Source organism: Agrobacterium sp. S7/73, assembly GCF_019355535.1.
GTDB classification, from domain to species: domain Bacteria; phylum Pseudomonadota; class Alphaproteobacteria; order Rhizobiales; family Rhizobiaceae; genus Agrobacterium; species Agrobacterium tumefaciens.
Genome location: NZ_CP072136.1, coordinates 2579434 through 2693195, shown reverse-complemented (window position 1 = coordinate 2693195; position 113762 = coordinate 2579434). Strand labels below are relative to the sequence as shown.

General features: G+C 58.9%; 109 protein-coding genes and 1 tRNA gene (1 of these 110 running past the window's edge). 68 read left to right on the top strand and 42 right to left on the bottom strand.

Annotated features, from left to right (window positions below):
- From J5276_RS13370 to J5276_RS13335, 8 genes are all read right to left on the bottom strand, one after another.
- On the bottom strand, positions 1-1010 hold the 5' portion of the coding sequence (locus tag J5276_RS13370; protein ID WP_112154810.1) for an imelysin family protein. The gene continues 112 nt to the left of window position 1, outside the view; 1010 of the gene's 1122 nt are visible here — the first part of the coding sequence; it begins with the start codon at positions 1008-1010; its stop codon lies beyond the left edge, outside the window.
- Positions 1010-2542, bottom strand: coding sequence for a di-heme oxidoredictase family protein (locus J5276_RS13365; protein ID WP_112154809.1), 1533 nt, complete (start codon positions 2540-2542; stop codon positions 1010-1012). Before J5276_RS13365 ends, J5276_RS13370 begins: the two co-directional genes overlap by 1 nt.
- A 41-nt stretch (positions 2543-2583) precedes the next feature.
- Entirely contained in the window at positions 2584-3861 is a 1278-nt protein-coding gene (locus tag J5276_RS13360) for an imelysin family protein (RefSeq protein WP_003514680.1), read from the bottom strand.
- Positions 3862-4016: 155 nt separating this feature from the next.
- Entirely contained in the window at positions 4017-5306 is a 1290-nt protein-coding gene (locus J5276_RS13355) for an RsmB/NOP family class I SAM-dependent RNA methyltransferase (protein ID WP_013635342.1), read from the bottom strand.
- Between the two features lie 61 nt (positions 5307-5367).
- Positions 5368-5736, bottom strand: a complete 369-nt coding sequence (locus J5276_RS13350; protein ID WP_013635343.1) for a septal ring lytic transglycosylase RlpA family protein — start codon at positions 5734-5736, stop codon at positions 5368-5370.
- A 427-nt stretch (positions 5737-6163) separates the two neighbouring features.
- Positions 6164-7036 carry an SDR family oxidoreductase gene (locus tag J5276_RS13345; RefSeq protein ID WP_112154807.1) on the bottom strand — a complete coding sequence of 291 codons (873 nt, stop codon included), beginning with the start codon at positions 7034-7036 and terminating at the stop codon, positions 6164-6166.
- Between the two features lie 3 nt (positions 7037-7039).
- Complete coding sequence (gene queG, locus J5276_RS13340; RefSeq protein WP_162632896.1) at positions 7040-8191, bottom strand: tRNA epoxyqueuosine(34) reductase QueG; 1152 nt, start codon at positions 8189-8191, stop codon at positions 7040-7042.
- 79 nt (positions 8192-8270) lie between these two features.
- Complete coding sequence (locus J5276_RS13335; protein WP_209159368.1) at positions 8271-8963, bottom strand: glutathione S-transferase family protein; 693 nt, start codon at positions 8961-8963, stop codon at positions 8271-8273.
- A 157-nt stretch (positions 8964-9120) separates the two neighbouring features.
- On the opposite strand from J5276_RS13335, the gene J5276_RS13330 reads away from it, so the two are divergent.
- Entirely contained in the window at positions 9121-9927 is an 807-nt protein-coding gene (locus J5276_RS13330) for an undecaprenyl-diphosphate phosphatase (protein ID WP_019564454.1), read from the top strand.
- Between the two features lie 605 nt (positions 9928-10532).
- Here J5276_RS13330 and J5276_RS13325 read toward each other — a convergent pair.
- From J5276_RS13325 to dnaN, 6 genes are all read right to left on the bottom strand, one after another.
- Positions 10533-11513: a complex I NDUFA9 subunit family protein gene (locus J5276_RS13325; protein ID WP_003514695.1), complete on the bottom strand. Its 981-nt coding sequence runs from the start codon at positions 11511-11513 to the stop codon at positions 10533-10535.
- Positions 11514-11634: 121 nt separating this feature from the next.
- Positions 11635-11922, bottom strand: a complete 288-nt coding sequence (locus J5276_RS13320; RefSeq protein ID WP_003514697.1) for a DUF1330 domain-containing protein — start codon at positions 11920-11922, stop codon at positions 11635-11637.
- A 20-nt stretch (positions 11923-11942) separates the two neighbouring features.
- Positions 11943-12650 carry an orotidine-5'-phosphate decarboxylase gene (pyrF, locus tag J5276_RS13315; protein WP_038489600.1) on the bottom strand — a complete coding sequence of 236 codons (708 nt, stop codon included), beginning with the start codon at positions 12648-12650 and terminating at the stop codon, positions 11943-11945.
- Between the two features lie 4 nt (positions 12651-12654).
- Positions 12655-13251 carry a histidine phosphatase family protein gene (locus J5276_RS13310; protein ID WP_111804304.1) on the bottom strand — a complete coding sequence of 199 codons (597 nt, stop codon included), beginning with the start codon at positions 13249-13251 and terminating at the stop codon, positions 12655-12657.
- A 96-nt stretch (positions 13252-13347) separates the two neighbouring features.
- Entirely contained in the window at positions 13348-13941 is a 594-nt protein-coding gene (pmtA, locus tag J5276_RS13305; RefSeq protein WP_003514702.1) for a phospholipid N-methyltransferase PmtA, read from the bottom strand.
- A gap of 197 nt (positions 13942-14138) precedes the next feature.
- Positions 14139-15257 (bottom strand): DNA polymerase III subunit beta, encoded by a 1119-nt coding sequence (gene dnaN / locus J5276_RS13300; protein ID WP_003514704.1) that lies wholly within the window; start codon positions 15255-15257, stop codon positions 14139-14141.
- A gap of 267 nt (positions 15258-15524) precedes the next feature.
- Here dnaN and rsmI point away from each other — a divergent pair, with 267 nt between their 5' ends.
- The 10 genes from rsmI (at position 15525) to J5276_RS13250 (ending at position 25397) form a co-directional block, all read left to right on the top strand.
- Entirely contained in the window at positions 15525-16466 is a 942-nt protein-coding gene (rsmI, locus tag J5276_RS13295) for a 16S rRNA (cytidine(1402)-2'-O)-methyltransferase (RefSeq protein ID WP_003514706.1), read from the top strand.
- Entirely contained in the window at positions 16456-16824 is a 369-nt protein-coding gene (locus J5276_RS13290; RefSeq protein ID WP_111790121.1) for a YraN family protein, read from the top strand. Before rsmI ends, J5276_RS13290 begins: the two co-directional genes overlap by 11 nt.
- Positions 16825-16835: 11 nt before the next feature.
- Positions 16836-17396, top strand: coding sequence for a sugar O-acetyltransferase (locus J5276_RS13285; protein WP_112154805.1), 561 nt, complete (start codon positions 16836-16838; stop codon positions 17394-17396).
- Positions 17397-17529: 133 nt separating this feature from the next.
- Positions 17530-18828, top strand: coding sequence for an extracellular solute-binding protein (locus J5276_RS13280; RefSeq protein ID WP_003514712.1), 1299 nt, complete (start codon positions 17530-17532; stop codon positions 18826-18828).
- A gap of 83 nt (positions 18829-18911) precedes the next feature.
- The gene (locus tag J5276_RS13275) at positions 18912-19886 is read left to right on the top strand and encodes an ABC transporter permease subunit (protein ID WP_174005448.1); all 975 of its coding nucleotides are present in this window, start codon (positions 18912-18914) and stop codon (positions 19884-19886) included.
- Positions 19887-19897: 11 nt separating this feature from the next.
- Entirely contained in the window at positions 19898-20740 is an 843-nt protein-coding gene (gene ugpE / locus J5276_RS13270; RefSeq protein WP_003514715.1) for a sn-glycerol-3-phosphate ABC transporter permease UgpE, read from the top strand.
- A gap of 11 nt (positions 20741-20751) precedes the next feature.
- Entirely contained in the window at positions 20752-21852 is a 1101-nt protein-coding gene (locus J5276_RS13265; protein WP_112154803.1) for a sn-glycerol-3-phosphate import ATP-binding protein UgpC, read from the top strand.
- Between the two features lie 110 nt (positions 21853-21962).
- Complete coding sequence (locus J5276_RS13260; RefSeq protein ID WP_013635353.1) at positions 21963-22475, top strand: cupin domain-containing protein; 513 nt, start codon at positions 21963-21965, stop codon at positions 22473-22475.
- Positions 22476-22719: 244 nt separating this feature from the next.
- Positions 22720-23679 (top strand): glutathione synthase, encoded by a 960-nt coding sequence (gene gshB, locus J5276_RS13255; protein WP_003514721.1) that lies wholly within the window; start codon positions 22720-22722, stop codon positions 23677-23679.
- Positions 23680-23864: 185 nt separating this feature from the next.
- A complete protein-coding gene (locus tag J5276_RS13250; RefSeq protein WP_112154865.1) occupies positions 23865-25397 on the top strand; it encodes a YifB family Mg chelatase-like AAA ATPase in 1533 nt (510 codons plus the stop codon).
- Between the two features lie 116 nt (positions 25398-25513).
- Here J5276_RS13250 and cysK read toward each other — a convergent pair whose 3' ends face one another.
- The 3 genes from cysK to dut all read right to left on the bottom strand — a co-directional run bounded on the left by cysK (position 25514) and on the right by dut (position 27803).
- Complete coding sequence (cysK, locus tag J5276_RS13245) at positions 25514-26482, bottom strand: cysteine synthase A (protein WP_003514725.1); 969 nt, start codon at positions 26480-26482, stop codon at positions 25514-25516.
- A 156-nt stretch (positions 26483-26638) separates the two neighbouring features.
- Positions 26639-27256, bottom strand: coding sequence for a LysE family translocator (locus tag J5276_RS13240; RefSeq protein WP_065659812.1), 618 nt, complete (start codon positions 27254-27256; stop codon positions 26639-26641).
- A 76-nt stretch (positions 27257-27332) separates the two neighbouring features.
- Positions 27333-27803 carry a dUTP diphosphatase gene (gene dut, locus J5276_RS13235; protein ID WP_025592237.1) on the bottom strand — a complete coding sequence of 157 codons (471 nt, stop codon included), beginning with the start codon at positions 27801-27803 and terminating at the stop codon, positions 27333-27335.
- Positions 27804-27893: 90 nt separating this feature from the next.
- Between dut and J5276_RS13230 the strand changes: the two genes are divergently transcribed.
- From J5276_RS13230 to J5276_RS13220, 3 genes are all read left to right on the top strand, one after another.
- A complete protein-coding gene (locus J5276_RS13230; protein ID WP_003514729.1) occupies positions 27894-29477 on the top strand; it encodes a peptide chain release factor 3 in 1584 nt (527 codons plus the stop codon).
- 70 nt (positions 29478-29547) lie between these two features.
- A complete protein-coding gene (coaBC, locus tag J5276_RS13225) occupies positions 29548-30753 on the top strand; it encodes a bifunctional phosphopantothenoylcysteine decarboxylase/phosphopantothenate--cysteine ligase CoaBC (protein ID WP_112154802.1) in 1206 nt (401 codons plus the stop codon).
- On the top strand, positions 30750-31109 hold the full coding sequence (locus tag J5276_RS13220; RefSeq protein ID WP_019564441.1) for an MmcQ/YjbR family DNA-binding protein: 360 nt from the start codon (positions 30750-30752) through the stop codon (positions 31107-31109). Before coaBC ends, J5276_RS13220 begins: the two co-directional genes overlap by 4 nt.
- 23 nt (positions 31110-31132) lie before the next feature.
- On the opposite strand, the gene J5276_RS13215 is transcribed toward J5276_RS13220, so the two are convergent.
- The 3 genes from J5276_RS13215 to ubiE form a co-directional block, all read right to left on the bottom strand.
- A complete protein-coding gene (locus J5276_RS13215) occupies positions 31133-32047 on the bottom strand; it encodes a sterol desaturase family protein (protein WP_013635359.1) in 915 nt (304 codons plus the stop codon).
- 163 nt (positions 32048-32210) lie between these two features.
- Complete coding sequence (gene ubiB, locus J5276_RS13210) at positions 32211-33785, bottom strand: 2-polyprenylphenol 6-hydroxylase (protein ID WP_112154801.1); 1575 nt, start codon at positions 33783-33785, stop codon at positions 32211-32213.
- A gap of 36 nt (positions 33786-33821) precedes the next feature.
- Entirely contained in the window at positions 33822-34598 is a 777-nt protein-coding gene (gene ubiE, locus J5276_RS13205; protein ID WP_112154800.1) for a bifunctional demethylmenaquinone methyltransferase/2-methoxy-6-polyprenyl-1,4-benzoquinol methylase UbiE, read from the bottom strand.
- Between the two features lie 143 nt (positions 34599-34741).
- Between ubiE and mutM the strand changes: the two genes are divergently transcribed.
- The 4 genes from mutM to dnaA all read left to right on the top strand — a co-directional run bounded on the left by mutM (position 34742) and on the right by dnaA (position 39245).
- On the top strand, positions 34742-35644 hold the full coding sequence (gene mutM / locus J5276_RS13200) for a bifunctional DNA-formamidopyrimidine glycosylase/DNA-(apurinic or apyrimidinic site) lyase (RefSeq protein ID WP_112178708.1): 903 nt from the start codon (positions 34742-34744) through the stop codon (positions 35642-35644).
- A gap of 31 nt (positions 35645-35675) precedes the next feature.
- Positions 35676-36449 carry an enoyl-CoA hydratase gene (locus J5276_RS13195; protein ID WP_003514743.1) on the top strand — a complete coding sequence of 258 codons (774 nt, stop codon included), beginning with the start codon at positions 35676-35678 and terminating at the stop codon, positions 36447-36449.
- A 194-nt stretch (positions 36450-36643) separates the two neighbouring features.
- On the top strand, positions 36644-36910 hold the full coding sequence (gene rpsT / locus J5276_RS13190) for a 30S ribosomal protein S20 (protein ID WP_003493474.1): 267 nt from the start codon (positions 36644-36646) through the stop codon (positions 36908-36910).
- Positions 36911-37781: 871 nt separating this feature from the next.
- Positions 37782-39245, top strand: coding sequence for a chromosomal replication initiator protein DnaA (dnaA, locus tag J5276_RS13185; protein WP_003514748.1), 1464 nt, complete (start codon positions 37782-37784; stop codon positions 39243-39245).
- A 74-nt stretch (positions 39246-39319) separates the two neighbouring features.
- On the opposite strand, the gene hemW is transcribed toward dnaA, so the two are convergent.
- Genes hemW through rph form a run of 3 tightly spaced genes read right to left on the bottom strand, consistent with a single transcriptional unit; the run spans position 39320 to position 41903 of the window.
- On the bottom strand, positions 39320-40519 hold the full coding sequence (gene hemW, locus J5276_RS13180) for a radical SAM family heme chaperone HemW (RefSeq protein WP_003514749.1): 1200 nt from the start codon (positions 40517-40519) through the stop codon (positions 39320-39322).
- 5 nt (positions 40520-40524) lie between these two features.
- A complete protein-coding gene (rdgB, locus tag J5276_RS13175; RefSeq protein ID WP_003514751.1) occupies positions 40525-41169 on the bottom strand; it encodes an RdgB/HAM1 family non-canonical purine NTP pyrophosphatase in 645 nt (214 codons plus the stop codon).
- Positions 41170-41186: 17 nt separating this feature from the next.
- On the bottom strand, positions 41187-41903 hold the full coding sequence (rph, locus tag J5276_RS13170; RefSeq protein ID WP_003514752.1) for a ribonuclease PH: 717 nt from the start codon (positions 41901-41903) through the stop codon (positions 41187-41189).
- 136 nt (positions 41904-42039) lie between these two features.
- On the opposite strand from rph, the gene hrcA reads away from it, so the two are divergent.
- Positions 42040-43131 (top strand): heat-inducible transcriptional repressor HrcA, encoded by a 1092-nt coding sequence (gene hrcA / locus J5276_RS13165; RefSeq protein ID WP_003514754.1) that lies wholly within the window; start codon positions 42040-42042, stop codon positions 43129-43131.
- A 113-nt stretch (positions 43132-43244) separates the two neighbouring features.
- The gene (gene grpE / locus J5276_RS13160; protein WP_112154798.1) at positions 43245-43880 is read left to right on the top strand and encodes a nucleotide exchange factor GrpE; all 636 of its coding nucleotides are present in this window, start codon (positions 43245-43247) and stop codon (positions 43878-43880) included.
- A gap of 129 nt (positions 43881-44009) precedes the next feature.
- On the opposite strand, the gene ptsN is transcribed toward grpE, so the two are convergent.
- The 6 genes from ptsN to lptC all read right to left on the bottom strand — a co-directional run bounded on the left by ptsN (position 44010) and on the right by lptC (position 49138).
- Entirely contained in the window at positions 44010-44471 is a 462-nt protein-coding gene (gene ptsN, locus J5276_RS13155; protein WP_003493488.1) for a PTS IIA-like nitrogen regulatory protein PtsN, read from the bottom strand.
- Between the two features lie 82 nt (positions 44472-44553).
- On the bottom strand, positions 44554-45135 hold the full coding sequence (gene hpf, locus J5276_RS13150) for a ribosome hibernation-promoting factor, HPF/YfiA family (protein ID WP_003514759.1): 582 nt from the start codon (positions 45133-45135) through the stop codon (positions 44554-44556).
- Positions 45136-45369: 234 nt separating this feature from the next.
- Positions 45370-46920, bottom strand: a complete 1551-nt coding sequence (rpoN, locus tag J5276_RS13145; protein ID WP_112154797.1) for an RNA polymerase factor sigma-54 — start codon at positions 46918-46920, stop codon at positions 45370-45372.
- Positions 46921-47073: 153 nt separating this feature from the next.
- The gene (gene lptB, locus J5276_RS13140; RefSeq protein ID WP_003514762.1) at positions 47074-47883 is read right to left on the bottom strand and encodes an LPS export ABC transporter ATP-binding protein; all 810 of its coding nucleotides are present in this window, start codon (positions 47881-47883) and stop codon (positions 47074-47076) included.
- A gap of 9 nt (positions 47884-47892) precedes the next feature.
- Complete coding sequence (locus J5276_RS13135; protein WP_003514763.1) at positions 47893-48459, bottom strand: LptA/OstA family protein; 567 nt, start codon at positions 48457-48459, stop codon at positions 47893-47895.
- A 13-nt stretch (positions 48460-48472) separates the two neighbouring features.
- Complete coding sequence (gene lptC / locus J5276_RS13130; RefSeq protein ID WP_003514764.1) at positions 48473-49138, bottom strand: LPS export ABC transporter periplasmic protein LptC; 666 nt, start codon at positions 49136-49138, stop codon at positions 48473-48475.
- Positions 49139-49387: 249 nt separating this feature from the next.
- On the opposite strand from lptC, the gene sppA reads away from it, so the two are divergent.
- The 27 genes from sppA to trmB all read left to right on the top strand — a co-directional run bounded on the left by sppA (position 49388) and on the right by trmB (position 78642).
- On the top strand, positions 49388-50341 hold the full coding sequence (sppA, locus tag J5276_RS13125) for a signal peptide peptidase SppA (RefSeq protein ID WP_013635364.1): 954 nt from the start codon (positions 49388-49390) through the stop codon (positions 50339-50341).
- Positions 50342-50343: 2 nt separating this feature from the next.
- Entirely contained in the window at positions 50344-50670 is a 327-nt protein-coding gene (locus J5276_RS13120; protein ID WP_219256707.1) for an integration host factor subunit beta, read from the top strand.
- Positions 50671-50734: 64 nt separating this feature from the next.
- Positions 50735-51076: a LapA family protein gene (locus tag J5276_RS13115; RefSeq protein ID WP_003514766.1), complete on the top strand. Its 342-nt coding sequence runs from the start codon at positions 50735-50737 to the stop codon at positions 51074-51076.
- Between the two features lie 93 nt (positions 51077-51169).
- Positions 51170-52303: a class I SAM-dependent methyltransferase gene (locus J5276_RS13110; RefSeq protein WP_038489658.1), complete on the top strand. Its 1134-nt coding sequence runs from the start codon at positions 51170-51172 to the stop codon at positions 52301-52303.
- Positions 52300-53160: an RNA methyltransferase gene (locus J5276_RS13105; RefSeq protein ID WP_003514768.1), complete on the top strand. Its 861-nt coding sequence runs from the start codon at positions 52300-52302 to the stop codon at positions 53158-53160. Before J5276_RS13110 ends, J5276_RS13105 begins: the two co-directional genes overlap by 4 nt.
- Positions 53160-53648 carry a signal peptidase II gene (gene lspA, locus J5276_RS13100; protein WP_003514769.1) on the top strand — a complete coding sequence of 163 codons (489 nt, stop codon included), beginning with the start codon at positions 53160-53162 and terminating at the stop codon, positions 53646-53648. The genes J5276_RS13105 and lspA overlap by 1 nt, the downstream gene beginning before the upstream one ends.
- 55 nt (positions 53649-53703) lie before the next feature.
- On the top strand, positions 53704-55935 hold the full coding sequence (locus tag J5276_RS13095) for a hybrid sensor histidine kinase/response regulator (protein ID WP_112154796.1): 2232 nt from the start codon (positions 53704-53706) through the stop codon (positions 55933-55935).
- 96 nt (positions 55936-56031) lie between these two features.
- Entirely contained in the window at positions 56032-56913 is an 882-nt protein-coding gene (locus J5276_RS13090; protein WP_003514771.1) for a GNAT family N-acetyltransferase, read from the top strand.
- Between the two features lie 127 nt (positions 56914-57040).
- Entirely contained in the window at positions 57041-59755 is a 2715-nt protein-coding gene (mutS, locus tag J5276_RS13085) for a DNA mismatch repair protein MutS (RefSeq protein WP_162632884.1), read from the top strand.
- Between the two features lie 95 nt (positions 59756-59850).
- Positions 59851-62679: a [protein-PII] uridylyltransferase gene (locus tag J5276_RS13080; RefSeq protein WP_003514778.1), complete on the top strand. Its 2829-nt coding sequence runs from the start codon at positions 59851-59853 to the stop codon at positions 62677-62679.
- A gap of 7 nt (positions 62680-62686) precedes the next feature.
- Positions 62687-64276, top strand: a complete 1590-nt coding sequence (gene murJ, locus J5276_RS13075) for a murein biosynthesis integral membrane protein MurJ (RefSeq protein WP_112154795.1) — start codon at positions 62687-62689, stop codon at positions 64274-64276.
- A complete protein-coding gene (locus J5276_RS13070) occupies positions 64276-64680 on the top strand; it encodes a VOC family protein (RefSeq protein WP_019564425.1) in 405 nt (134 codons plus the stop codon). The genes murJ and J5276_RS13070 overlap by 1 nt, the downstream gene beginning before the upstream one ends.
- Positions 64681-64783: 103 nt before the next feature.
- The gene (gene trpS, locus J5276_RS13065) at positions 64784-65848 is read left to right on the top strand and encodes a tryptophan--tRNA ligase (protein ID WP_003514781.1); all 1065 of its coding nucleotides are present in this window, start codon (positions 64784-64786) and stop codon (positions 65846-65848) included.
- Positions 65849-65963: 115 nt separating this feature from the next.
- The gene (locus tag J5276_RS13060) at positions 65964-66455 is read left to right on the top strand and encodes a universal stress protein (RefSeq protein ID WP_003514782.1); all 492 of its coding nucleotides are present in this window, start codon (positions 65964-65966) and stop codon (positions 66453-66455) included.
- Between the two features lie 169 nt (positions 66456-66624).
- Positions 66625-67188, top strand: a complete 564-nt coding sequence (locus J5276_RS13055; protein ID WP_003514783.1) for a NifU family protein — start codon at positions 66625-66627, stop codon at positions 67186-67188.
- A 21-nt stretch (positions 67189-67209) separates the two neighbouring features.
- Positions 67210-67878 (top strand): tRNA (adenosine(37)-N6)-threonylcarbamoyltransferase complex dimerization subunit type 1 TsaB, encoded by a 669-nt coding sequence (gene tsaB / locus J5276_RS13050; protein WP_013635371.1) that lies wholly within the window; start codon positions 67210-67212, stop codon positions 67876-67878.
- Between the two features lie 39 nt (positions 67879-67917).
- Entirely contained in the window at positions 67918-68412 is a 495-nt protein-coding gene (locus tag J5276_RS13045; RefSeq protein ID WP_003514785.1) for a GNAT family N-acetyltransferase, read from the top strand.
- 69 nt (positions 68413-68481) lie between these two features.
- On the top strand, positions 68482-68910 hold the full coding sequence (locus J5276_RS13040; protein WP_003514787.1) for a Fur family transcriptional regulator: 429 nt from the start codon (positions 68482-68484) through the stop codon (positions 68908-68910).
- 30 nt (positions 68911-68940) lie between these two features.
- Entirely contained in the window at positions 68941-69735 is a 795-nt protein-coding gene (locus J5276_RS13035; protein ID WP_003514789.1) for a 1-acyl-sn-glycerol-3-phosphate acyltransferase, read from the top strand.
- A gap of 64 nt (positions 69736-69799) precedes the next feature.
- The gene (gene miaB, locus J5276_RS13030; RefSeq protein WP_162632883.1) at positions 69800-71203 is read left to right on the top strand and encodes a tRNA (N6-isopentenyl adenosine(37)-C2)-methylthiotransferase MiaB; all 1404 of its coding nucleotides are present in this window, start codon (positions 69800-69802) and stop codon (positions 71201-71203) included.
- Between the two features lie 40 nt (positions 71204-71243).
- A complete protein-coding gene (locus tag J5276_RS13025; RefSeq protein WP_003514799.1) occupies positions 71244-72299 on the top strand; it encodes a PhoH family protein in 1056 nt (351 codons plus the stop codon).
- 9 nt (positions 72300-72308) lie between these two features.
- Entirely contained in the window at positions 72309-72815 is a 507-nt protein-coding gene (gene ybeY / locus J5276_RS13020) for an rRNA maturation RNase YbeY (RefSeq protein WP_112154794.1), read from the top strand.
- Positions 72816-72830: 15 nt separating this feature from the next.
- Positions 72831-73976: a hemolysin family protein gene (locus tag J5276_RS13015; protein WP_003514803.1), complete on the top strand. Its 1146-nt coding sequence runs from the start codon at positions 72831-72833 to the stop codon at positions 73974-73976.
- Between the two features lie 199 nt (positions 73977-74175).
- On the top strand, positions 74176-75765 hold the full coding sequence (lnt, locus tag J5276_RS13010; protein WP_112154793.1) for an apolipoprotein N-acyltransferase: 1590 nt from the start codon (positions 74176-74178) through the stop codon (positions 75763-75765).
- 134 nt (positions 75766-75899) lie between these two features.
- Entirely contained in the window at positions 75900-76319 is a 420-nt protein-coding gene (locus J5276_RS13005) for a helix-turn-helix domain-containing protein (protein WP_003514807.1), read from the top strand.
- Between the two features lie 188 nt (positions 76320-76507).
- Positions 76508-77770, top strand: coding sequence for a methionine adenosyltransferase (gene metK / locus J5276_RS13000; protein ID WP_112154792.1), 1263 nt, complete (start codon positions 76508-76510; stop codon positions 77768-77770).
- A 173-nt stretch (positions 77771-77943) separates the two neighbouring features.
- Positions 77944-78642, top strand: a complete 699-nt coding sequence (gene trmB, locus J5276_RS12995; protein ID WP_003514809.1) for a tRNA (guanosine(46)-N7)-methyltransferase TrmB — start codon at positions 77944-77946, stop codon at positions 78640-78642.
- A 12-nt stretch (positions 78643-78654) separates the two neighbouring features.
- Here trmB and J5276_RS12990 read toward each other — a convergent pair whose 3' ends face one another.
- Together J5276_RS12990 and J5276_RS12985 are read right to left on the bottom strand one after the other, a co-directional pair.
- Positions 78655-79554, bottom strand: a complete 900-nt coding sequence (locus J5276_RS12990) for a ribokinase (protein WP_013635377.1) — start codon at positions 79552-79554, stop codon at positions 78655-78657.
- A 53-nt stretch (positions 79555-79607) separates the two neighbouring features.
- Positions 79608-80801 (bottom strand): DNA recombination protein RmuC, encoded by a 1194-nt coding sequence (locus tag J5276_RS12985; protein WP_162632882.1) that lies wholly within the window; start codon positions 80799-80801, stop codon positions 79608-79610.
- A 148-nt stretch (positions 80802-80949) separates the two neighbouring features.
- Between J5276_RS12985 and def the strand changes: the two genes are divergently transcribed.
- From def to truA, 3 genes are read left to right on the top strand one after another with little or no spacing between them, the layout of a single operon-like run.
- On the top strand, positions 80950-81462 hold the full coding sequence (def, locus tag J5276_RS12980) for a peptide deformylase (protein ID WP_065703749.1): 513 nt from the start codon (positions 80950-80952) through the stop codon (positions 81460-81462).
- 47 nt (positions 81463-81509) lie between these two features.
- Positions 81510-82445: a methionyl-tRNA formyltransferase gene (gene fmt, locus J5276_RS12975; RefSeq protein WP_112154791.1), complete on the top strand. Its 936-nt coding sequence runs from the start codon at positions 81510-81512 to the stop codon at positions 82443-82445.
- Positions 82445-83245: a tRNA pseudouridine(38-40) synthase TruA gene (gene truA, locus J5276_RS12970; RefSeq protein ID WP_065659830.1), complete on the top strand. Its 801-nt coding sequence runs from the start codon at positions 82445-82447 to the stop codon at positions 83243-83245. Before fmt ends, truA begins: the two co-directional genes overlap by 1 nt.
- Positions 83246-83258: 13 nt before the next feature.
- Here the strand turns inward: truA and J5276_RS12965 are convergent, their stop codons facing one another.
- Genes J5276_RS12965 through dapD form a run of 3 tightly spaced genes read right to left on the bottom strand, consistent with a single transcriptional unit; the run spans position 83259 to position 85904 of the window.
- Positions 83259-83855 carry a hypothetical protein gene (locus tag J5276_RS12965; protein ID WP_003514818.1) on the bottom strand — a complete coding sequence of 199 codons (597 nt, stop codon included), beginning with the start codon at positions 83853-83855 and terminating at the stop codon, positions 83259-83261.
- Entirely contained in the window at positions 83839-85035 is a 1197-nt protein-coding gene (gene dapE / locus J5276_RS12960; protein WP_112154790.1) for a succinyl-diaminopimelate desuccinylase, read from the bottom strand. The genes J5276_RS12965 and dapE overlap by 17 nt, the downstream gene beginning before the upstream one ends.
- A gap of 14 nt (positions 85036-85049) precedes the next feature.
- On the bottom strand, positions 85050-85904 hold the full coding sequence (gene dapD / locus J5276_RS12955) for a 2,3,4,5-tetrahydropyridine-2,6-dicarboxylate N-succinyltransferase (protein ID WP_003514821.1): 855 nt from the start codon (positions 85902-85904) through the stop codon (positions 85050-85052).
- 144 nt (positions 85905-86048) lie between these two features.
- Here dapD and J5276_RS12950 point away from each other — a divergent pair, with 144 nt between their 5' ends.
- Both J5276_RS12950 and J5276_RS12945 read left to right on the top strand, forming a co-directional pair.
- The gene (locus J5276_RS12950; protein WP_034501844.1) at positions 86049-86909 is read left to right on the top strand and encodes an LOG family protein; all 861 of its coding nucleotides are present in this window, start codon (positions 86049-86051) and stop codon (positions 86907-86909) included.
- Positions 86910-87075: 166 nt separating this feature from the next.
- Positions 87076-89421 (top strand): methyl-accepting chemotaxis protein, encoded by a 2346-nt coding sequence (locus J5276_RS12945; RefSeq protein WP_025592281.1) that lies wholly within the window; start codon positions 87076-87078, stop codon positions 89419-89421.
- Between the two features lie 71 nt (positions 89422-89492).
- Here the strand turns inward: J5276_RS12945 and J5276_RS12940 are convergent, their stop codons facing one another.
- Positions 89493-90437 carry a nucleoside hydrolase gene (locus J5276_RS12940; RefSeq protein ID WP_112154862.1) on the bottom strand — a complete coding sequence of 315 codons (945 nt, stop codon included), beginning with the start codon at positions 90435-90437 and terminating at the stop codon, positions 89493-89495.
- A gap of 212 nt (positions 90438-90649) precedes the next feature.
- Here J5276_RS12940 and J5276_RS12935 point away from each other — a divergent pair, with 212 nt between their 5' ends.
- Complete coding sequence (locus tag J5276_RS12935) at positions 90650-91075, top strand: Hsp20 family protein (protein ID WP_019564411.1); 426 nt, start codon at positions 90650-90652, stop codon at positions 91073-91075.
- 56 nt (positions 91076-91131) lie between these two features.
- Positions 91132-91389 carry a DUF1150 family protein gene (locus J5276_RS12930; protein WP_003493591.1) on the top strand — a complete coding sequence of 86 codons (258 nt, stop codon included), beginning with the start codon at positions 91132-91134 and terminating at the stop codon, positions 91387-91389.
- A 43-nt stretch (positions 91390-91432) separates the two neighbouring features.
- Here J5276_RS12930 and J5276_RS12925 read toward each other — a convergent pair whose 3' ends face one another.
- Together J5276_RS12925 and J5276_RS12920 are read right to left on the bottom strand one after the other, a co-directional pair.
- Complete coding sequence (locus J5276_RS12925; protein WP_025592284.1) at positions 91433-92029, bottom strand: EF-hand domain-containing protein; 597 nt, start codon at positions 92027-92029, stop codon at positions 91433-91435.
- 122 nt (positions 92030-92151) lie between these two features.
- Positions 92152-92865 (bottom strand): pyrimidine 5'-nucleotidase, encoded by a 714-nt coding sequence (locus J5276_RS12920; protein ID WP_003514831.1) that lies wholly within the window; start codon positions 92863-92865, stop codon positions 92152-92154.
- 106 nt (positions 92866-92971) lie between these two features.
- On the opposite strand from J5276_RS12920, the gene J5276_RS12915 reads away from it, so the two are divergent.
- A complete protein-coding gene (locus J5276_RS12915) occupies positions 92972-93889 on the top strand; it encodes a DMT family transporter (RefSeq protein ID WP_111804431.1) in 918 nt (305 codons plus the stop codon).
- Positions 93890-93937: 48 nt separating this feature from the next.
- Here the strand turns inward: J5276_RS12915 and argB are convergent, their stop codons facing one another.
- Positions 93938-94822, bottom strand: a complete 885-nt coding sequence (argB, locus tag J5276_RS12910) for an acetylglutamate kinase (protein WP_003514834.1) — start codon at positions 94820-94822, stop codon at positions 93938-93940.
- 360 nt (positions 94823-95182) lie between these two features.
- Between argB and J5276_RS12905 the strand changes: the two genes are divergently transcribed.
- Positions 95183-95560 carry a hypothetical protein gene (locus J5276_RS12905; RefSeq protein ID WP_003514836.1) on the top strand — a complete coding sequence of 126 codons (378 nt, stop codon included), beginning with the start codon at positions 95183-95185 and terminating at the stop codon, positions 95558-95560.
- Between the two features lie 13 nt (positions 95561-95573).
- Here the strand turns inward: J5276_RS12905 and yihA are convergent, their stop codons facing one another.
- The 4 genes from yihA to rpmH are packed head-to-tail and all read right to left on the bottom strand — an operon-like array spanning position 95574 to position 98580.
- Entirely contained in the window at positions 95574-96227 is a 654-nt protein-coding gene (gene yihA / locus J5276_RS12900) for a ribosome biogenesis GTP-binding protein YihA/YsxC (protein ID WP_003514838.1), read from the bottom strand.
- Entirely contained in the window at positions 96224-98023 is a 1800-nt protein-coding gene (yidC, locus tag J5276_RS12895) for a membrane protein insertase YidC (RefSeq protein WP_003514840.1), read from the bottom strand. Before yidC ends, yihA begins: the two co-directional genes overlap by 4 nt.
- On the bottom strand, positions 98023-98406 hold the full coding sequence (gene rnpA / locus J5276_RS12890; RefSeq protein WP_003514841.1) for a ribonuclease P protein component: 384 nt from the start codon (positions 98404-98406) through the stop codon (positions 98023-98025). Before rnpA ends, yidC begins: the two co-directional genes overlap by 1 nt.
- A 36-nt stretch (positions 98407-98442) precedes the next feature.
- Entirely contained in the window at positions 98443-98580 is a 138-nt protein-coding gene (gene rpmH, locus J5276_RS12885; protein ID WP_013635393.1) for a 50S ribosomal protein L34, read from the bottom strand.
- Positions 98581-98928: 348 nt separating this feature from the next.
- Between rpmH and J5276_RS12880 the strand changes: the two genes are divergently transcribed.
- The 12 genes from J5276_RS12880 (at position 98929) to J5276_RS12825 (ending at position 113670) form a co-directional block, all read left to right on the top strand.
- Positions 98929-100956 (top strand): methyl-accepting chemotaxis protein, encoded by a 2028-nt coding sequence (locus J5276_RS12880; protein WP_112154861.1) that lies wholly within the window; start codon positions 98929-98931, stop codon positions 100954-100956.
- A gap of 255 nt (positions 100957-101211) precedes the next feature.
- On the top strand, positions 101212-102630 hold the full coding sequence (locus tag J5276_RS12875) for a HAMP domain-containing sensor histidine kinase (RefSeq protein WP_034501842.1): 1419 nt from the start codon (positions 101212-101214) through the stop codon (positions 102628-102630).
- A gap of 217 nt (positions 102631-102847) precedes the next feature.
- Positions 102848-102924: transfer RNA gene (locus J5276_RS12870), tRNA-Arg, on the top strand.
- A gap of 173 nt (positions 102925-103097) precedes the next feature.
- Positions 103098-103910 carry a class I SAM-dependent methyltransferase gene (locus J5276_RS12865; protein WP_003514854.1) on the top strand — a complete coding sequence of 271 codons (813 nt, stop codon included), beginning with the start codon at positions 103098-103100 and terminating at the stop codon, positions 103908-103910.
- A gap of 217 nt (positions 103911-104127) precedes the next feature.
- Entirely contained in the window at positions 104128-105273 is a 1146-nt protein-coding gene (locus J5276_RS12860) for an ABC transporter ATP-binding protein (protein WP_013635397.1), read from the top strand.
- Entirely contained in the window at positions 105270-106196 is a 927-nt protein-coding gene (locus tag J5276_RS12855) for a carbohydrate ABC transporter permease (protein ID WP_111782842.1), read from the top strand. Before J5276_RS12860 ends, J5276_RS12855 begins: the two co-directional genes overlap by 4 nt.
- Complete coding sequence (locus tag J5276_RS12850) at positions 106196-107017, top strand: carbohydrate ABC transporter permease (protein ID WP_111782841.1); 822 nt, start codon at positions 106196-106198, stop codon at positions 107015-107017. The genes J5276_RS12855 and J5276_RS12850 overlap by 1 nt, the downstream gene beginning before the upstream one ends.
- A gap of 42 nt (positions 107018-107059) precedes the next feature.
- Entirely contained in the window at positions 107060-108352 is a 1293-nt protein-coding gene (locus J5276_RS12845) for an ABC transporter substrate-binding protein (protein ID WP_025592292.1), read from the top strand.
- A gap of 65 nt (positions 108353-108417) precedes the next feature.
- Positions 108418-109218, top strand: a complete 801-nt coding sequence (locus J5276_RS12840; protein ID WP_065661601.1) for a phosphodiesterase — start codon at positions 108418-108420, stop codon at positions 109216-109218.
- A gap of 277 nt (positions 109219-109495) precedes the next feature.
- Complete coding sequence (locus J5276_RS12835; protein WP_013635401.1) at positions 109496-110992, top strand: acetyl-CoA hydrolase/transferase family protein; 1497 nt, start codon at positions 109496-109498, stop codon at positions 110990-110992.
- A gap of 189 nt (positions 110993-111181) precedes the next feature.
- A complete protein-coding gene (locus J5276_RS12830; RefSeq protein ID WP_111795025.1) occupies positions 111182-112504 on the top strand; it encodes an alpha/beta hydrolase in 1323 nt (440 codons plus the stop codon).
- A gap of 128 nt (positions 112505-112632) precedes the next feature.
- A complete protein-coding gene (locus tag J5276_RS12825; RefSeq protein ID WP_038489725.1) occupies positions 112633-113670 on the top strand; it encodes a 4-hydroxyproline epimerase in 1038 nt (345 codons plus the stop codon).
- Positions 113671-113762: the final 92 nt, after the last annotated feature.

The window sequence follows — 113762 nt, the reverse complement described above, 5'->3', positions numbered from 1 at the left end:
GCGCGTTGCTGGTCGTCATCAAGGGCCTTTTCCACGTTGGTATCAATCGTTCCGGCAATGCGGATCATCGATTTGGCGATGAAATCGATGGAGTTGACGATGGAGCGCTGGTCGGATGGCACGAGTTCGACCATATCGGCCGTGTGCAGGAGGGTTTGAACGGCCTTGATGTTTGCGGCAATGCTTTTCCACGTCAGGCCGGACCGCCAGTAGATCGCCGTGCGGGGAAACTTCGCCTTGTCTGGCCCTTTGTAGAACGTCTCTATGCGCTGGTCGCGGATTGCTTCGGCGCCGTGCACGAGAATGCCAAGCAGGGCAACCAGCGCCTCACGCTCATCGCGAAAGACGGGATTATCCGCGCCGGGCTGCGTCCAGTTTTTCTGCGCGCCATCAGGTGCGTTCCAGCTGTCGGAAAGCTCCGCCGCCACATTGGCAACGTTGCCGGCAATCGCCGCGCCATAACGGCAACGGAAATCGCCCTTCTTGTCGAACAGGTCACCCGCATCGGTGCCATAGAGCACGAATTCCAGCGCGCCGAGGCCCTGCGCTGCGACACTCTTGCCCTTCAGGCTCTCGGCGCTGGTGACGCTTTCGTCCTTTTCCGCAAGGTAACGCTGTACCTGTTTCAGGCCAAGACCCTTCTTGTCTGGGTAATAGAGCACACGTTCGAAGCGGTTGTGCTCGATCACCGGACCGACCCGAACGATCTCGATGGTTGACCAACTGGAGACCGTATCGGCAAAGGCCGCTTTGGCCGCTTCATCCGTCGTCTTGGAAGGGGCGGCGCAGAACGCCTTCATGCTGCCTTCCAGCTTCTCTGCCGATTGCCGGAAGTGGTCATAGCCGGGACGGATGAAACCGTTCACCGCTTTTTCCATCACGCCCCGCACCTGTACGGGGTCGAGCGGTGGCGGCGGCATCAGCTCCACATCCTGCGCCATTGCGGGCCGCATACCCAAAAGCAGCAGCACGGAGATGAGACCGGGTATTTTTCGCATGGCATTTTTCATCAAAGGGACTCCAGAAAAGCCAGCAAAGCCTGCCGGTCGGATTTTTGCAAGGCGGCAAAGGCATCGCGCGCTTTTTGCGCTTCGCCGCCGTGCCATAATATCGCTTCTGTCAGGCTGCGCGCCCGCCCGTCATGCAGGTAAAAACCGTTGCCATTCACGCTTCGCGTCAGACCGATACCCCAGAGCGGCTGGGTTCGCCATTCCTGCCCGCTTGCTTCGCCCACCTGCTGGCCGTCGGCAAGCTCCTCTCCCATGTCGTGCAGCAGAAAATCCGAATAGGGCCAGATCAGCTGGAAAGACTGCATGGGGTCGGCAGCGTCACGGCGGGTGACGAATTTCGGTGTATGGCAGGATGTGCAGCCAGATGCGTAAAAAAGCTGCTTTCCCCGCAACACGGTGGGATCACCCACATCGCGGCGCTGCGGCACTGCAAGGTTTTCGGTGTAAAAGGTCACGAGATCGAGAATGGGGTCCGGCGCCTCCACTGGCCCAAGCCGTGGCTGCACGCCGGTCGGCATGGCAAGACAGTCTTTTTGAACGTCGGTGCAATCACCATAGGCGTTTTGTGCATCCGGCGTGGAAATACCGATATCGTGGGAGAAAGCGCTGGCGCTCTGGTCGCGGACGCTGGCGTTCTGGGCTTTCCAGCCAAATCGGCCGAGCTTCACTTCGCCGGTCCGGTGATCCCGTACAAAAGCAGGGCGCCCGGAAATGCCGTCGCCATTTTTGTCATCCGGATCGGCGCCGGCCAGAATATCGGCCTCGGCAATGGCCTCGATCAGCCCAAGCCCAAGGGTTGGCATGGCAATCCGCGCCGACAAAGTCGTATCGACGCCCAGGGGGCCATAGTGCAGGCCTGCCACGGCATAGTCTGGCTTGCGCAGCATCACCACCTCGCCGTCGGCCAGCCGCACGGGCTTTTCGATATAGGTGACGACAGGTTTGCCCTCTGCAGCGAGGCCGGGAATGGCAACGTTCTGAAGCTGCCGGCCATAGGTCTCGTCGGGAAAATTCAACACCTCGTGGCGCGCAATCGCTGCCCGTTCCGCCTCGTTGCGGGCAGGCCGGGCCAGCCGCAAAAACAGGGAGACGGCATTTTCGCCGGCAAGTGGCGGTCGGCCCCTGCCGTCCTTCACATGGCAGGCCTGGCAGGATCGGGCGTTATAGAGCGGCCCCAACCCGTCTGAGGCTTGCGTGGAGGAGGGGGAAGACACCCAGAGCTTCTGGAACAGCGCATTGCCGAGCTTGAAATCCTGTTTTCGCTCAAACGGCATTGTTGCGGATGGATGCGAAAACGCGCCGCTATCGGCTTTATGGGTGCTGGTCGTTGCCCCGCCGGACATGGCCTCGAAGGGCTCCGGCATGGTAAAATCCATCGTCGGCGCGGTGACAGCCTGAACGCGGCTTTGGTCTTTTTCCGTCAGATCGTCACGAAGCGGCGCGGCAAGCACCATCGATGCCACAAGGCAGGCTGCCCCGGCGAAGAAGAACGGCTTGCGGATCCGCGGCAGCGATGACTTCATGGAAAGCATGGGAATGGCGGGCCGCAGCGATCTGCGGCCCGCATTGGCTCTTATTTGAAGACGGCGTTCGGATTATCGAGGCTGGCGGAACCCTCAAGTTCGATCTTGCCGAGATCGAGTGCCGCAATCACGCGTTCGACGGTTTTCGTCTGGTCGAGAAGGCCGTCGATGGCAGCCTGAACCACGGCGTTGCCTTCCTTGTTGCCTTCGCCGATCATCTGGTCGTAGGCCTCGACCGTCTGGGCACGCTTTTCCATGGCATGCATGGCGTCGAGCGTCTTGTTCAGCTTCGCCGTCATCTCGTCGTTCAGCGCCTTGTCCTTGGCGCCGACCAGCTCCGACAGCGAGGCGCCGGTCATCTTCGTTCCATCCACACGGGTATATTCGCCGGTATAGGCAGATGCGATGCCGATGGCGTCGTTAAGATGCGAATTATAGGTATTGTCTGAGAAGCAATCATGCTCCTCTTCCGGATCGTGCAGCAGAAGGCCGAGCTTCATGCGCTCCCCTGCCAGCTCGCCATAGGAAAGAGAGCCCATGCCGGTGAGAATGGCGGTCAGGCCGGCTTTCGGGTCGGCTTCCACTGTCTTGGTGGCCTCGCCTTCCGGCGCCCAGGCGTCCACCATTTCCTGAAGATCCTTGATCAGCAGGGTGGAGGCGGACTTCAGGTAATCGGCGCGGCGGTCGCAATTGCCGTTCGTGCAATTCTTCTTGTCGTAGTCGGTATAGGGGCGGTTGCCCGCACCCGGTCCGGTGCCGTTCAGGTCCTGGCCCCAGAGCAGGAATTCGATGGCGTGGTAACCGGTCGTCACATTGGCTTCGACATCGCCCGCCTCGTGCAGGCTTTCGATCAGTTCGGGGGTGATCTTCGAGGTATCGACATCTTCGCCGCTGATCTTGATTTTCGGATTGGCGATGATGTTTGCGACGTAAAGCTCGTTCTCGTCGCTCTCGGTGCCGTAGGAACCGTCGACATAGTCGATCAGGCCTTCATCCAGCGGCCAGGCGTTTACCTTGCCTTCCCAGGCGTCGACCACAGGGTTGCCGAACCGGTAGACTTCCGATTGCTGGTATGGAACGCGCGCCTTGATCCACGCTTCACGTGCAGCTTTCAGCGTTCCTTCGCTCGGTGTTGCGATCAGCGCGTCGATTGCCTTGTCCAGCGCCTTCGCCGTGGTCAGCGAATCCTCGTATTTCGCATGCGCGACGTCGGCGTAATGCTTGACGACAGCGGCGGCGTCGGTCGCAGCGCGGGCGGGAAGCGCGGTGAAGGTCGCGGATGCGGCCAGAAGCGCGAAAGACGCGCTGAGAATGGTTTTGCGGATCATGATCCCTCTCCTTGGGCAGGCGTGAAATAACTTCACGCTGCGGCAAGCGAGTTCTGACCCAATCGCAAACTTGTGTCAAATATTCTAGTTTAGAATGCTTTGAAACAAGCTACTCGGTATTTTTCGAAGTAAAATCAGCGCGTGCAAAACCTGTTTCAGGCTTTGCGTTTCATTACGCAGAAGAAGAAACCGTCCGTATCTGTAGTTGCAGGCGTCAGCGTCACTGTCTTGCCGTCAGAGGAATGCGGTTTGTTTGCATTGCCGCCAAAAGTCGTCTGCCAGCGATCCAGTGCCGAACCGATATAGAATTGCGGATTTTCTTCGCAGAAGCGCGTGACCTGCTGCTCGTTTTCCTCGGGCAGAACCGAGCAAGTGACATAAAGCAGCTCGCCGCCGGGGCGTACAAAACCCTTGGCCTGCGAAAGGGCCTCGCCCTGCTGCTGTACCCGTTCTTCCAGATTGCGTGTCGTCAGCCGCCATTTGGTGTCGGGCCGCCGGCGCCATGTTCCGGTGCCAGTGCAGGGGGCGTCCACCAGAACGCGATCGAATTTTTCATGAAACGGGACAAGTCCGGCTGCGCGGTCATGAACCTGCACATTGCGCGTGCCGGCTCGTTTCAGCCGCTCGATGATCGGCGCGAGCCGCTTGCGATCGGCGTCGAAGGCGTGAACCTGACCCTTGTTGTTCATGCTGGCGGCCATGGCCAGCGTCTTGCCGCCGCCACCGGCGCAATAATCGAGTATCTGTTCGCCTTCATGCGCGCCGGCAAGATCGGCAACGATCTGCGATCCCTCGTCCTGAACTTCGAACCAGCCTTTCTGGAAGGATAGTTCGGCGGTCACATTCGGCAGGCGGGAAGGGCCTTCGCCGGCGGGGATGCGGACACCCTGACGGGCGATATGCGTTGCTTCCGCACCGCTCTCTTCCAGCGCCTTCAGCACCTTGTCGCGAGTGGCCTTCAGCGTGTTGGCCCGCAGATCAAGTGTCGGGCGCTGGTTCAGCGCCTGCGCCTCGGCAAGCCAGCCCTCTCCGAACGCCGTCTCGAAGGATGCTTGAACCCATTCGGGAATGTCGCCCTGAATATGGGCTGGTGCATCGGCGAGAGAACGGGAGAGAAAGGCTTTCTGCTTTTCTTCATCAGGCGCGGCAGGGGCAAATTTGTCGCCGTCGAATTCCGCCGCAAGTTCCGAAAAGCTCTTGCCCCATTGGCGCAGCAGAACTGCATAACCAAGCGAGGCGGCGCTGTCGTCATCCATCAGCCAGGCGTGTGACAGTTTCATGCGCAGCGCGTCATAGACGATGTTGCCGATCGCGGCCCTGTCACCCGAACCCGCGAAACGATGGGCAAGTCCCCAGTCCTTCAGAGCATCGGCAACGGGACGCCTGCGTCCCTCAATATCCGCCAATACTTCGATTGCTCCGGCCAAACGCCCGCCCAAACGCATTGTCTACCTCATTTTGCTGATTAGCCCGGTTGGTAGACGCGAATGGCGGCAAGGGCAAGGCTCAATCGGCGCTGACGACCTCGTAGCAGACCTTGGCGGTGCCGGAACTGATCATGCCGATGTTTTTGGCAGCGGCCTTGGAAAGATCGAGAACGCGACCCTTGATGAACGGACCGCGGTCATTGATGCGCACCACAACGGCCTTGCCGTTACGGGCATTGGTAACCTTGACCTTGGTGCCGAACCGCAGCGAGCGGTGAGCGGCGGTCATGTTGGCGGCGTTCATACGCTCGCCCGAAGCAGTCTTGGAGCTCAACGCATACCACGATGCCCCTCCACAACCATTTGCCGCATTCGCCTGAAGAGGCGCAATGATGGAACAGGCAGCTATAGTTGCGACGGTGAAAGTTATACGACGGATATTCAACAAACTGTGCTTCCCTGAAAATCGGCCCCGCGCCGATTGATTGTGCCCTTGCTAAACGGCCATTGTCTGGCCTGAACGCGTTTGAATGCGAGATTGTAGGGCGAGGGAAAAATGGCGAAAAAAAGCTGATCTCAAATCACGAAGTGTTACAGGCTGTAACATTCGTGATCGTTAGCCGGAAAGGTGTTGCCGGTGCCTTATTGTTGAAAAGTGGAAAAAATGACGCAGAATCAATGCTCAATCGAAATGTTGCTACAAGTCACGCCTTCGTGAATCGAGTTCACGAAATGTGAGTGAAATATTTTTCTAATGGCTACGATTTTAGCGATTTTTGTATGGTTAATAAAAGCCTAATTGACTGAAAAGCCACCAAAACCATCCTCAAAAACGGGTTTGGAAGGATTTTTCATCGCTTTTAAATGGGGGATTTTTAGCCCCGCCAGAGGCCGCTTTCCCACAATTGTGTCAGGGAGATTTTGTACTCCGGGAAGCTGAAATCGAAACCGAGGCCACGTATCCTGGCGTTGGAAACACGCTTGTTCTCGCCGTAGAAGGAGCGTGCCATCGGCGTCAGATCGGCGGTCTCGAATGCCTGTTCGGGCGGCGGCTCAACGCCCATCAACGTGGCGGCGAAGCTCACCACATCCTGCGGCGGGGCGGGTTCATCATCCGTCACATTGAAGACGCCGCGTTCATTTCTCCGCGCCAGAAAGGCGTGGGCCGCACCAATATCCTCAACCCGGATCCGGTTGAACACCTGGTCTTTCTTCACCAGCCTGCGCGCCGTTCCCTTTTCGAAATTCATGAAACTATTGCGTCCGGGGCCGTAAATTCCCGACAGGCGCAAGATGGCAAGCGGCACCCCCGCTTTTTCAGCAGCCGCAGCCCAGGCGGTTTCGGCAGCAACGCGTTCAACGGACCGGGCGGAAACCGGGCGGCACGGGGTTTCCTCATCCACCCATGCGCCGTTATGGTCGCCATAGACGCCAACGGTGGAAAGATAAGCGATCCATTCAAGCTTGGGCAGAAGCCGTTTCAGGTCGTCGCCCAAAAGCGCAAGCAGTGGATCTCCATCCTTGCCCGGCGCGATGGACTGCACGAGATGCGTGACATTGGCCATTGTGGCGATGAGATCGTCATTAAGATGGGCACCGTCAAACAGGAAGGGTGTCATGCCAGTTGCAGCAAGGCTTGCGAACTTGTCCGTGCTGCGCGTGGTGCCCGATATCGTTGCAGCTTCGGTTTTCAGCGCGTTTGCAATGGCCTTGCCCGAATATCCTGCGCCGAAAATCATCACATGCATGGGTCACGCCTCTGCCAGTTGCCATTCCATTTCCGCCTCTGGATCAGGCTCCGGGGCGCGGCCGGCAGAGTATGCACGGAATTCCTCGCTGTCCATAAGCTGCGACAAAGCCCATGCGGCCATGCCGCGCACCTCCGGTGCCGGGTCTTTTTCGGCGAGAGACTTGCATTGCTGCACGAATTGCCGGTCGCGCGAGTTTCCAGCCGCTATCAGCACGTTGCGGATGAAGCGGTTACGCCCGATGCGCTTGACTGGTGAGCCGCTGAAGAAGCTGCGGAAGGCAGCGTCGTCCAGCGTCAGCAGGAAGGCGATGGAAGGTTCCTTCAAATCCTCGCGCGCCTGCAGCTTCATCTCGGAGGCGCTGGCCGCGAATTTGTTCCAGGGACAGGCGGCAAGGCAATCGTCGCAGCCATAGATGCGGTTGCCTATCATCGGCCGGAACTCGTGCGGGATGACGCCTTTGTGCTCAATGGTGAGGTAGGAGATGCAGCGGCGGGCGTCCAGCTGGTAGGGGGCGGGGAAGGCGGCCGTCGGACAGGCATCGAGACAGGCGCGACAGGAGCCGCAATGGTCCTTCTCTGCCTCATCAAGAAAAAGCTCGGCGGTGGTGAACATGCTGCCGAGAAACAGCCAGGAACCATGGGTGCGGCTGACCAGATTGGTGTGTTTGCCCTGCCAGCCGAGACCCGCGGCTGCGGCAAGCGGTTTTTCCATCACCGGCGCAGTGTCTACGAAGACCTTCACGTCCTCGCCGGCGCGCGCGGCAAAACGGGTGGCGATTTCTTTCAGTCGCCCTTTTATGACGTCGTGATAGTCGCGGTTGCGGGCATAGACAGAAATGGCTGCCTTGTCGGATTTCGAAAGAAGGCCGCGAGGATCTTCTTCAGGCCCGTAATTCAGCCCGAACATGACAATGGAGCGCACGTCGCCCCACAGCGTTTTCGGCTCAGCGCGACGGGCCTCGGTCTCCTCCATCCACGCCATGGTGCCATGATAGCCCTTATCCAGAAACTGCCTCAACCGTTCCGGTGCCAGCGGAATGCTGTCCGGCGCGGTGATACGACAGAGATCGAAGCCGAGCGAAAGCGCCTCCTGACGAACGAAGTCCGTCAGTTTGCGAGCGCGTATCCGCTGCTTGTCGCTGGCAACGTCGATGGTCGTTTCTCCTGCGGGTTACTCTGCGACATATATATGCGTAGCTACACGCCGCAGCAAATAACCGGGAGGCCCGAACTTAGAAATCCAGATCGGCGTAGTGAGAGGAGGGGGCAAGGCGCGGAATGCGCTCGCTGAGGAACGGCCGGAAGGACGGGCGCGATTTCAGCCGCTGATACCATTCTTTGGCAATTGGCGCTTCGAGCCAGTTGATTTCGCCGAGATAATCCAGCACCGAGACAGAGGCGGCGGCGGCAAGGTCGGCATAACTCAACCGGTCGCCGGCGAGCCACGTCCGCGAACCCGCCAGCCATTCCAGATATTTGATGTGCTGACGAACATTGTTACGCGCGGTGCGCAGAAGCTTGGAATCCGGGGGGCCACCACCCTGGGCCGCCGTCATCTGCAATTTATAAACCCGCTCCCGCACCAGCGGTCGGGTCACATCGTTTTCCATCTTCTGCAGGAACCACTCGGTCAAGCGGCGGATTTCCGCCCGCTGAAACGGGTCTTCCGCCAGCAATCGCCGGTCACGCTTCAAAACCCCGTGCGTTTCGTCGAGAAACTCGGCGAGCACGTAGGGACCGCTGAGAGAGCGCATATTATCATCGAGATAGACCGGCAGGGTGCCCGCCGGATTCAGCGCCAGAAACTCCCGCCTTCTTTCCCACGGCTGCTCCTCCGCGAGATCGGTCTGGAACCCGTATTCCGAAAGGATCAGACGAACGAACCGCGATGCGGTCGACATGGGAGAGTGATAGAGAGTTGGCATCGGTACTCAATTTTTACGATTGGTTGTCATGATCGACAATTGCCGGAAAACTTTTTCAGTTTCGCTTCATCAAGACGCTATAAGAGCTTGGCTACTTTAAAACAAGTTTAACGCAATTGCTTTCCATTCCCGCTTCCCCCTGAAAAAAGGATACCTCATGGGTGACCAATCGATCATCAGCGCGCTTTTGCTGGGCATTATCGAGGGTCTTACGGAGTTCATTCCCGTTTCCTCAACGGCGCATGTGCTGCTGGCCGGGCATTTTCTCGGCTTCAAATCGCCGGGCAACACCTTTGCCGTTCTCATTCAGCTCGGCGCGATCATTGCTATCCTTCTTGTTTATTTTCAGAAGCTTGTGTCGATCGCCATGGCGATGCCAACAAGTGCCAAGGCGCGCCGCTTCGTGCTGGCTGTCGCTGTCGCCTTCCTGCCGGCGGCGGTGATCGGCGCTCTGGCGCATGACTTCATCAAGACGGTGCTGTTCGAAACACCCATCCTCATCTGTATCGTACTGGTTATCGGCGGCGTCATATTGCTGGCCGTCGACCGAATGCCGCTGAAGCCCAGATATACCGACATCATGGATTATCCGCCGTCGCTTGCCTTCAAGATCGGTCTGTTCCAGTGCCTTGCGATGGTTCCGGGCACCTCCCGGTCCGGCGCTACCATTGTTGGCGCGCTGTTGATGGGCACGGACAAGCGCTCCGCCGCCGAATTCTCGTTTTTCCTGGCGATGCCGACCATGCTCGGCGCGTTTGTGCTCGATCTCTACAAGAACCGCGATGCGCTGAGCTTCGATGACAGTGCGCTGATTGCCGTAGGCTTCATCGCCGCTTTCGTCTCCGGCCTGTTCGTCGTGCGCTCGCTGCTGGACTTCGTCTCGCGACGCGGTTTTGCACCCTTTGCCTGGTGGCGCATCGTCATCGGCTCGCTGGGTCTAGCAGCACTTCTGCTCTACCGTTGAGCCGGGCTTTAAAATAGCCGTTCGTTTCCAATGCACGGACAAAATAAAAAGCGCCCCGGAGAATCCGGAGGCGCTTTTTATTTGAGACTTGTGAAAGCTGATCAGTTCGTGCTGATCGAAGCCGTTGCGCAAGGGTCGACACCGTAGGCGGGAGCGCAACCGCTCTTGCCCGCTGCAACCGTGCCCGGCGCCATGAAAGAACCCGCCAGAACCACCAAAGCCGCACACGCAAAAAAGAGTGCGATAGATCTGCCCATTTTATTATTGCCTTTCAGACGTTCGTTCGCGCGGATTACGCCGCCGTGTGTGAAGTGAGGGTTCTGGATATGTTAGGAATGTGGCCATTATCAATAAAGCGGCTTGCTGAATACCGGGTTAATGCGAAGTCTTTTCCACAGTTGCGCTTGTGCCACGCTTGGCTGTGGAGGCCACTTGGCCGTTAACTTTTACCCGGCTGTTCAAAACAGCTTCAGTCGATGTTGCACCTCCCCTGCAGTTGAGGGGGAAATGCGCCAATAGCGGTTTGGTTGCGATTGAATTGCGCAAAAACAAAAAGCGGGAATGGTTCCCGCTTTCGTTCAGATCTTTAATGCGCGACGGCAGGTTTATGCTGCTTTTCCGGCGTTCGAGAACTGTCCGTGCGGGCGATAGTGCACCATGTAGGACGGCAGGACGGAAGCAACGCGAACGGGCGTAATGCCGATGCCTTCCAGGGTCAGGCCGTTCTTTTCCGCGTCAGCGGAAACGACATTATCCTTTTTCAGCATGGTCACCTGATCGACAGTCAGCGGCGGCGTAATCAGCGGCACCAGCGAAGCGATTTTGCCGATCATTGAGGCGACGCCGAAAGGCAGGTTGACGAAAGGACGCTGACGGTAGGTTGCGGCAAGAACCGCCTCAAGACAGTCGCGGAACGTCATGACGTCCTGGCCACCCAGTTCATAGATGGCGCCGGGCTTCAGCTTGCCATCCACGCTGCGGGCAACGGCCTCCGCTACATCTTCGACATAGACCGGCTGGAACTTGGTTTTTCCGCCGCCGATCAGCGGCAGGAACGGCAGGCTGCGGGCCATCTTGGCGAATTTATTGAAGAAGTCGTCTTCCGGTCCAAAGATGATCGAAGGGCGCAGGATCACGGCGCCGGGCAGAACGGAATGGATTGCTGCCTCGGCGCGGCCCTTTGTGCGGCCGTAGCCGGTCGACGAATTGGCATCGGCACCGATGGCGGAGATGTGCGTCAGCGTTGCACCGGCGTTGCGGGCTGCCTCGGCAATGGCTTTCGCGCCGAATTCCTGCACGGCGTCAAAGGTGTTGCGGCCGCTTTCGGCCAGAATGCCAACGCAATTGACCACGTGGTCGGCGTCTTCGATGGCTTTGACGATGGAGTCGCGATACCGCAGGTTCGCCTGGGCAAACGAGATCTGGCCGACATTGCCGAGCGGCTGCAGGAAACCAGCAAGATCGGGACGGCGCACGGCCACGCGGATGCGATAACCGCGCTTGGCGAGCATCCGCACGACATGCCGCCCGACGAAACCCGAACCGCCGAAAACGGTGACGAGGGGTGGAAGGTTGGCCAAGGTCATGGGAGGCTCCTCAGAAGCTGTCGATAAAGCGTTTTTCAGTCTCTTAGCCCAAAGCCGTGCGCGCGTGAAGAGACGTTGTCACAAGGCCCGGGACTAGTTTCGGAAATGCGGTTGACGACCGTCAAATTCCTTCGACGATCATCATCTCCGCGTCGGCGACTTCCTGACGGATTTTGGCCGCCGCCTGGTATTCGGGCGAGTTGTAGCAATCGATCGCGTGCTGCACCGAGGGGAATTCGATGATGACGTTGCGTGCGCGTGCCTTGCCCTCAAGTTCGGTCAACGCACCGCCGCGGGCGAGAAAGTTGGCGCCGAACCGCTCGAAAGCGGGCTTCGCAGTCGACACGTAGTCCTTGTAGCGTTCGTTGTCGCGTACATCGACGCGCGCGATCCAGTAGCCCTTTGCCATTTCGTCTCCTCCGATGGTCCTTATTGATTTGCCGGAAAGCTGGCGCGCAGCATGTCGTCAAGAATGGCGCGGGCTGCTGCTTTCGGATCTTCTGCTCTGACGATGGGGCGGCCGACAACCAGATGGCTCGAACCGGCTTTGATGGCGTCAAAAGGCGTCATCACGCGCTTCTGGTCTCCCGCCTCGGCACCGGCCGGGCGAATACCAGGGGTGACGACGGCAAGGTCGGGGCCCAAGATTTCACGCACCGCCGTCGATTCCTCTGCCGAACAGACGATGCCGCCCATGCCTGCCTCGCGCGCCTGTTCCGCACGGCGCAGCACCAGCGAACGGGCATCCGATGCATAGCCGGCTTCCGCAAGATCGGCATCATCCATCGAGGTTAGCACGGTGACACCAAGCAGGCAGAGGCCAGAGCCTTCGGCTGCCTTGACTGCGGCGCGCATGGCTTTCGGGTAGGCATGCAGGGTCAGCATCGACATGCCCATGCGGGCGATGTTTTCGACGCCGGAGGCGACGGTGTTGTCGATGTCGAGCAGTTTCATGTCGAGAAAGACTTTCTTGCCGCTCTGGGCAAGGTCGCGGGCGAATTCGAGACCACCGGCAAATACCAGCTGATAGCCGATCTTGTAGAACAGAACCTCATCGCCGATCTTCGACACGATGTCTTCAGCTTGTTGCACAGTCGGAACATCGAGCCCGACGATCAGTTTTTCGCGCGCGGTCATTGTCTTATCCCTGCCATGTTTCCATTGCCGTCCAGTCGCATGTGGGGCGCTGAGCTGCAAGTGAAAATTCGGCGATTGGGAACCGGAAAAGATTGCCGCCGCCGGGTGGCTGGTCCTTGCTGCGACTGATGCCGACGCCTTCGATATGGCATTTCAAAAGCGTGCCGACGCCGCCATGGCCGACAAAGGCAATCGGCTGTTGCGGGTCGTGCCGGTCTAGAACGGCCAAGACGGCGTTAACAATTCGCGCCTGCGCATCGATTGCCCGTTCCCAGCCGTGAAAGCTTTCTCGCGGATGGGCAAAAAACCAGTCGGCAGCCTTTTCGAATTCCGGCGGCGTCAGGAAGCCTGTTGCCGACCGGTCGTTCTCATGCATCACCTCGATGATCTCAATATCCGCGCCGGATGTTTCAGCAAGGATTCGGGCGGTTTCGATGGCTTTGGTTTCCGCGCTCGACACGATCCGGCGCAATGCGCGTGCCCATGGCAGGCGGCTTGCCTCACACGCCCGCCGTGCACCCAAGTCCGAAAGTCCCCATTCCGGAACCGGAACCGCCGGATCGATCCGGACCTGGGGATGGGTAATGTAAAGGGCATGCATGGGAACGGTCCTCAATGGCGATGGAAAGGGAAAATCAGGACCCTAACCATCTGTCACGACCGGGAAATGACGGCCTTTGCCCACTCTGCCGTGTGATCAGGCCCGCGTATAGGTCCACAATTGCGCCGGAGGAATGTTGCGCACGATGAAATCGAAATGGCGGATGTGGTAGAGATGCGGCTGCGCAACGATCGGGGAAATCGGACCGTAGGATATCTGTATGACGGGGCGACCGTGCGGCACGCGTTTCAGCAATTCGTCGAGAAGCTTGATGCGGGCGGCCATCGGAAAATTCAGCATCGGTACGGCGGAAATGACGCTGTCGAACATCTGGCCCTGGTGCTCGCCAAGTGTCGCATTCAGATCGAAGGCATCGCCATTGATGAAGTTGACGCCCGGATAACTTCTGAGAAGCTGGTTGTAGAAATCGGTCGAATATTCGATGGCCGTCAGGCGCTCCGGCTTGATGCCGCGTGCCAGAATGGCCTTGGTGATGACACCGGTACCGGGGCCGAGTTCGAGAACTGGCAAGTCCGAATGCGGGTCGATGACACTCGCCATTTTTCTTGCCGTGATGGAGGATGTCGGGACGATGGCTCCGACCTTTTTCGGCTGGCTGACCATGCCTTTGAAAAAGCGGATTTCTTCCTCAAATTTTCTTTCAAAGCGTTGCTTCAGGTTGAGTGCCATAATTCCCCTCGGATGTATTTTGGTCATTGTCAAAAAAATGTTACGCACTGTTGATCTCATTTGGCGCTAAAACAAGGCAAAATGTCGTAATTGGAAAAATTCGTTTAGCGTTAGAAATCTGTCTGCGCCGAATCAAAAAACGCCGGTGGAGCGATCCACCGGCGTTTTTTGATTGATTTGAGGACAAAAAGTCCACTTTAAACGCGCATCGGCATCAGAACATAAAGCGCATCGTCGCCGGCGGTGTCGCGAACGAGCGTTGGCGAGCCCGCATCCGCCAGAAGGAAAATCGCGTCTTCACCGGAAAGCTGCGAGGTGATGTCGAGGAGATATTTGGCATTGAAGCCGATTTCCATCGAATCATTGTCGTAACCGACAGCCACTTCTTCCGTCGCACTGCCGGAATCCGGATTGTTGACGGTCAGCGTCAGCTGGCCGTTGGTCAACGCCAGCTTCACGGCGCGGCCACGCTCGGAAGAGATGGTCGACACGCGATCGACCGCACGGGCGAAGGTCTGGCAATCGACGCGCATTTCCTTGTCGTTGCCGGTGGGGATGACGCGCTGGTAATCCGGGAAGGTGCCGTCGATCAGCTTCGAGGTCAAAACGACCGAGCCGATGGTCAGGCGGATTTTCGCGTCCGATACCTCGACAGTGACATCAAGTTCGGGATTGTCCATCAGCTTCTGCAATTCGCCGACGGTCTTGCGCGGAATGATGATGCCCGGCATGCCTTCGGAGCCGGAAGGCGCATCCACATCGGCGCGCGCAAGGCGGTGACCGTCCGTCGCGACTGCGCGCAGCTTGAGGTCGCCGTTGCTTTCGATGGTGTGGAAGAAGATGCCGTTCAGATAATAGCGTGTCTCTTCGGTCGAAATCGCAAATTGCGTTCGGTCGATCAGCATCTTCAGGTCGGTCGCCTTCAGTTTGAAGGTGTGGCTGAAGGTACCGGCGGTCAGATCCGGGAAATCGGTTTCTGGAAGGCATTGCAGCGAGAATTTCGAACGGCCGGAAGCAACCGTCATTGTGGAGCCATCCGGATTGGTGGCCAGAAGCACTTCGGAACCATCCGGCAGCTTGCGCACGATTTCATAAAGCAGATGCGCCGGCACGGTGGTCGCGCCCGCCTGCTCCACCATGGCCGGCGTCGCTTCGGTGATTTCGAGGTCGAGGTCGGTCGCCTTCATATCCAGATTGGCGCCGGATGCGCGCAGCAGAACGTTGGACAGGATCGGGATCGTGTTACGACGCTCTACGACCCTGTGGACGTGGTTCAGCGATTTAAGAAGGTTCGACCGCTCAAGAGTAATACGCATGGACGCTACCGCTTTCAACCGTTGCGACCCGGCCACCGCCGGATCGGTAAGAAGAGTCTTGACCGGCCGGAACGCCGGATAATGTGGACGGGCAAAATGGCAGAGTTATTGCAGAAAATGCAAGAGCCGAGTGCATCTGCCGCCGGTCATTTTGCTGCTATACAGCATGATCCACAGCCTGTGACCGCCCGTGGACCTTGTTCGCCGGTTTTCTATTGCCCATAAAGGGGTAAAACTGGAGCGACCGGCCGGGAATGATCGGCCAGAATGATTGGAAGCCGTGTGACGGAAGAAATATCGAACAGCGACGCCGGACAGGCGACCAAGAGCTTCAGGATCGGCACGGCCACTATTCCGGCGCGGCCGTTGGAGCCGGCGCTCTATCTCGTGGCCACTCCCATCGGCAATCTCGGCGACATCACCATCCGGGCGCTGGAAACGCTGGCTTCGGCTGACGTCCTTGCCTGCGAGGATACCCGCGTCACCCGCATTTTGCTCGAACGTTACGGTATCCGCACACGTCCGCTCTCCTATCACGAGCATAATGCGCAGGAAGCGGGGCCAAAACTCATAGCCGCTTTGGAGGCCGGAAAATCCGTGGCGCTGGTGTCGGATGCCGGAACGCCACTCGTCTCCGATCCCGGTTATCGCCTTGGTCAGCTCGCGCTTGAGGCCGGTCATCGCGTCGTGCCGGTGCCGGGAGCATCTGCGCCGCTTGCTGCCCTTGTCGGTTCTGGCATGCCGAGTGACGCCTTTCTGTTTGCGGGCTTTCTGCCCGTAAAGGATCGCGGCAAGCGCGACCGTTTTGCCGAACTTGCGAAAATTCCGGCCACCCTCATGTTTTTTGAATCGCCACGCCGCATTGGCACCTCCGTAAAGGTGGCATCGGAAGTCCTTGGCCGCGATCGCCGTGCTGTGGTGTGCCGCGAGCTGACCAAGACTTTCGAGGAGTTCCGGCGTGGCACGCTGGGCGAGCTTGCGGAATATTACGACGAGGACCGTGTGGTGAAGGGCGAGATCGTGCTCCTGATAGAGCCGCCCTCCTATGACGAAATTCCCGATATCGAGGATGTCGAGAGACTCCTGAAGGATCTCGTCACAACCATGCCTGCCGCAAGGGCCGCAGCCGAGGCGGCAAAGCTGACGGGCCTGCCGCGCAAGGAGCTTTATCAACGGCTGCTGGATATGAAGGATGCGGATGGCCGCTGACGGGCAAACGAACAAGAGACGAAAGGCCGAGCGACGCGGCCACACTGCGGAATACTGGGCAGCACTCTATCTGCTGTTTCGGGGATACCGCATCCTCGCCATTCGTTATCGAACCCGACTGGGGGAAATCGATCTCATTGCCCGCAAGAAGGATGTCGTCGCCATCGTCGAGGTCAAGGCGCGGCCTTCCGGTGCCGGGGCTGTCGATGCGGTCGGCTTCCGTTCGCAACAGCGCATTCGGGCGGCTGCCGATATTTGGCTCTCCCGCCGCAAGGATGCCGCGCGGTTTTCGTTGCGTTTCGATATCGTCGCAGTCCTGCCACGACGCCTGCCGCAGCATTTCATCGACGCTTTTTGAGGGGGGAGGCAATGTCCACTGAGCGGGAAAAAATGGCTGCGGGCGAATGGTACTGTTGCATGGATGCCGAACTGGACGTGCTGCGCGCCCGCGCCCGCCGTGCCGTTCACCAGCACAACACCGCGCCGCCGGATGAGCGTGAGGCCATGTCGCCTTTGCTGCGGGCGCTCTTTGCCTCCGTTGCGGAAGGAGCCTTTATCGAAGCACCGTTTCATTGCGCTTACGGCTTCAACATTACGTTGGGTGCGAACGTCTATCTCAATACCGGCTGCGTCATTCTTGATTCTGCGCCCGTGCGGATTGGCGATGGCGCGATGTTGGGGCCGGCCGTGCAGATCTATTGCGCCGAACATCACCTGGACCCGGTTCCGCGTTCGCAAGGCATTGAAATCGCAAAGCCGGTCACGATCGGTCGCGATGTCTGGATCGGCGGCGGCGCGATCCTTCTGGCCGGCATCACCATTGGCGATGGCGCGATCGTCGGGGCCGGTTCGGTGGTGACGCGGGATGTCTTGGCCGGGACGACGGTGGTCGGAAATCCGGCTCGCCCCATAAAGCGCAAGGACGCTTGAGACATCCGTTTCTGGAAGAATGGAGTCCCTATCGCAGGGACTGTAATAAATCTGACATAAAACCGTTAAAGAGGCGTCATGGAACGTCTCTATTCGCATCCTCATCCCAATAAATGGTGGAGAGGATTTAGTAATGTTGAAGAAGATTTCCATGGCCGCAGTGGCGGTCAGCATTTCGGCAACGTCTTCCATGGCTGCGACCAACATCACCTGGTGGCACGGCATGGGCGGCCGTAACGGCGAAGTCATCAACGAAGTTTCGCAGAAGTTCAACGAAGCCCAGAAGGAATGCGCTCTGACGCCGGTTTCCAAGGGCTCATACGAAGAAGCGCTTGCAAGCGGCATCGCTGCTTTCCGTTCGGGCGAACAGCCGAACATTCTTCAGGTTTTCGATGCTGGCGCTGCCACCATCATCAACGCCAAGGGCGCTGTCATTCCTGCAGAAGACCTCATCAACAAGGCCGGTTACAAGTTCGACCGCGAAGCCTTCATCAACGGCGTCCGCTATTTCTACGCTGCCGCTGACGGCAAGTTCGTCGGCATGCCTTTCAACACTTCCGCGCCGATCATGTATGTCAACGACGAAGCCCTGAAGAAGGCCGGCGTCGAAGCTCCGAAGACCTGGGAAGATTTTGAAAAGGTCGCACCGAAGCTGAAGGAAGCCGGTTACATCCCGCTCGTCCAGTCGCAGCTCACCTGGCAGTTCACGGAGAACTTCTTCTCCCGCAACAACATCCAGTTCGCAACCAACAACAATGGTTACGACAGCGTCACCGACACCAAGCTGAAGGTCACCGATCCGAACCTCGTCATGATGTTCGACAAGCTGAAGGACTGGAAAGACAAGGGTCTGTTCGCCTACTACGGCGCCGGCTGGAACGACAACCAGAAGCCCTTCGAAGAAGGCAAGGTTGCCCTCTGGATCGGTTCCTCGGGTTCGTTCGGTGGCCTGCAGAAGACGGCGTCCATGCCGTTCTCGGCAACCTTCCTTCCCTACTGGGGCTCCATCAAGGGCGCTGGCACCAACTCCTTCATCGGCGGCGCTGCCCTCTTTGCAATGTCGGGCAAGTCTGAAGCCGAAAACAAGTGCGTGGCTGACTTCTTCCAGTTCCTGACTTCGCCGGAAATCCAGGTCTTCTACCACAAGGCAACCGGTTACGTCGCTATCACCACGGCTGCTTACGAAAAGGCCAAGGCTGAAGGCTTCTACAAGGAAAAGCCTGCCGCCGAAGTCGGTATCCAGCAGCTGTCGCTGCCTTCAGGCGAATGGTCCAAGGGCTACCGCCTCGGTTTCTACCCGCAGATCCGCTCCATCATGGAACGCGAATACAACCGCATCTTCTCCGGCGAAGTAACGCCGAAGGACGCCTTCGACATCATCGAAAAGGAAGGCAACGATCTTCTCGCCCGTTTCGCTAAAACGGCCGGCTGATCTCCCTTTTGAAACCAACGATAGTTGTCGAGCCTCCTTTCCGCCGGAAAGGAGGCTCGCTCTTGGATTAAGGAGGCGCAAGCGTGGCCTATACATCGTCTCAACCGCGTCTGGCCCGGTTTCTATCCGGCCGGTCTGCAAAAACCGGAAAAGCGGCGAAGGCCGCAGAAGCCAGCATGAAGCGCGTGCAGTTCTCCTCGTCCTACGTGCCCTATCTGTTTCTGGCGCCGCAACTGGCGGTGATTTTCATCTTCTTCTACTGGCCCTCCGTCCAGGCCGTGCAATCGTCGTTCTTTATCGAAGACCCTTTCGGGTTCGGTGCAACGTTCGTGGGCTTCGCCAATTATTCCGATGCTATCTTCAATCCGGAATATCTAAACATCGCCAAGTTCACGGTTGTCTTCACCGTGCTGGTTACTTTCTTTTCGCTGGCGCTCGGTCTTTTGCTTGCGGTCAAGGCCGATGCGCTCGTTCGCGGCAGTTCCGCCTACAAGACGTTGCTGATCTCCGTTTACGCCATCGCGCCGCCGGTTGCGGGTCTCATCGGCATGATGTTTTTCGACCAGCATATCGGGCCTTTCGTCAAGATGGCTGCGTTTTTGGGCTGGGATATGAAGGTTGGCCTCAACTACTTCGATACAGCCTTCGCCATGATTGCCGTCGCGGTCTGGAAGCAGATCCCTTATAATTTCATTTTCTTCCTGTCCGGATTGCAGGGCGTATCCGTCGCCGTGCGCGAGGCTGCCGCCATCGATTGCCGATCGGGCGTGCGCCGGTTCTGGACGGTCATCATGCCGCTTCTGGCACCGACTGCCTTCTTCCTGCTGATCATCAACATCACCTATTCGCTGTTCGATACGTTCGGCATTATCGACGTGATGGTGAAGGACAAGGCCGCAAACAATCCGATTACGCTGGTCTACAAGGTCTTTCTCGACGGTTTCCGCGGCAATGACATCGGCGGTTCCTCTGCCCAGTCCGTCATCCTGATGCTGGTCGTCTTCGTACTGACCATCATCCAGTTCCGCTTCATCGAAAAACGCATCCATTACAATTGAGGGAAAAGACAATGTACAAGACAAAACCCCTCGACCATCTGGTGCTGATCATTGGCGCACTGTTTCTGATATTGCCTGTCGTCGTGGCATTCATGACGTCCACTCATACGGCGGCGGAAATCCATCGCAGCGGCCTGACACTCGTTCCGGGCGACAATTTCGTCGGGACCTATGAAAAGGTCCTGACGCAGAAGGGCGGCTTTACCGGGCAGATCACCGGTCTCAACATGGTGCTCAACTCGCTGATCCTCGGCATCGGTTTTGCCGTCGGCAAGATCGTCCTGTCGATGATGGCAGCCTATGCGATCGTCTATTTCCGGTTCCGGTTTGCAACGCTTGCCTTCTGGATCATCTTCACCACCCTGCTTCTGCCGCTCGAAGTACGCATCATGCCGTCCTATGAGGTGATGAGCAAACTCGGCCTCTTGAACTCCTACACCGGTCTGATCGTGCCGCTTCTGGCGTCTGCGACGGGCACCTTCTATTTCCGGCAGTTCTTCAAATCCATTCCTGAAGAATTGCTAGAAGCTGCTCGCATAGACGGTGCGGGCCCGGTCAAGTTCTTCATTGATGTGATCATCCCGCTTTCCCGTACCATGATGGCGGCGATCTTCATCATCATGTTCGTTTACGGCTGGAACCAGTACCTCTGGCCCATGCTGATGACCACGGACGAGAGTTTCTTCACCCTGATGCGCGGCATCAAGTCGATCCTGCAAGTCTGGGTCGGTTCGCAAATCCCCGATTACAACGAAGCTTTCGCGCTTGCCGTTCTGGCCATGCTGCCGCCTGTGATGATCGTCGTGATCTTCCAGCGCTGGTTCATCAAGGGCCTGACCGAAAGCGACAAATAAGGAAACCGAAAATGGCCGCGATAGAAATCAGTCAGGTCTGCAAAGATTATCATGGCGGCGTGCGTGCCGTGCATCACGTCGATATCGACATCAGGGACGGCGAGTTCATTGTTCTCGTCGGTCCTTCCGGCTGCGGCAAGTCCACGCTCCTGCGTATGGTAGCCGGACTTGAGGATATTTCCGAAGGCACGGTGAAGATCGGTGACCGGGTGGTCAACCAGGTAGATCCGGCTGACCGGGATATCGCCATGGTGTTCCAGAACTATGCGCTCTATCCGCATATGTCGGTGCGCCAGAACCTGGAATACGGGTTGAAGAACCGCAAGACGCCGAAGGCGGAGATCGATGCGCGCGTGGCCGAGGCCGCCCGCATGCTCCAGCTCGAACCCTATCTGGAGCGCAAGCCGCGCGCCCTTTCCGGCGGCCAGCGTCAGCGAGTCGCCATGGGCCGCGCCATCGTGCGCAAACCGGCGGCCTTCCTGTTTGATGAGCCCCTGTCCAACCTTGATGCCAAACTGCGCGTTTCCATGCGCGGCGAGATCAAGCGCCTGCAAAAGCGCCTCGGCACCACTTCGATCTACGTCACGCACGATCAGCTGGAAGCCATGACGCTGGCAGATCGTCTGGTGGTGCTGAACGGCGGCCGCATCGAACAGATCGGCGCACCGCTTGAGGTCTATCACACCCCCGCTTCCACCTTTGTCGCAAGCTTCATCGGTTCTCCCGCCATGAACCTGCTGAACGGCGAGTTGCATGGGGATAGCCTTGCGGTCGGGCCGTCCCTGATCGCGCTCAACGGTTTCGCCCCCACCTCCGGCCCGGTTACTGTGGGCATGCGGGCGGAAGATTTCCGCCTGGCGGCGGCAGGTGAGCCCGGTTTTTCGCTACGCGTCGAGTATATCGAGGAACTCGGCTCGCAGCGTCTTATCCACGGCATGATCGGCGACCAGAACCTGACTGTGGCGTTTTCGCCGGAGGTCGAGATTACGGCTACCTTGTCGGTCGCCATATCTCCGGACAAGCTGCACTTCTTCTCCAGCGAGACCGGCAAGCGCATAGCCAGCAAGGCGGAACAGGCTGTGGCGCAGCCCGTGCAGCTGGCAACGGCCTGAGTGGACGATAAGAAATCGGCGCGATGACTAAAATTGCGCCGATTGTCAAAACCGCTTCGTTACGATCCCGATGATAGAAGATCTCCAATATTTCACGGGGGTTTTCTAATATGCCTTTAAAGATGATGTTCGCGGCGGCTGCGACCATGGCCATCCGCACGGTGCCGATATTGCCCGCCTCTTTGCGCCGGGCAAAAGACGAGAGCGTGGTTAGCGCGTCCTGCACCGATTTGCGGCTGCAGCCGGCCCCCATCAACCCCGACTGGATAATTTCCGGTGATCCTCAGGCGCGTGCGGCGGATCATTCCAGAAGCGGAGACCGCGCCTCCAGCACAGCCATGTGGGATTGTACGGCGGGCGAGTTCCGATGGTTCTTCGGTTGGGACGAGACCGTCTATATCCTTGAGGGTGAGGTGCATGTGACGGCGGAAGACGGCACAGTCAGTATCCTGCGGGTGGGTGACGTCGCTTATTTCCGCGCGGGTACATGGGCCACCTGGCGCGTGGATGAGTATGTCCGCAAGGTTGCCTTCATGCGCCGTCCTTTCCCCACGGCGCTAGCTCTGGCCTACCGGGTCAAGAACAAGCTGTTTGCCGGTCGTTCCTACAAGCTGGCGGCCTGAACTGGTAAAACACTCCGTCAGGTGGGGCTCTGCGCAGCGCCACCTGCGGAATTGTGAAGGTTCAATAAAACTCACAAAAAGCACCCCTCGCAGCAGTTGCGTTTGAATGGTCGCTGCCCTACATCTTCAGGGTTTTCTGAAGCATTTCCGGGTCTCTTCCGGTCCTGCGGGGAATCGCGAACAGACGAGGCAATGGGCACGGCGGAACCGCGAAGCGTCCGCATGCTGCAAGAGGAAGATGCGCATGGCGAAGATCAAGAACGTCGCGATCCAGATGGATCATGTCTCCGGCATCAATATCGCCGGCGACTCCACCTTCGCCATGAGCCTTGAGGCGCAGGCACGTGGATACCGGCTGTTTCACTATACCCCCGAACGCCTCTCCATGCGCGATGGCAAGATCTACGCGACCGTCGAACAGATGGAACTGCGCGATATCAAGGGCGACCATTTTTCGCTCTCGGAGCCGGAGCGGGTCGATCTCTCGACCATGGATGTCATTCATCTGCGCCAGGATCCGCCATTCGACATGGCCTACATCACCTCGACCCATTTGCTCGAGCGCATTCATCCGAAAACGCTTGTTGTCAACGATCCTGCCTGGGTCCGCAACTCGCCGGAAAAGATTTTCGTCACCGAATTCGCCGATCTGATGCCGAAGACGCTGATCACCAAGGATGTCTCTGAAATCGCCCGCTTCCGCAATGAAATGGGCGATATCATCCTCAAGCCGCTTTATGGCAATGGTGGTGCAGGCGTCTTCCATTCCGCGCGGGACGACCGCAATTTCTCATCGCTGCTGGAAATGTTCGGCCAGATGTTCCGCGAACCCTATATCGCCCAGGAATACTTGCCGGATGTTCGCAAGGGCGACAAGCGTATCCTTCTGGTGGATGGCGAGCCCGTGGGCGCGATCAATCGCGTGCCGGCGGAAAATGATGCCCGCTCCAACATGCATGCCGGCGGCCGCCCGGAGCCAACGGAACTCACCGCGCGTGAGAAGGAAATCTGCCGCCGCATCGGCCCCGCCCTGCGCGAGCGCGGTTTCCTGTTCGTTGGCATCGATGTGATCGGCGATTACCTCACGGAAATCAACGTCACCTCACCGACAGGCATTCGTGAAGTGCAGAAATTCGGCGGTGCCGATGTGGCAAGCCTGTTGTGGGATGCGATCGAGAAAAAGCGCGAAGCACAGGATTTCTGAGGCAATTTCCTCGCCACCTGCGTTTGTTCCGCGTGCACAACTCTATACAACTGAAATACACCGTGCGCGCGAAATTGTTCGCTTAATGTTCTTGTTTTATTCTTTGCTCTGTGGCAGGTTACTTGAGAGTGGCCGCCATCGGGGCATAATGCTTTGATGTTGTGGCCGGTTTGCGGGGGCAGGCCATGGTGGCGCGGGTCAATACGGTTGCATTTCAGGGAATAGAGGGTGTGCCGGTCGAGGTGCAGGTGATGGTCGCACCCGGAAAGGTCGGCATCCAGATCGTCGGCCTGCCGGACAAGGCGGTGGCGGAAAGCCGGGAGCGGGTGCAGGCCGCGCTCCACGCCTCCGGTCTGGCGCTGCCGGCAAAAAAAGTCACGGTCAATCTGGCGCCTGCGGATTTGCCCAAGGAAGGATCGCATTTCGATCTTCCGATCGCTTTGGGTCTCATGGCCGCGTTGGGAGCGATCCCGGCGGAAGCGCTCGGGCAATATGTGGTTCTCGGCGAACTCAATCTCGATGGCACCATCGGCACGGTTTCGGGCGCTCTGCCCGCGGCCATCGGTGCCAATGCGCTCGGGAAGGGTTTGATTTGCCCGGCTGATAGCGGGCCGGAAGCAGCCTGGGCCGGGGCTGGCATCGATATTCTCGCCCCACGCAGCCTTATTGCGCTTGCCAACCATTTTCGCGGCACCCAGCTTCTCGCCCGCCCGATGCCCGCGATCCGCGCCAATCCGGTCAATTTGCCGGATCTGGCCGATATCAAGGGGCAGGAGACGGCCCGGCGCGCGTTGGAGGTGGCAGCTGCCGGTGGCCATAATCTGCTGATGGTTGGCCCGCCCGGCTCCGGCAAATCCATGCTCGCCGCGCGCTTGCCCTCAATTCTGCCACCGCTCGAGGCTGCGGAATTGCTGGAAGTGTCCATGGTCCACTCCATCGCCGGCCAATTGTCCGGCGGCAAGCTGTCGGACCGCAGACCGTTTCGCACGCCACACCATTCCGCCACCATGGCCGCGCTTATCGGCGGAGGGCTGCGTGCCAAGCCGGGTGAGGCTTCACTTGCCCACCACGGCGTTCTTTTCCTCGATGAGTTCCCGGAATTTGCGCCTCAGGTGCTGGATGCGCTGCGCCAGCCGCTGGAAACGGGCGAATGCATCATCGCCCGTGCCAATCACCGCGTCACCTATCCGGCGGAAATCCAGCTTGTCGCTGCGATGAACCCCTGCCGGTGCGGCAGAGCGGGGGAGCCGGGTTTCACCTGCGCCAGAGGGCCACGTTGCGTGACAGATTATCAGGCCCGCATTTCCGGCCCGCTGATGGATCGCATCGATATCCGCATCGACGTTCCCGCCGTCTCCGCCACTGACCTTATCCGTCCCATGACTGCCGAACCGAGTTCGGTGGTGGCCGCCCGTGTCGCTCGCGCCCGCCTTGCGCAGCAGGAGCGTTATGCGGCGGCGGGCTTTTCAGGCATTCGCACCAACGCTCGCTGCACGACAACGCTGATCGAAAAATATGCGGAGCCCGATGCGTCCGGGCTGCAATTGCTGCGCGATGCTGCCGAACGGTTGAAGTTCTCCGCACGCGGTTATCATCGCATTCTCAAGGTCGCCCGCACATTGGCTGATTTGGACGGCAAACAAACTGTCGGACGTATCCATGTGGCGGAAGCCATTTCATACCGCATTGCCGGTGAAAGACTGACGGCGGCGGCATAAGAGGCCTTCCTTCGCCCTTTACCGGCTAAAACAATTGTGCCGCTGGCGGATGGCCGGCGGCACAATCGGTCATTGCGGTCAGGCGCGCGTTTGCGGCCTGACCGAAGAGGAACGGCTTAAAGCCCAAGCCCTTCGAAAAGGGCGGTCGAAAGGTAACGTTCCGCGAAGGAGGGAATGATGACGACGATATTCTTGCCGGCATTTTCCTCACGTGCGCCGACCTTGATTGCCGCTGCGAGTGCCGCGCCTGAGGAGATGCCGACGGGTACGCCTTCCAGCTTCGCCACCAGACGGGCGATTTCAAAAGCGTCGTCATTAGTCACGGTGACGATTTCGTCATAGATTCCAGTGTCGAGGATCGCGGGTGCAAAACCGGCGCCGATGCCCTGGATCTTGTGCGGACCGGGGTTTCCACCGGAAAGAACTGGGCTGTCGGCTGGCTCGACGGCAATGACCTTCACCTCCGGCTTGCGGGATTTCAGCACCTGGCCCGTACCAGTGATAGTGCCACCGGTGCCGATGCCCGAAACAAAAATATCGACAGCACCCTCGGTGTCGTTCCAGATTTCTTCCGCCGTCGTCTTGCGATGAATGTCCGGGTTTGCGGGGTTTTCGAACTGCTGGGGAATAATCGCGTCTGGCAGGGTTTCGGCCAGTTCCTGTGCCTTGGCGATGGCGCCCTTCATGCCCTTCGGGCCTTCGGTCAACACCAGTTCCGCGCCCAGCAAGGCGAGCATTTTCCGGCGTTCGACCGACATCGTTTCCGGCATGGTCAAGATCAGCTTGTAACCCTTGGCGGCGGCGGCAAAGGCTAGCGCAATGCCCGTGTTGCCGGAGGTCGGTTCAACCAGCGTCGTTTTGCCGGGGGTGATCTTGCCCTGGGCTTCCAGCGCTTCGATCATGGCAACGCCAATGCGGTCTTTCACGGAGGCGATGGGGTTGAAGAACTCCAGCTTGGCGAGAAGATTGGCCTTCACGCCCTTTTCCCTCGCCAGCTTGTCCAGCCGCACGATCGGCGTATCGCCGATTGTTTCGGTGATGGAGGAATAGACGCGTCCGCGTCCGGGCTTTCTGGCTTCGGGCATGATGCTCTCCTGTATGAAGGCCACACGATGTGTGGCCGCAAGATTTCAGCGGCAGAATAGGAGCAATAGTCTTGTCAGGCCAGCGAACGTTCGTCCTAATATCATCTGATTACCGGAAAAAATTCACGATAAATCAGGCAAATGCACGAAATCGTTTCAGGTGCTGCGGATCGCGATCATGGTCGCCGTTCCCGCCAGAATTCCCGCCGCGGTGCGGTTGAGGATCGTCAATGCACTTGGCCGTTTCAGGAGGTTGCGCGCCTTGGCAGCAAGCAGAATGTAAGGCAGGAGAACGGCCATCAATACGATGAAGGTCAGCGCCAGAAGTGTCGCATATTCCGATGGGCCGATCATGCGGATGTCGATCAGCGTCGGCACCAGCGCCACATAAAACAGCATGGTTTTTGGATTACCCAGCGTGATCAGCAGGCCGGACAGAAACGACATGGGAATGCTGGTGCTTTTTTTCGCCTTCAGGTCCTGTGGCAAGAGGCCGGCGGTCCAGAGCTTCCATGCGATATAGAGAAGATAGGCTGCGCCGGCAAACTTCAGGACCATGAAGGCCTCCTGAAAAGTCTGCGCCACGAAGGCGAGGCCGAGGATCACGCCCGTCAGGTAGATCATGTCGCCCAGCACCAGCCCGAGGCCCATGAAGAAGGTTTCCCGAAACCCCGATCCAAGCGCCCGCGCCACGATCGCCGTCATGCCGGGGCCAGGGATGGCAGCGGCGATGAAGAGTGCGGTGGCATAGGCAAGAAGGGTCGTCAGCGTCATGGTCATATTCCCCGAAAATCCGCCAGATCAATAGCGAAAATCAGGGGTGAAAACAATCGCCCATAAAGGGGGCTGGTCAAAGCCCCGTGGAGCCGAAACCACCGGCACCGCGTGCCGTCTCGGATGTTTCGGCCACTTCGCTGACTGCCACCTGCGTAACTGGTGCAATCACCATCTGTGCGATGCGCATGCCGCGCTCGATGACAAAATCGGCCTGCCCCAGATTGGCGAGAATGACCTTCACTTCGCCGCGATAGTCGCTGTCCACCGTGCCGGGGGAATTGAGGCAGGTGATGCCGTTCTTGATGGCGAGGCCGGAGCGCGGACGGATTTGCGCCTCATAGCCTTGCGGAACCTCGAAGACGAAGCCGGTCGGCACCAGCGCCCGTTCGCCCGGCTGCAAAGTGAGCGGTTCATCGGCCGGCACTGCGGCGCGCAGGTCCATTCCGGCGGCGCCACGGGTTTCATAGGAAGGCAATTCGAGGTCTGCGCCATTGGCGAGACGCACAAGCCGGAGGAGGGGGCGATTATCATTTTGAACGGTCATGCGGCATTAGTTTGCCGAGATCGCGGCAAGGTCAATTGCAAATGCGGGCCTGAAACGCTAGATACCCCGCAATTCCACAGGATTTGTCAGATGGCCGAAACACTTGCCGAGGCGGTCTCCCGCCGCCGCACCTTTGCTATTATTGCGCACCCGGACGCGGGTAAGACCACGCTTACGGAAAAACTGCTGCTGTTCGGCGGAGCGATCCAGCTTGCCGGCGAGGTGAAGGCGAAGAAGGATCGCATCCAGACCCGTTCGGACTGGATGAAGATCGAGCGCGAGCGCGGCATTTCGGTCGTCACTTCGGTCATGACCTTCGAATATAACGACCGCGTCTTCAACATCCTCGATACGCCCGGCCACGAAGACTTTGCCGATGACACCTACCGCACGCTGACGGCGGTGGATGCGGCGATCATGGTCATCGATGCCGCCAAGGGTATCGAGCCGCGCACGCTGAAGCTTTTCGAAGTTTGCCGCATGCGCGATATTCCGATCATCACCTTCATCAACAAGATGGACCGCGAAAGCCGCGATCCCTTCGAGATTCTGGATGAGGTCGAGGAAAAGCTGGCGCTCGATACCGCGCCGATCACCTGGCCGGTCGGCCGGGCGAAGAGCTTCTGTGGCGCTTACAATCTTGCTGAAAACACCTTTCGTGGCAACGACACGCAGGTGGATGGCCTTTCGGTCAACGGCCCTCAGGCTGTCGCCGATCGTCTGCCGGAAAATGAGCGCAAGGTCTTTATCGAGGAAACGGAACTGGCTCTGGAAGCCTGCCGCCCCTTCGACCGTCAGGCGTTCCTGGAAGGTCACATGACGCCGGTATTCTTCGGTTCGGCGCTGCGCAATTTCGGTGTGCGCGACCTCATCAATGCGCTGGGTGATTTCGCCCCGCCGCCGCGCGATCAGGTGGCGGATACCCGCACCGTGCATGCGGCGGAAGACAAGATGACGGCCTTCGTGTTCAAGATTCAGGCCAATATGGATCCCAACCATCGCGACCGCATCGCGTTTGCCCGCATCTGCTCCGGCAAGCTGGAGCGCGGCATGAAGGCGCGGCTGTCGCGCACCGGCAAGCTCATGGGGCTGACAGCACCGCAATTCTTCTTCGCGTCACAGCGCCAGCTGGCCGATACCGCCTTTGCGGGCGATGTGGTCGGCATTCCCAACCACGGCACGCTGCGCATCGGTGATACGCTGACCGAAGGTGAAAACCTCGTATTCCAGGGCGTGCCGAACTTCTCGCCGGAAATCCTGCGCCGCGTGCGCTTGGAAGACGCGATGAAGGCGAAGAAGCTGAAGGAAGCTTTGCAGCAGATGGCGGAAGAAGGTGTCGTGCAGCTCTTTTCGCCAGAAGACGGCTCGCCCGCCATCGTCGGCGTTGTCGGCGCGCTGCAGCTCGATGTGTTGAAGGAACGGCTGATGGGCGAATATGGCCTGCCGGTCTCGTTTGAAATGTCTCGCTTTTCCGTCTGCCGCTGGATCTCGTCCGATCAGCCGGCGGAAATGGACAAGTTCCTCAACGTCAAGCGCGGCGATATCGCTCGCGATCTGGATGGCGATCCGGTGTTTCTGGCGCAGGATGCCTTCTCGCTGCGGTATGAATCCGAGCGGTTTCCGGCGATCAAGATGGTCGCGATCAAGGAATATCACGTCGCCAAGGCGGCGTGATATCAGCCGGATTGCACTTTGAATGCCAAGGGCTTAGTTTCCCGGTTAAACGGGAAACTGGTCCGGCATCATGACGCTTTCAGGCAAACATATTCTCCTCATCATCTCCGGCGGCATCGCGGCCTATAAGAGCCTCGACCTCATCCGCCGTCTGAAAGAGCGCGGCGCCAAGGTGACGCCAGTCATGACGAAGGGCGCACAGGAATTCGTCACTCCGCTTGCTGTTGGCGCACTGTCCGCCACCCACGTCTTCACCGAGCTTTTTTCGAGGCAGGACGAGCAGGATGTCGGGCATATCCGGCTCGCGCGCGAATGCGACCTCGTGCTGGTCGCGCCCGCCACCGCTGATCTGATGGCGAAGATGGCGAATGGTCTGGCTGATGATCTTGCCTCCACGATCCTTCTGGCGACCGATCGGAAGGTGCTGGTCGCACCTGCCATGAACCCGAAAATGTGGTCGGCAAAGCCAACGGTGCGCAATGTCGAAACGCTGAAAAAAGACGGCGTGTTTTTCATCGGCCCTATGGCAGGCGAAATGGCGGAAAAGGCCGAGGCCGGTCTTGGTCGTATGGCGGAGCCTTTGCAGATCGTTCAAGGCGTTGAGGCTTTGCTGGATGGCGGGCTGAAGCCTTTAAGAGGCAGAACGGCGATCGTTACCTCCGGCCCCACCCATGAGCCGATCGATCCGGTGCGTTACATCGCCAACCGCTCCTCCGGCAAGCAGGGCCATGCCATCGCAGCTGCGCTTGCGGAGTTGGGTGCGGAGGTAACGCTGGTCTCGGGTCCCGTCACGATTGCCGATTTGGCGGGCGTTGCAACGGTCCATGTCGAGCGTGCCGAGGAGATGCGCGATGCGGTGATTTCAAGGCTGCCGGTGGATATCGCCGTCATGGTTGCCGCTGTCGCCGACTGGCGGGTGGCGGGTTCTTCGGAGCAAAAGATCAAAAAGCAGCCGGGCGATGCCCCGCCTGCGCTGCAACTTATGGAAAACCCCGATATTCTCAAAACCGTCGGCCACCACGAAAAGCGCCCGAAGCTGGTGGTGGGTTTCGCCGCCGAGACGCAGGATGTGGAGAAAAACGGCCGAGCCAAACTGGAGCGCAAGGGCGCCGATTATATCGTTGCCAATGATGTGTCGGCGGAAACCGGCATCATGGGCGGAGACCGCAACAGCGTGAAGATCATTTCGAATGAGGGTATCGAGGCCTGGCCTGATATGGACAAGGCCGAAGTCGCCAAACGTCTGGCGGCCCTCATCGCGGAGAAACTCGCATGAGCCTTTTCGATCGCAAGACATTCGACAGGGTGCTCGGAGAATGGCCGGGCGTCCGTTTCGTCGATCAATGGGACTCCCACGTTGCCAAGGTCGGAGACAAGGTCTTTTCAGTTTTGGGTGAGCGTGACGACTGGCGGCTTGTGGTGAAATGTTCGGAGGAAAGCTTCGAAATCCTCACCTCGCTGGAAGGTATCCATCAGGCACCTTATTTCGCCAAGCGCAAATGGATATCGATCTCCGATCATTCACCGCTGGAGCAAGAGGAGCTGGAACATTATGTCCGCCGCTCCTATGAACTCGTTGCTGCAGGGCTGACGAAGAAGCTGCGGGTCGAACTGGGAATTCTCCGGGCCTGAAGGCGGCATTGTCGCCAATCCCTTCAATTTTCTTTCGTGTTTCGCCCGATGATCTGGCGAACCCCTTCTTTAGTGAAAGGCTGAAAAAGCTGCGGCAGAAAGCCCTTTGCGATTTCTCCCTTGATGCCGATGTTGGTCGAGGAAGGGCGATCGGGATTGAAATAGCTGCCGAACAACTGGTCAAAAATGACAAGGTTCTCGCCATAATTGGTATTTCCCTCAGGCAGCTCTTTGGAGTGGTGCCAACGGTGCAGCCGGGGCGTGCTGAACACGTAGTCCAGCGGCCCGGTTTTCATATCCACATTGCAATGGGTCAGAATGCCGATGAAGGCGGTCACAGCCGCGAGCCACCAAAACACCTGCAACGGCGCGCCCATGAGATAAAGCGGAATCTGGCTGAGCGCGATCTTGAACAGCGAGTCGGCCACATGAAAACGGCCCGTATTGACGACCCAAAGGCGGACAACGCTGTGATGAAGCGCGTGAAAACGCCAGAAGAACACCGTTTCATGGGCGATACGGTGCGCCCAGTAGAGACCGAATTCAGCGATCATCAGGGCGAGCGTGACCTGAACAACCATCGGCAACTGAGAAGGCCACAGGTCGAATTTCATGGCCGCCAAAGGTTGCAGAAAAATTGCGGTCAGCATTGGAAAGAGCACCGCTGCCGTGGCAGCAAGCTGAACAAGCCCCTTGGTCAAGAGCGTGTGGGCGATATTGTTGACGGTTTCACCATCAGACTGAAGCCATTCCGTCTCATAGGGAATGTAACGCTCAAGAAGAAACAGGCTGGCCACCGCGCCCGCGTAGACGGCGAGGAATGTGGTGATCGGATGCTCACTCGAAAAAGCGAAATAAGCCCCGGTAAGACCGAGAAAAAACACCATGGGCCACGAGCAATAGGTAAGGACCCGTTTTACGGCTTCATTTTTTGCCATCAATCTCAATTCCCGTCCGGCAATCATTTAACTTTCAACCAAGATCAGGTCATTATCCTCGATATGTTGCAGCAGCATGGTACGCATCTATCGAACTGGAAGACCGGCGATTTTCGGTTCGAAAGTGTGCCGCACCGGCGTGAGCGCCGAGTTTGAATATCGTTTAGCTGATCCTGATCGCGATATAGAGAAGCGTCAGCGCAATCACCCAGAGCGCCGCCCGGCCCCATTTGGTGTGGCGCGCTTCCGCCTTGCCGATCGCTTCCGCGGTCTGGGCGTCGAAACGCAGGCCGTTCTCGCTCATATACACCAGGTCGGAATGCAGCTTCTCCGTCTTGGCAGCGATCTCGGGAGCCGCTTCCGCAAGCTTGAGAGCCGCCTTCACGCCGTCCTTCAGATCGGTGACAATGCGTTTCGGGCCAAGATTGTCTCTTATCCAGCCGCTGACGACCGGATCGGCCGCTTTCCACATGTTGAAACGCGGATTGAGCATGCGGGATACGCCTTCCACCACCACCATGGTCTTTTGCAGCATCACCAGTTCCGGGCGCGTTTCCATGTCGAAGAGCTCGGTAACTTCGAACAGTAGCGTCAGCAACTTGCCCATGGAGATCGTCTCGGCCGGCTGGCCGTGGATCGGTTCGCCGATGGCGCGGATCGCCTGCGCAAAGCTGGCTTTGTCGTGATGGCCCGGCACATAACCGGCCTCGAAATGCACCTCCGCGACGCGCATGTAATCGCGGGTGATGAAGCCGTAGAGGATTTCGGCAAGGAACCTGCGTTCTTTTTTGCCCAGCCGCCCGGCAATGCCCATATCCACGGCTACGATCATGCCCTGCGGATCGACAAAGAGATTGCCGGGGTGCATGTCGGCATGGAAAAAGCCGTCGCGCAACGTGTGCCGCAGGAAGGACTGGATGAGGGTATCAGCCAGCTTGTTCAGATCGTGACCGGCAGCCTTCAGTCCCTCAATATCCGACATCTTGACGCCGTCGATCCATTCCATGGTGACGACATCGCGGCCGGTGCGTTCCCAATCTACCTCCGGAACGCGGAATCCGGGGTCTTCTTTGGTATTTTCGGCAAGTTCGGAAAGGGCGGCGGCCTCAAGCCGCAGATCCATCTCGATCTTGGTTGTCTGTTCCAGCGTGCGAGTGACTTCCACCGGCCGCAGGCGGCGGGCAGAGCGGACGAAACGCTGTTGCAGGTCGGCGATCAGATACATCGCCTCCAGATCGTTCTGGAAGCGCTGGCGAACGCCGGGGCGAATGACCTTGACGGCGACCTTGCGCGGCCCTTTCGGCGTATCCACTATCGCCGGGTGAACCTGGGCGATGGAAGCGGCGGCGATCGGATCGCCAAATTCCGTGTAGAGTTCTGAAACAGACCGCCCGAGCGAACCTTCGATGTTAGCCTTGGCCGCGGCTGCGGGGAAAAATGCCATGCGGTCCTGCAGGCTCGCAAGATCGTCGGCGAAGTCGGCGCCGACCACATCCGGCCTTGTGGCCAGAAACTGTCCCATCTTCACATAGGACGGGCCAAGCCGCTCGACAGCTACCGCCAGCCGGTCGCTACGTTGCGCCCGCTTGGCCTTGCTGCGGGCGAATGGCTTCAGCAATGCCTTCATCACTTGCGCGGAGGCAGGAAGGTCATCGGATGGCAAGGCCAGCACGACGCCTTCGCGCACGAGAACCCAGCCAACCCTTGCGAGGCGGAAATATGCGCCCAAAGTGCTCATGCTTATGCTTGTCTCCTGCTTTTGCCGGGCATGGTCTTAAAGCTTCCAGCCGGAATGCAGGGCGGCGATACCGCCGGTGTAATTGGTATAGGTCACGCGCGAAAAGCCGGCGGTACGGATCATCGTTGCGAAATCCTCCTGATTGGGGAATTTGCGGATAGACTCGACCAGATATTGATAGGGCTCGGCATCCCCGGTGATCATCTTGCCGAATTGCGGAATGGCGTTGAACGACCATGCATCATAGACGCGGTCGAGTAGCGGCATTTCCACTTCGGAAAATTCCAACACCAACAGTCGCCCGCCACGTTTCAGCACGCGGTAGGCTTCTTTCAGCGCAACGTCGATGCGCGGTACGTTGCGAATGCCGAAGGCGACCGTATAGGCGTCGAAGGTATTCGCCTCGAAGGGCAGCTCCTCGGCATTGGCTTCAACGAAGGTCAGATTGTCGGAGAGTTTTCGTTTTGCCGCGCGCTCCTCGCCAACGGCAAGCATCGAGCCGTTGATATCGAGAACGGTGGCATGCGCCAGACGGTTGGAGGCTTCCACGATGCGGAAAGCGATATCGCCGGTGCCACCAGCTACGTCAAGCACCTTGTAAGAGGCGTCCTTGCGCGGTGAAAGCGAGGACACCATGGCGTCCTTCCACAGCCGGTGCAGGCCGGCCGACATCACGTCGTTCATAATGTCGTAGCGCTTGGCCACCTTGTGGAAGACATCGTTGACCAGCCCCTGCTTTTTGCCTTCGTCCACTTTGTGGAAGCCATAGGACGTTTCCATGCCGCCTTGGGCGTTGGTACGGGCGTCGGTCATCGTCTGTCTCCATATTAATTGCGTGGCGGACCATAGCGGAAACGCCATGGCGACGCTATCTGTTGCCGCATCGCCTGGGCGCGACATTTCGCGTGCATTGTATAGACCACATGGTCCTAACGATAAACTGCCGGATAAGCCAGATGCCAGAATTGCCAGAAGTCGAAACCGTCAGACGCGGCCTCGCGCCCACCATGGAAGGGGCAAGAATCCGCAAGCTCCATCTTGGCCGTCCCGATCTGCGCTTTCCGTTCCCGGAGGACTTCGCGGGCCTGATCGAGGGCAGGACGATCATATCGCTCGGGCGCAGGGCGAAGTATCTCTTGATAGAGCTGGAAGACGGGCTGACGATCGTTGCCCATCTTGGAATGTCCGGCTCGTTCCGTATCGAGGCGGCGGCAGATGAGGCAGGGAATAGGAACGCGCCCGGCGCGTTTCATTATGCCCGCTCGAAGGACGGCAAGCACGATCATGTCGTCTTTCATCTGGATAAGGGCGAAGAGCGCATCTGCGTCATCTATAATGACCCGCGCCGCTTTGGCTTCATGCATCTGGTGGAGCGCAACAAGCTCGACCTCTACCCCGCTTTTGCGGGGCTGGGACCGGAACCGACCGGCAACGTGCTGAGCGCGGATTATCTCGCGAGCCGGTTCCAGGGTAAAAGCCAGCCGTTAAAAAGCACGCTGCTGGACCAGAAGGTTATTGCGGGCCTTGGCAATATCTATGTCTGTGAGGCGCTGTGGCGTGCCCATCTCTCTCCTTTGCGGGCGGCGGGAACGCTGGTGACCAAAACCGGAGAGCCGAAGCCGCAGCTCATCAACCTCACGGAGAGGATCCGGGACGTGATCGCGGACGCAATCGCCGCCGGCGGCTCTTCCCTGCGCGACCATATACAGACGGACGGAACGCTCGGTTATTTCCAGCATTCCTTTTCAGTCTACGATCAGGAAGGCCAGCCTTGCCGTACACCCGGCTGCGGGGGTACGGTTGAAAGGATAGTGCAGGCCGGTCGTTCGACCTTTTATTGCGCGGCCTGCCAGAAGTAGCTGAGGCGGAATAATGGCGAGGGAGACTGCCGTGGATTATGAAACGATACTGGTCGAGAAACGCGACGAGGTGGGCGTCATCACGCTAAACCGGCCCAAGGCGCTCAACGCCCTCAATTCGGTGCTTCTGAAGGAGCTGCGGCACATTCTCTCCTCGTTCTCTGCTGACGATTCCATCGGCGCGATCATTATAACGGGGTCGGAAAAGGCATTTGCCGCTGGCGCGGACATCAAGGAAATGCAGGGGCTGGATTTTGTCGATGCCTATGTCGGCGACTTTCTCGGCGGCTGGGACGAGGTCGCATCGACCCGCAAGCCGGTCATTGCCGCAGTCTCCGGCTTTGCGCTGGGCGGCGGGTGTGAGCTGGCAATGATGTGCGATTTCATCATCGCTTCGGACACGGCGAAATTCGGCCAGCCGGAAATCACGCTTGGCGTCATTCCCGGCATGGGCGGCTCGCAGCGGCTGACGCGGGCGGTGGGCAAGGCGAAGGCGATGGATCTGGTTCTGACCGGCCGCATGATGGATGCGGCCGAGGCAGAGCGCGCCGGCCTCGTTTCGCGGATCGTCCCCGCGGCAAATCTCATGGATGAGGCGGTGGATGCCGCCACGCGCATCGCCTCGCTGTCTCGCGCTTCCGTTCTCATGGCCAAGGAAAGCGTCAATCGCTCCTTCGAGGTTCCTCTTTCGGAAGGGCTGAGATATGAAAGGCGATCCTTTCAGTCGCTCTTTGCAACAGCGGATCAGAAGGAGGGCATGGCGGCCTTCGTTGAAAAGCGCAAACCCGCTTTCCGGAATCGCTAAGGATTCGGAATATCGGCGTTTTCCGCCATTTGCGCGTTGACGGGCGTACGCTTTAGCGGTATATGCCCGCCCACGGTTAAGGAAAGCCATCCGGCTTGTCCGAAATTACTCCCGCATTCTTGGGTTAAGCGAGGTCTTCGAACGACCCGATCCTCTGGTTGCGGAATTTGGTTTGAATTCGAAGAGAGGCATACATGGCCAATACAACTTCGGCGAAAAAGGCGACCCGCAAGATCGCTCGCCGTACCGCAGTCAACAAGGCTCGCCGTTCGCGCGTTCGCGGCTTCATCCGCAAGGTCGAGGAAGCTATCGCTTCGGGCGATCTGGCAGTAGCCACCGAAGCTCTGAAGGCAGCTCAGCCTGAGATCCAGCGCGCAGCGACGCGTGGCGTTCTGCATGGCAACACGGCATCCCGTAAGGTGTCGCGTCTTGCCCAGCGCGTTAAGGCTCTTTCCGCCTAATCCGGCTAATCACAATTAACTATTCAAAAAGCCTGGTCTTTTGACCGGGCTTTTTGTGATTCTAACCCTACGTTAATCATTCCTGCCGTAACGTGACAAACGCGTGTCAGATGAGCGACAAGAAAAACTGAATAAAAACAATGGATTGCCGGAGGTCTCCCGAAAAATGGGAAGCTTTCTCTACGGAAGTCGCAGCCAGTTTTGAGTCAAGAAGATTTTTATTTTTTTGCCAAAACGGGCTATCGAAAAATGCCAAAATTGAATCTCATTGATTCATAAGCGATTCTGCTTCGGACCTTGCCGGTGATGCAAAACGACCATTGCGAGTCAATGGTCGATCTGAGTTTTTGCAGAAAAAACGCCATTGATCTCTCCCCACGATCCTGCCTAAATGCATTTCAACAAGGGGTGCGGATCTCAGTCCACAGATTATCTCGATGATCGTATCGACGATATTCACCTTCTTGCTGGCGGGCCTTTCGAGGTCCGTTTTCTCAGGTCATTGAGCTTTTTGTGCCGTTTCGGTCTCGGAACGGGCTGGAGCTTTTTGTCCTTAAGAATGCGCCTTACAGTTGTAGCGAAAGGAGCGTTTTTAGCGTGTCGCAGGCCTCTCCATGAAGGGGAGGGAAATGGGATAACCGGCTCGCAAACAAGTAGTAGTCTTTGACGCTCTTTCGAGGGGAGTGCTGGAGGCGGGAAATAATACGAGGGGGATCTCTGGCGATCGTTTTTTGATCGTCAGGCTATGATTGGCAATTTGAAAGGCGGCAATATGCAATTGAATTTGGCGATGGGTGCGGTGGCCGATGGGGACCGCGCACCACAGGCTCGTGATGCAGCTTGCTCAGAAGCGGCAGGGGATAAATCGGCAATGAAGCACGATGCGCTGTTTGAACGTTTTAGCGCGCGGCTGAAGGCACAGGTTGGTCCCGAGGTCTATGCAAGCTGGTTTGCACGGCTCAAACTCCACACCGTTTCGAAAAGCGTCGTCCGTTTTACCGTTCCGACGACCTTTCTGAAGTCCTGGATCAACAACCGTTATATGGATCTGATCACCAGTCTCGTCCAAAGCGAGGATCCGGACGTGCTGAAGGTGGAAATTCTTGTCCGCTCCGCCAGCCGCCCGGCCCGCCCCGCGCAGGTCGAGGAACGGGTGCAGCCCGTTCAGGACATGGGCGCGGTTGCGCGCAACAAGTCCTTCATTCCGTCGCAGCCGGCGACAGCACCTTCTGCACAGCCTGCGGCGGCGCAGGCGACGCTGCGGCAGGGTAGCTCCGGGCCGCTGTTCGGTTCGCCGCTCGATACACGTTTCACCTTTGACACTTTTGTCGAGGGCTCGTCCAACCGCGTCGCGCTTGCGGCGGCAAAGACGATCGCTGAAGCGGGTGCCGGTGCTGTGCGCTTCAATCCGCTGTTCATTCATGCGGGTGTCGGGCTTGGCAAGACACACCTTCTGCAGGCGATTGCCAATGCCGCCATCGACAGCCCGCGCAACCCGCGTGTGGTCTATCTGACGGCCGAATATTTCATGTGGCGTTTTGCGACCGCGATCCGCGACAATGATGCGCTGACGCTGAAGGACACCCTGCGCAATATCGACCTTCTTGTCATCGACGACATGCAGTTCCTGCAGGGCAAGATGATCCAGCACGAATTCTGCCACCTGTTGAACATGCTGCTCGACAGCGCCAAGCAGGTAGTCGTGGCCGCTGACCGCGCGCCGTGGGAGCTGGAATCGCTTGATCCGCGTGTCCGTTCGCGCCTTCAGGGTGGCATGGCCATCGAGATCGAAGGTCCCGATTACGACATGCGCTACGAAATGCTCAACCGTCGCATGGGTTCTGCGCGTCAGGACGATCCGTCTTTCGAGATTTCGGACGAAATACTGACCCATGTGGCCAAAAGCGTGACAGCGAGCGGACGCGAGCTTGAAGGCGCCTTCAACCAGCTGATGTTCCGACGCTCTTTCGAGCCGAACCTCTCGGTTGACCGTGTCGATGAGCTGCTGTCGCACCTCGTCGGTAGTGGGGAGGCCAAGCGCGTCCGTATCGAGGATATTCAGCGCATCGTCGCCAGGCATTATAATGTGTCGCGGCAGGAGCTGGTTTCCAACCGTCGCACCCGCGTCATCGTCAAGCCGCGCCAGATCGCCATGTATCTGGCCAAGATGCTGACACCGCGCTCATTTCCCGAGATCGGTCGCCGTTTCGGCGGTCGCGACCACACCACGGTTCTTCACGCGGTGCGCAAGATCGAGGATCTGATTTCCGGCGACACCAAGCTCGGCCACGAGGTTGAGCTGCTGAAGCGCCTGATCAACGAAAACAACGCATGAAAAAAGCGGCCTTTGGGCCGCTTTTTTATTGGTTTCTCGGTTGTTGATTGGCTCAGGACCAGGCAGGCTGCCGGTCAGCAGGCGAGATCGGCGACCACGGCATCCAGAATAAGCATGCCGGAAGGAGTGCAGCGCAGGCGGGAATTGCCGATCCGTTCCACGAAGCCGTGTTGCAGGAGGAATTCCTCTTTCTCCGGGTCGAGCTCGCGGCCGGAGAGATCGCTCCAGCGAGCAAGATCAATGCCTTCGCGCAGGCGAAGGCCCATCAGCAGCAATTCGTCTGCCTGTTCGTCGACGCCGAGAAGCTCCTGATCGACCATGCCGTGGCCTTCACGCTCGACGGTCTCGAGCCAGGTTTCGGGATGGCGCTCGGTGACGGTGGCGAGCTTGGAGGCGCCATTGGTCAGGCGTCCATGCGCACCGGGTCCAATACCGGCATAATCGCCATAACGCCAATAGGTCAGGTTATGGCGGCTTTCCGCACCGGGGCGGGCATGATTGGAAACCTCGTACGCCGGCATGCCGTAACGCTCGGTGATTTCCTGCGTCGCTTCATAAAGCACCGCCGAATGCTCGCCATCCGGTACGATCAGCTTGCCAGCCTTGTGCAGCCCGTAGAACGGCGTGCCTTCCTCGATAGTGAGCTGATAGAGCGACAGATGGTCGACGGCGTAGGAGACGGCTTCCTTCAGCTCAGCGTCCCATTCGGCCACCGTCTGGTTCGGGCGGGCGTAAATCAGATCGAAGGACATGCGCGGAAAAATCTCCCGCGCCAGACGGATGGCTTTAAGCGCATCGGCAACATCATGCAGACGGCCAAGGAACTTCAGGTCCCGGTCGTTCAGCGCCTGGACGCCGAGCGAGACGCGATTGACGCCGGCTGCCCGGTAACCGCGAAACCGCTCCGCCTCGACGCTTGAAGGATTGGCCTCCATGGTGATCTCGATACCATCAGGCACATGCCAGAAGCGCGAAACGCCATCAAGAAGCGCGCCTACGGTCTGCGGGTCCATCAGCGAAGGTGTGCCGCCGCCCATGAAAATGCTGGTAACGACACGCGGACCGCTGAGCGCCCGCATCTTTGCCATTTCGCTGAGGAACGCCGCAGTGAACCGTTCCTGATCCACCGGGCGGTGGCGGACATGGCTGTTGAAATCGCAATAGGGGCATTTGGCCGCACAGAAGGGCCAGTGCAGATAGATCCCGAAACCGGGATCGCCCGTATCCGGCAGAAGCGACGCGCCGGGGGCAGAAAGTTGGTGCTCCCCGGTCATCGGGTTCATGCCTCCAGACAGGTTTCGACGAATTTTTTGAACGCGCGGGCACGGTGGGAGAGCGCAAACGCATCGCCGTGCTTCCAGCCGTGTTTTTCGTCTGCGGTCATTTCACCGAATGTGGTGTCGTAACCTTCCGGTTTGAAGATCGGGTCATAGCCGAAACCGCTCGTTCCGCGCGGGGGCCACGCCACCGTGCCTTCCACCTCGCCGCGAAAATATTCGACATGCCCGTCCGGCCAGGCAAGGCACAGCACGCTGACGAAGCGGCCCGTGCGGTCTTCCGGCTTCGTTGCACCGCGTTCGGCAAGCGCATCCTCGACCTTCTGCATGGCCATGGCGAAGTCGCGCGTACCGTCAGCGGTTTCCGCCCAATTGGCGGTGTAAACGCCCGGCGCGCCATCCAGCGCATCGATCACCAGACCGGAATCGTCAGACAGAGCCGGCAGGCCGGACGCCTTCGCAGACGCAAGCGCCTTGATGGCAGCATTTTCCTCAAAGGTGGTGCCTGTCTCGTCCGGCTCCACGAAGTTCAGCTCCGCAGCCGATTTGGCTGAAAAGCCGAAAGGCCCGATCAGGTCGGCGATTTCGGCGATCTTGCCCTTGTTGTGGCTGGCGACAACGATCGTTCTGGTATCGAGCTTGCGCATGACGTTTTCCTGTCGGCTCAGGCGATTGCCTGCTTCTGAAGGGCCACCAGTTCGCTGCATCCGGCCTTTGCAAGACCGAGCAGCGTCAGGAATTCCTCTTCGGAGAAGGGGGCACCTTCCGCGGTTCCCTGCACTTCGACGATGCCGCCGGAGCCGGTGATGACGAAATTCGCATCGGTCTCGGCGGAGGAATCCTCGAGATAATCGAGATCGATGACCGGCTGTTTTGCAAAGATGCCGCAGGAGATCGCGGCGATATGGTCTTTCAGGACCTTCTCGACCTTGATCATGTTGCGAGTTTCCATCCACTTCAGGCAATCATGCAGGGCGATCCATGCGCCGGTGATGGAAGCCGTGCGCGTGCCGCCATCGGCCTGAATGACGTCGCAGTCAATGCTGATCTGGCGCTCGCCGAGCGCCTGCAGGTCGACCACTGCGCGCAGCGAGCGGCCGATAAGGCGCTGGATTTCCTGCGTGCGTCCGCCCTGCTTGCCGGCTGAGGCCTCGCGTTTCATCCGCTCATGGGTGGAACGCGGCAGCATGCCGTATTCGGCGGTGACCCAGCCCTTGCCGCTGTTGCGCAGCCACGGCGGCGTCTTTTCCTCAAGGCTTGCGGTGACGAGCACATGCGTATCACCGAATTTGACCAGACAGGAACCTTCGGCATGTTTCGAGAAATTGCGCTCGAAGGAAACCTTGCGCATCTGATCGGTTTTTCTGCCTGAAGGCCGCATATGATCCACTCTCCATGTTGGTTCCTGCCTTCTAAGGCGCGCCCCGGGGTTTTGCAAAGCCAATTTCCATTTTGCCGCAGCGGTGCAACGCATTATATTGGTACGGACAGAGTTTTGACGATAAAGAACGGATGATATGGGCTTTTCCGCACCGCTTTCAAAAGATCAGGCATCGTTGCTGGATGAACGGTCGCGGGAGATTTTCCGGCGCATCGTCGAAGGCTATCTCGACACCGGCGAACCCTTGGGGTCGCGCAGCCTGTCGCGGCTGTTGCCGATGTCGCTTTCACCGGCCTCCGTTCGCAACGTCATGAGCGACCTCGAGGAACTGGGTCTCATCTATTCGCCGCATATCAGCGCCGGTCGCCTGCCCACCCAGACGGGGCTGCGCTTCTTCGTGGACGCATTCATGCAGGTGGGCGATCTGCCCGCCGATGAGAGAGCCAGTATCGACCGCCAGATCGGTCCGGTCGCCGGCCACGAGCAATCGCTGGAAGGGTTGCTGACGGAGGCAAGCCGCATGCTTTCAGGCATGTCGCGCGGTGCTGGCCTGGTGCTGACGGCCAAGAGCGACGTCATTCTCAAGCACGTTGAATTCATCCGGCTGGAGCCCACCAAGGCGCTTGCCGTGCTGGTAGGGGACCACAATCAGGTCGAAAACCGTATCATCGAATTGCCGGTCGGCATTTCGTCATCGCAATTGACAGAGGCGGCGAATTTCATCAATGCCCATCTTTCCGGGCAGACGCTGCAGGAACTGCGGGGCCAGTTTCAGACGCAGCGTGCCGAATTGCAGTCGGAACTCGGCACGCTCGCGCAGGACCTCATCGAACGGGGTCTCGCCATATGGGCGGGCGACAATGAAGAGGGCAAGCTCGGCCGCCTCATCGTCCGCGGACGCTCCAACCTGCTGGAAGGTCTGGCCGGTGAGGAAGATATCGATCGTGTGCGCTTGCTGTTCGACGATCTGGAACGCAAGGAAAACCTCATCGAGATCCTCAACCTTGCGGAAAGTGGCTCAGGCGTCAGGATTTTCATCGGCTCGGAAAACAAGCTCTTCTCGCTGTCAGGCTCGTCACTGATCGTGGCACCTTATCGGGATGAGGAAAATCGCGTTGTGGGTGCCGTCGGCGTCATCGGTCCCACAAGGCTCAATTACGCCCGTATCGTGCCTATGGTGGACTACACAGCACAAATTATGGCCCGCCTTTCCCGAAAGCAGAGATAGGACAAGCCCGCAAGGTTAGAGAATGCGGCAAGCTTTTCGCCGCAAGCCTTGATTTTTGCCCTTCAAACCTCGATATCGGGCGCAACCAACAATATTCAAATCTGGAGAACGTCATGACCGACGATACGAAAAAGCCCGGACCTGACGCGGACGTCGCCGAAGAGTTTGTCGAACCCGCATTTACAGGGGAAGAGACGGCGGAAGCTGCCGAGCCCGATCCGATCGAACTGCTCAGGACCGAAAATGCCGATCTGCGCGACAAGTTCCTGCGTCTTGCAGCAGAAATGGACAATCTTCGTCGCCGCACAGAGCGCGAAGTCAAGGATGCGAAGGCCTATTCTCTCGCCGCTTTCGCGCGCGACATGCTTGCCGTTTCCGACAATCTTCGCCGCGCTCTTGAAGCCATTCCGGACGAACTCAAGACCAATGGCGAAGCCGGTCTCAACGGCCTGATCGAAGGTGTCGAGATGACGGAGCGCTCGATGCTCTCGACGCTGGAGCGACATGGCGTCAAAAAGATCGATGCGGAAGGCCAGAAATTCGATCCGAATTTCCACCAGGCGATGTTCGAAATTCCGAACACGGCAGTTCCGAACAACACGGTACTGCAGGTGGTTCAGGCCGGTTTCACCATCGGTGACCGGGTGCTGCGCCCCGCCATGGTTGGCGTCTCAAAGGGTGGCCCGAAGGTGGAGACCGCCGCAGCGCCCGAGCCGGGCACCGCCTCCGTCAACGAGAAGGATGCGTGAGGCATTCCCTCATCTAAAGCGCGTTCGGATGTAAAACCGGGGCGCGCTTTTGTTTGAAATGCTCCAATAAAAAACGCGCCTCAAGGGCGCGTTTTTTTGTCCATGGAAAGGACCGTCGGCAGCCTTTGATCAGGCAGCGGTCGCCTGCTCCTGATTGAGGAAGGCGTAGATTGCCGTGTCGGAATCGGTGGCACGCAGCTTGGCCACCAGCTCGGGGTCGCGCAAAGCTCGGGCAATTCTCGACAGCGCCTTCAGATGATCCGCGCCGGCGCCTTCGGGTGCAAGCAGCAGGAAAACCAGATCGACCGGCTGGTCATCCAGCGCCTCGAAATCAACAGGTGTTTCAAGACGTGCGAAGACGCCGGTGATCTGATGGATGCTGCTCAGCTTGCCATGCGGAATGGCAATGCCGTGCCCCACACCGGTGGAGCCGAGTTTCTCACGCTGGAGGATGACGTCGAAAACTTCCCGTTCCGAGACTCCGGTAATTCTGGCTGCCTTTGCGGCCAGCTCCTGAAGCAATTGCTTTTTGGAATTCACCTTGAGGGCGGGAATAATCGCATCTTGTTGCAGCAAATCTGCCAACGCCATTCTCTTTTTCCTTCATGCCATCGAGACGATGCAGGAGGCAGATACGCTTTCGCGCTCTGCCTCCCATGTCTTGTCAGACTGTTCAGCTCTTGATCGTTTCCGCGTCGATCCAGCCAATATTGCCGTCATGTCGTCGGTAGACGATGTTGAGATATTCCTTGCCGGGGCTGCGGAACAGCAGAACCGGTTCGTCCGTCATGTCGAGCGCCATCACCGCGCTGGCGACGGACATCGTCTTTATCTGTTTCGAACTTTCCGCAACGATCGTGGGTGCGTAGTCTTCCGGAACCTCGTGGTCCTCATCGGGGACAGCATCCATTACCGTATAGGCGATTTCCGACATCGCGCCGTTCGCCGCGGAACCATTGTGGTGATGGTCCTTCAGCTTCCGTTTGTAGCGACGCAGGCGCTTCTCGATACGCTCGGCGGCGGCATCGAAACTCGCTTGCGGATCATTTGCCTGACCCGCCGCATGCAATACAACGCCCGTATCGAGATGCAGTTTGCAATCGGCTGCAAAACGCGATCCGGACTTCTCTACGGTCACTTGGCCTGAATACCCCCCATCGAAGTATTTGGTAACTGCCAGACCTATATTGTCCTCAATCCGCTGCCGGAAAGATTCGCCGATCTCCATATGTTTACCAGATACACGCACACTCATGGAAAATTTCCTTTTTGTAGTGATTTGCGAGTACCAGCTTACGTCAAGCCGCGCGCGCATCCAAGCGTTTCGAAGGCCTTTAAAAGCCCCCATTCGAATTTTACGCCCATGGACGGTGGAGATGAATCCGTTACAAATGACCTTGCTTACGTGTGCGGCGGGCTTCTAGCCCTTGCCGTAGCAAGAGTCAATGGTGCGGCTGGAAAGCCCTGAAAACGTGACCAGCGCCACCGCTCAGAACGCCGACAGTCTGGCCAGGGCCTTCTTCTCGCGCCGTCTCTGAACGGAGGATGGGATGTTCATCGCCTCGCGATATTTGGCCACGGTCCGGCGGGCAAGATCGATACCGCTCTTTTTCAGATTATCGACGATATCGTCGTCGGAAAGCACTGCGTCGGCGGCCTCCTGCGCGATCATCGCCTTGATGCGATGACGCACCGCTTCTGCCGAATGGCTGTCACCGCCTTCCACCGAGCTGATGGAGACACTGAAGAAATATTTCAGCTCAAACAGGCCGCGCGGCGTCAGCATGTATTTTTTCGACGTCACCCGGCTGACGGTGGATTCGTGCATCTTGATGGCGTCGGCCACCGTCTTGAGGTTCAGCGGGCGAAGGTGGTCCACGCCATTGACGAGAAAGGCGTCCTGCTGGCGCACGATTTCGGTCGCTACCTTCATGATCGTTCTGGCGCGCTGGTCGAGGCTGCGGGTCAGCCAATGGGCCGTCTGCATGCATTCGGAAAGGAAATCCTGATCCTCTCCCTCGCGCGACTTGTGCCTTGAAACCTCTGCGAAATAGGTCTGGTTGATGAGCACGCGCGGCAGGGTCTCGGGGTTGATTTCCACAAGCCAGCCGCCGGCAGAGGAGGGGCGAATGATTATATCAGGAACGATTGTCTCGGAAACGGTCGAATCGTAACCAGCGCCCGGACGCGGATTGAGCGTGCGGATTTCCGCCAGCATGTCGAGAAGGTCTTCCTCATCCACACCGCAGAGTTTTTTTAGAGAAGCGAAATCCCGTTTCGCCAGAAGCTCCAGATTGTCGATAAAAGCCCGCATTGCCGGATCAAGCCTGTCCTTCTGGGCAAGCTGGATCGCCAGACATTCGCTCAGCGAGCGGGAAAACACGCCGGGAGGATCAAAGCCCTGAAGCTTCTCCAGAATGCGCTCCACTGCCGAAGGCGCCGCCCCAAGCCGTTCAGCGACGTCTTCGACGGCATCTACGGCGATATATCCGGTCTCGTCGAGCTGGCCGATCAGCGCATCGGCAATCATCCTGTCTTCCACAGAGGATATGGCGAGAGGCAATTGCTGATTGAGATGGTCGCTGAGGGTCTGTTTCGCGGCAACGAAGTCGTCGAGATCGTAACTCTCGCCTGACTCCTGCCCGGGCATGGATTTCCACTGCCCCGCCAGTTCGGGTGCGTCGGGCTTTCTGGGTTCGGTATCGTCAGGAAAGACATTTTCGAAGCTGGTGTCGAGCTGTTCGCCGAGATTTGCCGCGCGATCGCCGTACCAGTCGTCGCTGTCGGCCGTTACCGGCGCGGACTTGTCGGACCCTTCGCTGTCGGCATCGCCGAAATTCTCCGCATCAACAGGGCTATCGCTGCTCAAATCGCCGTCGTTTGCCGCAATTTCAAGCAAAGGATTGCGCTCCACCTCCTGCGCGATGAACTGCGTCAGTTCGAAATGCGTCATCTGAAGCAGCTGGATGGACTGCATCAGTTGCGGTGTCATCACGAGAGACTGGTTTTGACGCAGCAAAAGGCTGGCAGATAATGCCATGGCGGACGCGAAACTCCCCTTACAGCTTCTTCGTCGCCACAAATTTCATAAATTTTGCGCTGGCAACGAAACTTGGCCCAAAAATTGCTTTTTTATTATGTTTGGTCAAGCGTCACTGCGGGGCGCGATGAAGAATCTTTCGCGCCCGGGAGCTTAAAGGCTAAAATTATTGCCGAGATAGAGCCGGCGCACATCCGGATTGTTGACGATATCGTCTGCACGGCCATGGGTGAGAACCTCACCGGCATGGATGATATAGGCGCGGTCAATGAGGCCGAGCGTTTCGCGGACATTGTGGTCAGTGATGAGAACGCCGATCCCGCGCGCGGTCAAATGTCTGACAAGGTTCTGAATGTCGCTGACGGAGATCGGATCGACGCCGGCAAAAGGTTCGTCCAGAAGCATGAAGGTCGGATCGGTCGCCAGAGCACGGGCGATTTCCAGACGGCGACGTTCGCCGCCCGACAGCGCGACAGCGGGCGATTTGCGCAGCTGCGCAATGTGGAACTCTTCCAGCAACTCATCGAGCTTGCGGCTGCGCTTGGCGCTGTCAGGTTCGTGCACTTCCAGCACGGCGCGGATGTTTTCCTCGACTGTCAGTCCACGGAAGATGGAGGCTTCCTGTGGCAGATAGCCGACACCGAGGCGGGCACGCCTGTACATCGGCATGGTGGTGACGTCGTTGCCGTTGATGGCGATCTTGCCGCTATCGACGGGTACAAGGCCCGTGATCATGTAGAAACAGGTGGTTTTGCCTGCGCCGTTCGGGCCAAGCAGCCCCACGGCTTCACCGCGGCGCACGACCAGCGAGACGCCGTTGACGACGCGCCGTGTATTGTAGGTCTTCGTCAGACCATGCGCGATCAGGGTGCCGTCATAGCGAGCCTTGTCGGCCTGCGACGCAGCGTCCACAGGTCGGTCGCGCCCACCGCCAAATATTTTTGAGATCGAGGCTATCTTCACGAGGTGAGACTACTGTTTCTTCTGCTGCGATTTCGGATCGAGCATGATCCGGACAGGGCCGCCGCAGCTTTCAAGCTTTGCCTGCCCCGAATTCATCAGAACAGTGAGCTTGCAGCCGGTGAAGACATTCGCGCCCTCGGACAGCACAACCTGCTTGCCGGTCAGAATGAAGGTCTGCGCCGCCATGTCGAATTCGCCGTGATCGGCCGTGGCCTTCTGCGTCTCGGACGTCAGGTAGACGTTATTGTCGACGAAGATTTTTTCGATGTTGGCGTCACCGCTGGTGAGCGAGGAACCTTCACCCTTGTAATTGACCGTCATCTTGCCGGCCTGAAGGGTGGTGGTGCCCTGCACAACTTTCACGTTACCGGTGAAATAGGCCTTGCGCTCCTGATCCCGAATTTCGAGCTGATCGCTTTCGATAGCGATCGGCTGGTCGCCGGAGAGCTTGACGCCTGTCATGTTGCTGGTGGTGTTCTGAGCGAAAGCCACGGTTGCAAGACAGGAAAAAGCAAAAGCTGCGGCTGTAACGCCTGCGGATTTGCCAAGGGAAACGGGACGGGAAATTTGCATCATCTGGACCGGGCTCTCACTTGCCTTCATTCTTGATATTGGATGCAGCGATACGTGCGCGTACCTGCCCCGAAAATGTAATAGTCTTGCCATTATCCGCGATATCAATCGATTGCGCAACAATGGCGCCGTCGTTTGTTTTGATCGAAACCGGCTCTTTGCTGCTCATTTTTCCAGCCTTCAGATCGACATCCGCAGATTGGAACTTCGCTTGTATGCCATTGCTGAGATTGATGTCAAAAGGGGCGGTCATCTTGAGCGTGTTGGTGGCCCGGTCGAAAATGCCTTCCTTGGCGATCACCTGGGCGACGCTGTCGTTCACAGGCACCGCGGCCAGAACCCTTTCGAGCGTCATGAGGTTGGGGTTGGCGATATCCTGCAACGCACGGTCTGCGTTCATGGAGTAGTCGATCCCCTTCTCGTTGCGGCCCGCAACGGCCGGCTTTTCCATCACGATCTTGCCGTCTTCGATCCTTGCGCTTTCAAGCGAAACCTCTTCGGGCGCCCAGGTGCGAATGAGCGAAACGGCGACGAAGGCAAACGAGATGATCGCCGCACCGAGCGGCAGAATGATTTTCAGCCGCTTCACGCGCGCGGAATGCCTCAGCGCGCGCTCGTAAGCGCCGTTCTGGTCATTGGGCAGCGGAAACGCTGGCGCGGGTTGGCGGAGTCTTTCGAGCATAAGAGTGGGTCCGGAAAACTTCCTGGGCGCCACTTTGGCGCGCAACTGAAGCTTATATGTTTATCTTGATGTCTTTGGCATGAGTGCTTTGTCCTGCCAATATGGTTTTTGTCTGGAAAGGTGCAAGGGAAATGCGAATTTAATCGTAATTCTGGTTTCCTTATTGTTTCCTTGCGGCTTCGCGCTAGAAGAACCATATGGCCATGACGCTTACATTACGCTTCAAATGCCGGAAGGCAGGGGTTTTCGATGGATAATATGGCGATAGCGGATCGCAGACGATTGCGCCGCAAGCTGACTTTCTGGCGGATTGCCGCTGTTTTTCTGTTTGTCGCCGGCATTTTCGGCCTCTACCGGTTTTTATGGGCCACCCCGCAGCAAAGCGAGAGACCCCATATTGCCCGTGTCCAGATCTCCGGGCTGATCCAGGACAATACCGAACTTCTGGAGCGGCTGGACAAGATTGCCAAGAGTGACAATGTCAAAGGGCTGATCGTGTCGATTTCATCGCCCGGTGGCACCACCTATGGCGGCGAGCGCATCTTCAAGGCCATTCGCGGCGTTGCGGAAAAGAAGCCGGTGGTGTCCGATGTCCGCACGCTTGCCGCCTCCGCTGGATATATGATCGCATCTGCAGGTGACGTCATCGTCGCTGGCGAAACCTCGATCACCGGCTCTATCGGCGTGATCTTTCAATATCCCCAGATCGGCCAGCTGATGGATAAGCTCGGCGTCTCGCTGCAGGAAATAAAGTCCTCTCCGATGAAGGCGGAGCCTTCGCCGTTCCATGAGGCGCCCGAAGAGGCGAAGACGATGATCCGTTCCATGGTGATGGACAGCTACGGCTGGTTCGTCGATCTTGTGGCCGATCGCCGCAAATTGCCGCGCGAGGATGTGTTGAAACTGGCGGACGGATCGATTTTCACGGGCAGACAGGCGCTCGCCAACAAGCTGGTCGACACGCTTGGCGGCGAAAAGGAAATTCGCGGCTATTTCGAAACGCGCGGTGTTGCCAAGGATCTGCCGATCGTGGAATGGCGCGCACCGTCTTCCAGTTCGCCTTTTTCGCTTTTCAGTGTTGCTCAAATAGCGAAGCTTCTGGGATATGACGATTTAATCCCGTTTGCGGGCTCCGGTCAGCTCGGTGCGGACAAGTTGTTTCTTGACGGTCTTGTTTCCGTTTGGCAGGTTGAGCCGCATTAAAAATCCAATTCTTTCAGGGGGCAACCGTGATCAAGTCTGAACTGGTGCAGATCGTTGCTGCGCGTAACCCGCACCTTTATCACCGTGACGTGGAAAATATCGTCAATGCGGTGCTGGATGAAATCACCGATGCCTTGGCAGCGGGAAATCGTGTCGAGCTTCGTGGTTTCGGCGCATTTTCGGTGAAGAACCGTCCTTCGCGATCCGGTCGGAACCCGCGCACGGGTGAATCGGTTTTCGTTGAGGAAAAATGGGTGCCTTTCTTCAAGACGGGCAAGGAACTGCGTGAGCGCCTGAACCCCGGTATGGGTGACGAAGAGGACGATTGATCGTTCTCACCGCCGCCCCGGAAACGGAGCCGAGGGAATGCACGCCGCGATGGAGTAATGTCGGATGTCGAAAAAAATCATCAACCTCATCATCCTGCTTCCGCTGGCGATTATCCTCGTCATCCTGTGCGTGGCCAATCGTCAGTCCGTGACGCTCGCGCTCAATCCGTTCCGGCCGGAGGATGGTGTACTTTCCTTCACCGCGCCGTTTTTCGTGTTCCTGTTTCTGGCCGTCATTTTCGGTGTGCTTCTGGGATCTTCCGCCACATGGTTTGCGCAGGGCAAGCATCGCAAGCGCGCCCGGATCGAGGCGAAGGAAGCCGTTCGCTGGCATGACGAGGCGAACCGGCACAAAGCGGCAACAGCCGCGCAGCTTCCGAATGCGGGCCAGCTCCCGGCAAAGTGATGGTGCCGACATTCGTTGCGGCTCTAGTCGAGCGACGCTTGGAATGCTATTTGCTGGCGCGATAAGACGCGGGCAGAAGCGGAAAGATTTCCATTGAAGAAAAAAGACAGCCGGCCGGGCAATCGCGTGCGTGCCGGGAGCGAGAAAAAACAGGTTCATGCCGCAAAGCCGGCACGGCGAATGGATGCGGCACCGAAAAAGCGCGAGCCGGACGCGGTGCGCAGCGCGCCCAAATCTGCGCCGAGGGAAAAGATAGCCCCAGTACCGGCCGTTGAGCAGGTGCCTGCGCGGCCCCTCAAGCATCGCACCGGCGAACGTCCCGCAGAACAGGTTCCGGTTATTCTGGAATCGAGTGGCGCGGGTGATTTTCATCTCATCGACAGCGGCAATGGCCTGAAGCTTGAACAATACGGCGAATATCGCGTCGTCCGTCCCGAGGCGCAGGCTCTCTGGCAACCGTCGGTTCCCGACCGCGTATGGCAGAATGCCGACGCCATTTTTACCGGCGACACGGATGAAGACGGCATGGGCCGTTGGCGTTTTCCAAAGGCAGCACTTGGCGAAACCTGGCCCCTGTCGCTGCTCGGCGTCGAGTTTCTCGGCCGTTTCACGGCCTTCCGGCATGTCGGCGTCTTCCCGGAGCAGATTGTCCACTGGGAATGGCTGAAAAATGCCGTTGAAACGGCTGACCGGCCGCTGAAAGTCCTGAACCTGTTTGGTTACACCGGCGTCGCTTCTTTGGTCGCCGCTGCTGCAGGCGCTGAAGTGACCCATGTCGACGCCTCCAAGAAAGCTATCGGCTGGGCAAAGGAGAACCAGGCGCTTGCCGGGCTCGAACAGGCGCCGATCCGCTGGATTTGCGAAGACGCGATGAAGTTCATCCAGCGCGAGGAGCGTCGCGGCAGCACCTACGACATCATTCTCACCGACCCGCCGAAATTCGGCCGCGGCACCCATGGTGAAATCTGGCAATTGTTCGACCATCTTCCGTTGATGCTCGATATCTGCCGGGAAATCCTGTCGCCCAAAGCGCTCGGTCTGGTGTTGACGGCCTATTCTATCAGGGCCAGCTTCTATTCGATGCATGAATTGATGCGCGAAATCATGCGCGGCGCCGGTGGCGTCGTTGCGTCCGGCGAGCTCGTCATTCGCGAGGCCGGGCTTGATGGCAAGACGCCGGGCCGGGTGCTTTCCACATCGCTGTTCAGCCGCTGGGAGCCGAAATGACGAACGACATGCGCGAAAACACGACGCGCCGGGTTGGCCAGGTCAAGGAAGTCACCAGCCTTGCCAATCCCATCATCAAGGATATCAAGGCGCTTACCCAGAAAAAGGGCAGGGAAGAGACCGGCACCTTCATGGCGGAAGGCCTGAAGCTGGTTATCGACGCGCTCGAACTGGGCTGGACCATCCGTACCCTGGTTTACGCCAAGGCGGCCAAGGGCAAGCCGCTGGTGGAGCAGGCGGCCGTAAAGACGGTCGCTTCCGGCGGGCTGGTGCTCGAAGTCAGCGAAAAAGTCATCGCCTCGATCACCCGACGCGACAATCCGCAAATGGTCGTTGGCATCTTTGACCAGAGATGGAAGCCATTGAAGGATATCCGTCCGGAAAAAGGCGAGACCTATATCGCGCTCGATCGGGTGCGTGATCCCGGCAATCTCGGCACCATCATCCGCACGGCGGATGCGGCGGGTGCCTCAGGCGTCATTCTGGTCGGCGATTGCACCGATCCGTTTTCGCTGGAAACGGTGCGTGCGACCATGGGTTCGGTCTTCGCTACGCCGGTTGCCCGCGCCTCGGTTGAGGAATTCCTCTCATGGAAAAAATCAGCCAATGTCAGTGTCGTTGCCACCCATCTTGCCGGGTCGGTGGACTATCGAAAAATCGATTACGCCGGAAAGCCCGTCGTGCTTTTGATGGGTAACGAACAATCCGGCCTGCCGCCTGAACTGGCCGGCAAGGCCGACCAACTGGCGCGCATTCCACAACAGGGCCGTGCCGATAGTCTCAATCTCGCCATCGCAACCGCTGTCATGCTTTTCGAGGCGCGGCGACATCTCCTCGAACTGGCACCGGTGAAGTAATGGCCAAAGCGGCGTTGTTTTCGAAATTCGGCCCGGCTTTCGCGCTTATCGTTGCTGCCCTTGTGCTGGACCAAGTCGTCAAGCAACTGGTCGAGACCTATCTGCCGTTGCAGGAGATGGTGCCGGTCATTCCGTTCCTGGCGCTTTACCGCACCTATAATCTCGGTGTGGCGTTTTCGATGCTGGCGGACATGCACGGCTGGTTCATCGTCAGCATGCGGCTCGTCATCGTGGTCTTCGTTCTGTGGCTCTGGCGCAAGACGGCGGCGGATCGGACTTTTGCCCATCTTGGCTTCGCCTTCATCATCGCTGGAGCGGCTGGCAATCTTCTCGACCGCTTTTTCTACGGTCACGTCATCGACTACATCCTGTTCCACACCGATACATGGTCGTTCGCGGTCTTCAATCTGGCCGACACTTTCATAACAATCGGTGCCGGTTGCGTCATTCTCGATGAGTTTCTGCACGCCCGGGCGGCTAAAAAGTAAAATTTTAGCGTTTGAGCCAAACATATCAAAACCGCTGCCGTGGTAGCGGTTGTGCATGAGCGAACTGGCACGACTGCGGGAAAAAGTTTCAGATGGCCTCGCCGCCACCCCGGCGCAGCCGGCTGATCGCGTCGACACGACATCTCACCATGGCGGTGCGAAGCGCGGGATAGATGCCAGATCGATCACGCTATACGTTGCCGCGTCATTGTCGGTGGGTGCCTTCTCCGCGGCCTTGATCGCGCTTGCGGTGCCTTATGCGGTCACCGTCGCCTTGGCAGCCTTCTTCGGTGCGGTGCTGGTCGGTCTCCTGTCCTACGCCATGTTCGGCAAATCCTTCCAGTATACCGGCAAACTATATGCAGATGATTTGGATGTACGGCTACGCCAAACTCAAAACCGATCGCTGATTGCCGAGATCCAGGAGGCCATGGGCGATATCATAGTCATCCGCAATATGGATCGGCGCATCGTCGAGGCGAATGCGGTTTTTCGTGAAGTGACGGGCTGCTCGGCACCCGAAGGGCTGAGCTGTGAGGAAATCGGCATCGCTTTCCGGCCAGGCGACAAGGCCCACACTTATGATGTGGAAATCGCGACCCCGTTCGGTCAGCGCATTTTCTCCTGGCACGATGTCGTCACCCGCGATCTGGCAAGCAGTCGTCTTCTCATCAGCAGCATCGCGAGAGATGTCACCGAGGAGCGGCTGGCACTCGGCGAGCGGGAAAACGCCCGTTTACGCGCGGAAAAGGCCGATGCCGAAAAGGCAAGGCTGCTGGCAACTGTTAGCCACGAGATCCGCCTGCCGCTTTCCGGCATGCTCGGCATGAACCATCTTCTGTCGCAGACGAAGCTCAATGAAGAGCAACGTAATTATCTCGACGGCATGAAGCAGTCCGGTCAGTCGCTGGTACAGTTGGTCGAGGACCTGCTGGATTATTCGACCATGGAGGCGGGCCGTTTCAAACTCAATCCGCGTGCGGAAAACCTGCGCCGGCTGATCGAGAGCATTGTCGAGATGCTGGCGCATCGCGCCCACGAAAAGGGCATCGAAATCACCTCCTTCGTCACGCCGGATGTGCCTGATTATCTGGATTTCGATCCGGCAAGGCTGCGTCAGGTTCTGTTCAACCTCCTCGGCAATGCCGTCAAATTCACGCAGGTGGGCGGGGTCGTCATCCGGGCGCGCATGGTTGAAGGCGAATTGCATATCACCGTCGAGGACACCGGCCCCGGCATGAGCCAAGCGGAACAAGCCCGTATCTTTGGCGAATTCGAACAGGCAGGCCCGATGTCGCAGCAAAGTGGGGGAACAGGGCTTGGGCTCGCTATTTCCGCCCGCATCGTCCGGGAATTCGGCGGCAGCCTGACGGTCTTCAGCCGCAAGGGTGAGGGCAGCACCTTCAAGCTGGCATTCCGTCCGGGCAGTTCGTCCACCGGCACGCCGGACCCGGACCGGCACCATTGCCTGCAGCATACCAATGTCCTGCTGGTCGCGCCGAGGGGCGTGGCAGCGACGGTGACGATGGAGGCGATCGAAGCTTTCGGCGGTAAATGCGCTCTTATCCACGAACCGGAGGATTTTGAAAGGCTGCACGGTACAGTTGCCGATCTCACCGATATCATTGTCGACAGGCGTATTTCGCCTCTGTTCAGAGACGCGCTAAGGGATTGGCCGCAACAGAATGTCCGCCGCACGTTGCTGGTCAGTCCCGAAGAGCGGGCGTCGACCATGCATGTGTCCTTCGACGCCTGGTTGATCCGGCCGCTGCGCGAAAAGTCCCTGATTGACGTCCTCTGCGGCCGTCTGCGCGGCATAGAACGGCGCGACGCCATCAACGACAACCACCCGGATGTGGGGTTTTCGTCACGGGTGACGGAGGGGGTAAGCGGCATCGACATCCTCGTGGCCGAGGACGACGCCGTCAATGCGCGCATCATCCGGGCCGTTCTGGAAAAAAGCGGTTACATCGTGCGCGGTGTCGACGATTTTCAGGCCCTGCAGCAAGCCGTGGCGCCGGGCACAACCCGCCTGCCGCACCTCATCATATCCGATCTCAATATGCCGGGCGGCGAGGGGCTTGAGGTGCTGCCGGAGCTTCTCGGCACGCTGAAGGGTGGAAGAAATATTCCGCTCATCGTGCTCAGCGGCGATGCGAGCGTTGAAACCGCCGAAATCCTGCTGAATGCCGGTGCGGCCAAGGTTTTGACCAAGCCTGCCGACCCGAGACGACTCGTCGAGGAAATCCGCCGCTTGCTGGAGGCGAAACGCCTGTTTCCATCATGACTTGAGAGACTCGCAATGGCTGCATTTTGTCACTATTCTGTCGTCAATTAGTGATTTATGACAGGAAAAATCTTTTTGGTGGCGGAGCGATTCCCCATGGTTGCCGAAATCTACAGTCACGACATTTGTGAAAACAAAGTTGTTATTCATCCTCGTCCAGACACCGCTCAGGACAATGAGGGGCTTTTCGGCCGTATCGGCTCGCTGGAAACACGGCTCGCAAGAAACGAGCGGGAGATCGACGCGGCGCAGTCCGTTCGTTACCGGGTTTTCGTTGATGAAATGAAGGCGCGCCTTCCCGCAGACGCGATGCGCCGCAAGCGCGACATCGACGCCTGGGACAGTGTCTGCGACCATCTGCTCGTGCTCGACAAGGCGATTGAAGGCGACAGCGAGGACCAGATCGTCGGTACCTACCGTTTGTTACGTCAGGAAACTGCACTCGCCAATAACGGTTTTTATTCTGCAAGCGAATTCGACATCGCCGGGCTGGTAGCGCGCCATCCGGGCAAGCGCTTCATGGAGCTTGGCCGCTCCTGCGTGCTGCCGGAGTATCGCACCAAGCGCACGGTTGAGCTTTTGTGGCAGGGCAACTGGGCCTATGCCGTGAAACACCGCATGGATGCCATGATCGGTTGCGCTTCGTTCCCCGGCGTGCAGCCGGAAGCCCACGCGCTTGCTCTGTCCTTCCTGCATCACAATTGCGTTGCAAAGGGCGAGTGGGCGGCTTCCGCTCTTCCCGAGCTTTATCACGAGATGGACCTGGTACCGGCTGAGGCGCTGAACGCCCGCAAGGCGCTGAACGCCATGCCGCCGCTGATCAAGGGCTATATGCGTCTCGGCGCCATGTTCGGCTCCGGCGCCGTGGTGGACCATGCCTTCAACACGACAGATGTTCTCGTGGTCCTGCCGGTTTCCTCTATCGCCGGCCGCTACATCAGCTATTACGGCGGCGAGACCGAGCGCATCAACGGCTGACCGGTTTTAACTCGGATCTAGCGGGATGTTCCTGTGGGCAGCGGTGCCGTGTGTGTTGTCTTGGTGCGGCCATTGCCGCTAGTGTCGGCGCTCCCTTTCCGCAACACGATATGACATCGGCAAGCCATTGACGGACGTTTTGACCACCGCTTCCCTGATCTCGGAAGAGAGCCGCGCCACGGCCACTCCCATGATGGAGCAATATATCGAGATCAAGGCGAACAACCCCGGTTCGCTGCTGTTTTACCGCATGGGCGATTTTTACGAATTGTTCTTTGACGATGCGGTGGAAGCCTCGCGGTCGCTCGGCATCACGCTGACGAAACGCGGCCAGCATATGGGGCAGGATATTCCCATGTGCGGCGTTCCCGTTCACGCCGCCGATGATTATCTCCAGAAGCTCATCCTGCGCGGTTATCGCGTCGCCGTCTGCGAGCAGGTGGAGGACCCGGCCGAGGCGAAGAAGCGCGGATCGAAATCCGTGGTAAAACGCGATGTGGTGCGGCTTGTCACGCCCGGCACGCTCACCGAAGAAAAGCTGCTGTCGCCGACGGAATCCAACTATCTTATGGCGCTCGCTCGTATTCGCGGCAGTGCGGAGGCACAGTTTGCGCTTGCCTGGATTGATATTTCCACCGGCGTCTTCCGCTTGGCGGAAACCACGCTGACGCGGCTCCTCGCTGATATCTGGCGCATCGATCCACGTGAGCTGATCGTTGCCGACAGTCTGTTCCATGACGAAGAGCTGCGACCGGTTTTCGATATGCTTGGCCGTGTCGCCGTGCCGCAGCCGGCCATTCTGTTCGACAGCGCTACGGCGGAAGGGCGGATCGCGCGTTACTTCAACGTCTCGACCCTCGATGGTTTCGGCACATTTTCGCGCGTGGAGATGGCCGCTGCCGCTGCCGCGGTTGCCTATGTTGAAAAGACCCAGATTGCCGAGCGCCCGCCGCTTGGTGCGCCGGAACGCGAAAGCGCTGCCTCCACGCTGTTCATCGATCCCGCGACCCGCGCCAATCTGGAGTTGGTGAAGACGCTCTCGGGCGAAAGGGACGGATCGCTCCTGCATGCCCTCAACCGCACGGTCACGGGCGGCGGTGCGCGGCTTCTGGCCGAGCGGCTGATGTCTCCCTTGACCGATCCGGAAAGGGTTAATGCCCGTCTCGATGCGGTCGCCTATCTCATTGATGACGTCTCCCTTTGCGATGGCCTGCGCGATGCCTTGAAACAGGTTGCCGATATGCCGCGCGCGCTCTCCCGTCTTGCGCTGGAGCGCGGTGGCCCGCGCGATCTCGGGGCGATCAGGCAGGGCCTGGCGTCGGCCGAGAGAATTGCCGCCATTCTCGATCAGGGACTATTGCCGCAGGAGCTTGCTGCTGCACTTGCGGATCTGAAGGCTTTGCCGGGCGGGCTGGAAGCCATGCTTGGCTCGATGCTGGCCGACGATCTGCCGCTTTTGAAGCGTGATGGCGGTTTTCTGCGTGAGGGCGCCAATCCAGAACTCGACGACGTGCGCGCATTGCGTGACCAGTCGCGCCGGGTGATCGCCGGGCTGCAGCTGCAATATGCCGAGGAAACCGGCATCAAGTCGCTCAAGATCAAGCATAACAATGTGCTTGGTTACTTCATCGAGGTGACGGCGGGCAACGCCGATGTCATGATGGCGACGGATGAGGCGAAGGCGCGCTTCATTCACCGCCAGACCATGGCCGGCGCCATGCGCTTCACCACGACCGAACTTGCCGATCTCGAAAGCCGCATCGCCAATGCCGCGGCTGAGGCATTGACCATGGAGCTGGAAGCCTTCGAGCGCATGGTCGAGGCCGTGGTGCAGCAGGCGGAGGCGATCAAGGCGGGTGCGCTGGCGCTTGCGGTGATCGATGTCGCCTCAAGCCTTGCTTATCTCGCTACCGAACAGGCCTATTGCCGACCGATCGTCGATGCCTCCATGACCTTCGCGATCAAAGGCGGGCGCCATCCGGTGGTTGAACAGGCCCTGCGGCGTCAGTCGGCTGGGCCATTCATCGCCAATAATTGCGATCTGTCGGCTGCTGAGGGCGGCAAAAATGGTGCGATCTGGCTGCTGACCGGCCCTAATATGGGCGGTAAGTCGACTTTCCTGCGTCAGAATGCGCTCATCGCCATCCTCGCGCAGATCGGCTCCTTCGTTCCGGCAGAAGCCGCCCATATCGGCATCGTAGACCGGCTGTTTTCCCGCGTCGGCGCGTCCGACGATCTGGCGCGTGGCCGCTCGACCTTCATGGTGGAAATGGTGGAAACGGCCGCCATCCTCAATCAGGCGACGGATCGCTCGCTGGTCATTCTGGATGAGATCGGCCGTGGCACGGCAACCTTCGACGGCCTTTCGATCGCCTGGGCGGCGGTCGAGCATCTGCACGAGGTCAATCGTTGCCGTGGCCTCTTCGCCACGCATTTCCACGAACTGACGGTGCTGTCGGAAAAACTTGGTCGCCTTTCCAATGCCACGATGCGGGTGAAGGAATGGGAGGGTGACGTCATCTTCCTGCACGAGGTCGGACCGGGTGCTGCGGATCGTTCCTACGGTATTCAGGTGGCAAGGCTCGCCGGACTTCCGGCATCGGTGGTGGAGCGCGCCCGTGAGGTGCTGACGAAGCTCGAAGATGCCGATCGAAAGAACCCGGCCAGTCAGCTGATCGACGATCTTCCGCTGTTCCAGATCGCGGTTCGCCGTGAGGAAACCCGCAAGGCTGGACCATCGAAGGTGGAAGAAGCTTTGAAGGGGTTCAACCCGGACGAAATGACGCCGCGTGAGGCATTGGACGCGCTCTATGCGTTAAAGAAAGAACTTGGCAAGGCTTAAGAGGATAGACTGCCTGTCCATCGCCTTTGAAACTCGCTATAGGACAATCCCATCGCAAGCGGTGGCTTTCCCACAGGACATGGATAACGGCATAAATGGCCATCAAGGACCTGGATTTTTCCGAAATTCTCGATGTTTCGGCGCTGAAGCGCGAATGCGACATCATCTTCAAGAACGACGGCAAGCGCATCGCCGATGTCAGGTCAGACCTGCTGCCGATCTTTCGCAAGGCCAGCACGGAAGGCCGGGAAAAGGCTCGCGAACTGCTGAAATCCGACGGCAGCGGCATCGATTGCGCCCGACGTATCTCCTGGCTCCAGGACCGGCTGATCGAAATCCTCTATGATCTCGCCTGCCAATATGTCTATCCGAAAGACGCGCCGCAGATCGCCGTTGCAGCGGTGGGGGGTTACGGTCGCGGCACGCTGGCGCCGGGATCGGATATCGACCTTCTGTTCCTGCTGCCAGCCAAGAACACGCCGGATATGCACAAGGCCGTGGAGTTCGTGCTTTATCTGCTCTGGGATCTCGGCTTCAAGGTCGGCCACGCCACGCGCACGGTGGATGAGTGCGTTCGCCTTTCGAAATCCGATATGACCATCCGCACCGCCATTCTGGAAGTGCGGGCAATCTGCGGTAAAAAATCCCTGACCGATGATCTCGAAAAACGTTTCGAGTCGGAAGTTGTCACCGGCACCGGGCCGGAATTCATCGCCGCCAAGCTGGCCGAGCGTGACCAGCGTCACCGCAAGGCGGGCGATACGCGCTATCTGGTGGAGCCGAACGTCAAGGAAGGCAAGGGCGGCCTGCGCGACCTGCACACGCTGTTCTGGATCGCCAAATATTATTACCATGTCCGCGATACAGCCGATCTCGTCAAGCTTGGCGTCCTGTCTAAGCGCGAACTCAGGCTGTTCGAAAAGGCCGATGATTTTCTCTGGGCCGTCCGTTGCCAGATGCATTTCATCACCAACAAGGCGGAAGAGCGCCTTTCCTTCGACATTCAGCGCGAGATCGCCGATGCGCTGGGCTATCAGCCACGCCCCGGGCTTTCCGCCGTCGAACGTTTCATGAAGCATTACTTCCTGGTGGCGAAGGATGTGGGTGACCTGACCCGCATCGTCTGCGCCGCACTGGAGGACAGGCAGGCAAAGGACGTGCCGGGCCTGTCGGGTGTTCTCAGCCGCTTTGCCCACCGCGTCCGCAAAATTCCCGGTTCTGTTGAATTCGTTGAGGATCGCGGCCGCATCGCGCTGGCCAAGCCGGACGTGTTCAAAAACGATCCGGTCAATCTGATCCGGCTCTTTCATATCGCCGATATCAACAATCTCGAACTTCACCCGGATGCGCTGCGTGTCGTTACCCGGTCGCTGTCGCTGATCAATGACGGGCTTCGCGAGAACGAGGAGGCGAACCGGCTGTTTCTGGCGATCCTCACGTCGAGGCGTGATCCGGCGCTCACCTTGCGGCGCATGAACGAGGCTGGCGTCCTCGGCAAGTTCATTCCCGAATTCGGCAAGATCGTCGCGATGATGCAGTTCAACATGTATCATCACTATACGGTGGACGAGCATCTGATCCGCTCGGTCGGCGTACTGTCGGAGGTGGATAAGGGAACGGCTGTGGATGCCCATCCGCTTGCCAACCAGCTGATGCCGGGTGTCGAGGAGCGTGAGGCACTTTATGTGGCCGTTCTGCTGCACGATGTGGCCAAGGGCCGGCAGGAGGATCACTCGATTGCCGGCGCGCGCGTGGCCCGCAAGCTTTGCCAGCGTTTCCGGCTGACCGGCAAGCAGACCGAAATGGTCGTCTGGCTGATCGAGCAGCATCTTCTGATGTCCATGGTCGCCCAGACGCGCGACCTGCACGACCGCAAGACCATCACCGATTTCGCCGACAAGGTGCAATCCATGGAGCGGCTGAAGATGCTGCTTATCCTGACGGTCTGCGATATCCGCGCGGTCGGTCCGGGTGTCTGGAACGGCTGGAAGGGTCAGTTGCTCCGCTCGCTTTATTACGAGACCGAGCTGCTTCTCTCCGGTGGCTTTTCGGAAGTCTCACGTAAGGAAAGGGCGCATATTGCCCGTCAGGCGCTTTACGACGCGCTGGAAGACTGGGGCCAGAAGGCACGGCGCAAATACACCAAGCTGCACTATGAGCCCTATCTGCTGACGGTGGCGCTGGAAGATCAGGTGCGTCACACCCGCTTCATCCGCGAGGCCGACAAGCAGGAAAAAGCGCTGTCGACCATGGTGCGCACACATTCCTTCCACGCCATCACCGAAATCACCGTGCTGGCGCCCGACCATCCGCGCCTGCTGTCGATCATTACCGGCGCCTGCGCTGCGGCCGGCGCCAACATTGCCGACGCGCAAATCTTCACCACATCCGATGGGCGGGCGCTCGATACGATCCTGATCAACCGCGAATTTCCGATCGACGAAGACGAGACGCGGCGCGGCAACAATGTCGGCAAGCTGATCGAAGAGGTTCTGTCCGGTCGTCAGCGCCTGCCGGAAATGATTGCCACCCGCACCAAGAGCCGGAGGAAGAAAAGCGCCTTCACCATTCCGCCCTCCGTCATCATTTCCAACGGGCTTTCGAACAAGTTCACCGTTATCGAGGTCGAGTGCCTCGACCGGCCGGGGCTTCTGGCGGATATGACGGCTGTCATTGCCGATCTGTCGCTGGATATTCATTCCGCACGCATCACCACCTTCGGCGAGAAGGTCATCGACACATTCTACGTGACTGATCTCTTCGGTCAGAAGGTCACCAACGACAACCGGCAGGCCAGCATTGCCACGCGCCTGAAGGCCGTGATGAGCGAGCAGGAAGACGAATTGCGCGATCGCATGCCAAACGGCATCATCGCCCATCCCGATGTGGCGGCGCTGCCGGCCACGCGCACGGCAAAGGCTTGAAATTCCCATGAGCTTGATCGGAAAGTTCGCCACGGTCGGCACGGCCACGCTCGGAAGCCGTATCTTCGGGTTCCTCCGCGAGACGCTGATGGCCGCAGCCGTCGGTACCGGCCCGGTCGCCGATGCCTTCAATGCTGCCTTCCGGTTCCCGAACACCTTTCGGCGCCTTTTTGCCGAAGGCGCGTTCAACTCGGCCTTCGTGCCGCTTTTTGCCAAGGAAATCGAGGCGAACGGCATGGAGGGCGCAAGGCGCTTTTCCGAAGAAGTTTTCGGCGTTCTGTTCACCGTGCTTCTGGCTTTGACGATCCTGATGGAACTGTCGATGCCGTTCATCGTGCGCACCGTTATTGCGCCGGGCTTTCTGGAAGACCCGGTGAAATTCGACAACACCGTCCGTCTCGCAACCATCATGTTTCCCTATCTCGCCTGCATGTCGCTGGCGGCAATGATGGGCGGCATGCTGAATTCGCTGCACCGTTATTTCGCTGCCGCGATTGCACCAGTCTTCCTGAACATCATTCTGATTGCTGTTCTGATGCTGGCCTGGTGGAAGCATTACGACCCGCTTCAGGTGGGTTATGCCCTGTCCTGGGGTGTCATGGCGGCGGGTGTGGTGCAGCTTGGCATCGTCTGGATCGCCGTGCGCAATGCCGGCATGCGCATCGGTTTCCGCAGACCCCGGCTGACGAAGAATGTCCAGCGCCTGCTGGTCCTTGCTTTGCCGGCCGCTATCACCGGCGGCATCACCCAGATCAATCTCCTGATCAACACCAATATCGCGTCTGCCGGTGAGGGTGTGATCTCCTCGCTCGCCTATGCCGACCGGATTTACCAGCTGCCGCTCGGTGTCGTCGGCATCGCCGTTGCCACCGTGCTTTTGCCGGAGCTGGCGCGGGCTTTGCGTGGCGGACATATGGTCGAGGCGGGAAGCCTGCAAAACCGCTCGGTCGAATTCGTGCTGTTTTTGACATTGCCCGCTGCCGCTGCCCTTCTCGTCATGGCGGAACCCATCGTGCGCTTTCTGTACGAGCGCGGCAATTTCGCGCCTTCGGCCACCGTCACCGTCGCGCAGATCCTCGGTATTTATGGCCTCGGCCTGCCGGCTTTCGTGCTGATAAAGGCGTTCATTCCCGGCTTCTTTGCCCGCGAGGATACCCGCACGCCGATGATCTTCGCGGCGATTTCCGTTGTCGTGAATGTATCCCTCGCACTGACGCTATTCCCGCGTCTCGGAGGTCCGGGCATCGCCATTGCCGAGATCACCGCCGGCTGGGTCAATGCCGCCCTGTTGTTCGGCATGCTGTTGTGGCGGGGTCACTGGCATGTGGACATTCCGCTCCTCACCCGCATTCCGCGCTTGCTGCTGGCCGCCGCCCTTATGGCGGGCTTCGTTCACTATGCGCTGACCTATCTCAGCTTCGAGCTGTCCTCCGCCTCTTCCATTTTCGTCCGGGCCGGAACCATCATGGGCCTCGTGCTCTCCGCCATGCTCGTTTATTTCGTGCTGGCTTTCGTTTCGGGTGGTGCCGATCTCGGCATGGTCAAGAGAGCCATCAAAAAGCGCCGCAATAAGAATGCCCAGACGGAGACAAGCTGATGTCCTTCGCAGAAAACCGTCGCATCGCCCTCATCACACTCGTGGTGGACGATTATGACCGGGCAAAGACGTTTTATTGCGAGGTTCTGGGGTTTGACTGCCTTTCCGACCAACCTCTTGATGACGGCAAACGCTGGCTGGTGGTGAAGCCTCAAGGGACCGATGGCTGTGCCCTCTTGCTTGCCGAGGCGGATGGCGAAGCGCAGCGTCTTGCCATCGGCAACCAGACCGGCGGCCGTGTCGGGTTTTTCCTGCATACCGACGATTTCGGTCGTGACTACGAGACGATGCTTGCGCGCGGCGTGCGCTTTCTGGAAGAACCGCGCCATGAGGTTTATGGCTCCGTCGCGGTCTTTGCGGACCCTTATGGAAATCACTGGGATCTTCTTCAGCCACGCGGCTGACGCGCCTTGAAACCGCTTGATTGCGAGGGGCTGTAGGTGCATAAGCGCGCGTGCAATTCCAACCACGGGGCGGGGCCCTCCACAAGCCTTTTCGAGGACGACAATGAACGCATTCAAGCCGCTGGTTTTCTCGGGCGTCCAGCCGACCGGCAATCTGCATCTCGGCAATTATCTCGGGGCCATCCGCAAATTCGTGGCGTTGCAGGAAGATAACGACTGCATCTATTGCGTCGTCGACATGCACGCCATCACCGCCCAGCTCGTTCATTCGGACCTGAAGGCGCAGACCCGCTCGATCGCTGCCGCCTTCATTGCCGCAGGCATTGATCCGGTGAAGCATATCGTCTTCAACCAGTCGGCTGTGCCGCAGCACGCCGAACTCGCCTGGATCTTCAATTGCGTGGCGCGTATCGGCTGGATGGAGCGCATGACGCAGTTCAAGGACAAGTCCGGCAAGAATGCCGAGCAGGTGTCGCTTGGGCTGCTTGCCTATCCGAGCCTGATGGCTGCGGACATTCTCGTCTACCGCGCGACCCACGTTCCTGTCGGCGACGACCAGAAGCAGCATCTGGAACTGGCCCGCGACATCGCCCAGAAATTCAACATCGATTTCGGTGACCATATCCGCAACGCCGGTCTCGGGCTCGACATCACCGTGGGCAATGAGCCGGTGCATGCCTATTTCCCGATGGTGGAGCCGCTGATCGGCGGTCCGGCACCGCGGGTGATGTCGTTGAAGGACGGCACCAAGAAGATGTCGAAGTCCGATCCGTCGGATCTGTCGCGCATCAACCTCATGGACGATGTCGACGCCATTTCGAGAAAGATCAAGAAGGCGAAGACGGACCCGGATGCACTGCCGAGCGAAGTGGAAGGCCTGAAGGGCCGCCCGGAGGCCGAAAACCTAGTTGGTATCTATGCAGCACTGTCTGACAAGACGAAAGCGGAAGTTCTTTTAGAATTCGGCGGACAGCAGTTCTCGGCCTTCAAGCCGGCTCTCGTCGAGCTTGCCGTCAATGTGCTGGCTCCGGTCAACAACGAGATGCGCCGCCTTCTCGACGATCCCACCCACATCGATGCCATCCTCAAACAGGGTGGTGAGCGCGCGCGCGCGATCGCCGAAAACACGATGAACGAGGTGCGCGACATCATCGGGTTCCTGCGCTGACCACGTATCGCCTTGCGGATCACGGCGGGCGGTTTGCGCCTGCCGTGATTTGATATAATCTCCGCCCGAACCGTCGGGCGGTTTTTCGGATCGCGGCGGACACAGGGAGTGCGGAATGGTTTCAAAACGGCTGTCGCGTCTGGAAGGGCATCGTCGCAAATTTCTCGCTGTTATCGATGACACACCGGAATGCGAAAGGGCCGTGCATTATGCCGGTCGTCGCGCCAAGAACTCCAATGGCGGACTGGTTCTGCTTTACATGATACCGGAAGGCGATTTCCAGCAGTGGCTGGGCGTCGAGCAGATCATGCGGGCCGAGGCGCGAGAGGAGGCGGAAGCAACGCTTGCCAAGATCGCCCAGAAGGTCCGTGAGACCATCGGCATCGAGCCGGAAGCGGTGATCCGTGAAGGCGGCGCAACCGAACAGATCCACGGGCTCATCGAGGAAGATCGCGATATTGCCATTCTGGTTTTGGCGGCAGGATCAACGAAGGAAGGGCCGGGACCGCTCGTCTCCTCCATCTCAGGACGCGGTGCGGCCTTCCCCATCCCCGTCACCGTGCTACCGGATACGCTGACGGATGAGGAAATCGACGCCCTCTGCTGAACTTTGTTCGACCCCGAAAGGCAGGAACGGATTCGGGCAAGAATTTGGGGCTGACGATTTCTTGAATGTAATTATCATGTCAGGGCTTGAAGTAAGGCTTCGCCAGGCGTATTTTTTGGAAGAATTCTAAATTGCGGGGCGTGAACGGCGACCTCGAAGGAGACAGATAATGTTCATTCAGACGGAAGCCACGCCGAACCCCGCGACCCTCAAGTTCCTGCCGGGCAAGGTGGTGCTGGAAAGCGGCACGGCTGAGTTTCTCAACCCCGCGCAGGCGCAGGCCTCGCCGCTGGCAGAGCGCCTCTTCACCATTCCGGGTGTCACCGGCGTTTATTTCGGCTTCGATTTCATCACCGTAACCAAGGATGACGCCGAATGGCAGCATCTGAAGCCCGCCATTCTCGGTTCGATCATGGAGCATTTCATGTCTGGCCGCCCCATCATGGGCACTGCCATTGCGGCTGAAGTGTCGGATGAGGAAGGCGAGTTCTTTGAAGCGGGTGACGAAACCATCGTCGCCACCATCAAGGAACTGCTGGATACCCGCGTCCGCCCCGCCGTGGCGCAGGATGGTGGCGATATCACCTTCCGTGGTTTCCGCGACGGCACCGTGTTCCTGAACATGAAGGGCGCCTGCTCCGGTTGCCCGTCCTCCACCGCCACGCTGAAGCACGGCGTCCAGAACCTGCTTCGTCATTTCGTGCCGGAAGTGCGCGAAGTCGAAGCTGTATGACGTTATAAACCAGGCCGCGCCATGATTGTTCTCGCACTCGATACCTCAGGTGTGGACTGTTCCGCCTGCGTCTATGACAGCGCCTCCGACACGGTGCTTGGCGAGGTATGCGAAACCATCGGAAAAGGTCATGCCGAGCGGCTGATGGCTGTGATTGATGGTGCCCTGCAGCAGGCGCAGCTGCCGCTTCAGAAAGTCGGACGCATCGCGGTAACGATCGGACCGGGTTCCTTTACCGGCATTCGCGTCGGCGTTGCCGCCGCGCGTGGTTTTGCCCTGTCGCTCGGCATAGAGGCAGTCGGCGTAACCACGCTTGAGACGATCGCCTTGCATCATCTGCTGGAAAATCCCGGCCGGCCAGTGGCTGTCGGGCTCGACGCCAAACGGGGCGAAGCCTACCTCCAGACATTTGCAGAGGATGGATCGCCGCTCCTCGAGGCCGCGCTTTTGTCTCTGGAGGATGCCAAAACGGCTCTCTCCGGTTTCGATGGCGCCATTATCGGTTCCGCCGCACCCCTTTTTCAGGGTTTCGACACGGGGTCGGGTCCCGATCATTTTCCGATTTCCACTGTCGCGCGGGCGGGTGGACGCAAGCCGAAAGGCATGCCGAAACCCGCACCGCTTTACCTTCGCGGCCCGGATGCCCGGCCGCAGACGGGTTTTGCGCTGGCACGCCAGAGCGTTGCCTGATAGGTGGCACCCGTAAATGCGTGCGGATGATTCCTTGTTATGTTTGACGAATATCTAAGCTGGAAGCCCTATTTCGAGATCGTGCCGATGCAGCATGAGGATTGCGCCGGAGTGGCGGAATTGCATGCGCTGCGCTTTCCGCGCCCCTGGAATGACGGGGAGTTTTCCGGGCTGTTGACGCAAGGCTCGGTTTTCGGTGCCGTCGCGCGGCAGACGAACGCATTTTTCAGCAAACCGCTCGGTGGTTTCGTGCTTGCGCGCGAAGTGGCCGGCGAGGCGGAAATCCTGACCGTTGCGGTGGCCGACAAGTTCGCGCGCACCGGCCTCGGCTGGCGCCTGATGCAATCGGCCGTCCGTGAGGCGATGATGCGCGGTGCCGAAACGATGTTCCTGGAAGTGGACAGCAACAATGCCTCCGCCCTGGGACTTTATAAAAAGCTCGGCTTCAAAACGGTCGCTGAGCGCAAGGCCTACTACACCGCCAAGGATGGCGCGAAGTCGACGGCGCTTGTCATGCGCCGCGATCTTCGCTAGTTCCCTGCGACAGGCATTTTTCGGCGACAGCCCCGAAATTCAACCGGAATACTCAAAAGGCCAGAAGACGTGATAGACCTTTCGAAAACGCTGGAGGAACTTTGTGCCGAACGCGGCATGCGGATGACGGACCAGCGCCGTGTCATCGCCCGCGTGCTGCAGGAATCGGCAGACCATCCGGATGTCGAGGAGCTTTACCGCCGTTCCTCCGCCGTGGATCCGCGCATCTCGATTTCCACCGTTTACAGAACGGTGAAGCTGTTTGAGGACGCCGGCATCATCGAGCGTCATGATTTTCGCGATGGCCGCTCGCGTTACGAGACCGTGCCTGAGGAACATCACGATCATCTGATCGATCTGAAGAACAGTGTGGTCATCGAGTTTCATTCACCCGAGATCGAGGCGCTTCAGGAAAAGATCGCCAGGGAGCATGGCTTCAAGCTCGTTGATCACCGGCTCGAACTCTACGGTGTACCGTTGAAGCCTGGCGAACATTGAGACGCTGGTGAGCAAGCGCACGGTTCAATCATGATGTGGCTCCGGACAGCCTATATTGCGGTCGTTCTCCTGATCGTCACGCTTATATTGCTGCCGCTGCAACTGTTGGGCCTTGCCTTCGACTGGCAGCTTCGTCGCCGCATTCCCCGCATCTGGCACCGCATCGCCTGCCATGTCCTCGGCATTCGCGTGCATGTCCATGGGGATGTGGAGCGGGCAAAACCGCTGATGCTGGCGGTCAACCACGCCTCGTGGAAGGACATTCTCGTTCTCGGCAGTATTGCCGACGTGGTGTTCATCGCCAAGACGGAAGTGCGTGACTGGCCCGTCTTTGGCTGGCTCGCCCGTCTGCAGAAAAGCATCTTCGTCCAGCGCGAGCAGAAGCGCAGCACCGGTGCGCAGGTCGGCGAGATCGCCGCCCGCATGGCCGATGGCGAGATCGTCGTGTTGTTCCCGGAAGGCACCACCTCTGACGGCAACCGCATGCTTGCCGTCAAATCCTCGCTGTTTGGCGCAGCCTCCACGGCTGCCGAGCAGGTTCCGGGCAAGCTCGTCTATGTGCAGCCGGTCGCAATCGCCTATACGCGGGTGCAGGGCATGGCCATGGGACGTTACCACCGGGTCATTGCGGCCTGGCCGGGCAGCATAACTCTGGTGCCGCATCTGCTCGGTATCATCAGGGCAGGTGCTATCGACGTCGACGTTACATTCGGCGACAGCGTTCCGTTTCACAGCACGGATAACCGCAAGCGTCTGGCGACCGATATCGCCGCTTCTATCCGTTCCATGTTGGCTTTCAGCCTGCGTGGTGGCTGGCGGAAATAGAGCATTCCAGCTTTTCCGGTATTTTTCTGTTTAATCCGGGCGTGAAAAACACTAGATAACCGCCATGACCCAGGAAACGCTTGGCCTCGATGCCCCCGAAATGATTGCCCGCGAGGGCTCTAACAGCAGGAAGGTCTTCATCAAGACCTATGGCTGTCAGATGAACGTCTACGATTCCGTCCGCATGAGCGATGCGCTGGCGAAGGACGGTTACGTTCAGACGGAGGATATGGGCGAGGCGGATCTGGTGCTTCTGAACACCTGTCACATCCGCGAGAAGGCCGCTGAAAAGGTCTATTCGGCGCTCGGCCGCCTGCGCGACATGAAAAAAACGCGCGAAGAACAGGGCCGCGAATTCGTGATCGGCGTTGCCGGATGTGTGGCACAGGCGGAAGGCGAGGAAATCCTTCGCCGTGCGCCAGCCGTCGACGTCGTCATCGGCCCACAGACCTATCATCGCCTGCCGGACGCCCTGAAGCGGGTGCGCGGCGGCGAGCGCGTCATCGAGACCGAATATGCCGTTGAGGACAAGTTCGAACATCTGCCGGTGGCCGAAAAGGCAACACTGCGTACGCGCGGCGTCACGGCATTTTTGACGGTGCAGGAAGGCTGCGACAAGTTCTGCACCTTCTGTGTTGTGCCCTATACGCGTGGTTCGGAAGTTTCGCGTCCCGTGCGCCAGATCGTCGATGAGGCGATGAAACTGGTGGATGCCGGTGTGCGCGAAATCACGCTGCTCGGCCAGAACGTCAATGCCTGGCAGGGCGAAGGCTCGAAGGGCGAAAAATGGGGACTTGCCGAGCTTCTTTACCGGCTGGCGGAAATTCCCGGTCTTGCACGCCTTCGCTATACCACCAGCCATCCGCGCGACATGGATGACCGCTTGATTGGCGCACATCGCGACCTGCGCATTCTGATGCCCTATCTGCATCTGCCTGTTCAGTCCGGGTCGGATCGCATTCTGAAGGCGATGAATCGTCGCCACACAGGTGAGGAATATATCCAGCTCATTGAAAAAATCCGGGCCGCCCGCCCTGATATCGCCATGTCCGGGGATTTTATTGTCGGCTTCCCCGGCGAGACGGATCGTGATTTCGAAGACACGATGGCGCTCATCGAACAGGTGAAATATGCGCAGGCCTTTTCATTCAAATATTCCACACGCCCAGGAACGCCGGGCGCTGATCTGACGGATCAGGTTGCGGAAGAGGTGAAGGCCGAGCGGCTGGAACGATTGCAGGCGCTGCTCTTGCGGCAGCAGAAGGAATTTGCGGAATCGCTGGTCGGAAAGACGATGGATGTGTTGCTGGAAAAGCCCGGCCGCATGCCTGAACAGTTGATAGGTCGCTCTCCCTGGCTGCAATCTGTGAATCTTGATGCAAAGACTTTGAAAATCGGTGACATTGTTAATGTACGAATCACCGCAACGGGTCCAAACAGCTTGTTTGCCGAGGTGGCAGAGAGTTAGAGTGAGGAGCCGACACTGATTGGGACAGGAGCCTGACCGCTTGAACGCACATGAATTGGTATCACCTTCATCGCGCCAGCCACGCCAAGCCGCGACCGACGCCAATCACTTCGTCCTCACGTTCGAGAATAACAGGATAGCGGGAGAGCTATTCGGTCAGTTCGATCAGAACCTCAAATTGCTGGAACAACGCCTCAACATCGATGCGCGCCCGCGCGGCAATTCCGTTGCCATCACCGGCGATGTCGTTGCCACCAATCAGGCTCGCCGGGCGCTGGATTTCCTTTACGAACGTCTGCTCAAGGGCGGAACCGCCGAGGTTTCCGACGTGGAAGGCGCGATCCGCATGGCAATGGCGGCAGATGACCAGCTGACCTTGCCGACGATGGAGCGCAAGGCGAAGATCTCCATGGCGCAGATTTCCACGCGCAAGAAGACCGTCGCTGCCCGAACGCCCACCCAGGATGTCTACATGCGGGCGCTGGAGCAATCCGAACTGGTGTTCGGCGTCGGCCCCGCCGGCACGGGCAAGACCTATCTTGCCGTGGCGCATGCAGCGCAACTTCTGGAGCGTGGTGCGGTCGACCGCATCATCCTCTCGCGTCCCGCAGTAGAAGCGGGCGAACGCCTTGGCTTCCTGCCGGGCGACATGAAGGAGAAGGTCGATCCTTATCTGCGCCCGCTTTACGACGCGCTTTACGACATGATGCCGGGTGACAAGGTGGAGCGCGCCATTCAGGCGGGCGTCATCGAAATTGCGCCACTGGCCTTCATGCGCGGACGCACGCTTGCCAACGCCGCCGTCATTCTGGACGAAGCCCAGAACACCACGACCATGCAGATGAAAATGTTCCTCACCCGTCTCGGTGAGAAAGGCCGCATGATCGTGACCGGCGACCCAAGCCAGGTGGACCTTCCGCGCGGCGTGAAGTCGGGCCTGGTCGAGGCCCTGCAAATCCTCACCGATGTGGAAGGTGTATCCGTCGTGCGCTTCAAGGATGTGGACGTCGTGCGCCATCCGATGGTGGCGCGCATCGTGCGGGCGTACGAATCCCACACGGCGGTGCCGGATGAAAGCCTCGTGAAGGGCAACTGACGCAAGACAATGACAGCTCTGGATATTCAAATCAGCGTCGAGGCCGAAGGCTGGTCCTCGGAAGAGGACCTTCTTGCCTTCGCCACCAAGGCGCTGGATGCAGCGGTTGATTTTTTGACGCGGGAAGAGAACCAACCCTTCCCGAAAATGCCGGTGGAACTGTCGCTGGTCTTTACCGACGATGAAAATATCCGGGAAATCAATGCCGAATGGCGCGACAAGGACAAGGCAACCAATGTCTTGTCTTTCCCCGCTTTTCCGCTGGAACCGGGCGGCATGCCCGGCCCGATGCTGGGCGATATCGTCATCGCGCGCGAGACGGTTGAACGCGAGGCTCTTGAACTTGAGAAGAGTTTCGAGGATCATCTGACCCATCTTCTCGTTCATGGGTTCCTGCACCTGTTCGGTTATGACCACATGGATGAGGAGGAGGCGGAAGAAATGGAGTCGCTTGAGACTCGCATTTTGGCGGTGCTTGGCCTATCTGATCCTTATGCGGGACAGGAACCGCTTTGAATATTGTCTGGAGCCATGAACGAACATTCTGCACGACCTGCCAATGAGGGCAGAGAAAACGGCGAGCAGTCCTCCTCGGAGGAGGGCAGTAGTCATTTACGGAACGACTCCAATGCAAAGCCGAGATCGACGATCTGGTCGCGCATTGGACGGTTGCTGAAACCGTCCCAGGGCGAGCGCCTGCGCGAGGATTTGACCGACGCGCTGATGGACGACACCGAAATCGGTGCCGCCTTTTCGCCCGAAGAGCGGGCGATGCTGAACAATATCCTGCGTTTCCGGGAGGTTCGGGTCGAAGATATCATGATCCCACGCGTGGATATCGACGGTCTCGACCAGAATATGACCATCGGCGAAGCTCTGATCCTCTTTGAGGAAACCGGGCGCTCCCGCATGCCGGTCTACGATGAGACGCTGGATAATCCGAAGGGCATGATCCACATTCGCGATCTGCTGGCCTATGTCGCCAAGCAGGCGCGCAACAAACGCCGGGTGGGATCGCGTGGCGTTGCCTATGGCGAGGCGAAGGCTCCGCGCTCGCCGCGACCGAATTTTGACCTGGCACGGGTGGATCTGGAACAGACGGTCGCCGATGCCGGGCTGGTGCGTAAAATTCTTTTTGCACCCCCCTCCATGCTGGCCTCCGATCTTTTGAAGACCATGCAGGCACAGAGAACACAGCTTGCCCTGGTGATCGACGAATATGGTGGCACGGACGGTCTCGTCAGCCATGAGGACATCGTCGAGATGGTCGTGGGTGACATTGATGACGAGCACGACAAGGACGAGACGATGTTTTCGCGTTTGTCCGCTGACGTGCTGGTGGCGGATGCCCGCGCAGAGCTTACAGAGCTTGCCGAGGCAATCGGACCGGAATTCGATGTCCGCGAACATCTTGAAGAAATCGATACGCTCGGCGGCCTGATATTCTTCGCACTCGGCCGCATTCCGGCCAAGGGTGAAGTGGTCAGGGCCGTACCTGGTTTCGAGTTCCAGATCCTCGATGCGGATACAAGGCGTATCAAGGGTGTCCGTATCGTCCGCGATCATGGCTCGGAAGGGCAGGATGACCGCGCGCCGGGCGATGCCGATGCCGATGAGGTTATTCCGCTGCCCGCGCCGGATGTTCGCCTCATCACCCACCAGCAAAACGCTGACTGAGGTGGGCGACGGGATGCTCCCCGTCGCCGCCGCTCCTTGAACGCGTCATCAAGAGTCCAAAAGGACGCACGGTGCTCCGGCGACCATCCCTTCTGTGGACTGCGAATCTTTTTTCCTTTACGTCGAGTCTAAAGGGAAATTCCTTTGCGCGGCCATGCCGGGGTTGGGCTTTTCCGGGTGGGCATTAAACGGAGATGGCATGGAGCGTCTTGCAGGCAAGGTAATGCTGGCCGGCGGCAAAAGCCGCGCAGTGATGGCGATTGCCGCAGGCGCGGTTGGAGCGCTGGCCTTGCCTCCGGTTGGCTTTTTCGCGGCGCTTTTTTTGTCTTTCACCCTGCTTGTCTGGTTGGTCGATGGCTGCACCGGCAAGCCGGGCGGCGGCATCTTCAGCCGCATCATGCCCGCTTTCGGCATCGGTTGGTGTTTCGGCCTTGGTTATTTCGTGGCGGGCCTGTGGTGGCTGGGCAATGCGCTCCTGCTGGAAGCTGACGAGTTCGCCTGGGCGCTACCGCTCGCCATCCTCGGCCTTCCGGCTGTTCTCGCCGTGTTTTACGGTTTTGCGGTCGCAGCCGCCAATATCGTCTGGTCGGACGGTCTCGGCCGTATCGCCGCACTTGCGGCCGCATTCGGCCTTTTGGAATGGCTCCGCAGCTTCATAGCAACTGGCTTTCCCTGGAACGCCATCGGTTATGGCATCATGCCTGTGCCGATCATGATGCAGTCGGCGCATCTGCTTGGTCTTTTTGGTGTCACCACGCTTGCCGTTTTCATCTTCGCCTCGCCTGCCTTGATCGGCACGAAAAAAGGCATGTGGCCGGGTCTCATTGTGGCGGGCCTGCTGCTGGCTGGCCATTTTGGTTATGGCTTTTACCGCCTTCAGACACCGTTGGAGACACCTGCGGACGCGCTGACCGTGAGGATCGTGCAGCCGTCGATCGACCAGTCCCGCAAGATGCTGAATGCAGACAGGGCCGAGATTTTCAGCGAGCATCTGCGCTTGACGGGCCTGCCGCCCGGCGAAGAAAAAAAACGCCCAGATATCATCGTTTGGCCGGAGACCTCCGTGCCTTTCATCCTGACGCAAAATCCGGACGCTCTGGCGGAAATCGCCAAGACGCTTGAAGACGGGCAGGTCCTGTTTACCGGTGCGGTCAGAATGGAAGATGCCGGTGCCGGCCGGCCTCCGCGTTACTACAATTCGGTCTATGCGATTGACAGTCAGGGCGAGATCATCGGCGCGACCGACAAGGTCCATCTGACACCCTTTGGAGAATATGTCCCTTTCGAGGATATTCTACGGGGATTCGGCATCAATAATGTCATCAGCCTGCCGGGCGGCTTTTCAGCCGCGTCTTCGCGCACGCCTTTGACGCTTCCTTCCGGTAAAACCCTCTATCCCCTGATCTGCTACGAGATCATTTTTCCCGAAGAGATGACCCCTGGTCTGGCGGGCGCCGCAGCGATCCTGAACGTCACGAATGATGGCTGGTTCGGCGATACACCCGGCCCTTATCAGCATTTTCTGCAGGCAAGAGTACGGGCCGTTGAAACGGGAGTGCCGGTGATTCGCGGCGCTAATACCGGAATTTCAGCCGTTATAGATCCCTATGGTCGTATTATTGCCGGGTTGGATTACGGCCGGGTCGGAATTGTTGACGCCACCTTGAGTGGTGGGTCAAATGACGCTGTTACTTACGACATACATCGGACGTATTTCTGGTTGATTTTTTCTATCATGCTGACCGTTTCGGTATTTTCTGCCTGGCGTTTTGCCCGGCGCCAGAATTGACCGGGAACCCCTACAATTGCATAGTGAATACGTCAGTCGTAAAACAAGTTTAGACGCTGTCGAAATACCAGCTCATTTCTTCGAATAAGCAATGAAACGAGATATCAACCCTTTCCGAGTGTCAGGACCGCATGATGACCGAAAATAAGAAAAAGCCTAACCCCATCGACATTCATGTCGGAAGCCGAATTCGTCTTCGCAGAACCATGCTGGGCATGAGCCAGGAAAAGCTGGGTGAAAGCCTCGGAATTACCTTTCAGCAAATTCAGAAGTATGAAAAGGGCACGAACCGCGTGGGCGCCAGCCGCCTGCAGAATATTTCCGCGATCCTGAATGTGCCGGTTTCCTTCTTCTTCGAGGACGCGCCGGGTGATCAGGCCGTCGGCACGACGGGCATGGCAGAAGCATCGAGTTCCAATTACGTGGTGGATTTCCTGTCGTCTGCCGAAGGCTTGCAACTGAACCGCGCTTTCGTGAAGATCGCCGACCCGAAGGTTCGCCGCCGCCTCGTTGATCTCGTCAAGTCGCTCGCCGCCGAAGGGGATGCCGAGTAGTACTCGCAGGCGACTGCTTTATTTTCCAGCGTACGGCGCTGGACACTCAACGGTCCGCAAGGGCCGTTTTTTTGTGCCCAATTAGAAAGGAATTCTCACATAAAGATATATTTATGTGGTTGTGTCCTTGTCTTTCATGGCCGAAATGACTAACAAACTCGAAGACCGTTCTTTGAGGGGAATCCCGCATGCGTGCCAATTACCTGTTCACCAGCGAGTCCGTGGCCGAAGGTCATCCGGACAAGGTTTGTGATCGTATTTCCGATGAAATCGTGGATCTCATCTATCGTGAGGCATCCAAGACGGGTGTCGACCCCTGGACCGTGCGCATCGCATGCGAAACGCTTGCGACGACGAACCGCGTCATTATCGCCGGTGAGGTTCGGGTTCCCGATACCCTGCTGAAAAAGGACAAGGACGGCAAGGTTCTCAAGGATGCTGCCGGCCACCCGGTCATCAATCCCTCGAAGTTCAAGTCGGCTGCCCGCAAGGCGATCCGCGACATCGGCTATGAGCAGGATGGTTTCCACTGGAAGACGGCGAAGATCGACGTTCTCCTGCATCCGCAGTCGGCGGATATCGCGCAGGGCGTGGACAACGCCTCCGACAAGCAGGGCGACGAGGGTGCCGGCGACCAGGGCATCATGTTCGGTTACGCCTGCAAGGAAACGCCGGACCTGATGCCGGCTCCGATCTATTATTCCCACCGTATTCTGCAGCTGCTCGCGACCGCCCGTAAAAGCGGCGAAGGCGAAGCTGCGAAACTCGGTCCCGACGCCAAGAGCCAGGTGACGGTTCGTTACGTCGACGGCAAGGCTTCGGAAGCCGTATCCATCGTTTTGTCCACGCAGCATCTCGATGCCAGCTGGGATTCGAAGAAGGTTCGCGAAGTTGTCGAACCCTATATCCGCGAAGCGCTGGGTGACCTGAAGATCGCCGATGATTGCCAGTGGTATATTAACCCGACGGGCAAATTCGTCATCGGTGGACCGGATGGCGATGCGGGTCTGACCGGCCGCAAAATCATCGTGGACACCTATGGCGGTGCTGCCCCCCATGGCGGCGGTGCATTCTCCGGCAAGGACACGACCAAGGTCGACCGTTCCGCGGCCTATGCTGCCCGCTATCTGGCCAAGAACGTGGTGGCTGCCGGTCTGGCCGAGCGCTGCACCATTCAGATTTCCTACGCGATCGGCATCGCCCAGCCTCTGTCGATTTATGTCGATCTGCACGGTACCGGCAAGATCAGCGAAGATCAGGTCGAAGGCGCCATCCGCAAGGTCATGGATCTGTCGCCGTCGGGCATTCGCCGTCATCTCGATCTCAACAAGCCGATCTATGCCAAAACATCTTCCTACGGCCATTTCGGTCGCAAGGCGGGCCGTGACGGTTCCTTCTCCTGGGAGAAGCTCGATCTGGTGAAGCCGCTCAAGGAAGCTTTGAGCGCTTGAAGCATTTCCAGTAAAATTGCGTAGCGATTTTACGTCCGGAAAATGCGGGGACTTGTTCTAAGCCTTGTCATTCGACGGGGATTGAGAGATACCGGTTGCACCATTTGTAACCCGCATAGTGCCATTCAAGTGGCCCTGTGCGGGTTTAGTCTATTTGTTCTTGAGAGTATGACATGACGGAAGAGCGGCGTTCGCGCGCAACGGAAGCGTTTTTTGGCAGACGCAAGGGCAAGCCCCTGCGCAATCAGCAGATCGATACGATCGAAAACCTGCTGCCTTTGCTGAAAATCGATCTGGAAAGCGCGCCTCCGAAAAATCTCGTCGCTCTCTTTCCGGCGGATGTGAAATCGGTGCGTCTGGAAATCGGTTTCGGCGGCGGCGAGCACCTTGCCCACCGCGCGGTTGAAAATCCTGAGACCGGCTTTATCGGCGTCGAGCCCTTCGTCAATTCCATGGCCAAGCTGCTGGCAAGCGTGCGTGAAGGCGAGTTGATGAATATCCGCCTTTACGATGATGACGCGACGCAATTGCTGGATTGGCTGCCGGATGGGTCGATCGATCACATCGATCTTCTCTATCCCGATCCTTGGCCGAAGAAGAAGCACTGGAAGCGCCGTTTCGTTTCCGACGTCAATCTTGCCCGTTTCCATCGCGTCCTGAAACCCGGTGGCAAGTTCTGCTTTGCTTCCGATATCGATACCTACGTCAACTGGACGCTACAGCATTGCGCCCGCCACGGCGGTTTCGAGTGGACGGCGGCAAGTGCCGAGGACTGGCACACCCCCTATGCCAACTGGCCGGGCACGCGTTATGAGAACAAGGCGAAAAGAGAAGGCCGCAGCTCGGCCTATCTCACTTTCATTCGCATTTAACAGCTCGAACCGTCAGATATTCGCGTCCACTTCGGCAGCAACCGGAATGGAAGGCTGTGCGCCGGCGCGGGTGCAGGCGAGCGAGCCTGCGACTGCGGCGCGCTTCAGCGCCTTTTCGAAATCCATACCCTGATCGAGGCTGGCGGCGAGATAACCGCAGAATGTATCGCCAGCGCCAACAGTATCGACCGGCTCGATCTTGAGACCGGACGCCTTGAAGACCTTGCCGTTGCGAATGGCGATCACGCCATCAGCACCAAGCGTCACGATCAATGTCTGGCCGGTCTGCTCATGCAGGGATTTGAGTTCATTTTCCCGTTCGGAGGCTGAAAGTCCATTTTTGCCGATCAGCAGTTCGAACTCGGTCTCATTGGCGATGACGATATCGGCAAGGCTGGCAAGGCGCGGCCCGTCCGCGGTCAGCGGCGCGGTATTGATGATAGTGGTGATGCGTTTAGCCTTCGCGGCCGTCAGTGCTGCTTCGATTGAGGGTGCGGGCACCTCGAACTGAAGCATCAGAATATCGCCCGCTGCCATCTCCGCCACGGCTCTTGCGGCGTCGGATGCGGAAACTTCGCCATTGGCGGCGGGAATGACCGAGATCATGTTCTCCCCGCCTTCACCGATCAGGATTACGGCGGTTCCCGTGGGGCCGGGCGCGGTCTTGACGAGCGATAGATCGGTGCCGGCATCGCGCAGCAATGTCAGCGCTGGCGCGGCAAAGGTGTCATCACCCGTAGCGCCCGCCATTTTGACCGTTGCACCTGCGCGCCGTGCGGCAAGCGCCTGATTGGCTCCCTTTCCGCCGGCCGCCGTGGAAAAGGTCTCTCCCGTCACGGTTTCACCGGGTTTGGGCAGGCGTTTGGCGGTGGCGACGAGATCCATGTTGATGGAGCCGAAAACAGTAATCATCAGGGCATGTCCGTATGAAATTCAAAGCAAGGCGGCGACTTTGCCCGAGGGGATCACTCGTCGTCAACCACCCGCAACTTGGCCGTTCCTGCCCTGTTCTCTGCAAAGCGTCGCGCCTGCTCGATTTCGCTGTGGGAGGTCTCCTTTTCCGTCGGCGAAAAATCGAGGCCCTCGATCTTCTGGCCACGCGCCAGCACCTTGTCGGAGGAAATCAGCATCATATCGACATCTTTCTGCGCCAGCCCGAAATGGGCTTGCAGCTTGCGCGTCCGGTCGTCCAGCCGCCGCACGTCATCCATGAGAAGCGCGACTTCACCCTGAATGAGGTGCGCCTGCTCGCGCATGCGCTGGTCCTTCAGCACCGACTGGATAACCTGCACCGACAGCATCAAAAGCGATGGCGAGACAATGACGACACGAGCGCGATGGGCACGCTGTACCAGATATTCGAAATGCTGGTGAATATCGGCGAAGATCGATTCCGACGGCACGAAGATGAAGGCCGTATCCTGCGTTTCGCCGCGTATCAGATATTTCTCCGCCACGTCGCGAATATGCACCTCCATATCGCGGCGGAACTGCTGGGTCGCAGCCCGTTTGCCCTCGGGCGTTTCATCCGCCTTCAGCGCATTCCACGCCTCCAGCGGAAACTTGGCGTCGATGACGAGGGACGGGGCGTTGTTCGGCATCCTGATGATGCAGTCCGGTCGGTAGCCATTCGAAAGCGTGGGCTGAAGCTGAAAGGCCCCGGTGGGAAGCGCATCGGCGATCAGCGCTTCCATCCGCGCCTGCCCGAAAGCGCCGCGCGTCTGCTTGTTGGAGAGGATCGCCTGAAGCCCGACCACGTCCTTTGCCAGATCCTGAATATTACCCTGCGCGGCATCGATAACCGCAAGCCGCTCCTGCAGGCGGCTTAGATTCTCGTGTGTCGACCGGGTCTGCTCTGTCAGCGTCTCGCCCAGCCGCTGCGACATGCCGTCGAGGCGCTGGTTGATCGTCTGGCCCATCTCGCTCTGGCGTGTGCCGAGCGTCTCGGCCATCGCCGCGATCCGGCCGTGCAGTTCCGACTGGGTTTTCAACAGATCGGAAATTTCACCATCGGCTTCCGCTTTTTTCCCACGACTTTTCGTGACCATCCAGAAAGCGGAAAGGCCGAAAACGAGAGCCGCAAGAAGCCCGCCGAAGCTGATGTCGACGGAGCCGGCCCGCAAGGCGGGATCGAGGAGAAAAGAGAAATCGATGCTCATGGCTAAATCTACCAGATTTCCAGTGATTCGTAAGATCAAAACAAGAACATTCATGCGGCGGAATTGAGTCGGGCAAAACCAGCCGAAGGTCTCTTTTCGACCGCGTATTTTTTATTTCCTCCGCGCAAGAGATACGTTATGGGAAGCCATGACTATCAAACCGCTTATCATTTTGCCCGATCCCGTGCTGCGCCAGCAATCAAGGCCCATCGAACAGGTGGATGCCGAAGTGTTGCGCCTTGCCGACGATATGCTTGAAACCATGTATGATGCGCCGGGTATCGGCCTTGCCGCCATTCAGGTGGGCGTGCCGCGCCGCATGCTGGTGATAGACGTTTCGCGCGAGGACGAGGAGAAAAAGCCGGTCGTCTTCATCAATCCGGAAATCCTCAGAGTGTCGGACGACGTCTCGGCCTATGAGGAAGGGTGTCTCTCCATTCCCGATTATTATGCCGAGGTAGAGCGTCCCGCATCCCTGACAGTGCGATATGTCGATCGTGACGGAAAGCAGCAGACGGTCGATGCGGACGGACTTCTGGCGACGTGTCTGCAGCATGAGATCGACCACCTGAACGGCATTCTGTTCATCGACCATATTTCGCGGCTGAAGCGAGAAATGGTCATCAAGAAATTCACCAAGGCAGCCCGCGCTAAGGTCTGATTCGTCTTAATTACGTAGACGGACCGGCATAGAGGGCAGGGGGCGATATGGCTCTTCGCATCATTTTCATGGGCACGCCGGATTTTTCCGTTCCCACGCTGCGTGCATTGGTGGACGCTGGTCACGAGGTCGTTGCCGTTTATACGCAGCCGCCGCGTCCAGGCGGTCGCCGTGGCCTCGATCTGCAGAAATCGCCGGTGCATCAGGCGGCCGAACTGCTGGGTCTGCCCGTGCTGACGCCGGTGAATTTCAAGGCCGAGGAAGACCGGCAGCAATTCAGGGAATTCAACGCCGATGTCGCTGTTGTCGTTGCCTATGGGCTGCTATTGCCCGAGGCGATCCTGAGCGGTACGCGTCTTGGCTGCTATAACGGCCACGCCTCGTTGCTGCCGCGCTGGCGCGGCGCTGCTCCCATTCAGCGGGCGATCATGGCTGGCGATGCCGAGACGGGCATGATGGTCATGAAAATGGAAAAGGGGCTGGATACCGGCCCGGTGGCGCTGACCGCCAAGGTCACGATCGGTGAGAATACCACGGCAGGTGAATTGCACGACAGCCTGATGCTGACAGGCGCGCGGCTGATGCGGCAGGCGATGGACAAGCTGGAAGCAGACGATCTTCCTCTCGTTGCACAGCCGGAAGAAGGCGTCGTTTATGCCTCGAAAATCGACAAGGGCGAGACCCGGATTAATTTTTCCCGGCCGGCACAGGACGTCCATAACCATATCCGCGGCCTTTCGCCTTTCCCCGGCGCCTGGCTGGAAATGGAAATCGGCGGTAAGGCCGAGCGCGTGAAGGTTCTGGCGTCAGAACTGGCGAGCGGTATGGGCGAAGCAGGCGCTGTGCTCGATGACGCCCTGACCATCGCCTGCGGCAGTGGCGCGGTGCGGCTTACCCGTTTGCAGAAGGCGGGTGGCAAGCCGCTGTCGGCTGCCGATTTCGTTCGTGGCACACCCGTTCCCGCCAGAACGAGGCTCGGCTGATGCCGCGTTTCCGCATGACCGTCGAATATGACGGTACGCCTTACTTCGGCTGGCAGAGACAGGATAACGGCCCTTCAGTTCAGGGCGCGCTTGAAGCTGCCGTCCGGTCGCTGACCGGCGAAACCGTTTCTATTCGCGGCGCTGGCCGCACCGATTCCGGCGTGCATGCCGTGGGACAGGTAGCCCATGTCGATCTTTCCCGCGATTGGGCGCCATATAAGCTTCGCAATGCTCTTAACGCCCATCTGGCCATGGCGAGAGAGGTCGTCTCGGTTGTCGACGTAACGGCGGTGACCGAGGATTTCGACGCGCGCTTCTCCGCGCTTCGCCGCCATTATCTGTACCGCATCATTTGCCGGAAAGCGAGGCTGGCACTCGAGCACAAGCGCGCATGGTGGGTATCGAAAGATCTGGACCACGAACGCATGCATGAAGCTGCACAGATGCTCGTCGGCCGGCACGATTTTACCACTTTCCGCTCGGTTCATTGTCAGGCGACCAGCCCGGTCAGAACGCTCGACCGGCTGGATGTGACGCGCAATGGCGATCTTATCGAGATACGCGCCACCGCGCAGAGCTTTCTCCACAACCAGATACGCTCTTTTGCCGGAACGCTGAAAATGGCCGGTGAAGGCAGCATGACACCGGAAGACGTGCGCGCGGCACTGGAAGCACGGGATCGCAAAGCCTGCGGCCCAGTCGCGCCGCCGGATGGTCTCTATTTCATGCAGGTCGATTATCCCGATGTCATTCCGCCGCGTGTCTATTCAAAGGTCGAGACGGTCGAAGACACGGACTGAAGTGTCTAGTTTCTTAGGCCGGATAAACGCCGAGAAAACGCTGCAGCGCCTCGGACAGAAGCATGCCCGGCACCAGCAGGGTCATAACGATCGCCGAGACAAGCAACGACTGGTCGCGGATGAAGAAGCGCACGATCCGCGAAAAGGCGAAGACCAGCGACAGCAGGAGCGCCAGCCAGAGGATGGCGATTAGCCCCTGCAAGGGCGGCAGAAAAAACGCGATCAGGATCAGAACCGCATAGGCATAGGAAAACGGCAGCGACAGCCAGTTCATGGTGGTGACCAGTGCGGTGAATTTTTCCCGTGCGCCAAAGGCGAACAGCAGCATGCCGATCAACAGCAGCGGCACGATCCAGCAGATAGCCTCGACCATCGCAAGGCGGAAAAAGTAGATTAGTCCCGTTCCTGTTCCGGGCGGATAGCTTGCCAGGAACGCAGCGCGCAGCCACAGCCAGGACACCAGCATGGCGGGCAGGCACCAGAGGGCGGAGTAGAAGGACCGCCACATGCCGCGTTCGGACAGATCCAGATAACGCGCGCCGGTATGGTCGCCGAGCAGCAGCAGCCAGAGGCCTTTCAGATAGAGCCTTACTTCACTTGCCGTCGGCATGGGAGAACCAGCGTTCGATGAAGGTCTCGTAGATGTTTGTGAGAGTCTCCAGATCGGCGACTTCCACGCGCTCATCGACCATATGCATGGTCTGCCCGACGAGGCCGAATTCCACGACGGGGCAATAATCCTTGATGAAACGCGCATCCGACGTGCCGCCAGTGGTCGAAAGCTTGGGCTCCTTGCCTGTCACGGCTTCCACGGCGCCGGAAAGCGATGAGATGAGCGCATTGTTCCGTGTCAGGAAAACATGGGCGGGACGGTCCGCCCAAACGATCTCATATTTGACCGGGCTGCGGTCGGGACGAAGTTCTCCCTCGGCAGCGGCGGCATCGAGGCGGCGGATGATTTCCGCCCGCAGGCTCTCCACCGACCAGCTGTCATTGAAACGGATGTTGAACGACGCCGTCGCCCGCGCCGGAATGACATTTGTGGCGGCGTTGCCGGTGTCGATGGTCGTCACTTCCAGATTAGACGGCTGGAAGTCGTCAGTGCCGTGATCGAAGGGCGGATGCATCAGCGCGTGGGTCAGTTGCAGCAGCCCGCGAATGGGGTTGTCGGCCAGATGCGGATATGCGGCATGACCCTGCACTCCATGCACGGTGATGCGGCCCGAAATCGACCCCCGGCGGCCGATCTTGATCATGTCGCCCAGCTGGTCGGGGTTGGTCGGTTCACCAACCACGCAGGCATCCCATGTCTCGCCTTTGGCGGCGGCCCATTCCAGCAACTTGGAGGTGCCGTTGATCGAGGGGCCTTCCTCGTCACCGGTGATCAGGAAAGAAACGGAACCTTTCGGTTTTCCGTGTTTCTCGATGTAGCGGGCAATGGCGGCAACGAAACAGGCAATGCCGCCCTTCATGTCCACCGCACCACGGCCGAACATTTCGCCGCCGGCAATTTCAGCGGCAAAGGGCGGATGGCTCCATGCCGCCTCGTCGCCCACCGGAACGACATCGGTATGGCCCGCAAACATCAGGTGCGGACCTTCCGTGCCAAGCCGGGCGTAGAGGTTTTCAACGTCAGGCGTTCCCGCTTCCCTCGCCACCATCTTTTCCACCGCAAAGCCAAGCGGTGAAAGCAGGGTGTCTAGCAGCGATAGCGCGCCACCTTCGGCGGGCGTCACCGAAGGGCAACGGATGAGGGCGGCGAGATTGGCAACGGGATCGGTCGTGGTCATGGTATCAGCTTTTATCAGTCGCGCAGAAGCTCGTTGATGCCGGTCTTGGAGCGGGTCTTTTCATCGACGCGCTTGACGATGACGGCGCAATAAAGGCTCGGGCCCGGCTCGCCGTTCGGGAACGGCTTGCCCGGCATGGTGCCGGCAACGACGACGGAATAGGGTGGCACTTCGCCATAGGTGATCTCGCCGGTGGCGCGATCGACGATCTTGGTCGACTTGCCGATGAAGACGCCCATGCCGAGAACGGCGCCTTCGCGCACGATGCAGCCTTCTACGACTTCCGAACGGGCACCGATGAAGCAATTGTCCTCGATGATGGTTGGGCCGGCCTGAAGCGGCTCCAGAACGCCGCCGATGCCAACGCCGCCGGACAGATGCACGTTCTTGCCGATCTGCGCGCAGGAGCCGACCGTCGCCCAGGTGTCGACCATCGTGCCTTCATCGACATAGGCGCCGAGATTGACGAAGGAAGGCATCAGCACCACGTTCTTGGCCACATAGGCCGAGCGGCGCACGACGGCGTTAGGCACTGCGCGGAAGCCCGCAGCGCGGAACTGGTTTTCACCCCAGTTCTCGAACTTCGACGGCACCTTGTCCCACCAGGTGGATTCACCGGGGCCGCCGGTGACGATTTCCATGTCGTTCAGACGGAAGGAGAGGAGCACGGCCTTTTTCAGCCATTGGTTCACTTTCCAGTTCCCGTCCGCCTGCTTTTCGGCGACGCGGACCTTGCCGCTGTCGAGAAGTTGAAGAGATGTGTTCACCGCGTCGCGAACCTCGCCCTTTGTCGATACGTTCACACCGTCACGGTTGTCGAAGGCTGTTTCGATGGTGGTTTCGAGAGAGGTGAGATCCGGAAGGCTCATGGAAAATTCCTTGAATGTCGCGTGTGTTCGTGGCCACGGATGGTCCCGCGCCGCTGGAAGGCTCTGGTCATTTGATCTAAGGGAGTGTTGGAAAGGCGTCAATGTGATTTGGGTGATTTGGCGCACCAGACGAAAGGCTTGGAAATGACACGACTGAAAAACGGCAAATTGCGGCGCAAGGATGGGGTGTGGGACCCGTTGAAGCGTAGCTCTGCGGACAAGCAGCAGGCCGATGTCATTCCCAAAACACCGCAGTCGGATTCCCCATCCTACCGGCTTGCCTACGCGGATATGGATTTTCTCTGCCGCGAGGAGTTGCGCCCTGTCAGGCTTCAACTCGAACTTCTGAAGACGGAAATGGCGCTGACCGAGCGGGGCATCAAGTCCACCGTCGTCATGTTCGGCGGCGCGCGCATTCCCGAGCCTGGCGGCGAGGCTTGGGCGGCCCGCAACGAGACGCAGAAACGCAATCTGGAGCAATCCTCGGTTTATTACGAGGAGGCGCGCAAGTTCGCCCGGCTCTGCACCGACTACGGCGCGAAATCGGACCATCTGGAATATGTCGTGGTCACTGGCGGTGGTCCCGGCGTCATGGAAGCAGGCAATCGCGGCGCAGCCGATGTCGGAGGCCCGTCCATCGGCCTCAACATCGTTCTGCCGCATGAGCAGGCGCCCAACCCCTATGTCACGCCGGAGCTAAGCTTCAACTTCCACTATTTCGCCATCCGCAAGATGCATTTCCTGATGCGGGCCAAGGCCGTGGTGATCTTCCCCGGCGGTTTCGGCACGCTCGATGAACTGTTCGAGACGCTGACGCTGATCCAGACGAAGCGCATGGCGCCCATCCCGCTCATTCTCTTCGGAGAGAAATTCTGGCGCTCCGTCGTCAATTTCGAATTCCTCGCGGATTTCGGAACCATTGCGCCCGAAGATATGGAGCTGCTACATTTCGCCGAAACGGCCGACGATGCATGGAACATCGTATCCGCCTATTACGAGCACTGATTTCGGCTCGATGCGACGGGGGAATTTTAGGGGTTAATTAGCAAAGATATTCTAATTTCCCCTCGTCGCGTTGCAGCGCACTGCCCCCAGCGGGCGGGCCTCCATGACGGAGATTTCTCATCCGTTGACGCCAGCCTTTTCGGCCGGCGATTTGATCGAGGCCAAAATGTTCAATTTCAAAGTGAAGTCGCTTGCGACCAAGCTGATCCTTGTAACCGGCTGTGCAATCACCACGGTCCTTGTCGCATCGAATTCCTTCCTCATTTCCCAGACCAGCGACCGTGTCCATTCGCTGACCATGGATCAGGCGAACACCGAGGCACGCGCCATCGCCAACGTCATCGCCGCCGATGTCGGTGAACTCGGTAGCGCTGCCCGCTCCATGGCCGGTATCATCGGCCGTGCGCACCAGGCGAAATCGATGGACCGCCCCGGCATCGTCAACATCCTCAAGGCCAATGTCGAGCAGAATGCTTTCGCTTTCGGAAGTTGGTTCTGTGAGCAGCTGGGCCTTTTCGACGGACAGACCACCGAGATCGCCAACAGGCTCGATCTCGGCACCAATGCAACAGGTGCATTTGCCCCCTACTGGTCGAAGACCCAGAAAGGCGACATCCAGTTTTCGACCTTCAAGAACGACTATGCGGCGGAGTGGTATTCGCTGGCTGCCAAATCCGGCAAGGGCGCCATTACCCAGCCCTATCTGGCCGAAGGCACGGAAGTGCCCACCACAATGACCTCGCTTGCCTATCCCGTCATGTCTGATGGTAAGATGATTGGTGTGGCGGGGGTCGATATCTCGCTGGCAGCTCTGTCGCAGAAGCTGCAGGCGCTGCATCCTTTCGAAACCGGCCGTGTGACACTCATTTCGCAGGGCGGCCAATGGCTGGTACCGCCGACGCCCGAGCAGAACATGAAGGCCTATGACGGAGAGGGTGCAAGCACCGTTCAGGCGGCGATCACATCCGGCAAGCAGGGCCTGATCGAAAATCTCGGTCTTGATACCGACGCGCCCTATAACCGCCTTGTCTATCCGTTTGCGGTTCCGGGCCTCAATGCCACCTGGGTGGTTCTGGTGGATATCCCGCATCAGGCGCTGAACGCGCCGGTGCAGGAGCAGACTTATCTGATGATCCTCGGGGCGATCGTCATTCTTGCGGCGGTTATTGCCGCGCTCTATTTCTCCGTCCGCTATTTCGTCCGCAATCCGCTCGCCTCGCTGGTCTCCGATGTGAAAACACTGAGTGACGGTCGTTACGATGTGCCGGTTTCCGGACAGGACCGCAGGGATGAGACGGGCGCGGTGGCAACGGCTCTGGAAGGCTTCCGTGCGAAGCTTGCCGGTATCCGCGAAATGGAAGCGGATGCCGCCGTGCAGCGTGGCAATGCGGAAACGGAGCGCCAAAGGTCCGAATCCGAGCGCAATGAGAACAGCCGGATGCAGCAACACATCGTGAGCGTACTCGGCGCGGGTCTCAATGCGCTCTCGCAGGGCAATCTGACCTATCGCATCGAGGACCAGTTCCCCGGTGAATATGCAAAGCTGCGCAACGACTTCAACTCGGCGCTCGCCAGCCTCGAGGAAACCGTTTCCACCGTTAACGGAACCGTTGCCAGCATCGGCAACGGCACCGGCGAGATCACCCGCGCTGCGAGCGATCTCTCCCACCGCACGGAACAGCAGGCTGCAAGCCTGGAAGAAACCGCTGCCGCCCTCAACCAGCTGACGGCGCAGGTCAATTCCAGTGCGGAAAACGCAGCGCAGGCGGCGACAGCTGTCAGCAATGCCTGCGACGACGCCGGCAAGTCGGGCGAGGTCGTGCAGCAGGCCGTCAGTTCCATGGAAGGCATCGCTCAATCCTCGGCGGAAATCTCCCGCATCATCGGGGTAATCGACGAAATCGCTTTCCAGACCAACCTTCTGGCGCTGAATGCCGGTGTGGAAGCTGCCCGTGCGGGCGAGGCTGGCAAGGGTTTTGCCGTCGTCGCGCAGGAAGTACGTGAACTGGCGCAACGTTCCGCGACGGCCGCGAAGGAGATCAAAGGTCTGATCAACACCTCGGCAAGGCAGGTGGGCGAGGGCGTCCAGCTGGTCGGCAAGGCCGGCGAGACGATGAGAAAGATTGCCGATCAGGTTCTGCAGATCAACCAGCTGATAAGGCAGATTTCGGCCTCCGCCAGCGAGCAGGCGGTCGGTCTCAAGGAAATCAACTCCGCCGTCACTCAGATGGACCAGGTCACCCAGCAGAATGCGGCCATGGTGGAAGAAACAACGGCGGCAAGCGTGACGCTGAACAGCGAGGCGGAAACGCTGAAATCGCTCGTTGCCGGTTTCTCCGTATCCGGCGGTCATTCCAGCCAGTCCGGCCAGCAATTGCGCGCCACCGCGGCGGCAATGCGTGCGCCTGTTGCCTCGTCACAGGCATCGGGCCGCTCGGCTGCGACCCAACGTTCCCGCCCAAGAACCAGCGGCGCAAACGCGCTGGCACAGGACGACTGGACGGAGTTCTGAGAATATCCCGTGGTTCCAAATGAAAGGGCCGCTGGTCATGCCAGCGGCCCTTTTTCATGTCTGCGTTCCCATCAGAGGCGGGCGAAACGTTCCGTCAGCAACTCGAAGAAGCCGTCCGCATCCACATTTCGCATCACGCGGGCGTTGACCGGGCGCTCGGTCACCCGCCACCAATCCACCACCGTCATGCCCATGGTCAGTTCGGAATTAACCTCGATTTCGACATTGCAATCGCGGCCCTGAAACAGCTCGGGCTTGAGGAGATAGGCGATAACGCTTGGATCGTGCAGGGGGCCGCCGTCCGAACCGTATTTCTCGATGTCGAAACGCTCAAAGAATTCCAGCATTTCCGCCATGGCGATTGCCGGGCGTGTGCCTATATCGCGAATGCGGCTGACACGCGCCTTGGTGGTCAGCAACTGGTGGGTTACGTCAAGCGGCATCACGACGATGGGCACGCCGGAACGGAAGACGATATCGGCAGCCTGCGGATCGACATAGATGTTGAATTCCGCAGCCGGTGTGATGTTGCCGCCTTCAAAGAAGCCGCCACCCATCATCACCAGTTCCTTGACGCGGCCTGCAATCTCGGGGGCCTTCTGCAGGGCCAGCGCCACATTGGTCAACGCGCCGAGCGTGCAGAGGGTCACGGTGCCCGCAGGCTCCCGCAGCAGCGTTTCGATGATGAAATCGACGGCGTGCTGCTTTTGTGCCTCCATCGTCGGCTCGTCGAGAACCGGGCCATCAAGGCCGGTGCTGCCGTGAACATGCTCGGCAGTGATGGGCTTTCGCACCAGTGGCCGCTCGGCACCCTCATAGACCGGAATATCGGTGCGGTCGCACAATTCGCAGATGATGCGGATGTTGCGGCTGGTCAGTTTCAGCGGAACATTGCCGGCGACGGCGCACAGACCGAGAATCTCAATTTCTTGCGGGCTTGCGAAAGCCAGCATGATCGCTGCCGCGTCGTCCTGACCTGGATCCGTGTCTATGATGATTTTTCTGCGTTCTGCCATGTCTTGCCCGCCGTTGAGATAAGGCGCTTTTTTCGAGCGGCGGACGCTCACTTGTCAAGCCTCATTCCTCGGAGTGCCTGCCTTTGCCTTGTGGCCCCGCCTTGCGCATCGTGGTTTTGCTTCCCATATTGCGTACAGCCGGTAAGATTGACCGGCAGGGTTGCCGGAAGCGGGACCGCGAAACGTCGCTTGGTTGCAAGGACAGAGACGATATGAGCCGCATGACGCCATTCACCCACCCGCTTTTGCTGGGTTTTGATGCCATGGAAAAAACGCTGGAGCGTATGGCGAAGGCCAATGATGGCTATCCTCCATACAACATCGAGCGCCTGCCCGGCGCTGAAGACGTACCGGAACGCCTGCGTATCACGATTGCAGTCGCCGGTTTTTCGCAGGACGATCTGGATGTGACGACGGCCGACAACCAGCTCGTCATTCGCGGTCGCCAGCAGGAGCAGGAAAAGCGGGATTTTCTCTACCGGGGTATCGCTGCCCGGCAATTCCAGCGGGTCTTCGTGCTTGCAGACGGCATGCAGGTGAGGGACGCGCGCCTGCGCAATGGCCTTCTTGCCATCGATCTGGTGAAGCCCGAAATTTCAAACGTGGTAAAGAAAATTAATATTTCCGTCTCAGAGTAGAACGTGAACGCCGGAATCCGACACGAATCGCTCGGCGTGAAGAAGGAGGCTGAAATATGCTTTTAAAAGAAGCGCATGCGCGTCTCACCCGGTCCCAGCTCGCTCATATCGGCGAGGGAGAAGTGGGCTATATCCGTAAAATCCGTGCGGAAGACGTAAGCCGCTGTTTCCCGGAAGCGCCTGATCTCGATCCGCAACTCGATCTCTGGGCCCTGTTTGGCGCGGATGGCACGCCGATCCTCCTCACAGACAATCGTTCCAGCACGTTTTTCAAGGCTGCCGAAGACGATCTGAAAACCGTCAGCCTGCATTGAAAGGAAAAAAGCCCGCCGATTGAGCGGGCTTTTTCTTATGTTATTAAAGGAACGGGCGGTCTGGCATATCATCGATAGAGATGACGCCGTCCTTGTTCCTGTCCAACCGTTCGAACATTTTTTCGCCGGCTGCGGTAAATTCGGCCTTGCTGACCTGGCCGTTTTCATCGGTGTCGGCCATGCGCATCATCGCGAACGCCCCACCCTTGCCGCCATGCTTGCCCCAGCCCTGACGACCGCCATGTTCGCGTTCGGCGCGCTTGCCTTCAGGTCCCTTTCCTTCGCCCGCTTTGGCGTCAGCAGCCTCTGGGCGCGGATGAGCCGCACGGAACGCCTCCATTTTGGCCTGGCGGTATTCACGCATTTCCTTTGGCGTGATCGAACCGTCCTTGTCCTTGTCGATCTCGGCAAAAAGTGCGTCCTGACGTGCGGCGAACTCTTCCTTGGTAATCTTGCCGTCCTTGTTGGTGTCGGCCACCTTCAGCAGCTGAACGAACGCCAGTTCCGGGCGGAACGGCATGCGTTCGCCGTGGCCTTTGCCGTGCGCTGGCGGGGCCGCAAAGCTGGCTGTAGCGGCCGAGCCGAGCAAGAGGGCTGCGCCAAGAGCAGAGAGTGCGATCTTTCGTGTAGACATCGTCATTACCTTCCGTTGGTGTCCCTGAGGAGGAAGATAGTGGCGCAGGTGGCAGTTCACTACTTAAACATCCGTAAGGTGCATGAAGCTTCGGTAATGTCGTCTGCGCTCGATTTCGATGTTACCTGTCAGCGGGCGATCGTTTTGATCAGGAAACCGGTCAGATCGTCAGTGATGTAGTCGATATGCTCATCCGTCGCGGCGGGGATCTCCCAGCGCTCCATGATCACGCCTTCGAGGTTCGAAGGAACGAGCAGCACGGTCTTCATGCCGAGTGCCTTGGGTGCCGCGAGATTGCGTGGCAGGTCCTCGAACATGGCGGCTTTTCTGGTGTCGAGCTTCGCAAGTGCGGCAAACTTCTCATAGGTCGCACTGGCCGGTTTTGGCAGATAGTCCGCGGCGACGATATCGAAAATATCCTCGAACTGGTCGAGAATGCCGAGCGCGCCCGCCGCCGCCTGTGCATGCTTGACGCTGCCATTGGTGAGGATGAACTTGCGGCCCGGCAACGCCTTGATTGCCTCGCCGAGCTCCGGATGCGGGCTCAGCGCGGAATAGTCGATGGCATGCGCGCGCTCCAGAAACTCGTCCGGGCTGATGCCGTAGTGGATCATCAGGCCCTGAAGCGTGGTGCCATGTTCGTGGTAATAGCGCTTCTGAAGCGCGCGAGCCTCGTCGGGCTCGAGCTTTAAAAGCTCCGCAACATAGGCCGTCATGTTACGATCGATCTGGGAAAACAGATTGACGTGATGCGGATAGAGCGTGTTGTCGAGGTCGAAGACCCATTCGCTGACGTGGGCGAAATCGGCGGCATCGGGCAGGTTTTTCGGCTTTGTGTCCATGGGCAGCTTTATGCCCGTTTCGAATGCCGAAGAAAATCGAAAAGACGACGACAGACGGGAAAATCGGGCTTGGCTGCGGCCTCCAGCGCATGATACCGCCAAGATCATGGAACTCTGGATAGGCATAACCTTCGCAAGCGCGTTCTTGCAGAACCTGCGCTCGACCCTGCAAAAGCACCTGAAGGGCATGATGGGCACCACGGGCGCAACTTTCGTGCGCTTCGTTTTTGGAATGCCCTTCGCTCTTGCCTATCTCGGTTTTCTGCATGGTGTACTTGGCCGGCCGCTGCCGGTGCCGAACATGTCATTCGCCGTCTGGGCGATGGTCGGGGCCATGGCGCAGATCGCCGCCACTTTCTTGTTGGTGCACCTGTTTTCCTTCCGCAACTTCGCGGTTGGCACGGCCTATTCCCGAACTGAGCCGGCGCAGGCGGCATTGTTTGCGCTGATTTTCGTTGGCGAAAGCGTCAATGGCGGCACTCTTGCGGCCATCGCTATTTCGGTGGCCGGCGTCATGCTGATTTCGGTTGCGCGCACGGAAGTGACCCCTGCCTCCATTCTCACCTCCATCTTCAGCCGGACGGCGGGCATCGGCCTCGCCTCGGGGGCTTTTTTCGGCCTGTCGTCTGTCGCTTACCGTTCGGCCTCGCTGGCGCTAGCACCCAGCCTGCCGGAACCGGATGCGGTGATGCAGGCCGGCTTTACCCTCGTCGTTGTCATCGTGACGCAGACCTTGGCGATGTTCTTGTGGATCGTATGGCGGGAGAGGGACGAATTGCGGCGGATCGCGAAGGCGTGGAAACCGTCGCTTGCGGTCGGTTTCGTGGGGGCCACGGCGTCATTCGGCTGGTTCACGGCGATGACGTTGCAACAGGCGGCTGTGGTCAAGGCGCTGGCGCAGGTGGAGATGCTCTTCGCCTTCGCCTCGACCGTGCTTTTCTTCAAGGAAAAGATCAACCGGCTTGAACTTTCGGGCTGCCTGCTGATCGTGCTCGGCGTGCTGTCGCTTCTGATATTCGGCTGAAAGTGTTGTCGTGGCGGACAGGCATTCCCGTCCGCCACATGAACCGTATCAGGGCACGATGAGCGTGCCGGCGCCTTCCGTGAAGATTTCCAGAAGAACGGAATGGGCGGTCTTGCCGTTGAGGATCACCACGCCCTGAACGCCGGCCTTGATGGCCTCGATGCAGGTCTCGACCTTCGGGATCATCCCACCGGAAATCGTGCCGTCCTTGATCAGCGCACGCGCCTGGGAGACCGTCAGTTCCTTGATGAGTTCCTTGTTCTTGTCGAGCACGCCGGGCACATCGGTGAGGAACAGCAGGCGGGTGGCGTTGAGCGCACCGGCAATTGCGCCGGCAAAGGTGTCGGCATTGATGTTGTAGGTGGCGCCATCGCGACCGGGAGCGACGGGGGCGATGACCGGGATCATCTCCGACTTGGCAAGCAGGTCGAGCAGGGTGCGGTCGACCTCGACGACTTCACCGACAAAACCAAGATCGAGAACGCGCTCGATATTGCTGTCGGGATCGACGACGGTCTTTTTGGCCTTTTCGGCGAAGACCATGTTGCCGTCCTTGCCGCACAGGCCAATGGCCCATTCGCCCGTCTGGTTGATGAGCGCGACGATCTCCTTGTTGATCGAGCCGGCCAGAACCATTTCGACGATCTCGACTGTCTTGGCATCGGTAACGCGCAAGCCGCTTTCGAACTTCGATTCAATGCCCATCTTCGTCAGCATCGCGCCGATCTGCGGGCCGCCGCCGTGCACGACGATGGGGTTGATACCGGACTGCTTCAACAGGGCGATATCTTCCGCAAAAGCCTTTCCAAGTGTTGAGTCGCCCATGGCATGACCGCCATATTTCACCACGATGGTCTTGTTCTCATATTTCTGCATAAAGGGCAGAGCCTGTGCGAGCAGCCGCGCCTGAGTCTCGCTTTCGGAAGCAGTCATGGAAAAACCTCGGTCTGTGGTTGCGGCCCTTGAGAGCCTTTCATCGCTCTACAGCATCGGAGCAAAAATCGGAATCGATTTTTGCGGTGCAGGATGCGCAGATTCGGCATGTCGATGCGTTTGCAAAGACAGGTGAATACGCGGGGTGAATGAATGAAGTAACCTCCGGGCCATATTGTGTCGGCGCATAGTAAAATTCCGCTTTTGGGCGGCCTGCGGCGCGTAATAAGATTGACATAAAGCACCAATCGGACCAGCCTTGTGGCGAGCAGGGGAGGGGTTATTCAGCAGGGCGACGGAGGATCGTTGCGCATCGCAAAAAACGATGCTGGCCTGAACGACCGAGGAGTTTGAAAACATATGACCGTACCGGATCGAGACAAGCAAAGCGGTTTGCGGGACGAAGTACTCGCTGGCGAATATGTGCTGGGTGCCTTGCCACCGGAAAGCATGGCGGAGCTTGCAAAACGCGTCAAACGCGACCGCCAGTTTGCGGCCATGGTCAGGCGCTGGCGGGACAATCTGGCGGAAACCGAATATCGCGAAAGAGCGGGCGTTGCAGCCCTGCTTGACAGGGATCCGCTTCGCTCCGGTCTGCCATTCAAGGGCCAGCCGCTTCGCAATGGCAGCATATTCGCCGCAATGCTTCTGGAGGTGTGGAATTCCGTGCGTTTCTGGCGGCTTCTGGCATTGACGGCGATGCTGTGGACCGCCGTCCTGCTTTTCACCATCGCATGAAGGCGATGGTCTTTTAGAGCGAGACCGTTCGTACGATCTCGGCGCGCAGGCTATCCAGCCCGAAGGATTTTTCCGAAGAGGTAGCGAGAACTTCCGGATAGGCGGCGGGACGCTTGCGGATTTTCTCCAGCGTTTCACTGATCAGCCGGGGAACGCCAACGTCCTTGATCTTGTCCGTCTTCGTCAGCACGACCTGATAGGACACGGCCGCCTTGTCGAGCAGGCCAAGAACCTCCTCGTCGTTCTTTTTTATTCCGTGGCGGGAATCGATCAGCACGTAGACGCGTTTTAGCGTCGCACGTCCACGCAGGTAATCGAAGACGAGCTTCGTCCAGGCATCGACATGGTCCTTCGGCGCCTGCGCATAGCCGTAACCCGGCATATCGACCAGCGCCATCGGCGGCAGGTCGCCCGGCTCACCGGAATAACCCTCAGGAACGAAGTAGTTCAGTTCCTGCGTGCGTCCGGGTGTGTTGGAGGTGCGGGCAAGGCCTTTGTGGCCCACCAGCGCATTGATGAGCGAAGACTTGCCGACATTCGAACGTCCGGCGAAGGCAATCTCCGGCGGGCCTTCGGGCGGCAGGAATTTCATCGCGGGAACGCCGCGAATGAATATCCAGGGTCGCCCAAAGAGGGGCTTTTCGGTTGCCGGGCCGGTTTCACTCATTTCGATTGCACCGGCTTTCGCTTGAATAGCCCTTTGAGATTATCGAACAGTTCGATCTTGGCACCGTGACGCTTCATGATGAGGGCCTGCTGCGAGATCGACAGCGTGTTGTTCCATGCCCAGTAGATAACCAGACCGGCGGGGAACGAAGCCAGCATGAAGGTGAAGATCAGCGGCATCCAGGTGAAGATCATCGCCTGTGTCGGATCGGGTGGGGTCGGGTTCATGCGCATCTGCAGGAACATCGTGATGCCCATGACGAGCGGCCAGACGCCGATCATCAGGAAGTGCGGCACGTCGTAGGGCAGAAGGCCGAACAGATTGAACAGCGAGGTCGGATCTGGCGCGGAAAGGTCGTGAATCCAGCCGAAGAACGGTGCATGCCGCATTTCGATGGTGACGTAGATGACCTTGTAGAGCGCGAAGAAGACCGGAATCTGCAGCAGCATCGGCCAGCAGCCGGCAACCGGATTGATCTTCTCTTCCTTGTAGAGCTGCATCATCGCCTGCTGCATGGCCATGCGGTCATCGCCATGCTTGGCCTTCAGCTCTTCCATCTTCGGCTGCATGCGCTTCATGTTCGCCATGGATGCATATTGCTTGCTGGCGAGCGGGAAGAAGAGAGCCTTGACGACGATGGTGGTCAGCAGGATGGCCACACCGAAGTTGCCAAAATAACGGAAGAAGAAATCCATCATTTTGAACATCGGCTTGGTGATGAAGTAGAACCAGCCCCAGTCGATCAACAGGTCGAACTTCGGAATGGAATATTCGGTTTCATAGCGGTCAACCAGCGGCACTTCCTTGGCACCGGCGAAGACAAGGCTCTTCAGTTCGATGGACTGGCCGGGTTCGACCGTCATCGTGTCGCTCTTGAAATCGGCCTGGTAGCTCGGCTGATTGCCCTTGATGTGCGAGTAACGCGTTTCGAACGGTGTCATCTGCGGCGGCACAATGGCAGCGGCCCAATATTTGTCGGTAATGCCGAGCCAGCCGCCGGTCGCCTTGGCAATCGTTACCGGGGTTTCTTCGACATCCTTGTATTTTTCTTCCGTCAGGCTGCCGTCTTTGCCCGAGACGCCGAGGAAGCCTTCATGGATGACGAAAACGGGCGGTATTGCGGGCTTGTTGTTGCGCGTCACGCGGCCGTAGGTGGCAAAGGAGACGGGCGCCTGCCCGGGGTTCTCGACCTTGTCGTTGACCGTGATCATGTAATGCTGGTCGATCGAAACGGTACGGGAGAAAACGACTCCATTCTGGTTGGTATACTTCAGCGTAACCGGTGTGGTCTCCGTCAGCTTGTCGCCGCTTGCGAGTGTCCACACGGTCGCAGGACCGGGAACGCTGCCGGCATCGGCACCGCCAACGTAACCGAGTTCGGTGAAGTAGCCGTCCTTGGTGTCGGAAGGCGAAAACAGCGTGATGATCGGGCTCGAGTCATCGACGGTCTCATGGTAGCCCTTGAGCCGGATGTCATCGAAGCGGGCGCCGGTCAGATTGATCGAGCCGGCGATGGCGTTGGTGTCGATGGCGACACGCTGGCTTTTTGCAATAGCTTCTTCACGCGTCGCCGTGGCGGCGGCCTGCGTAGAGGAGGCAGGCGGTGCGCCGTCGACGGTCACGCCGGGTGCGGCACCCGGTGCCGGCTGTTGCTGCGTCGTCTGCTGCTGCGCCTGGCGGGCCTCTTCGGCGCGGCGCTGCTGCTCGATGCGTGGATTCATGTAAAGGAATTGCCAGGCGAGGACGATGACAACCGAAAGGGCTATCGCGATGAAGTAATTGCGGTTCTTTTCCATCATTCTTTCCTGGAGCGGGTGTCCTGGGACCGTTTCGGTTTCGCCGTTCCTTCAATTCGCTCGGTAAGGAGAGACTGAAGTTTCGGGAAGGCCGTCTCGAGCACGTCCCTGCGGGCGACAATCACATAGTCATGGCCGGGCTTCATTGCGAATCCGGCAGAAAGCCTGACGGCTTCCTTGAGACGGCGGCGCATGCGATTTCGCTCGACCGCGTTGCCTTGTCTTTTCGTTACGGTGAAACCGACCCGAGGTTCGGTTTCCGGGGTTTTCCTGTCGAGGACCTCCAGAAGAAAGGTGCCTCCCCGACGCTTTTCCCCCGTCTGCACGGCAAGAAAATCCGACCGGTTTTTAAGCCGGCCGGGCAGTTTTTTTGTCTTGCTCATGTGCCCGCGACTTTCATCGGGCCACAGAGACGGCAATTAAGCCGACAGACTTGCGCGGCCGCGCGCACGGCGGGCTGCGAGAACTTTGCGACCGCCGGCAGTAGCCATACGGGCACGGAAACCATGACGACGCTTGCGAACAAGCTTGGATGGCTGGAATGTACGCTTCGACATTTATTTAATACCGCGGTGTGCGGCCCTTCTTGAATTTGCACTATTTGCAAGAGCGTTTCGTTTTTTGCACGGCTAACCCCGCCTGGGCGAGCTTTTAATGGCCGAGCGTGCGCGGCTTATAAGGGCATAGGCCGAGCAAAGTCAATTGCCGAAGGGGTTTTCGCGCTTCACCTTTTGTGGAAGCGCCATGAAATTGGCTTCGCTCACGGGCGCTGCGGGCGCATTCCGATCGCACGATCGGTAAATTCTGAAATTCTTTCTTAAGGCGGCATTGATAAATGTTGTGATGGGAAAAGTTATGCCAGCTTCCCATTTTCCATCGTGCGGCTGGCTTTTGGGGGAACGAAATTGAGAATTCGCGGTCGTATCAATCTTCTTGTCGGGCTTATGAGCCTTGTGGCCTGCACCATCGGCGGCCTGTCCATATATGCGGTCAGCGAATTTCAGGTGCGCACGGTCGGATACGAAAAGGCAGCGGAGCGCGCCTATAAGGGTGAAGCGCTGAACCGGCTTGTGACTGCGGTCGTCATGGAGGCGCGCGGGGTCTACGCTGCGCCCGATATCGAAAAGGCGGCACCTTTTGCTGATGGCATCGTCAAGAACCTCGACGCCATGGAGAAGCTGATCGCAACCTGGACCCCTCTCGTTCCGGCAGAACAGAAGGCGGCCTTCGACAATCTCTCCAGTCGCTTCAAGGAATTCAAGGCCTTCCGTCTGGAAACGGCGCGGCTTGCCCGCGAGGCCGGCCCGCAGGCCGCCAACCAGCAGGGTAACAACGACGCGAACCGGGCCAACCGCAAAGCCTATCAGGCGGAAATCGATGCTGTCGTGAAGAATGACATCGCCGGGCTTGAAGCCGTCAAGGCGGGCATCGACGGGTTTGTAACGACGACCTTCTGGCTGGTCATCATCGTCACCGGCAGCGGCATATTGGCCGGCGCGGCGTTCGGCCTCTACATCGGAGCGCGGCAGCTGAGCGCGCCCATCCGCAAGGTTTCGGAAGTGATGAATGCCGTTGCGGACGGAAATCTGGATGCGGACGTTCCCTATCTCGGCCGGACCGACGAAATCGGCGAAATGGCAGCGGCAGTCGAAGTCTTCAAGAAGAACGGTCGTGAAGTGCGCCGCATGAATGCGCAGGAAACCGCCATGCGTGCCAAGAGCGATGATCTGCAGGCCGGCATGGCCGTTGTCGTCGACGCTGCGGCCCAGGGCGATTTCAGCCGCCGCATCAACAAGGATTACGGCGACGAAAACCTCAATAGTTTCGCTGCGACGATCAATGCCCTGCTCACCGGCGTGGACAATGGTGTTTCCGAGACCAGCCGCGTCATCGAAGGTCTGGCGCGGGGCGATCTGACGGAAAAGATGGATGGCGAGTTCCGCGGCGTGTTCGCCGAGCTCCAGACCAATGTCAACGAGACGCTGGCCAAGCTGCGGGAGACGATGCGGGAAGTGCGCAGCAGCACGGAAGGCATCAGCGGCAATGCGAACGAATTGCGTTCGGCGGCCGACGATCTTTCGAAGCGGACGGAACAGCAGGCTGCGGCACTGGAGGAAACCTCCGCCGCCCTCGACGAAATCACCGCCGTCGTTCGCAATTCCACGGATCGGGCTCAGGAAGCCAGCACCATGGTTGCCGAGACCAAGCAGAAGACGGCAGAATCCGCCAATGTCGTGCGCGATGCCGTCTCCGCCATGGATCGGATCGAGCATGCCTCGCGGGAAATCAGCCAGATCATCAATGTCATTGACGAGATCGCCTTTCAGACCAACCTCCTGGCGCTGAACGCCGGCGTTGAGGCCGCGCGTGCGGGTGAGGCGGGCAAGGGCTTCGCTGTCGTCGCACAGGAAGTGCGTGAACTGGCGCAACGCTCCGCGACGGCTGCGAAGGACATCAAGGCGCTGATCACAAAATCCGGCGAAGAGGTCGGACGCGGTGTGTCGCTGGTGCAGAGAACCGGCAGCGCGCTGGGCGAGATTGAGACCCGCGTTCTGGCTATCAACGAACATATCCATTCGATCGCTACCGCGGCGCGGGAACAGTCGACCGGCCTGCATGAGGTGAATACCGCCATCAACCAGATGGATCAGGTGACGCAGCGCAATGCCGCAATGGTCGAGGAAACCTCGGCCGCAACCCACAAGCTGAGCGGTGAAGCGGGCCATCTCGTCACGCTGGTGTCGCGCTTCAAGGTCGGCGTAGAGGATGGTCAGATCCGCTCTCGCGCAGAACAGCCGATGCGGCCCGTGGCGGTGTCCGGAAGGGCAGCGGCCGTGGCCTCTCCGGCACGTAAATTGATGAGCAGCGTCAGCCGCGCTCTCAACGCCCAACCAGCCGCTGCCGTAGCGAACGGGGACTGGCAGGAGTTCTAAGCCATTCCGCCTGCGGTTTCGCTTGAGACCGGTTCTAAGTCAAACGCCGCCCTCCCGGGCGGCGTTTTGTTTTTCAGGCGATGGAAACGTTTGTTTTGCAACGCATTTGAAAAATATCTGTTAGGTCCTATTATCGTGCTTGCATATAAACCGAGCCGTTCCACCGAAGCGGCGGCGCGCATACAGGATCAGGGCCCGGTGTTTTCTAAAGGCGTAGACAGCTTGGACGGCACGGAAGACAATCCGGTGCACTGCATGCCGGGATTGACCGGGGGGCTTTCCGGGCGCCTGCTGTTGCTCACCGTTATTTTCGTGATGATTGCGGAAGTGCTGATCTTCGTGCCTTCGGTCGCCAATATGCGCCTTTCATGGCTGCGGGACCGTCTGAACACGGCGGCAGCAGCCGGCGCGGTGATCGATGGCTTGCAGGCCGAATTGCCGCGGAGCGTGCAGAACGACACGCTGATGGCCACCGGGGCGAAGCTGATTGCGCTGCGCAAGGATGGCACATCGCGCCTGCTTGCCGTGGCGGAAACGCCACCCGGGGTCGATGAGCAATATGATCTATCCGATGTCTCGCAACTGGCAGCGGTGCGGGATGCCTTCTCCACATTGCTGTTTGGCGGCAATCGCGTCATCCGTGTTTTCGATGTGGTCGGAGACAGCGATACCATCATTGAACTCGTGCTGGGTGAAAACAAACTACGGGCGGCGATGCTGGCTTATGCCCGCAATGTTTTCCTGATCTCCATTGTCCTGTCGCTTGTCACCGCCGGTCTCATCTTCGTTTCCATCAACCGCATCATGATCCGGCCCATACGTCGCCTGACGCTCGGCATGCAGCGTTTTTCCGAGGAACCGGGCAATCCCGAGCGGATTTTCGTGCCGGAGGAGGGAAGCGACGAGCTGTCCGTCGCGGGCCGTCACCTGGCCGACATGCAGACGGAGTTGCAGAAAACCCTGCGGCAACAGAAAAACCTCGTGGATCTCGGTCTGGCGGTTTCGAAGATCAACCACGACATGCGCAATATCCTGTCATCCGCACAGCTTATGTCGGACCGGCTGGTGGACGCCAAGGATCCGATGGTCAGGAGCTTTGCGCCGAAACTGCTGCGCACGATCGACCGCGCCGTGGCCTATACAACCGAGGTTCTGGCCTACGGGCAGGCGACGGAAGGCGCGCCGAAACGCAAGACGGTGCAGTTAAGTCTTCTGGTGCGGGATGTGCGTGACATTCTGGCGCTCGATCCGGAAAGCGGCATCGAGTTTCACGATAGCGTGCCGCCCGATCTCACCGTCGATGCGGATGCCGAGCAGCTTTTCCGGGTGATCCACAATCTCTGTCGCAACGCCGTTCAGGCACTGCAATCCGACACGGCGAACGCGTCGCCTCGGCATCTGTCGATTGCAGCCCAGAGGGCGGGCAACGTCGTCAGCATCGTGATAGACGACAACGGGCCGGGAATGCCGCGCAAGGCGAAAGAGAACCTGTTTTCCGCCTTCAGGGGATCGGCCCGCTCAGGCGGCACCGGTCTCGGCCTCGTGATTGCGCGGGAACTTGTGCTTGCCCATGGCGGCACGATAGCGCTTGTCGAAAAACCCGGTCCCGGCACGCAGTTTCGCATCGAGATCGCCGACCGCGCCGCCTCCGTACACGCCGCTCGGACCGCCTGACCACTTCGCCTGAAGAAGGTCCTGCACAATCGCCGCACCTCCCGGAATATGCGCCCCATATGGCCACTCAAAAATGCCCTTGATGGAATTTCTAGTGTAATCAATAAGATACGTGAATTGCTGCGGAAAAATGACAATTTCGAAACGAAATCGCTTGCAATCGGAATGAGGACGTTTTAGAGGATCGCCACGCCACCGGAAATGACCGGAACGGCACGCACCCGTAGCTCAGCTGGATAGAGCACCAGACTACGAATCTGGGGGTCAGGAGTTCGAATCTCTTCGGGTGCGCCATTTCTCTTCCCACAAAAATACTATGATACGGCCTTTGCCTAAAGCTGTTTGTTGTGTCGATAGAATATCGGTACTGTTGGCATATCCGTAAAACCCACGTGGCGAACAGATTCCGAATTTCCCTTATATGTGCTAAAGTTCCGGGGTCATCAGCTGACCGCAGGGTGAAAGCCATGTTGGAAACGGACAAGGTTTTTGCCGGCTCTATCCCGGAAAACTACGACCGCTATATGGTGCCGTTGATTTTCGAGCCATTCGCCCGCGATCTGGCACGGCGGGCGGCGGCGTTGACGCCGATCAATGTTCTGGAAATCGCCGCAGGTACCGGGGTTGTCACGCGTGAACTGGCACCAGGATTACCGCCCGCCGCAAACTATGTCGTGACAGACCTCAACCAGCCGATGCTCGACTTTGCGGCGTCGCGCCAGGTGCCCGACAATCGCATCCAGTGGCGCCAAGCCGACGCTCAGGCGCTGCCGTTCGAAAATGCTGCTTTCGATCTCGTTATCTGCCAGTTCGGTGCGATGTTTTTTCCCGACCGCCCGTCTGCCTATCGCGAAGCGAAGAGGGTGCTGAAGCCCGGCGGCCATTATTTATTCAACGTATGGGACCGCATCGAGGAGAATCATCTCGCGAATGAGGTGACGAACGCCCTTGCAAGCCTGTTTCCCGACGATCCGCCGCGCTTCATGGTCCGCACCCCGCACGGCTACCACGATACGACATTGATTCGTGGTGAGCTGGAAAGTGCCGGCTTCTCTCGGGTGGTGATCGAGACGATAGCGGCGCAAAGCCGTGCATCGTCACCGCGCATTCCTGCCATCGCCTATTGTCAGGGAACCGTTCTCCGGACCGAAATCGAAGCCAGAGCGCCGGGAAAACTTGAAGCCGCGACGGACTGCGCCGCATCCGCCATTGAAGCGCGCTATGGCAGCGACGAAGTCGTCACCAAAATTCAGGCTCATGTGATTCTTGCAGCCGTTTAGAAACCTGGCCCGCGAGGCTCGCAGGGCCGGTGAACAAGCGTCGAGCTCGGATAGTCGAACTGCCCCCTGATATTAGCGGTTTTTTGTCAAGGTCGGTATCTCAAGGCATGGCGATGAGCCGGGATTGCCGGGCTTTTCAGTGTCACGGAACTTTCTGCAAACCTTCGTCATATTGTCATACAATATAAGCATATGCGCTCCAGAAAAGGAGCGCAGAATGACGCCACAATCACTTGAACTTTCGGGTATCGGAAAAGGCTTTGGAGCTGACGATGTTCTGAAAGAGATCGATCTCTCCATCCGCCCCGGAGAATTTTTGTCCCTCGTCGGCATGTCCGGCTGCGGCAAGTCAACGCTGCTGCGCATCATCGCGGGGCTGGAAACGCCGGATCGCGGTTCGGTAACGATCGGCGGTCAGGATGTGACGGAGATCGATCCAAGTGACCGCAATCTGGCGATGGTGTTTCAATCCTACGCGCTTTATCCGCATATGAGCGTGCGCCAGAACATCGCGACGCCGCTTCGGATGCGACGTCTGCCGCTTGCTGCACGCTTGCCGCTGATCGGAAGATTTGCGGCGCCTGCCGAAACTTTGCGCCAGATCGATGCTGCCGTCGAACAGGCGGCCGAGACCCTGCAGATCGCACATCTGCTGGACCGCAAGCCAGCCCAGCTTTCAGGCGGCCAACGCCAGCGCGTGGCGCTAGCCCGGGCACTGGTGCGCTCGCCTGCCGCATTCCTCATGGACGAACCACTCTCCAACCTAGATGCAAAGCTTCGCGCCCACATGCGCGAGGAGCTTGCCGGGCTGCACCGGCGGTTGGGCGCGACGTTTATCTACGTCACCCATGACCAGATCGAAGCGATGACAATGTCGGACCGCATCGCGCTGATGTCGGAAGGTCGTATCGAGCAACTGGGCACGCCGGACGAGCTTTACCGGAAACCGGCGACACTGACGGTTGCGCGCTTCATTGGCACGCCGTCGATCAACCTGCTGCCGGTGGAAATCCATGCTGGAGGTAAGGTCACGGCTTTCGGCCGCGATCTTGGCGTCGAGGCCTCTGGTCGTGATGCCGGCCCGGCGACGCTTGGCCTTCGCGCCGAGGATCTGCGCCCGGGTGCCGAAGGCTTCGCGGTGCGGGTGACCCGCAGCGAAACCCATGGCGCGGACCGTTTCGTGAACTGCCGTCTTCTGAGCGACGAGACAGTCGCCATTACCCTGCGTCAGGCCGCAGGCGAGGTGTTGGGCGCCGATGAGAACGGCGTGATGAACCTCGGCTTTGCGCCGGAGCGCGTGCATCTTTTTGCCGCAGACGGCCTGCGTCGCAAGACGACGGTGCGTGAAATGGTGCCGGCATGACGGCGGTTGATTTTTCCTCGGCCACGCGCGCAAAGCCTCGCCCGCGCCTCTCGAAGGCGGACCGGCGGATGATCTGGCGTGGCCTGATGTTCGCGGCACCGGCAAGTCTGCTGCTTTTGGCGATCTATATCGTTCCCATATTCGTTCTGGCCGGTTTTTCCCTCACAGATTACAAGCTCGGCGCACTCTCCACCCGCTTTGTGGGTCTCGACAATTTCGTGAAGGCTTTCCATGACCCGGTCTTCCTGCGCGCGCTGGCGAATACGGCCATTTATGCGGTCATCGTCATTCCCTTCGGCGTTTTCCTGGCGCTCGGCGTGGCTTTGCTCGTTTATAATCGCAAGCGCAGCCGTGCCTTCTGGGAAGTCGCTTATTTCCTGCCCGTCACCGCAACGCTCGTCGCCATGGCGACCGTGTGGCAATTTCTGCTGCATCCTTCGCTTGGCCCGGTGAATGCGGCGATCAAGTGGTTCGGCTTCGAGCCCGTCGCGTTCCTCTCCAACCCGGTCCTGCTCATTCCCACCATGGCGCTGATGGGTGTCTGGCAGGTTCTGGGCTTCAACATGGTGCTGTTCCTCGCCGGCCTCACCGCCATTTCGAAGGATCTGCACGAGGCATCGAGACTGGACGGCGCGAAAAACCCGATCGACCGGTTCCTGACGGTGACTTGGCCAATGCTGGGGCCGACGACGATGTTCGTGGTGGTCACCACCTCGATCTCGGCCTTCAAGGTGTTTGAGACGGTTGCCGTGCTGACCAAGGGCCGCTTCGGTTCCGAAACCCTGCTTTTCGATCTCTATCTTGAAGGGTTCGAATATTCCAACACCGGTTATGCCGCTGCGCTGACGGTGATCTTCCTCGCTATCGTGTTGATCCTCTCGATCGGCCAGACGCTGCATATGGACCGGAAGGTGCACTACTGATGGCCGCGCTCCGCAAATACTTCCCGCATCTCGTGCTGGCACTCGGCGCTTTCGTGATGCTCCTGCCGTTCTACTGGATGATGTTGACGTCGATCCGCTCGCCTGCGGAAATATTCGACGTCTCGCTCTGGCCGATCCCGGCGAAATTCGATGCCGTCGAAAACTATACCCGCGCAGCGAGCCAGGTGCCGATGGCACGTTTCATGCTGAACGGCGTCATCGTCTGCGTCGGCATCCTCGCCGTGCAGGTCCTGACATCGGTGCCGGCGGCCTATGCGCTGGCGAAGCTCAGGTTTCCGGGTCGCAAGCTGCTGCTGGGTCTCATCATCGCGGCACTCTGCGTGCCAATTCAGGCACTTGCCCTGCCGCTTTTCGTCGGTCTGGCGAAGACGGAACTGCTGAACACCTATTTCGCGATGATGATGCCGTTCTTCCTGTCGGTCTTCGCCATCTTCCTGTTCAACCAGTCCTTCCGCAGCTACCCGGATGAAATCATCGAAGCGGCCCGCATGGATGGTTTTTCGGAAATGGAGATTTGTTGGGGACTGGTGCTGCGCGGCTCGCTGCCTTCGCTCGCGGCTTTCTCGATCTTCTCGCTCGTCGCCCACTGGAACGACCTTTATTGGCCGATGATCGTGGTCTCCGACACCAATCTCGCCCCGCCGCCGCTCGGCATGATGCTTTTTGCGGATGTCGAATCCGGCGCCAATTACGGTGCCCTGATGGCGGGCGCAACACTGATTACCGCGCCAATGGTGCTGTGCTTCCTCCTCGCACGGCGGCATTTCATCGCCGGTATTACCATGACCGGCGTCAAGTGACGTCGTTCGAACTCCTCCTCCCAACCCATTTTGGAGAATGACATGAAAATCAACCGACGCGCTCTGATGGGCGGTCTGGCACTCGGCGTGGCCTTTGCAGGCCTCGCAACGCCGGTTCTTGCCAACGAAATCACGCTGAACGTTCTCTACAACCTGCCGGGTTTCACGAAATTCCATCAGCCGCTGGCCGATGAATTCATGAAGAAGAACCCGGATGTGAAGATCAACTTCCTCGCTCCGGCCGCAGGCTACAATGAAGGCCAGCAGCAGGTCTTGCGCTCCGCCGTCACCGGCAATCTGCCCGATGTTTATTTCTCGGGTTACAACCTGACGGCGGAACTGGTGCACACGCTCGCACCGCGCAACCAGATCACAGATCTTAGCCCCTTCATCCAGGCTGAAGGCGGTCAGGCCTTCCTCGACAAGAACTACAGCCCGAAGATGGCAGCTCTCGGCCAGATCGACGGCAAGCAGTACGGCCTGCCGGTCAACGCTTCCTCGCCGATCATCTACATCAACTCCGACCTCGTCACCAAGGCTGGCGGCGACCCGGACAAGATGCCGACGACCTTCCCGGAGCTGATCGCTCTCGCCAAGAAGATCAAGGCACTCGACCCGAAGTTTGCGGGCATGAGCTACGACATCAATGGCTGGCCGGATGACTGGTTGTGGCAGGCGCTCGTTTTCGAACAGGGCGGCAAGCTCGTTGACGAAAAGACCAAGACCGTTGCGTTCGACAACGAGATCGGCCTCAACGCCCTGAAGATGACCCGCCAGTTCGTCACCGAAGGTGGCCAGAACCTGCTCGACTGGGACCAGTCGCGCCAGCAGTTCGGTGCAGGCCTTACCGGCTTCATCTTCTCGACGCCCGCTCACGTTCAGACAATCCAGGGTCTGGTTGGCGATCGCTTCAAACTGAAGACGGCAACCTTCCCGCTCGACAACAAGGAAAAGGGCGGCGTGCCGACCGGCGGCAACTCTGCCGTTATCCTGACGCAGGAAAAAGCCAAGCAGGATGCTGCCTGGAAGTACCTGAAGTGGATCACCGGCCCCGAGGCGCAGAACACCATCGTGCGCATCACCGGCTACCTGCCGACCAACAAGCTGGCAACCGGCGCCGACTTCCTGGCTCCCTATTACGCCGAGAACCCGAATGTGAAGACAGCTTCGCTGCAGGCCGATCGTTCTCTGCCGTGGGCCGGTTATCCCGGTGGCGATTCCGTCCGCATCTGGCGCACCCAGCGCGATATCATCGGCACCGTCATGCGCGGTGAAGTGTCGCCGGAAGCTGGTCTCAAGCAGATCGTCGAGCAGACCAACGCCCTGCTGAAGTAAGCGACACCATGGAAAAGGCTGCGGGAACCACATTCCCGCAGCCATTTTATGCAGAGAGACCGACAATGAAGATCATCCAGATTACAGACACCCATCTTTTGCCGCCAGGCATCGCGATAAACGGCGTGGATCCCGAGAAGCAGTTGCGCGCGGCGATATCAGATATTGTCGAAAAACACGCAGACGCCGACCTTCTGGTGATGACGGGCGATCTTTGCAATTACGGCGAGCCGGAGGCCTATGAACTCCTTCGCGACATTTTGGCGTCCGTGTCATTGCCCGTACGGCTGATGCTCGGCAATCACGACCGCCGTCCGGAATTCGTGGCGGCCTTTCCCGAACAGCCACGGGATGAAAACGGCTATATCCAGTCCTTTATCGATACCGAATTCGGCCGGCTGCTGTTTCTCGACAGCCACGAGGCCGATGTCATCGGCGGCATGTACGGTGCGGATCGCCTGACATGGCTGGACAAGGCGCTTGAAGGTGCTGGCGACCTGCCCGTGACGGTTTTCGTTCACCATCCGCCAATGGATTGCGGTATCCGGCATTTCGAAAACATCGGCATGCATGATGACGGCGCGGTTATGCAGCGTCTAGGCAGATATCCGGCCGGCGTGCGCCATATTGTTTTTGGCCATATCCACGTTCCGATGGCGGGCACCAGCGCCGAAGGCATCGCCTATAGTTCCGGCCAGGCCTGCGCGCATCGCTTCATCACCGATATCGAGGTTGTCGATCCCCTGTGGACCGGCGGCAACCCCTGTTACCGGGTCATCAGCCTCGGTACATTCGGCATGCGTGCCTATGATGTCGAGGTAGGGCAGGTCGTGCTGGGGCAGGCCTCCGCATGCGAAGGACCCTGACTGCAGGCAATAGCTGAGGCAACCCTCCGGTATGTAATGAGGCGATCCATACGCCTCATCAGCGGTTGCGGTCGGCTGCGATGCTGCGATGGCCCTGCAGCCTGTCGCGCCGATGCGCCACTTGCGGTCTGTCGATCAGATTTGATGGATCAAAGCCATGGTCCCTTTCACACCCTTGATCTATGTCAGTTTCATCGTTGAAACTCCGCGCCATAGTCACTGGTGAGGTGGCCAGCCACGTGACGCGCCATCTGGAATGCAGATCATGGAGAAGTGCATGCTTGAAAAGCGTATCCGCAACGCGTCCCTCTTGAACAGGATCGTCAGCGCCGAAGAGGCTGCCGGCCTCATTCAGGATGGCATGACGGTGGGCATGAGCGGCTTTACGCGGGCCGGCGAAGCAAAGGCGGTACCGCTGGCGCTGGCCGAGCGTGCGAAGACGCACCCGATGAAGATCACCCTGATGACCGGTGCATCGCTTGGCAATGATCTCGACAAGACCATGGTGGAGGCGGGCATGCTGGCGCGCCGTATGCCGTTTCAGTCCGACCCCGCTTTGCGCAAGGCGATCAATGACGGCAAGGTGATGTTCATCGACCAGCACCTTTCTGAAACGGTCGAGCAATTGCGCGGCGGCCAGATCCACGGCGTCGATGTTGCCATCATCGAGGCGGTGGCGATTACCGCGGACGGCGGTATCGTGCCCACCACATCCGTCGGCAATTCGGCGAGCTTTGCCATTCTTGCTGAAAAGGTCATCGTTGAGATCAATCTGTCGCAACCCGACGTTCTCGAGGGGTTGCATGATATTTTCATCCCCGCAAAACGCCCGACCCGCATGCCCATTCCGGTGGTGGCAACGGACAGTCGCGTCGGTCTGCCGTTCATTCCGGTGCCGCCGGAAAAAATCGCCGCAATCGTCCTGAGCGACAAGAGTGACAGTTTTTCGACGGTGCTGCCACCTGATGTCGAGACCAAGGCGATTGCCGGCCATCTCACCGAATTCCTGCTGAATGAGGTCCGTCATGGCCGCATGACCCACGAACTCCAGCCGTTGCAGGCCGGTATCGGCACCATCGCCAATGCCGTCATGCACGGTTTCATCGATACGCCGTTTCACGATCTCAAAATGTATTCGGAAGTTCTGCAGGATTCGACCTTCGAGCTTTTCGACGCGGGCAAACTGACTTTCGCCTCCGGTTCATCGATCACGCTCTCCTCTGCCATGAACGAACGGGTCATGCCGCGACTGGCCGATTACAAGAGCAGGCTGATCCTGCGTCCGCAGGAGGTCAGCAATCACCCGGAGGTCATCCGCCGCCTCGGCATCATCGGCATCAACACCGCGCTGGAGTTCGATATTTACGGGAACGTCAATTCCACTCATGTCGGTGGCACTCACATGATGAACGGCATTGGCGGCTCGGGGGATTTTGCCCGCAACGCCTATATGTCCATCTTCGTCACCAAGTCGATTGCCAAGGGCGGCGCCATCTCCAGCGTCGTGCCGATGGTCAGCCATGTCGACCATACCGAACATGATGTGGATATTCTGGTCACGGAAATCGGGCTGGCCGATCTGCGCGGTCTTGCCCCGCGTGAGCGCGCTGCGGTCATTATCGCAAATTGCGTGCATCCCCACTATCGCGATGCCCTAACGGACTATTTCCAGCGAGCGGTGGCACGCGGCGGACATACGCCGCACCTCATTGAAGAGGCGCTGTCCTGGCACAATGCCCTTCGCGAAAGGGGCACGATGCTGCCGCAGCGATAGAACTCGCCTGCACGTCACAATCACGTCTCTCGGCTCCGCAAGGCGGGAAAATTGGGTCTGTTTGGACACACCGGCGCGGAAATCTCCGCGCTTGCACGATGGTTGCTGGCGCGGCAGTTCCGCCTCCGGTAGAAATTCCTGTCCTCTGGCCGCTATCCGGCTGCCTTTGGGTTGCAGGAGAATGATGTGATGCCCATCCGCTTCGTAGCCATAATCGCGATTGTTGCCCTGCTCGCTGGCTGCGGGGGGCGTCCCATCGGGGTCATGACGCCAACAGGGCAGACCGTGGCGGGAACCACGCCCGTCAATCTTCTGGTCGCCACCACGCGAGCTCCCTCGGACAATACCGCCGTGCTTTTCGGCGGCGAACGCGGAACCGGCTTGAAGGTCGATGCCGTCACCATTTCCATTCCGCCCAAGGCCAACCGCAAGGTCGGGCAGGTGCAGTGGCCGAAGAAGCTGCCGCCTAACCCTCTGAAGGACTTCACCACGGTGGCGGTTGAGCCTGTTCGTTCCGAAGCGGAGACGAAAAGCTGGATCAGCAAACATATCCATAAGGACCGCCGCGTTCTGGTCTTCGTGCACGGTTTCAACAATCGTTACGAGGAATCGGTCTATCGCTTTGCGCAGATCGTCTATGATTCCGGCTCGGATGTCGTGCCTGTGGTTTTCACATGGCCGTCACGGGCGAGTATTTTCGACTATAATTACGACAAGGAAAGCACCAATTACTCGCGCGATGCGCTTGAGGAAATGCTGACCCGTCTGGCAAAGGACAAGTCGATCGGCGAGGTCACGGTCATGGCGCATTCCATGGGCACATGGCTTGCCGTGGAGGCGCTGCGCCAGATGGCCATCCGCAACGGCCGCGTCGATCCGAAGATCAGCAATGTCATTCTGGCAGCACCAGATCTCGATGTGGACGTGTTCAGCCGGCAGTTCGCCAGCTTCGGCAAGGCGCCGCCGAAATTCACCCTGTTCGTCTCGCAGGATGACCGTGCGCTCAGCCTGTCGCGCCGCATTTCCGGCAATGTCGACCGTCTGGGCCAGATCGACCCTTCCGTCGAACCCTATCGCAGCCAGCTGGAAAAGGCCGGCATCACTGTTCTTGATCTGACCAAGCTGCAATCCGGTGACCGGTTGAACCACGGCAAATTTGCAGAAAGCCCTGAAGTCGTGCGCCTGATCGGCGACCGCCTCATTGCCGGCCAGACTGTGACGGATTCCGATGTCGGTCTGGGGGAGGCGCTGGGCGCGGTCAGCATCGGTGCCGCGCAAACTGTCGGAACGGCGGCAAGCGTCGTGGTCAGCGCGCCCATTGCGGTTTTCGATCCGCGCACGCGTGAAAATTACGGCAGGCAGGTGGAGAGGCTCGGCCGCTCTGTCGAAAACACCGTCGGATCGGTTGGTGATACGGCCGGCTCCGTGGTGGACGATCAGGCGGTTCAGTCTTCGCGAGTGAATTGCGACGCCGCCGCCAATCGTAACCGGGCGGAGTGCCGAAATCGCTAGATCACGATGAGAAGTGTATGGCGAAAACCATAAGCGATTTTCGCCATCCAGCTCGCGCAGATTTGTATACAACTTGTATTTTTACCTATATGGTCGGGTCAACAGCTCAACTTCCGGAGTAAGATCCCATGCGTTGGAAACGCACCCTGCAGCTTCTCGATGTTCATTGCGAAGGCGAAATCGGCCGTGTCGTCACCGGCGGCGCGCCGAAAATTCCCGGCAACACCGTGGCCGAGCAGCTTAACTGGATGAATACCGATCCAAAAGGGGAAGCCCTGCGCCGCTTTCTCACGCTGGAGCCGCGTGGCACGCCCATGGGGTCAGTCAATCTTCTGCTGCCGCCGAAGCACCCGGATGCCCATACAGCCTTCGTCATTCTCCAGCCGGATCAGGCGCATGCCAGTTCCGGCTCCAATTCCATCTGCGCGACGACAGCACTTCTGGAAAGCGGCATGGTGGAGATGCAGGAACCGGAAACGGTCGTCATTCTGGAAACGGCCGCCGGTCTGGTCAAGGCCACCGCCACATGCCGCGACGGGCGCTGCGAAAAGGTCAAGCTGACCATGGTGCCGTCCTTCGTGCATGAGCTGGATGTGACCATCGACACGCCCGAATGGGGCAAGGTGACGATGGATATTTCCTATGGCGGCATCTTTTACGCGCTGGTCGATGTGCGCCAGATCGGCCTGACCATCGAAAAGGCCAATGCAGCGAAACTGGTTGCTGCGGGCATGATCCTCAAGGACCTCGTCAACAGTGAAATGACGGTCGTGCATCCCGAAATCCCCGCCATATCAGGCGTGGCCTATGTGATGTTCCGCGATGTGGATGCCGATGGTTCCATCCGCACCTGCACCACCATGTGGCCGGGCCGGGCGGATCGCTCGCCCTGCGGTACCGGCAATTCCGCCAATCTCGCCACGCTTTATGCGCGCGGCAAGGTGAAGGTGGGAGACGAATACAAATCCCGTTCGATCATCGGTTCGGAATTCGATGTCGGCCTTTCCGCCGTCACCGAAGTGGCAGGTCGTCCGGCGGTCATTCCCACCATTGCCGGCCGCGGTTTCACCTTCGGGCTGCACCAGGTCGGCCTTGACCCCTTCGATCCCTTTGCGGACGGCTTTGCCATGACGGATGTGTGGGGTCCCGAAGCGGGCGGCATCTGAGGCTCGCTTCAAAAAAATGACATTTACAGCCGCCCGATGCCTCTCGGCGGCTGTTTTCCTGTGACGAAAGATGCTAAGCGGGCGCCAATTCC

What these genes read in the sequence shown, in the direction of transcription:
- J5276_RS13365 (WP_112154809.1), bottom strand. Translation starts at nt 2,542, where the DNA reads ATGCTTTCCATGAAGTCATCGCTGCCGCGGATCCGCAAGCCGTTCTTC.
- J5276_RS13360 (WP_003514680.1), bottom strand. Translation starts at nt 3,861, where the DNA reads ATGATCCGCAAAACCATTCTCAGCGCGTCTTTCGCGCTTCTGGCCGCA.
- J5276_RS13355 (WP_013635342.1), bottom strand. Translation starts at nt 5,306, where the DNA reads ATGCGTTTGGGCGGGCGTTTGGCCGGAGCAATCGAAGTATTGGCGGAT.
- J5276_RS13345 (WP_112154807.1), bottom strand. Translation starts at nt 7,036, where the DNA reads ATGCATGTGATGATTTTCGGCGCAGGATATTCGGGCAAGGCCATTGCA.
- J5276_RS13335 (WP_209159368.1), bottom strand. Translation starts at nt 8,963, where the DNA reads ATGCCAACTCTCTATCACTCTCCCATGTCGACCGCATCGCGGTTCGTT.
- J5276_RS13330 (WP_019564454.1), top strand. Translation starts at nt 9,121, where the DNA reads ATGGGTGACCAATCGATCATCAGCGCGCTTTTGCTGGGCATTATCGAG.
- J5276_RS13325 (WP_003514695.1), bottom strand. Translation starts at nt 11,513, where the DNA reads ATGACCTTGGCCAACCTTCCACCCCTCGTCACCGTTTTCGGCGGTTCG.
- J5276_RS13320 (WP_003514697.1), bottom strand. Translation starts at nt 11,922, where the DNA reads ATGGCAAAGGGCTACTGGATCGCGCGCGTCGATGTACGCGACAACGAA.
- pyrF (WP_038489600.1), bottom strand. Translation starts at nt 12,650, where the DNA reads ATGACCGCGCGCGAAAAACTGATCGTCGGGCTCGATGTTCCGACTGTG.
- J5276_RS13310 (WP_111804304.1), bottom strand. Translation starts at nt 13,251, where the DNA reads ATGCATGCCCTTTACATTACCCATCCCCAGGTCCGGATCGATCCGGCG.
- pmtA (WP_003514702.1), bottom strand. Translation starts at nt 13,941, where the DNA reads ATGGCACTCAACCTGAAGCAACGCTTTGAAAGAAAATTTGAGGAAGAA.
- dnaN (WP_003514704.1), bottom strand. Translation starts at nt 15,257, where the DNA reads ATGCGTATTACTCTTGAGCGGTCGAACCTTCTTAAATCGCTGAACCAC.
- rsmI (WP_003514706.1), top strand. Translation starts at nt 15,525, where the DNA reads ATGATTGGAAGCCGTGTGACGGAAGAAATATCGAACAGCGACGCCGGA.
- J5276_RS13290 (WP_111790121.1), top strand. Translation starts at nt 16,456, where the DNA reads ATGGCCGCTGACGGGCAAACGAACAAGAGACGAAAGGCCGAGCGACGC.
- J5276_RS13285 (WP_112154805.1), top strand. Translation starts at nt 16,836, where the DNA reads ATGTCCACTGAGCGGGAAAAAATGGCTGCGGGCGAATGGTACTGTTGC.
- J5276_RS13280 (WP_003514712.1), top strand. Translation starts at nt 17,530, where the DNA reads ATGTTGAAGAAGATTTCCATGGCCGCAGTGGCGGTCAGCATTTCGGCA.
- ugpE (WP_003514715.1), top strand. Translation starts at nt 19,898, where the DNA reads ATGTACAAGACAAAACCCCTCGACCATCTGGTGCTGATCATTGGCGCA.
- J5276_RS13265 (WP_112154803.1), top strand. Translation starts at nt 20,752, where the DNA reads ATGGCCGCGATAGAAATCAGTCAGGTCTGCAAAGATTATCATGGCGGC.
- J5276_RS13260 (WP_013635353.1), top strand. Translation starts at nt 21,963, where the DNA reads ATGCCTTTAAAGATGATGTTCGCGGCGGCTGCGACCATGGCCATCCGC.
- gshB (WP_003514721.1), top strand. Translation starts at nt 22,720, where the DNA reads ATGGCGAAGATCAAGAACGTCGCGATCCAGATGGATCATGTCTCCGGC.
- J5276_RS13250 (WP_112154865.1), top strand. Translation starts at nt 23,865, where the DNA reads ATGGTGGCGCGGGTCAATACGGTTGCATTTCAGGGAATAGAGGGTGTG.
- cysK (WP_003514725.1), bottom strand. Translation starts at nt 26,482, where the DNA reads ATGCCCGAAGCCAGAAAGCCCGGACGCGGACGCGTCTATTCCTCCATC.
- J5276_RS13240 (WP_065659812.1), bottom strand. Translation starts at nt 27,256, where the DNA reads ATGACGCTGACGACCCTTCTTGCCTATGCCACCGCACTCTTCATCGCC.
- dut (WP_025592237.1), bottom strand. Translation starts at nt 27,803, where the DNA reads ATGACCGTTCAAAATGATAATCGCCCCCTCCTCCGGCTTGTGCGTCTC.
- J5276_RS13230 (WP_003514729.1), top strand. Translation starts at nt 27,894, where the DNA reads ATGGCCGAAACACTTGCCGAGGCGGTCTCCCGCCGCCGCACCTTTGCT.
- coaBC (WP_112154802.1), top strand. Translation starts at nt 29,548, where the DNA reads ATGACGCTTTCAGGCAAACATATTCTCCTCATCATCTCCGGCGGCATC.
- J5276_RS13220 (WP_019564441.1), top strand. Translation starts at nt 30,750, where the DNA reads ATGAGCCTTTTCGATCGCAAGACATTCGACAGGGTGCTCGGAGAATGG.
- J5276_RS13215 (WP_013635359.1), bottom strand. Translation starts at nt 32,047, where the DNA reads ATGGCAAAAAATGAAGCCGTAAAACGGGTCCTTACCTATTGCTCGTGG.
- ubiB (WP_112154801.1), bottom strand. Translation starts at nt 33,785, where the DNA reads ATGAGCACTTTGGGCGCATATTTCCGCCTCGCAAGGGTTGGCTGGGTT.
- ubiE (WP_112154800.1), bottom strand. Translation starts at nt 34,598, where the DNA reads ATGACCGACGCCCGTACCAACGCCCAAGGCGGCATGGAAACGTCCTAT.
- mutM (WP_112178708.1), top strand. Translation starts at nt 34,742, where the DNA reads ATGCCAGAATTGCCAGAAGTCGAAACCGTCAGACGCGGCCTCGCGCCC.
- rpsT (WP_003493474.1), top strand. Translation starts at nt 36,644, where the DNA reads ATGGCCAATACAACTTCGGCGAAAAAGGCGACCCGCAAGATCGCTCGC.
- dnaA (WP_003514748.1), top strand. Translation starts at nt 37,782, where the DNA reads ATGAAGCACGATGCGCTGTTTGAACGTTTTAGCGCGCGGCTGAAGGCA.
- hemW (WP_003514749.1), bottom strand. Translation starts at nt 40,519, where the DNA reads ATGACCGGGGAGCACCAACTTTCTGCCCCCGGCGCGTCGCTTCTGCCG.
- rdgB (WP_003514751.1), bottom strand. Translation starts at nt 41,169, where the DNA reads ATGCGCAAGCTCGATACCAGAACGATCGTTGTCGCCAGCCACAACAAG.
- rph (WP_003514752.1), bottom strand. Translation starts at nt 41,903, where the DNA reads ATGCGGCCTTCAGGCAGAAAAACCGATCAGATGCGCAAGGTTTCCTTC.
- hrcA (WP_003514754.1), top strand. Translation starts at nt 42,040, where the DNA reads ATGGGCTTTTCCGCACCGCTTTCAAAAGATCAGGCATCGTTGCTGGAT.
- grpE (WP_112154798.1), top strand. Translation starts at nt 43,245, where the DNA reads ATGACCGACGATACGAAAAAGCCCGGACCTGACGCGGACGTCGCCGAA.
- ptsN (WP_003493488.1), bottom strand. Translation starts at nt 44,471, where the DNA reads ATGGCGTTGGCAGATTTGCTGCAACAAGATGCGATTATTCCCGCCCTC.
- hpf (WP_003514759.1), bottom strand. Translation starts at nt 45,135, where the DNA reads ATGAGTGTGCGTGTATCTGGTAAACATATGGAGATCGGCGAATCTTTC.
- rpoN (WP_112154797.1), bottom strand. Translation starts at nt 46,920, where the DNA reads ATGGCATTATCTGCCAGCCTTTTGCTGCGTCAAAACCAGTCTCTCGTG.
- J5276_RS13135 (WP_003514763.1), bottom strand. Translation starts at nt 48,459, where the DNA reads ATGATGCAAATTTCCCGTCCCGTTTCCCTTGGCAAATCCGCAGGCGTT.
- lptC (WP_003514764.1), bottom strand. Translation starts at nt 49,138, where the DNA reads ATGCTCGAAAGACTCCGCCAACCCGCGCCAGCGTTTCCGCTGCCCAAT.
- sppA (WP_013635364.1), top strand. Translation starts at nt 49,388, where the DNA reads ATGGATAATATGGCGATAGCGGATCGCAGACGATTGCGCCGCAAGCTG.
- J5276_RS13115 (WP_003514766.1), top strand. Translation starts at nt 50,735, where the DNA reads ATGTCGAAAAAAATCATCAACCTCATCATCCTGCTTCCGCTGGCGATT.
- J5276_RS13105 (WP_003514768.1), top strand. Translation starts at nt 52,300, where the DNA reads ATGACGAACGACATGCGCGAAAACACGACGCGCCGGGTTGGCCAGGTC.
- lspA (WP_003514769.1), top strand. Translation starts at nt 53,160, where the DNA reads ATGGCCAAAGCGGCGTTGTTTTCGAAATTCGGCCCGGCTTTCGCGCTT.
- J5276_RS13095 (WP_112154796.1), top strand. Translation starts at nt 53,704, where the DNA reads ATGAGCGAACTGGCACGACTGCGGGAAAAAGTTTCAGATGGCCTCGCC.
- J5276_RS13090 (WP_003514771.1), top strand. Translation starts at nt 56,032, where the DNA reads ATGGTTGCCGAAATCTACAGTCACGACATTTGTGAAAACAAAGTTGTT.
- J5276_RS13080 (WP_003514778.1), top strand. Translation starts at nt 59,851, where the DNA reads ATGGCCATCAAGGACCTGGATTTTTCCGAAATTCTCGATGTTTCGGCG.
- murJ (WP_112154795.1), top strand. Translation starts at nt 62,687, where the DNA reads ATGAGCTTGATCGGAAAGTTCGCCACGGTCGGCACGGCCACGCTCGGA.
- J5276_RS13070 (WP_019564425.1), top strand. Translation starts at nt 64,276, where the DNA reads ATGTCCTTCGCAGAAAACCGTCGCATCGCCCTCATCACACTCGTGGTG.
- trpS (WP_003514781.1), top strand. Translation starts at nt 64,784, where the DNA reads ATGAACGCATTCAAGCCGCTGGTTTTCTCGGGCGTCCAGCCGACCGGC.
- J5276_RS13060 (WP_003514782.1), top strand. Translation starts at nt 65,964, where the DNA reads ATGGTTTCAAAACGGCTGTCGCGTCTGGAAGGGCATCGTCGCAAATTT.
- J5276_RS13055 (WP_003514783.1), top strand. Translation starts at nt 66,625, where the DNA reads ATGTTCATTCAGACGGAAGCCACGCCGAACCCCGCGACCCTCAAGTTC.
- tsaB (WP_013635371.1), top strand. Translation starts at nt 67,210, where the DNA reads ATGATTGTTCTCGCACTCGATACCTCAGGTGTGGACTGTTCCGCCTGC.
- J5276_RS13045 (WP_003514785.1), top strand. Translation starts at nt 67,918, where the DNA reads ATGTTTGACGAATATCTAAGCTGGAAGCCCTATTTCGAGATCGTGCCG.
- J5276_RS13035 (WP_003514789.1), top strand. Translation starts at nt 68,941, where the DNA reads ATGATGTGGCTCCGGACAGCCTATATTGCGGTCGTTCTCCTGATCGTC.
- miaB (WP_162632883.1), top strand. Translation starts at nt 69,800, where the DNA reads ATGACCCAGGAAACGCTTGGCCTCGATGCCCCCGAAATGATTGCCCGC.
- ybeY (WP_112154794.1), top strand. Translation starts at nt 72,309, where the DNA reads ATGACAGCTCTGGATATTCAAATCAGCGTCGAGGCCGAAGGCTGGTCC.
- J5276_RS13015 (WP_003514803.1), top strand. Translation starts at nt 72,831, where the DNA reads ATGAACGAACATTCTGCACGACCTGCCAATGAGGGCAGAGAAAACGGC.
- lnt (WP_112154793.1), top strand. Translation starts at nt 74,176, where the DNA reads ATGGAGCGTCTTGCAGGCAAGGTAATGCTGGCCGGCGGCAAAAGCCGC.
- J5276_RS13005 (WP_003514807.1), top strand. Translation starts at nt 75,900, where the DNA reads ATGACCGAAAATAAGAAAAAGCCTAACCCCATCGACATTCATGTCGGA.
- metK (WP_112154792.1), top strand. Translation starts at nt 76,508, where the DNA reads ATGCGTGCCAATTACCTGTTCACCAGCGAGTCCGTGGCCGAAGGTCAT.
- trmB (WP_003514809.1), top strand. Translation starts at nt 77,944, where the DNA reads ATGACGGAAGAGCGGCGTTCGCGCGCAACGGAAGCGTTTTTTGGCAGA.
- J5276_RS12990 (WP_013635377.1), bottom strand. Translation starts at nt 79,554, where the DNA reads ATGATTACTGTTTTCGGCTCCATCAACATGGATCTCGTCGCCACCGCC.
- J5276_RS12985 (WP_162632882.1), bottom strand. Translation starts at nt 80,801, where the DNA reads ATGAGCATCGATTTCTCTTTTCTCCTCGATCCCGCCTTGCGGGCCGGC.
- def (WP_065703749.1), top strand. Translation starts at nt 80,950, where the DNA reads ATGACTATCAAACCGCTTATCATTTTGCCCGATCCCGTGCTGCGCCAG.
- fmt (WP_112154791.1), top strand. Translation starts at nt 81,510, where the DNA reads ATGGCTCTTCGCATCATTTTCATGGGCACGCCGGATTTTTCCGTTCCC.
- truA (WP_065659830.1), top strand. Translation starts at nt 82,445, where the DNA reads ATGCCGCGTTTCCGCATGACCGTCGAATATGACGGTACGCCTTACTTC.
- J5276_RS12965 (WP_003514818.1), bottom strand. Translation starts at nt 83,855, where the DNA reads ATGCCGACGGCAAGTGAAGTAAGGCTCTATCTGAAAGGCCTCTGGCTG.
- dapE (WP_112154790.1), bottom strand. Translation starts at nt 85,035, where the DNA reads ATGACCACGACCGATCCCGTTGCCAATCTCGCCGCCCTCATCCGTTGC.
- dapD (WP_003514821.1), bottom strand. Translation starts at nt 85,904, where the DNA reads ATGAGCCTTCCGGATCTCACCTCTCTCGAAACCACCATCGAAACAGCC.
- J5276_RS12950 (WP_034501844.1), top strand. Translation starts at nt 86,049, where the DNA reads ATGACACGACTGAAAAACGGCAAATTGCGGCGCAAGGATGGGGTGTGG.
- J5276_RS12945 (WP_025592281.1), top strand. Translation starts at nt 87,076, where the DNA reads ATGTTCAATTTCAAAGTGAAGTCGCTTGCGACCAAGCTGATCCTTGTA.
- J5276_RS12940 (WP_112154862.1), bottom strand. Translation starts at nt 90,437, where the DNA reads ATGGCAGAACGCAGAAAAATCATCATAGACACGGATCCAGGTCAGGAC.
- J5276_RS12935 (WP_019564411.1), top strand. Translation starts at nt 90,650, where the DNA reads ATGAGCCGCATGACGCCATTCACCCACCCGCTTTTGCTGGGTTTTGAT.
- J5276_RS12930 (WP_003493591.1), top strand. Translation starts at nt 91,132, where the DNA reads ATGCTTTTAAAAGAAGCGCATGCGCGTCTCACCCGGTCCCAGCTCGCT.
- J5276_RS12925 (WP_025592284.1), bottom strand. Translation starts at nt 92,029, where the DNA reads ATGACGATGTCTACACGAAAGATCGCACTCTCTGCTCTTGGCGCAGCC.
- J5276_RS12920 (WP_003514831.1), bottom strand. Translation starts at nt 92,865, where the DNA reads ATGGACACAAAGCCGAAAAACCTGCCCGATGCCGCCGATTTCGCCCAC.
- J5276_RS12915 (WP_111804431.1), top strand. Translation starts at nt 92,972, where the DNA reads ATGGAACTCTGGATAGGCATAACCTTCGCAAGCGCGTTCTTGCAGAAC.
- argB (WP_003514834.1), bottom strand. Translation starts at nt 94,822, where the DNA reads ATGACTGCTTCCGAAAGCGAGACTCAGGCGCGGCTGCTCGCACAGGCT.
- J5276_RS12905 (WP_003514836.1), top strand. Translation starts at nt 95,183, where the DNA reads ATGACCGTACCGGATCGAGACAAGCAAAGCGGTTTGCGGGACGAAGTA.
- yihA (WP_003514838.1), bottom strand. Translation starts at nt 96,227, where the DNA reads ATGAGTGAAACCGGCCCGGCAACCGAAAAGCCCCTCTTTGGGCGACCC.
- yidC (WP_003514840.1), bottom strand. Translation starts at nt 98,023, where the DNA reads ATGGAAAAGAACCGCAATTACTTCATCGCGATAGCCCTTTCGGTTGTC.
- rnpA (WP_003514841.1), bottom strand. Translation starts at nt 98,406, where the DNA reads ATGAGCAAGACAAAAAAACTGCCCGGCCGGCTTAAAAACCGGTCGGAT.
- rpmH (WP_013635393.1), bottom strand. Translation starts at nt 98,580, where the DNA reads ATGTCGAAGCGTACATTCCAGCCATCCAAGCTTGTTCGCAAGCGTCGT.
- J5276_RS12875 (WP_034501842.1), top strand. Translation starts at nt 101,212, where the DNA reads ATGCCGGGATTGACCGGGGGGCTTTCCGGGCGCCTGCTGTTGCTCACC.
- J5276_RS12865 (WP_003514854.1), top strand. Translation starts at nt 103,098, where the DNA reads ATGTTGGAAACGGACAAGGTTTTTGCCGGCTCTATCCCGGAAAACTAC.
- J5276_RS12860 (WP_013635397.1), top strand. Translation starts at nt 104,128, where the DNA reads ATGACGCCACAATCACTTGAACTTTCGGGTATCGGAAAAGGCTTTGGA.
- J5276_RS12855 (WP_111782842.1), top strand. Translation starts at nt 105,270, where the DNA reads ATGACGGCGGTTGATTTTTCCTCGGCCACGCGCGCAAAGCCTCGCCCG.
- J5276_RS12850 (WP_111782841.1), top strand. Translation starts at nt 106,196, where the DNA reads ATGGCCGCGCTCCGCAAATACTTCCCGCATCTCGTGCTGGCACTCGGC.
- J5276_RS12845 (WP_025592292.1), top strand. Translation starts at nt 107,060, where the DNA reads ATGAAAATCAACCGACGCGCTCTGATGGGCGGTCTGGCACTCGGCGTG.
- J5276_RS12840 (WP_065661601.1), top strand. Translation starts at nt 108,418, where the DNA reads ATGAAGATCATCCAGATTACAGACACCCATCTTTTGCCGCCAGGCATC.
- J5276_RS12835 (WP_013635401.1), top strand. Translation starts at nt 109,496, where the DNA reads ATGCTTGAAAAGCGTATCCGCAACGCGTCCCTCTTGAACAGGATCGTC.
- J5276_RS12830 (WP_111795025.1), top strand. Translation starts at nt 111,182, where the DNA reads ATGCCCATCCGCTTCGTAGCCATAATCGCGATTGTTGCCCTGCTCGCT.
- J5276_RS12825 (WP_038489725.1), top strand. Translation starts at nt 112,633, where the DNA reads ATGCGTTGGAAACGCACCCTGCAGCTTCTCGATGTTCATTGCGAAGGC.